Below are 110,772 nucleotides of genomic sequence, written 5' to 3'. Positions count from 1 at the left end.
CAGCTGATCTCCCGGGGCGAGCGGCGCCTGCGGATCGATCCGGAGGCCGACGCGCCCCGATCCCTCGCCCGCGACGACCTCGCGCGCCTCGTGGAGGCGATCGGGAGCGGGGACGTGGCCGGCGTCACCGCCCTGCTCGCCCCCGATGCGATCCTCTGGGCGGACGGCGGAGGCCAGGTCCGCAGCGCCCTGAACCCCGTGTTCGGCGCGGACCGCATCGCCCGGTTCTTCGTCGGCATCCTCCAGAAGGCGGCACGGGAGGCATCGCGGGAGGCGGCGTGGGAGGCATCATGGGAGGCAGCGCCCTCCTCGATCGGAGCGGTCCTCATCGACGTCAACGGGGAGCCGTCGATCGCATTGCGCCTGTCCGGCCGCACCGACATCCTCGGGATCGAGGCCGATGCCAACGGCCGGATCACGGGCCTGCGCCAGATCGGCGCCCCCGCCAAGCTGCGCTTCGCCTTCCCCGCCTGACCCGGGTTGACCTAGGGCACTGACAGCGCCTGGCCGACGCAACTCCGCCGGATCGATTCACTCTCGAAGGACCGAATCGACGGATCGGTCCGACCTCGTCGTCATGATCCGACAGGATGCATGACAGCACCCTCAGTCCGCGGGGAGCGAGGGGTGCCGCTCCGCCGTGGGGCGGAGGGGATCAGGAAAGCCAGCACGAAGGCGACGGCCGCCGCCGCGATCCCGAGCACGAAGGAGAGCTGGAAGCCGTCGGCGCTCGGCATCCCGGTCCCGCTCTGCGCGCTGGATGCCGCCAGCACCGCCCCCATCACCGCGGCCGCCGTGCTCGTCCCGAGCGACCGGCAGAGGGCGTTCAGACCGTTCGAGGCGCCGGTCTCGTTCTGCGGGACGGAGCGCATGATGAGCATCGGCATCGAGGCGTAGCCGAATCCGATGCCGACGCCGATCAGCAGGTTCGCGAACAGGATGTGCCAGACCTCGGTGTGCAGCACGATCGTGAAGGCGTAGGCGGCGATGAGCGAGGCCGCGCCGACGAGGAGCAGGACCTTGGGCCCGATGGCCCTGGCGATCCGCCCCGCCGCCGGGGAGAGCAGCATCATGAGGATGCCGGACGGCATCACGACGAGGCTCGCGATCAGAAGCGGGAGGCCGAAGCCGACCCCGGAGGACGCGGGCATCTCCAGCAGCTGGGGGTAGACGACGTTCGAGGCGAACAGGGCGAAGCCCATCCCGATCGAGGCGAGGTTCGTCAGGAGGACGGGCCTGCGGGCGGCGACGCGCAGATCGAGCAGCGGCTCGCGCACGCGCAGCTGGTACCAGGCCCACAGGACGAGCAGGACGACGCCGCCGATCCCGCAGCCGAGCGTCGCCGGGCTCAGCCAGCCCCACTGGTCGCCCCGGGAGACCGCGAGCAGGATCCCGATCAGGCCCGCACTGAGGCCGAGCGCGCCGAGGAGGTCGAACCGGCCGGCGTCGCGCAGCACGCTCACCGGCACGATCCACAGCACCAGGCCGAACGCCGCGGCGCTCATCGCGGCGGTCACCCAGAACAGCACGTGCCAGTCGGCGTACTCGGTGATCAGCGCGCTGACCGGGAGCCCGAGCGCCCCGCCGACGCCCAGGGTCGAGCTCATCATGGCGATGGCCCCGTCCACGCGGTGCGCGGGCAGCACGTCGCGCATGACCGCGATGCCGAGCGGGATGACCCCGGCCATCGCGCCCTGCAGCGTGCGCCCGAGGACCACGCCGAGGATCTGCGAGGACAGTGCGACGACGATCGAGCCGACCGTCGTGATCACCAGGAGCCAGAGGATGATCCGGCGCTTGCCGTACATGTCCCCCAGCCGCCCCGCGATCGGCGTGATCACCGCGGAGGCGAGCAGCGTGGCGGTGACGACCCACGCCGTGTCCTCCCTGGCGGCACCGAGCAGATCGGGGAGCTTCGCCTGGATCGGCACGACGAGCGTGAACAGGAACGAGGCGCACAGCCCCGTGGCCAGCAGCACCGCGACGATCGCGCGGTGCGGCGACGGACGGGACAGCCGCCGACGCTCCTCTTCCGTCCCCATCAGGGCACCCGGTTCGTCGACGACATCACCTTCGAGTCTACGGGCGCGCGGAAGGACGGGCTCCGCCGGCCACCCCGACGCTTCAGGCGTCGAGTGCGCGCATCGACTCCGCCGAGGCGCCCGCGGCCAGCAGCCGCTCCCTCATCGCCGCGGCGGCCAGCGCGTAGGGTCGGTCGTCCCGGAGGAGGAGCGACCGGGCGTTCGCCTGCTCGTTGAGCGCCGCGAGCTCGAAGGCGAGCACCTCCGCACCCTCCTCGTCGAGCACGAGCTCCCCGGCACGGACGGCGGCGCGCACCTGCGCCCCGAGATACCCGTACCAGTCCACGAGCGCCTCGCGCACCGCGTCGCGCACCGGACCGGGCTTGGAGTCCATGTCCGCGGCGGCGGCGGCGAAGAAGCACCCGCCGGTGAAGACGCGGTCCCGCGAGTAGTCCAGCGCGTTGCGCAGCAGGGCCGAGAGCCGGCGGACGCCGCGCGGCTCGTCCCTCGCGGGCTCCATGATGCGGTCGACGAAGATCTGCCGTGCTGCGGCGACCGCGGCGAGCTGCACGCCCTCCTTGCCGCGGAAGAGCGTCGCGATGCCGCTCTTGCTGAGGCCCGACGCCTCGGCGAGCCGGCCGATCGTCAGCCCGTCGAGACCGTCGACGGAGGCGAGGTCGGTCGCGCTCCGCAGGACCGTCCGGCGCGAGGCGTCGCCCCGCGCCCGTCTTCCGTCATCGATGCGCTGATCGGTCATCGCTCTAGTATACGAACGATCGTTCTTATACTATGCGTACGACCGTTCACCTTCTTTCGTCCCGCAGGAGTCCCCATGCCCCGCAGCGATCAGCTCATCCGCTCCGCCCTCCGGGCCTCCGGAGCGGTCTCCCCCGCCCTCGGGGCCTCCCTAGCGCTCCGGACCTTCTTCGCCACCGCCCCGCGGATGGCCGTGCGCGAGGCCGATGCCGCCACCGATCTCGACGCACGGCGCCGTCGCGTGACCGTCCGGGGGAACGAGGTCGTCGCCTATCAGTGGGGCGACGGCACCGAGACCGCTCTCCTTCTCCACGGCTGGCGGGGACGCGCGTCGCAGTTCTCCCCGCTGGTCCGGGAGCTCGTGGCGGCGGGCCTCCGGGTCGTCTCCTTCGACGCCCCGGCCCACGGCGCCTCGAAGGGACGCCGGACCGACATCCGCGACTGGCTGGAGGCGGTCCGGCTGCTCGACGACGGCACGGGCTTCGACACCATCATCGGGCACTCGTTCGGGGGCCTCGCCGCCCTCACCGCCGCACGTCACGGGGTGCGCGCCCGTGCCGTCGCGGTCGTCTCGGGAGCGGCGAGCCCCGCAGCCTTCCTCCGCGTGTTCGGTGAGGGCCTGGGCCTCGACGCCGCCACACGGGCCCGGTTCGAGGAGCGGTTCCGCGCCCGGATGGGCGTGGACGCCGCCGACCTCGTCGCGCAGTACGACGCGGTGGCCGATCCCCTGCCGCCCGGCGTCGAGCTCCTCGTCGTCCACGATCGCGCGGACCGCCAGATGCCGGACACGGACGCGCTCCGTCTCCACGAGGCCCATGGCGGCCGGTCGACGCTGCTGCGCACCGAGGGACTCGGGCACTCCCGCATCCTCGCGGACGACCGCGTCCTGGACGCCCTGGTGTCCCTGACGACCGGACAGGTCACGGCGCCCGAGAACGCCGCCAACGCTGCCCCACCCGTCTCCTCGACCTGAGCGTCGCGTCGCCGGTCGCCGGGTCGCAGGTCGCAGGGGCGTCAGAGGGCGCGGGCGCGTCCGTCCCGGCGTCGGCGCGACGCGGGCACTGCCTCCCGCTGCACCGCGGTGCGGATCGCGAGGGCGTCGCGCACGGCGATGGCCCTCCGCATGTCGGCCATGATCGGATCGAAGAACCGCTCCCGATACCGCTCCTCGCTCACCGCGGAGAAGACGAAGGGCAGCGTCGCGATGAGCGAGAGCAGCGCGGCGGCCTTGATCAGGTTCACCGTGATCGGGAGCACCGCGTTCCCGACGACCAGCCGTTCGACGGGCAGCGGCTGATCGGCGCTCCCCGGGCCCACCCACAGCTCCACGACGCCGATGGGGATGGCGATGCTGCCGATCAGGACCAGGAGCACCCAGAGCAGGAACGCGAAGAAGAGGGCCTGGAGCAGCTGAGCGAAGGCCATGACGAGGAGGATGTTCGCGCGCTGCACGACGCCGAGCCTCCGCCGGGGAAGCGGCGCATCGCCGTGGTCCTCGGCCGGTGTTCCGACCAGGAGCTCCGTGCGCTCCTCGGGCACCCGCGGGGCGTCGTCGATCTCGGAGGCGCAGACCCGCAGCACCACCAGGACCGCGAGCGCTCCGACGACCGCTCCGACGAGTGCGAGCGATGGCCACCGCAACGCCGAGGCCATCTGCCAGACCTCGGCGGAGAAGAAGGCGAACACCACCAGCATCAGGATGACGGGAAGCGCGATGGACGCCATGTGCCCGATCGCGGAGGCGTTCCGGATAGCGAGGCGCGAGGCCCAGGAGACGAAGGCGCCTCCGCCGATCCCGATGATCAGCACGCAGACCGCGGCCAGCCCGATGGCCTGGAAGGCGGGGCTCACCGTCGCCCGGGGGTTGGCGAGGTACCCGCCGACGACGAGCGCGGCGATGCAGCCGACGATTAGCAGCGAGGCCAGGACCGTGCCGACCGCGGGCGGCAGCCGGCGAAGGAGCGCCCGCGCGAGGAGGTAGCCGATCCAGGCCGCGGCCGCGGAGAGCGCGATCACCAGGACGAGCATGGCGACGATCGCCCAGTCGTTCGCGCCGAAGATCTCGATCGTCACGTCGATGGTGTCATCGACGCCGTCCTCCAGCAGGTACGCGATGACCGTCACCCAGACGAGGAGCGGGGCGACGCGGCGGGGGAGGTCGGTGAACCAGCGCCGGAGGGGGACGAAGGTGGGCAGCCCCAGCTCGCGAAACCAGCGGTCGGCGATGCGCGTCGCGATCACGGCGCTCCGCCGCCCGGTGGAAGACATGCCCCGACGATACGGCACCGCGGCAGCCCCGCTACTCCGGCGCCTCCGTCGAGGCCTGATACCCCTCCGGCAGGCGGGGCACGATCGGCGAGGCGGTCGCCGGGTGGACGAGCACCTCGGCGAGCTCGACGTCCCGATCCGTGCGGACGGTGAGCGCCGACAGCAGCACGGGCCCGGCGGATGGCCCGGAGGATTCGGAGAGGGGATGGATCCGGCGGACGCCGATCGACCCTCCGCGGGCGAGGAGCGCACCCTCGCCGTCCATATCTCCCTCCACCCCGTTCCTGACCTCGTGCGCCGTCGCCCGCTGCCCCTGTTCGAGCGCCTCGCGCAGTTCGAGATGGCCGGCCTCGACCGGCCACGGCAGCACCGCGTCCCAGACGCCGGGCCCGCGCGGCGTGAGGCGGGTAGCGACGGGCGCGCCGAACCGAGCGTCCAGCTCGCGGCGGAACTCCCCGATCCTCCGGAGGTCGCGCTCGTCGATCAGCCCGCTACGGGAGGGCGGGACGTTCAGGAGCAGGTTCGCGCCGAGCCCGATCGAGGCGAGATGGATGGCGAGGAGGTGGTCGAGCCCCTTGGGCTCCTCATCCTCGTGCCAGAACCATCCCCGGCGGATCGAGACGTCGCACTCGGGCGGGAGGTAGATCCGGGTCGGCAGGGATGCCGCACCCGTGACGTACTGGCTGAGGGGGACGGAGTCGGCCGTGTAGTCGACGGGATCGGCCGCCAGGCCGTCCTCGTTGCCGATCCAGCGGATGGTCGGCTCCCCCATGTTGAAGATCATGGCGTCCGGCTGATGCCGGCGGACGATCTCCATGTACCGGGGCCAGTCGTAGACCCGCCCCTCCGACCCCGCGCCGTCGAACCACACCTCGACCAGGTCGCCGTATCCGGTCATCAGCTCGGTGAGCTGGGCGGCGTAGAGGTCGTCGTAGCGCTCCGGGTCGTCGTACTCCGGCGCATGCCGGTCCCAGGGAGAGAGGTACAGTCCCAATCCGAGGCCGTGGGCGGCGCAGGCCTTCGCGAGCTCGCCCACCACGTCTCCCGCCCCGCCCCTCCACGGCGACGAGGCGACGGAGTAGTCGGTGGTGCGTGTGGGCCACAGGCAGAAGCCGTCATGGTGCTTGGCGGTGAGCACCACCGACGCCGCGCCCAGCGACACGGCCGCCCGTGCCCACTGCTCCGCGTCGAGAGCGGACGGATCGAAGATCGACGGCGGGAGCGAGCCGTCGCTCCACTCGCGCCCGGCGAACGTGTTCACCCCGAAATGGACGAACATGCCGAGGCCTGCCCGCTGCCAGCGGAGCTGCGCGGGCGTCGGTCGTGGTCGCGTGGTCCGATCCTGCATGCGCCCTCCCTCATCGGTCCTCATCGGCGGGTGTCTGCCCGGGATCGTATCGTCCGGCTGGACGACAGGGAAAGGCGGAGAAGAGGGGGAGCGCCCCGAGCCTCTCGACCCGGGGCACTCCCCCTCTTCATGCCTCCCTGCGTTATGCGGGTGCGATCAGACCTCGGTCAGCCGGCGACGACGCACAGCGACGAGCACGATGCCCGCCAGCAGCATGACCGCGCCGAACCCGACCGCGCCGAGGTCCGCCTCGGCACCGGTCGTCGCCAGCCCGCCGCCCGCCGCCGCCCCGCTGGTCGACGAGTCGCACGGAACCTGCGCGCCGAGCGGGAACGTGAAGGACACCGCGTCCAGCGCCGCCCCCGCGGAGTAGAAGCCGGCGAACGCCTTGGCGCCCTCGGCCGTGAGCGTCGCCGAGGCGCCGGACCACGAGATCTCCCCTCCGGAGGCGGAGGCCGCCGGCAGCCCGAGCGTCGCGAAGGCGACTCCCGCGGTGTCGATGTCGGGAGACCCGTTGTAGCCCTTCGAGCGCACGTCGAGGAACAGGGTCGCGGAGGAGCCCGTCACGCGGATGCGCGGGTTCGAGAGCGACAGATCGAGCTTCCCGCCGTGTCCCGAGAAGTGCATCCCGCCGTCGTAGGAGACGCTGCCGTTGCCGGTCTCGGTGCTGTAGGCACCCGACCCGCTGCCCCATCCGCCGGAGACCGATCCCTTGGCGATCGGGCCGTTGATGTAGCTGGTGAACGACGCCTTGACGCCCCAGCTCAGCGACGCACCGCCAACCTCGGAGGCCAGGCACACCGGCTGGGCCGGCGGCGTCTTCGTGGGTGCGGAGACCGCCTGGACGGTGAGAGCGGCCGCCGCCGTGACGCCGCCCGCGGAGGCGGTGACGGTGTGCGCGCCCGCCGCGATGTCGGCGGGCAGGGTGCCCGTGACCGAGAAGACGCCGGACGGGCCGACGAGCGCCGTGCCGAGGACGAACGCCGAGGAGTTCACGGTCACGGTCGCCTGGCTTCCGGCCGGGAAGCCGGTGCCGGTCACCGTGAGCGCCTCCCCGGCGCGCAGGGAGTCCGAGCTCAGCCGGATCGCAGGAGTCGCGGGACCGGTCTGCTCGGCGACGGTCACCGCGGCGAAGGAGTCGAGGGAGCGGTCGGTCTGCGAGAGCCCGTGCGCGGCCGAGGTGGCCACGTGGTAGGTCTTCCCCGGAACCAGGGAGCCCGCCGGGATCGTCAGCGTCGTCTGGAAGGAGCCGGCGGCGATGTCCTTCGGCATCACCCAGCCCTGTGCGACCCACCCGTCGGCCGGAAGCGGTCCGCCGCCGTTCCAGACGGAGGTCTCACCGAACAGGACGTAGGCGCCGTTGGCGGCGCCGGGCCCGGTGAAGCCGGTGCCGGCGATCGTGATGACGTTGTCCACCCCTGGGTCGAGCTTCTCGGCAGGGGTCACGGTGATCGCGGGGCCCGTGGGCTCGGGGACGACGACGTCGCCCGCGTAGTTCACGGGGGCGGAGAGCTCCTGCTCCGCGTTGACCACGCCGCCGGCGGCGTACGTGTAGACGCCCCAGGTGCCGCCTCCGAGCGCGGAGGAGAAGTCCTTCGCGGTGAGCGTGGCGGTGAACGATCCGTCCGCGGCGATGGGCGCCCACTGCGCCCGAACCGCGTCCTGGTAGCGCGGCGGGACCTGGTTCAGCACGTCCTCGGCGAGCGCCCACTTCTGGTCGACCGCCTTGCGCGCCGAGCCGGGGGCTCCGGCCGAGGGCTGCCAGGCGTCGAGGAACGAGCCGAGCACGACGTAGGTGCCCTGCGGCAGGTCGGCGGGGATCGGCGCACCGCGGCCGCCGACGTTCGCTGCCGGGTCGAAACCGGTGCCCTTCACGACGAGCTGGTCGCCCGTCCGCACCTCCTGGCCGGCGTAGGGCGTCGTCCCGTCCGCGAGGAAGACGCGGATCTGCGGGTCGAACTCCAGCTCGGGGTCGGTGCCGCCGACGATCTCGTGCGGCACGACGGCGCTGTCCGAGGGCGCGGACACGGCCGCGTCCGCCGGCGCGAACGACGCGCTGAAGCCGGTGACGCCGGCCTCCAGTCCTTCGGCGACGACGGTGGCGGTGCCTCCGGAGAGGGCGACCCGATCGGCCACGGCGGTGGACTCACCGGCGCGGTGCGCGAAGAACGTCACCGATCCCGCGGCGTCCGCCGGCGTCACCGTCGCGGTGAGGGTCACGGGTACACCGGGAGCGGAGCTGCCCTGCGGGTCGACCGCGAGCGTCGTCGTGGTCGACGACGGCTCGGGCGCCGCGTAGGCGACCGCCGTGATCGTGTTCTGGCTGGGATCGGCGAACCCCTGACCGTGGGCCTTCGAGGTGTAGAGCGCCCACTCGACGCCGTCCGCATACGCCGGGATGTCGAGGGTCACCGTGAAGGTGCCGTCCGGGTTCATCGGCGCCGTGGGGCCCGCCTCGCTCTGGCCCTCCTGGTTGCCCGGGGCGATCCAGACGACCTGCTGCAGGCCGCTCGCGCCCTGGTAGAAGCCCGGCAGCCCTGCGGGGCCGAGGCCCAGGTAGACGCCCGGCGAGGTGCCGGCGAAGCCGGATCCCGTCACGGTGACGGTGCCGCCGGCGCGGGGCGCCTCGGCGATCGTCACCGCCGGGGAATCCGCCGCCGTCGCCGGCGCTGCTCCGGCCACGGCACCGGCCACGGCCAGCGCCGCGGCCGTCAGCGCCGCGAGCAGGCGCGTGCGCGCGGGGCGCAGCGCCTTGGGGGTATGGGACACGGTCTCCTCCTCGGATCGAGCGCCGTCATTCTGGCGCCATAGGTACGGGAAAGTCAGGTAAGCCTAACCTTATTTATGGAGCTTACTGAGGTTACCCTTACCTGGCAAATGCCTGGGAGGGAAAGGCGATCAGCGCGGCCGTCGCCGCGGGATCACGAGGGGATGCCCGTTGACCGGATCGGCGATCACCGCGACGGCCGCGCCGTACACCGCCTCGATCCGCGAGGCGGTGAGCACGCCGGCGGGCTCCCCCTGGGCGACCAGCCGCCCGTCCGCGATCATCGCGATGTCATCGGCGTAGGCGGCGGCGAGGGAGAGGTCGTGCAGGACCGCGACGACCGCACGCCCTTCCGCGGCGAGCTCCCTGGCGACGCCGAGGACCTCCTCCTGATGGCGCAGGTCGAGGGCCGCCGTCGGCTCGTCGAGCATGACGATCGGGGTGTCCTGCGCGAGCACGCGGGCCAGCGACACCCGCGCCCGCTCCCCGCCGGACAGGGAGCGGTAGACCCGGTGGCCGAGATGCCCCACGTCGGCCCGCTCCGTGGCGGAGGCCACCGCCGCATCGTCGTCGCGGTCGCTGCCGAGCCACGGCGCGCACCCCATCTCGACCACCTGCGCTGCGGTGAACCCGAACGAGACGTCGTTGGACTGGAGCAGAACCGATCGCCGCCGGGCGAGATCCCGCACCCGGTACTGGTGCAGCCCCCGCCCGTCGAGCCGCACGGATCCGGAGCGCGGGCGCACGTCGCCGGCGAGCACGCCGAGAAGGGTGGACTTGCCCGCGCCGTTCGGTCCGACGAGCGCGAGCAGGCGGCCGTACGGCACGGCCAGCGAGACGTCCCGCAGGATCTCGGCGCCCCCGATCGCATGGCTCACCCGATCGACCTCGATCGCGACGCTCATGCCCATCCCCCACGATTGCGGCGGATCAGGACGAAGAAGAACGGGCCGCCGATGAGGGACGTGAGGATGCCGATCGGGAGGTCCGAGGCGGGGACCGCCGTGCGCGCGAGCAGGTCGGCGTAGACGAGCAGCGCCCCGCCGCCGAGGAACGAGGCGAGCATCAGCGGCCGGGCCGACGGCCCGATGATCCCCCGGAAGAGGTGCGGGACCACGAGGCCCACGAAGGCGATGATCCCGACGAAGGCCACGGCGACGCCGGTCAGCAGCGCCACGAGCACGACCGACAGGATCCGCAGCCGTTCCACCCGCACGCCGAGGTGGGCGGCGGTGCGGTCGCCGAGCGCGAGCAGGTCGTACCGGGGCCCCAGGCCGAACGCGGCGATTCCGGCCGCCGCGATCACCGCGGCCACGACGGCGACCTCGCCCCACCGTGAGCCGTTCATGCTGCCCAGCTGCCAGAAGACGATCTGCTCCCGCGATGCCGTGCTGCCCGCGAACATGAGCACGGCCAGGAGCGCCCCGGCGAAGGCGTTGACCGCGACCCCGGTGAGCACGAGCCGGACGGCATCCGCCCGCCCCTGCACGCGTGCGGCGCCGTAGACGATCAGGGTCGCCCCGAGGCCGCCGAGGAACGCGAGGAGGGCCGTCGTCCAGACTCCGGCCAGACTCAGCCCGAGCGTGATCGACGCCGCCGCCCCCACGGCGGCGCCCGAGGAGACGCCCACGACGCCCGGCTCGGCGAGCGGATTGCCGAAGATCGCCTGCATCACGACACCCGCCACCGCGAGCGCGCCGCCGACCAGCAGCGCCATCGCGATGCGCGGGAAGCGGATCTGCCAGAGCGTGCGTTCCGCGAGCGCGTCCGGGGCCGCTCCGCCCTGGTCGAGCCCGACCGCCCGCAACAGCGACGCGACGACCTCGCCCGGGGAGATCGCCAGCTGACCGAGCCCGGCCGAGAGGACGACCCCGGCGACGAGGAGCACGGCCAGCACGGGAAGGACCAGGCCGATCCGGCGAGCGCGCCGATCGGGCGCTGCCCCCGACCGGGCCGGAGCGACCGCCGTCATCCGCCGGACCCCGCGCGCACCCGGCCGTCCGGGGCGTACACGGCGCGGGCGAGGGCGCGGAGGACGTCGCCGGAGCGGGGGCCGAAGGACAGCACCTGCGCGTCGTCCATGTCGACGAACCGGCGGTGCTCGCCCGCCGCGGTCAGCGCGATCGCGGGCTTCTGCTCGAGCAGCCCGTCCACGCCGCCGGCGGACTCGATCCCGTGCGTCATGACGAGGATGAGGTCGGGGTCGGCCGCGGCCATCGCCTCGTCCGTCATCGGCCGCATGCCCTGCCAGCCCAGCTCGCCGGCGACGTCGATGCCGCCGAGCGCGGCGATGAGCGCATCCGCCCCGGACTCCTCGCCGAACAGGTAGTAGACGCCGGCGCTTCCGCGGACGTAGAGGAAGAGCATCCGCACCCTGGCGTCGGGCGTCGTCGGCGCGACCCCGGTGACCTCCGCGGTAGCCAGGGCGATGTCGGCGGCGATCGAGGACGCCAGCGTCTCGCCGGCCGCGGGCACGCCGAGGACCGCTGCCACGTCGCGCGCCAGCTGCTCGGCGCCCGAGAAGGAGGGCGTGTTCGTCACGGTCACGACCGTGATGCCGACGTCGCGCAGCTGCTCGACCACGTCGCGCGGGCCGATGGACCCGTCCGTGATGACGAGGGTCGGGGCGAGGGCGATGATGCTCTCGCTGTTGACGGTGTGGCCGGGGCCAGTGACCACCGGCAGTGCCTCGGTACCGGGGAAGGACGTCGATGCGTCCCGTCCGACGAGGAGCCCGCCGAGGCCGAGGCCCCAGACGGTGGCCGCGAGCGAGCCGGCCCGATCCATCGCGATCACGCGCGAGGCGTCGCTCACGACGACGTCGCCGGGCCCCGCCGCATCGTGCGAGACGACTGTGACGGGAAGGGCCTGCGCCGGCGACTCGACGACCGGCGTGATGTCCGTGTCCGGCATGAGCGCGGTCGACGGCCCCTCCCAGGCGCGCGGGTCGGCGACGGGGACGAGGTCGGTCAGCGCCGCGGTCGACGCGGACGCGTCGACGGTCGCGGACGGCCCCGCAGACGGATCCGGCGCGGAGCAGGCGCTCAGCAGGCCGACCGCCAGGATCGCCACGACCGCGAGCCATCGCCTCACGGCCGCGGCCCCCCGGATCCGTCCTGCGGCAGCTCCGGCCCCGCATCGGACGCACCGTCGGCACCGCCGTCCGTCGCATTTCCGGCCGCGTCTCCTGGCGCCTCCTCGTCGTGGGTCTCGCCGGCTGCGCCGCGGCGCCGGATCATCAGCACGGCGCCCACGCCGGCGAGCCCGGCCAGGACCGCCCCCGCGATCGTCCAGGGGACCCAGCCCGGTGCCCCTCCCGCGCCGTCGTCCGTTGCCGAGGAGGCCGCCGGCGCCGCCGTCACCGCGCCGGCACCACTCGTCGCAGTGGGCTCAGGGCTCGGCTCAGGGCTCGACTCCGGACTCGGTGTCGGGCTCGGCTCCGGCGTCGTGCAGTCCAGCGTGAGCGAGGCGCTCACGGGATCGAGGGATGTCCCGGCCTCATAGCTCCCGAACGCGGCGAACCCTTCGGGGGTGACGGTGGCGGGGACCGCGGCGAGGGCCGCCGACGTCCCGTCGACCACGATCGCCGCCGGATCGACGGCGAGGGCGGCGAAGGGGACGGCCGCATGGGCGACGGCGTCGGTCTTCCCCGCGAGCGCGTCGTCCATCGAGACTCCGGAGGTGTCGAGGAGCAGCGTCACCCCCTGCGGTGTGATCGAGAGAACGGGGTTCGCGATCGTGGTGTCCAGCAGGCCGCCGTGGCCGGAGAAGCGCACGAGGCCCGTGAAGGCCACCTGCCCCTCGCCTCGCTGCGGATCGATCCGCCCGGTCGCCCCCGACCAGGTGAAGTCGGGCGTCGCATAGGTCGCCCCCGCCGACGCCTCCCAGGAGCCGTTCGCGATCGTGCCGCTGATGTATGAGCGGAACGACTCCTTGAACCCCCAGGTGAGGGTCCCGCCGGTCACGGTGCAGCCCCCGCCGATCGCGGCACGCGGGCGATCCCCCGGGGCCTGTGCCGCGACGGAGGACGTCGATGCCGTGGGAGCTTGAACCGTGGGAGCCGTTGTCGCTGTCGCTGTCATTGGCGCCGCCGCGGCGGCGAGCGCGAAGGCGCCGAGCACGCCGAGGGTGAGGGGAATGGTGCGGCGGGGCGCGCGCAGCTGCATGGTCGAGCCTCTCTGCCGCGCCGTCGAGCACGGCCACATCTGCCTCAATTAGGGTTGCCTAACCTAAGGCTAGCTCATCGCCCCGCCCACTCCTGCCTCAGCGCGCGCCGCCTCGCCCCACCTCACCGCGCCTTCCCCCGCCGCGCTTTGCCTCACCACGCTTCGCCTCACCACGCTTCGCCCCGCCGCGCCCTCCCCCGCATGTTCTGCCCCGCCGTGGCAGTTCTTGCGGGTTCAACCGCCCTTCAACCCACAGAACCTGCCACGCCGGGGCATCACCAGCCCCACCCAACCCTGCGCGCCCCGCGAACCCGCACCCCGAAACCCCACCCGACCCCGCCAAAACTCGCATCCAAACCCCGACCCATCCCGCGTCATGTTCGGCCCGCCATCGCGTCTCTCCAGTGACGCCGATCCGCGGCGCACCCTGATCAAGGAGCACCATGTCCATTCGTAACGAACCCTGGCCTGCGGGAACGCCCATGTGGGTGGACCTCGGAGCCGATGACGTCGATGCGGCGAAGGCCTTCTACACCGGACTCTTCGGCTGGGAATACCAGTCCGGTGGCCAGGAGTCGGGCGGCTACCTGCTCGCCCAGCTCGACGGGAAGGCCGTCGCGGGGATCGGCCCCAAGCAGGACGCCCAGATGCCGACCGTGTGGACCAGCTACATCGGCTCCGACGACGTCGACGCCACCGCGAACGCCGTGACAGAGGCGGGCGGGCACCTCATCGCGCCGCCGTTCGACGTCATGGACTCCGGCCGGATGGCGATCGCCACCGACCTCACGGGCGCCGCCTTCGGCATCTGGCAGGCCGGATCGCACATCGGCGCCGAGCGCGTCAACGAGCACGGGGCACTCTGCTGGAACGAGCTCCACACCCGCGACGACGCGGCGGCTCGCGCGTTCTACGCCACCGTCTTCGGCTACGAGTACGAAGACCTCTCCGATGGCGGATTCGTCTACTTCACCTTCCGCCGCGCAGGCGACGCCGCCGAGGTGGGCGGCATCCAGCACGACACGCAGATCGCGGACGGCGTCCCGGACTACTGGCTGACCTGGTTCGCCGCCGACGACGTCGACGCCAGCACCGCGAGCGCCGCCGGCCTCGGCGCCACCGTCCTCATGCCCGTGACGGACTCGCCATTCGGTCGCATGTCGATCGTCCAGGGCCCGCAGGGCGAGGTCTTCGGCCTCATCTCCCTCCCCGCCGAGCAGGCCTGACCGCTTCGGCACGGAGTCGGCCGGCTGGGGACGGGAAACCACCCCTCCCGGCCGCCTCCGATGGCCTCCACCCAGCCCTCAGCCTTCAGCCCCACCGGCGTCAGGCCGGAGGCAGGCTCAGATGAAACCCCGGGAACGGCAAGGCCTGAAGCCACGACGCGGCGATGCTCGATACGCTCGTCCTGCCCGCGCGACGCGCGGCGCACCCGATCGAGGAGAGGCGCAGGATCCGAGATGGCCCCGGCAACCCGCCCGCACCGGCCGCAGATGGTGACGACGAGGAACGCGACGTTCCAGTACTGGCAGACCCTCATCGGCAATCGCACCAAGCGCAACCGTGCGGGCGAGACGATCGTCCAGGGCGTGCGGCCGATCACGCTCGCCCTCCGCTCCCGGTTGACGGTGCGCGCCGTGCTGACGACGATCGCCGACTCCCGCTCCCGTTGGGCGTCCGAGAGCATCGCGGCGGCGGAGAAGGCCGGTGCCGCCTCCTTCTCCGTCTCCGCCGAGCTGATGCGCGAGCTCGGCGAGAAGGACGAGGAGACGCCAGAGCTGCTGCTGATCGTCGCCATCCCGGCCGATGACCTCTCGCGCATACCGACCCCCGCCGATGCGCTGCTGGTGGCGCTCGACCGCCCCGCCTCCCCCGGCAACGTGGGGTCGATCGTCCGGTCGGTCGACGCCCTGGGCGGCCACGGCGTGCTCGTCACCGGGCACGCCGCCGATCCCTACGACCCGAAGGCGCTGCGGGCATCGACCGGATCCGCGATCATGACCCCGACGGTCCGGCTGCCGGGCGTGAGCCCCGTGCTCGACTGGATCGCGGAGACCCGGGCTCGGGGCGTCGACATCCAGATCGTCGGCACCGACGAGGCGGGAACGCACGACGTCTGGGACGTCGACCTCACCCGGCCGACCCTGATCGTCACCGGGAACGAGCACTCCGGCATGTCGGCGGCCTGGAGGGACGCCTGCGATGTCCTCACCCGCATCCCGATGGTCGGGCACGCCTCCTCGCTGAACGCGGCGAACGCCACCGCCGTCATCCTCTACGAGGCGATCAGGCAGCGGCGGCGAACCTAGGTGTACTGACCCGGATCGTTGTTGACGTAGAAGAGACCTTCGGTGTCGAGTTGGAGCTGTCTAGTTCCCCTGCTCGTTCACACGAAGGTCTCTCATGCCCCACGCTAATGCCCGGCTGACTCCTGCCTGCAGGTTGATCATGGTCCAGCGCATCCAGTCAGGTCTGCCTCCGCGTGAGCCGCGACGTTCGCTGTGGTTCTTGCTGGCCACGCGGTTACTGGATCGCGGCCTTGATCCCGCGGCCCCGCAGGTGCTGGCGGATCGTCCGGGAGGAGTACGTTTTGTCGACCCGGGCGACATCTGCGTGGGTGCAGGGCAAGCTGATATCGCGTGTGACGCGCAGCTGCTCCAATATCGGGATCAGCATCGGTGAATCATGCCTTCGCGCCAAGCGTCCCAGGACCAGGCCGGTGTCTGCGGTCCTGGGCAGGGGGGTGTTGCCATGCTCGGGGATGCTGTAGCGCCACTCCAGGGCGTCGACGTCAACGTTGGCCCACAGCTCGTTAGAACTTCAACGTGGCGGAAAGTGCACCGCTAATCGTGTTGACATCAAAGAACGTGCAGTACGGCTCGCGGTTGCCTGCATGGCTGTACCAAGCCCACTCGCCCCAGTGCTGTCCGTGTGCGATGGCGGTCGAGCCGTTGGTTGTGATCCACGGTCCACCAGAGTCTCCGGGAAGGCAGGTCCCGCTCCATGAAGAGGTCATCGGTCCGTACGTCACACCCTGGTAGGTGACCCACTTGTTGATTTGATCCACAGAGGTCACGGTGACTCCACTGAACCCCAGGCTCTGAGCGATAGTGGCTCCCGGCAGGAGTACTTGGGCGTTCACGACGGGATATTGAAGGCTGGGCGATACCCAGACGGTGCTTCCCCAGCTACCAGCGGTCGCGCGTATCAACTGCTGGTCCTGGCCTGCTGCACTGAAAATGTGCCCGTATCCAATCGAGGAACCTAGGTTCGATGACCACAAGCCTCCCCCACAGTGGCGTGCCGTGCCCCCCATCACTTCGTAGGGCGCCGCCCATCGCTCCCAGCGAAAGCCCTGGGTGCAGATCGAAGTGTTCTTGATGCGACTACCAGCGGTCCACGGTGAGGTGTCGTCGGTCCTTCCCTGCGGTCCCATCCCCTCGAGTTGCTCTACTCCGGTCACGCGCACGGTAATTCCGTCGATGACATACTCTTGTTGGCTTCCCACAGGGCCGTAGGTCGTCACTTGAATCGGCCCGTCCTTCTCCGGGGAGATGGACACGATCTCCGCTCCGAACTCTTCGCTCCATTTCGCATGGTCGCCTGCGATCTTTTCCACGAGCGCGGTTTGTGCTGCGAGATTGTAGGAATTCGCTTCGACCTCGATGGGGAAGGGCGATCCCTTCGCGATCTCACCTACGGCTGCGAGATATGCCGCGATACGGTCGGGCGCAGCCCGGTCATCGTAAGTGGGCAGGAGAACACGTCGACTCGCATCAACCGAGAGGTAAGACGCGACGTCCGGGAACCGTGCGTTGAGCTCCTGAAGTGCCGCCCCCGTAGCGGGACTCTGCAACGTGAAGGGGTCGTTCAGCTTCGCCAATTCCGCTGCCGCATCTTCTTCCGTTTGTTCGGGCGCATTCTCAGCCGGCGCCACTGCCTGCGTCGGTGCCACCGGCGCCTCGCCTTCCGGGTGCGAACCGGCAAGAGCACTGGCCGGAAGGACTGCGAGCCCCGCCAAGGTGAACAGCGCGACCCCTACAAAGGCAGCTCTACGTCTCATGGTGACCATCCCAGAGTTCAGCGGCTCGCCACGTCGCAGCCATTGTGTGCAATATAACGGCGGCCGCGCATTGCTGCAACCACTATGGCCACTTTAGTGAGACCGCAGGGCAATGCCACAGTTGATTCAACTATAGATACTACTATCAGGGAAGTTGTTAGGCTTGAAGATCGAAACTTCATACAGTCTTGATTGAACTGTTCCGCGTGGGCAGGGCTGGGTAACCGCGTGACCAGCAAGGACCACCGCGAACGTTGCGGCTCACACGGAGGCAGACCCGTCGGGCTCGATGCCGACGACTACCAGAACCGCACCGTCAATACGACAAACACTCGATCGCCTACCGTGCCGCCGCCCTCATCCACGCCACCATCGCCTGGACCAAGACACTGTCAGACACGCCCCAGCCAATGGGCCGGGCACCCCGTCAGATCAGCTCGGCGGCCAAGCGTTCGATCCGGCGCCGGATCTCGTCGCGGATCGGGCGGACCGCCTCGATCCCCTGCCCCGCCGGGTCATCGAGAACCCAGTCCTCGTAGCGCTTCCCGGGAAAGAAGGGACACTCGTCGCCGCAGCCCATCGTGATCACCACGTCGGAGTCCTGCACGGCCTCGGTGGTCAGGACCTTCGGCTGCTCCCCCGCGATGTCGATGCCCTCCTCCGCCATCGCGGCAACCGCGACCGGGTTGATCTGCGCCGCGGGGAGCGACCCGGCGGATCGGACCTCGATGCGGTCGCCGGCGATGTCACGGAGGAATCCGGCCGCCATCTGCGAGCGGCCGGCGTTGTGGACGCACACGAAGAGGACGGAGGGGGTGGTCGCGGGCGATGCGGAGGCGCTCATCCCTCTATGGTGAGCCCTCGGCGCCCCGCGGGACAACCGCGGGATCCTCTCCGGCGCCCCAGCGCCCGAGCGCGGCGATCGCCTCGCTCAGGGCGAGCCCGCGAGCGGTCAGCGCGTAGGCCCGGGTGTTGTGCCGGAGGGCCAGACGGGACAGGACGCCGGCCGCCTCGAGCTCGCGCAGGCGGGTGGCGAGCATGTTCGTCGGCACTCCGAGGTCGCGCTGCAGATCGCCGTAGCGCTGCGGCCCGTCGAGCAGCCGCTCCACGATGAGCAGCGCCCACCGCGCTCCGACGACGTCGAGGGCCGCGGCGAGGTCGCTCACTCGGCCGGATCGACCTCGGTCGCATCGTCGGCCGGCTTCATCCAGAACGGCGAGTAGTGGTAGCCGTCCGGATCGTCGAACTGACGCTGGTACATGAAGGGATAGTCGTCCGTGTCACCGATCCGCCCGCCCGCGGCGCCGGCACGCTCGACGAGCTCGTCGACCGCCTCACGGCTGCCGAGGTCGAACGAGACAGTGACCTTCGAGGGCGTTTCGGGTCCGCCGATCAGCGCCTCGACGCCGCCGACGCTCGCATACATCTCGCGGCTGCCGAGCATGACGTACTGCTCGGGCGCGATCGCGAAGCACGACACGTTGTGATCGGACATCTCGGCGTTGAGGGTCCAGCCGAGGGCAGTGTAGAAGGCGGTCGCACGCTCGACGTTCTCGACGGGGCAGGTGATGAAGAGGCTCATGGCGTTAACACTTGCAAAATACAAGTGTTCCGTCAAGCCCCGCACCCGCTCCTGCTAGGCGGAGATGCCGCTGCCGTAGGTGGACGGCTCCACCCCGACGGCCGCTGCCGCGCGCTTGGCGAGCCAGTAGGACTGTGATGCGGGCAGGGTTCGGGCGAAGGCGTCGTCGACCCCCAGCTTCAGCGCCGCGTCGAGCGCCCAGTTGGGGTTGTACATGGCCTCTCGTCCGACCGCGATGAGATCCGCCCTGCCGTCCTGGAGAATCCGCTCGGCCTGGTCGGCATGGACGATCAGGCCGACCGCCATGGTCTTCACCCCGCTCTCGCGCCTCGTGCGCTCCGCATACGGGACCTGGTATCCGTACCCGATCGGGCCGTGGCCGGTCACCGGGGCGCCCTTCATCCCTCCGGAGCTGCAGTCGATGACATCCACGCCCCTCGACCCGACGAGCTTCGCCAGCTCGACGCTCTCCCGCGGCCCCCAGCCGGCATCGTCCTCGACCGAGAGTCGCAGGAAGAGGGGCTTCCCCGCCGGCCAGACCTCGCGGACCGCCTCGACGACCTCGACGGCGAAGCGCATCCGGTTCGCCTCCGACCCGCCGTACTGGTCGGTCCGTTCATTCGACCACGGGCAGAGGAACTGGTGGATGAGATAGCCGTGGGCGCCGTGGATCTCGAGAACGTCGTACCCGGCCTGATCCGCGCGGCGGGCAGCGTCCGCCCACCGCCGGACCACCTCCTGCACCTCGGCCGCGGTGAGCGCGCGCGGCGGAGCGCTCCGGGCGGAGCTGCTCAACGGGCTCGGCGCGACGATCTCCCACTCATCCCAGTCGCCGACGCCCTCGGCCTCGGCCTCCTCGCGCACGAGCGGTCCGCCGCCCTCCCAGGGACGGGACCGGCGCGCCTTGCGTCCGGTGTGCCCGAGCTGCAGCCCGGGCACGCTGCCGCTGCGGCGGATGACGTCGGCGAGCCGGCGATGGCCGGCGATCTGGTCATCCGACCACAGCCCGAGATCCCCGACCGTTCCCGCGCCGCGACGCTCGACCTTGGTCGACTCCACGAAGACCAGGCCGGCACCGCCGGCGGCGAACCTGCCGACGTTGACGGCGTGCCAGTCGGTCGCGTGGCCGTCGACGGCCGAGTACTGATGCATCGGCGGCACGACCACGCGGTTCCTCAGCGTGACGTCTCGAAGCTGGATGGGGGTGAACAGCTGCGGCTGTGACATGCGGTTTTCTCCTTGTCGGTCTCTCACGTTCGCGAGGGTGATGCGCTGGGCTCTCAGCGGGCGGGAATGCCCTGCTCCAGCCCGCTGCGGATGATGGCGGGGATGTCGACGGGACGGTGGGTCTCGCTGTCGACGAAGACGTGCACCCACCGCCCCAGCGCCGCGATCCTCCCGGGCGCTCCGTCCTCGATCGGGAAGATCGCCACCTCGTAGACGGCGCTCGACCTGCCGAGACGGGCGACGTTGTGCGCGAGCAGGATCGGCGTGGGGTACGCCAGCTCGCGCAGGTACTTGCACCCCGACTCGGCGACGAACCGCAGGACTCCGGGCGACCAGTCGCCGCTGTTCAGATCCTGCAGCATCCAGGTGTTGATCGCCGTGTCGAAGTACTCGTAGTAGACCGCGTTGTTGACGTGGCCCTGCGTGTCGTTGTCGCGCCATCGGGTGTCGATCCGGCGATGGACGGTGAAGGCGTCCGCCGTGAGCGCGGCGAGCGCGGCCTTGTCGGCGTCCCAGTAGCTCGTCATCGGCCCGGTGTCCCCTCGACGAGGTCGTACCGGCCGTCATTGGTCCGCTCGATCCGCAGCGCGTCGTGGGACGCGATGTGCCCGGCGAGCAGGGGGACGCCCTGGTCGGCGCTCTCGGCGAGCAGGCGCATCCGGGTGTCGACCGCGGCGTCCGGGAGGGAGCTGAAGCGGGAGGTCAGCGACGGGTGCCGCACCTGCATGACGTGGTGGAAGGCGTCGCCGGTGACGAGTGCGGCCGTGGCCCCGTCCGGACCGTCCGTCACCCGGACGAGGAGATGCCCCGGGGTGTCTCCGGGGGCGGCCTCCAGCCGGATCGCCGGGCTGAGGCGGAAGGGCAGCGCGACCGTCTCGACCAGCTCCGCGTCGATGACCGGCTGCAGGGAGTCGGCGACGTAGTCGCCGTTGCGTTCGAGCACCGCGGGCATGGCGGGTCCGCGCAGGAACGCCCACTCGACCTCGTTGAACACGTAGCGCGCGTTCGGGAAGGCCGGCCGCCACGCTCCGTCGATCTCACGGGAGGCCCATCCCACATGGTCAACATGCAGATGCGTGCACACGACCGCGTCGACCTCCTCCGGATCGACCACCTCCTGCAGCCGGTCCCAGAAGCCGGTCTCCAGATCGTCGTAGACCGGTCGTCGTCGCGGGCGATGGTCACCGACCCCGGCGTCGACGAGCACGGTGAAGCCGTGGTCGCGAACGACATACGTGCTGGAGGACATGATGAGCATGCCGGACGCCGGATCGTAGTCGTCCGCGCCGAGCGCGGCGAGGCCATGCGCGACCGGGTCGAAGTCGCGGAACAGCTCCTCCGGCGCGAACATCGGCATCCGGGCCTCCTCGACGCGGAAGACCTCGACGTTCTCCGTGGATACGACCTTCTCTGGATTCATCGTCCTCACCATTTCGTTGACTCGCGCTCAGGAGAGCCGTTCGAGGGTCAGAGCCATCCCCTGACCGCCTGCGACGCACATCGAGACCAGGCCCGTGGTCAGATCGCGCTCGCGGAGGCTGTTGAGCAGCGACACGATCATGCGAGCGCCGGTCATCCCGAACGGGTGGCCGATCGCGATCGCCCCGCCGTCCACGTTGACGTTCCCGTCATCGAGGTCCAGCTCCCGCATCACCGCGATCACCTGCGCCGCGAACGCCTCGTTGACCTCCCAGAGGTCGATGTCGCCGGCCGCGAGACGCCCGTTCCGGAGGGCGCGCCGCGAGGCCTCGACCGGACCCATGCCCATGATCTCCGGCGACAGCGCCGACACCCCGGTGGAGACGATACGTGCGAGCGGTGTCAGCCCGAGCGCCCTCGCGCGCTCGGTCTCCATGACGATCAACGCCGCGGCGCCGTCGTTCAGCGGGCACGAGTTGCCCGCTGTGACGGTGCCGTCCGGCCGGAAGACGGGGGCGAGGCCGGCCAGCCCCTCGACCGTCGTGCCCGGACGAGGGCTGTCGTCGCGCGTCACCGTCGTTCCGGCGGGCGTGACGTAGGGTGTGATCTCCCGCGCCCAGCGGCCCCGCTCCTCCGCGCCCCTCGCCCGTCGCTGGCTCCGCGCCGCGAACTCGTCCTGCTCCTGGCGCGAGACCCCCCACGTCCGTGCGACGTTCTCGGCCGTCTGCCCCATGCCGAGGTACACGTCCGGAAGCCGCCCCTCCGCCCTGGGGTCCGCCCAGGTGGGCGCGCCGCCCTCCGCGGCGAGCGTCGACCGGTCCGCCGCGTCCCGGAACGCGGGATGCCGGAAGTCCCATCCCTCACCGGCATCGCTGCTGATGACGCGCTGAGAGCTGACGACCTCGACCCCCGCGGCGACGAAGGCCCGCCCCTCCCCCGCGCGGATCGCGTGGAAGGCCATTCGCGCGGCCTGCAGGGAGGAGGCGCAGTAGCGGGTGACGGTCGTGCCGGGAAGGGTGTCGTGTCCCATCAGCACGGCGACGACGCGAGCGAGGTTGTTGCCCTGGAACCCTCCGGGAAGACCGCACCCGAGGATGAGGTCGTCCAGTTCGTCCGGTGCGAGCGCAGGCACCTGAGCGAGCGCGGCGGCGATCACCGCTGCGGTGACGTCCTCGGCGCGTTCCCGTGCCAGCGCCCCCTTGTACGCCCGGCCGATCGGCGAGCGCGTCGCGGCGACGATCACGGCGTCATCCATTCGGCTCTCCCTCGTCCGTCATTCCCGGATAGTAGGTCCACCAGTCGGCGACGCAGTAGGTCGCCCCGTCGCCTTCGTCCACGATGGCGACGCTCGAGAGGACCTTCGTGCCCGCCGCGTCGGGCAGGACCCGGGAGATCCGCGCGGTCGCGCACAGTCGCGCGCCTGCCGGGACCGGCGCGATGAAGCGGACGCGATCGAACCCGTAGTTCATCGAGACCGGTGTGTCGACGCGGAAGAGCCGCGTCACCAGCGGCACGACGAGCGCGAGGGTGAGCATGCCGTGCGCGATGGTGCCGCCGGCCTCTCGCGTCGCGCGCTCGACGTCCGTGTGGATCCACTGGTGATCGCCCGTCGCATCGGCGAACAGGGCGATCACATCCTGGCTCACCGTCAGCGCCGCGGAGGGCCCGAGCGGCTCGCCCACTGCGGCCCGCAGGCCGTCGAGACCGTCGAAGACGCGCGTCATTCGCGGAACCCGCCCGACACGTGGATCGTCTCGCCCGTGATGTAGGAGGCACGCTCGCTCGCCAGGAACGACACCGCGTCGGCGACGTCCTCGACGCTGCCGATGCGGCGGACGGGGATGCGGTCGACGTTCGCGGCCGTGAAGTCATCGAACGCGACGCCGAGGCGGTCCGCCGTCGCGCGGAGCATGGCCGTGTCGATGAACCCGGGGGCGACGCAGTTCGCGGTGATGCCGAACCGGCCGAGCTCCTTCGCGAGGGTGAGGGTGAGACCGACGATGCCCGCCTTCGCCGCGGAGTAGTTCGCCTGGCCACGGTTGCCGCCGGCGGACGTGCTGGACAGGTTGACGATGCGCCCCCACCCGATCTCGCGCATGTGCGAGTGGGCGATGCGGCTCAGCAGGAACGCCCCGCGCAGGTGGACGCCCATGACGGTGTCCCAGTCATCCTCCGTCATCCGGAACAGAAGGTTGTCGCGGGTGACGCCGGCGTTGTTCACGAGCACGGACGGCGCGCCGAGCTCGTCGACGATCGATCGATGGGCATCCTCGACCGAGCCGGGATCCGTGACGTCCGCCACGTACGGCCGCGCCGTGCCGCCGGCGCGGGTGATCTCCGCGGCCGCCTCGGCCGCACCTTGCGCGTTCAGATCGAGCACGGCGACGCGGTATCCGTCGGCGGCGAGACGCGTGGCGATCGCGGCGCCGATGCCCTGCGCTCCCCCGGTGACGAGCGCGGTCCTGGTGCCGGGATGGGGATCGGTCATGGGAGTCCTTCCGTCTGGACGGGTCGGGCGACGCCGCTCTCGGTGGTGGGGTGGATGATCTGCCGAAGGGCGCTGCCGTCGGCGAGCGCCTCGAGGGCGTCGTTGATCTCCTCGAGCGGACGATGCCCGCTGATGAGACGCTCGACGGGGAGCCTGCCCTCGAGCCACATCCTCGCCATGTCGGGGATGTCCTCCTGCGGGCGGGACGAGCCCATGTAGGAGCCCTTCAGGGTGCGGCTCTCCGCGATGATCGCGAGGGCGGGCAGGTGCAGCTCGGCGTCCGGATGGGGAAGCCCCATGAACACCGTCGTGCCTCCGCGTCGGGTGAGCGCGAACGCCTGCTCCATGACCCGTGCGGAGCCGACGGCCTCGAACACCCAGTCCGCTCCGCCGTCGAGCTCGCGCTCCACGACCTCCGCCGCGGTGTCCGGGGCGATCGCGAGCGAGGCGCCGAGCTCGATCGCGCGAGCGCGCTTCGTCTCGACCGGATCGACGACCACCACAGAGGACGCCTCGGCGGCGACCGCGGCGATGACGGCGGCGAGGCCCACGCCGCCGGCGCCGACGACGACGACGCTGTCGCCGCGCTTCACCGCGGCGGTGCGCATCACCGATCCGTACCCGGTCGCCATCGCGCAGCCGAAGAGCGCGGCCACGTCGAAAGGCACGCGTCGGTCGACGCGGACGGCGGAGGACGCATCGACGACCGCATGCTCCGCGAAGGCGGACACGCCGAGGTGGTGGTGCACATCCCTTCCGTCGCCGGTGTGGAGCCGGTGCCCGCCGCCCAGCAGCTCTCCTCTGCCGTTGCTGGCCGCGCCCCTTGCGCAGAGCGCCGGCTGTCCCTCGCGGCAGTACGAGCACTCCCCGCACGAGGGGACGTAGACCATGACGACGTGGTCGCCGACCTGGAGATCGGTGACGCCGACGCCGACGGACTCCACGACCCCCGCCGCCTCGTGCCCGAGGGCCATCGGCAACGGGCGCACGCGGTCGCCGTTGACGACGGACAGATCGGAGTGGCAGAGGCCTGCGGCCTCGATCCTGACGAGGACCTCGTGGGGTCCGGGGTCGTCCAGCACGAGGTCCTGGATCTCGACGGGTGCGGACCCGTCGTAGGGACGTTCCGCCCCTGCAGCCGTCAGCACGGCGCTCCTGATGATCATGCCCTGTCCCGCTTCCGCAGCCGGGCGACCGCCTCGCGGTGCTCGGCGCCGTCCTGAAGGATGGCCACGGCGCTCGCCCCGAGCTGGAGTCCCACCTCGAAGGAGACGTCCTGGCTCTGGTGCACCAGGTTCTTCATCGCCGCCAGCGCCCGAGGCGGGTGCTGGGCGATCGATCCTGCCAGATCGAGCGTCGCCTCTCGAAGCTCCTCAGGCTCATGGGCGCTGGCCGCGAGCCCGATCCGGACGGCCTCATCGGCCGGGATCCGACGCGCGGTGAGCAGCAGCTCCAGCGCGCGCCCGGTGCCGACGAGGCGCGGCAGGAGCCACGCCCCGCCGTCGCCCGCGGCAAGTCCGGCGCGGACGTAGCCTTCCAGCAGCGCTGCCCCCTGCGCGACGGTCCGCAGGTCGCAGGCGAGCGCGATGTCCAGGCCCGCGCCGACGGCCGGACCGTTCACCATCGCGATGACCGGGCGGGGGCACCGACGGATCGCCAGGGGGACCTGGTGGACCGCGCCGGTGAGGAAACCGAGATTCTCCCCGGCCTCGACCTCCGCGCCCATAGTGCCGGTGTCCCCTCCGGAGCAGAACGCCCGCCCCGCGCCGGTGAGCACCACGACTCGGACGGCGTCGTCACGTCCGGCGGCGTCGAACGCCTCAACCGTGCCGAGCAGCATCTCCGCATCGAAGGCGTTCAGGGTGCCCGGGTTGTTCATCGTGATGAGGCGGATCGCCCCGACGTCCTCGATCAGCACCTTGTCGGTCATATCCTCGCCTTTCCCTCTGCGGGCTCCAGGACGATCCCGGACCCCAGCAGCTCCTCGATCTCGACGTCCGGGTATCCGTGCGCCCGCAGCACCTCGACGGTGTCGGCGCCGTGCGACCGGGGAGCCGTCCGGACGGAGCCGGGCGTGCGATCGAGCTTCACGGGGACGCCCAGCAGTCGATAGCCGTCGATCTCCTCGATCATGTTCCGATGGAGCACCTGGGGGTCCGTGAAGACCTCGTCCAGCGTCTGCACCCGACTCGCCGGGACACCGTGCGCGAGCATGCTCCTGGCCGCCTCATCGAGGTCGATGCCCTCCATGAGGCGGTTGATGACGGCGGCGAGCTCCTCGCGGTGAGCCATGCGATCCGCGTTGGTCGCGAACCGCGGGTCGTCCGCGATCTCCGGTTCGCCGAGATAGCGGCAGAGCGCCGCGAACTGACGGTCGTTGCCGCCGCCCACGAAGAGGCTGTCGCCGGATCGCGTCTGGAACGTCTGGTAGGGCGTGACGTTCGGATGCCCGTTGCCGAGCCGCGTCGGCAGCTTGCCGTCCATGAAGAAGTTCGCCCCCGAGGGGTGGAGCAGGCTGACGGCCGCGTCGAGAAGCGCGAGATCGACGAGCTGCCCCCTGCCGGATCGGGTCCGCTCGTGCAGAGCCAGCAGGACGCCGGAGAACGCGAGCATGCCGGTGGTGAGGTCGACGATCGGCATTGCGGCCTTCAGCGGGCCGCCGCCCGGCTCCCCGTTGATCGACATGATCCCGGAGTAGGCCTGGAGGACGGCGTCGTATCCGGGCATGCCGCCCATCGGCCCCGTCGTGCCGAAGCCCGTGATCCGGCAGTACACGAGCCCGGGGAACAGCTCGGCGAGCGTCTCCGGCGAAAGACCCCACCGTTCCATCGTCCCGGCCTTGAAGTTCTCGACGAGGACATCGGCGTCGGCGAGCATCCTGAGCAGGACCGCGCGGCCCTCGTCGCGGGAGAGGTCCAGTGACAGGTGCTGCTTGTTGCGGTTCAGCCCGGCATAGTACGCGCTGACATCACCCACGAAGGGCGGACCCCAGTCCCGGGTCATGTCGCCTGCCGGCGGCTCGACCTTGATGACCTCGGCGCCGTGGTCGGCCATCATCTGTGTGGCGTAGGGACCGGCGAGGACGCGGGAGAGGTCGATGACCTTGATGCCGCCGAGTGCCCCCTCGGGCTCGGAGCTGCTCGTCACGGGGTTTCCTTTCTACGATGCAGGGCGGAGATCGCCTGCGATCGGGGGTCCGCGTGGGCGGGGCGGCCGCCCACGCGGACGGGGGTCATTCGGTGCGCAGCGGGGAGTGTGCGGTCTCCTTCATCGACAGCACGGCGATGAGGGACAGCACCGCGGTGAAGATGATGAAGAACGCCGGCGACGCGTCGTTCCCGGTGAACCCCATCAGCCAGGTCGCGATGTACGGCGCGAGGCCGCCGCCGAAGATCGCGGCGAGATTGAAGCCGAGGCTGAACCCGCTCGCGCGGACCTGCGGCGGGAACAGCTCGGTGTACGCCGAGGCCATGCACGCCATGAACGCCGACACGCACTGGCCGAGGACCAGCAGGCCGATGACGGCGGGGATCGTTCCCGTCCCGATCCAGAGGAAGAGCGGGTAGCTGGCGACGATGAACGCGATGCACGAGCCGATCATGACGGGACGGCGGCCCACCGAGTCCGAGAGGCGGCCGTAGAGGGGCATCGTCGCCGCGCTGATGATCTGCGTGGCCAGGATCGCGAACGACGCGCTCACCGGGTCGATGGTCTTGGTGAGGCCGAAGTACGTCGCCATGAAGGTGAAGACGAGGTAATAGGAGGAGAACGAGATCAGGTTCGCGATCGCCATCTTGACGACCCCCACCCAGTTGTGGCGGATGAGCTCGAAGAACGGGATCCTGGCGACCTGCTTCTTCTCGGCCATGCGCTGGAAGTCCGGGGACTCCTCCAGCGTGCGGCGGTACAACCAGGCGGCCACGGTCATGACGCCCGAGATGATGAACGGGATGCGCCAGCCCCATGCCGCCACGTCCTCGGCCGGCAGGACCGCGCGGACGATGATGAGCGTCAGGGTGGCAAGGGCCGTGCCTGCGACGACACCGAGCTGCACCGAGCTCGCATACAGGCCGCGGCGCCCCTCGGGGGCGTACTCGACCACATAGGCGGCGGCGCCGCCCGCCTCCCCTCCTGCGGCGAGCGCCTGCACGCAGCGGAGGGTGGCGAGGAGGATCGGGGCGGCAATGCCGATCGCGGCGAAGGTGGGCAGGAACCCCATGCCCAGCGTCGCGATGCCCATGCCGATGATCGCGATCGTGAGCTGCGCTTTGCGCCCGACGCGATCCCCGATGTTGCCGATGATGATGCCGCCGAGCGGGCGCAGCAGGAAGGACGCCGCGAACACGGCGAGCGTGGAGAGGAGACCTGCGATCGGATCCTCCGAGGGGAAGAACACCGCGGCCAGCGTCACGGCCTGGATCGCATAGATGGTGTAGTCGAAATACTCGATCGTCGAACCGACACCGGCGGCGATCACTGCCTTGCGGAGCTGCTTCGGCTTCACGGAGACGGGTTCCGTGCGCGTGGCGGCCAGAGCGTCATTACTCTGCGTCATTCTGATCTTCCTTGTTCAGAGGGCGGGGAGGACTTCTCGGGGAGAAGACTTGGACAGCACGTGGCGTCGTGTTTCGGCGTCCAGCGCGTGTGTGAGGTCGAGCCGATCGGCATCGCGCAGGTTTCCCACGATGCCCTGTCGTGCGACGGATGACTGTGCGGCGAGCTCCTGTGCGAGCGCCGACGTCTCCAGGGTGAAGGTCGTGGACGGCCATTGCGCCTGGCAGAACCCGCGGCGCACCAGCTCATCCGCCGGGATGCGTCGCGGGCGGAGCAGCCAGTCGGCCGCCGTGCCGCGTCCGACGAGTGCGCCGAGAAGGTGCGCGGCGCCGAAGTCGCCGGACATGCCGTTGCGGAGGTAGGCGGTGTCGAGGAAGGCACGCTCCGATGCGATGCGGAGGGTACAGGCGGCGGCGAGACCGACGCCGAGCCCGACGCAGGCCCCGTCGATCGCGGCGATGCTCACGGCGTCGAGGGCACGGATCCGCTCGACGAGCGCGGCCTTCGCGCGGAGACTCGTGACCTGTTCCTCGAACGTGCCCCGCGGGGCGAGCTCTCGGCGATCGCCACCGGAGGTGAACGATCCCCCGTCGCCGGCGAGGACGAGGACGTCCCCCGGGCGGATGCCGGAGATCGTCTGCGTCAGGGCGGCGAGCGCGTCGCCGCCCAGGGCGTTCCGCGTGGCCTCGTCGTCGAACACGACCCGGACGATGTCGCCGTCGCGGGAGACCCGCATGCCGGGGAGCCGCTCCTCGCGTGGCATGAGACCTCCTTCGTCGCAGCGATCAGTTTTCATTGCGTGAATAGAACGTAACGTTAATACCTCGGACTCCGCAAGCCCGAGTTCGGCCGCTGCGCGGGAGGGCGCCCGACCCGGGGCGCCCTCCCGCGCGGCGCGGGTCAGCCCGCGGAGGTCAGGAGCTCCCAGACCTCCGATTCACCGCCGCGTCGAGCGATTCGCCCAAGCCGCTCCGTGTCCACGTGCTCGCCCCGGGGGAAGTCGCGCGCCGCCCAGATGCGCCGCGTGTGCACCTGCAGCGCATAGTCCTCGCGGATGCCCTGGGCGCCGCTGAGCTGATGCGCAAGCCTCGCCACGCGGGTCGCCGCGTCCGCCGCGACGCCCGAGAGCACGAGGGCGTCGACCGAGGACGCACCGCTCCTCACCCCGCGCGCGAGCGCCGCCTCGAGGCGCTGGATCTCGACATGGACCCGGGCGAGGTTCGCCGCGACCCCGGGGATCCTCAGGAGCGGGGCGCCGAACTGCTCGCGCTCGCGCACATAGTCGCGGGCGAGGCGATACGCCTCGTGCGCGTTCCTGATGAGCGCCGCGGCGGCCAGCACCCGCAGCTGATACTCGGCGAGCTCCGACGAGGTGTCGACGACCCGCACCGGAGCATGCGTCAGGGTCAGGCCCGCGCCGCCGACGCCGCCGAGATCCTCGATCGGCTCCCGCACCACCCCCTCCGCATCGAGGTCGACGATGACGACAGCGGCGGCGCCGATGATGACGAGGTAGTCTGCCGCATCCGCGCCGAGCACGATCGGGATCGCCGCGGTGGCCTGCGAGTCCCCGGCGAGGATCTCGTCATTCAGGACGACCGTTCCTCTGCGCTGGGGGTCGGCACCGGAGATCAGCCGCGCGGCGCGGTCGAGCGCATCGGCGATGTCGCCGGATCCGGACGCGATGGCGGCGAGCGCCTCGTTGAGCGGAGCGGTGGTCATGAGCGTGCCTCCTCACGGGCGATGATCGACAGGAGGACCTCGACGGATCCCCCACGGAGCTCGAAGCCGGGCGAGGACTGCACCGAGGCGGCGAAGTCGCTCGAGCGGCGGGAGTCCTCCGGCACCGGGCACCGGCGCAGCGCCTCGATGACGTCCACCTCGAACTGGTTGCCGAGGAGCTTCAGCGCGGCCGCCTCCTTGATCGGGGCCCCGCCCGCGTCCAGCATGCGCGCCACGTCGTGGCCGAGCCGGCGGAGCACCGCGAGGCGCTGCGTGAGACCGCCGATGAGGTGATCCAGCGCCCCCGACCCCTCGCCCCCCGCGCGACGGAGCAGTTCGGAGAAGAGGATGTAGCTGGAGAGATACCGCTCGGACCCGCCGCGCTCGAAGGACAGCTGCTCGACCACCTGACGCCAGCCGTTGCCCTCCTCGCCGAGGAGACGATGGTCGGGGACGAACGCGTCGGTGAAGTCGACCCTGTTGAAGCGGTGCTCGCCGAGAAGGTTGATGATCGGCGTCACGGTGATCGTCGACGGATCCATGTCCACGAGGAACTCACTGAGCCCCTGGTGCTTCCGCTCCTCCCTCGACGTCCTGGCGAGCACGTAGGCATGGGTCGCGCGGTGCGCGTGCCCCGTCCACATCTTGGTGCCGTTGATGAGCCAGCCCCCGCCCACCCGCGTCGCGGTCGTCTCGACGGCCGCGAGGTCGGATCCCGCGCCCCGCTCGCTCATGCCGAGGCAGAAGATCGCGTCGACCGAGAGGATTCGGGGGAGCAGCTCCTCTTTGGCCTCCGGCGTGCCGAGCCGAAGCAGGGCCGGACCGATCTGCCGCTCACTGCTCCAGTGCGCCGCGGAGGGGGCACCGGCGCGCAACAGCTCCTCGGTGACGGCGAGGCGGTCGACATTGCTCCGCCCCGCGCCGCCGTACTCCGTCGGCCAGCTCAGCCCGAGCAGGCCCTCCCGCGCGAGGCTCCTGCTGAACTCCGGCTCGAAACCGCGCAGCCACGCGTCCGCGACCGGCCGATGGGCGGGGGCCTCGAACCAGGAGGCGATGACCTGGCGAGCCCTGCCGCGCAGGTCGGCGCTCGCTCCCGCTGTCGTTGTACTCATCTGATCTCCTTCGACGATTCGACAGTTTACGTTACCTAGACAACACGTAATGTAATCCTGATCCGACCGTTATGCTGAACGAAGGACGATCGATGGGTGCGGGGATCACGGCGATGGCGACACCAGCGCGGACGGGGCGGGCAGCGCGCGGGCGCCCGCGCGTGCACGATGACGAGGTCATCCTGCGCGCGGCGCTCGAGCTCATGAGCGAGCTCGGGTACCAACGGCTGACCCTGCAGGACATCGCGACCAGATCCGGGGTCTCGGTCCCGTCGATCTACCGGCGATGGGCGAACAAGGCCGAGGTCGTCTCCGCCGCGGTCGCGCTCACGAAACGGACGCAGATCGCGCCGACCGGCGACGTCGAGGCCGATCTCCTGGCGCAGCTGCGCGACATCAGGAGGATGTACGAGGAGGTCACCGACATCGGGATGACGGGAACGCTCCTCGCGGAGGAGCGACATCACCCGGAGTTCATCCAGGCGTGGCGGCGTGCCGCCATCGGCCCTCGCCGCGCGGCGATCGAGGGGATCGTCCGCCGCGGACAGGAGCAGGGCGTCGTGGCCCCCGACGTCGACGCCCACGTCGTGCCCGATCTGCTCGCCGGCGCCTTCTACGCGGCACGGATCGCCGGGACCCCGCTGGATGAGACCTGGGACAGGACCGTCGTGGGCCTGCTCCTCGGCGGGATACGGCTCGGCTGAGGATCGAGACGACCGCGGGGTCGCCCTCGACCGTCAGGCCTCGGCGGGCGTCGCGCCCCTCACCCCGGAGGACTCGGTCGCGACCCAGCTGGCGAGCATCTTCAGCTTGTCCTCGGAGGGCGTGCCCGGTTCGGCGGTGTACGTCGACAGGTGGAGCCCCGGATCCGCGGGCAGCTCCAACGCCTCATACACGAGCTCGATCTCGCCGACGATCGGATGGTGCAGCCGCTTCACCCCGCTGCGGTGGTAGCGCACGTCGTGCGCGGCCCACAGCACCCGGAACCTCTCGCTGCGGGTGGAGAGCTCCCCGACGAGATCGCTGAACCGTCGATCGTAGGGATTGCGGCCCGCCTCGCCGCGCATGGCCGCGACGAGATCCCGCGTGACCCGCTCCCAGTCCACGTAGAAGTCCTGGGCCGCGGGGTTCAGGAAGGCGAAGCGCGCGCTGTTCGGCACGGGCTCGGTCCAGAGCGGCGAGTACAGCGCCCGCCCGAGCACGTTCGCCCCGAGGTAGTCGAAGCGACCGTCGCGGATGAGCGCCGGCGCCCCGGTCATGGCGTCGAGCAGACGCTGGATGCTAGGACGGATCGCGTCGGCCTTCCTCCGGGGCTTCCGCGCGACCGGCGAGGCGTTCGCCGCGCGGGCGAGGTCGAACAGATGCGCGGTCTCCGCCTCATCGAGGAGGAGTGCCCTGGCGAGGGATCCCAGAACGCTGTCCGACACCCCGGAGAGGTCCCCGCGCTCGAGGCGGGTGTAGTAGTCCACGCTGACCCCGGCGAGCAGCGACACCTCCTCGCGGCGCAGACCCGGCACACGGCGGTTGCCGCCGAACACGGGGAGTCCTGCCCGATCGGGGGTGATGCGCGCTCGTCTCGTGGAGAGGAACTCACGCACTTCGCTCCGGGTGTCCATACTCCGACCGTACGCCCCGTCGGCGGCCGAAGGGAGGTACCGCCAGCCCCTCCCACTCGACCGATTCCGTCCTCACACTGGAGACATGACGATGAACCTCACCCTGAACAACGGCGTCGTGATGCCCGCACTCGGCTTCGGCGTCTACCAGGCGGCGCCGGAGGAGACCGTCGCCGCCGTGACATCGGCCCTGGAGACCGGCTACCGGCTGATCGACACCGCGGCCGCCTACGGCAACGAGCGCGAGGTCGGCGAGGCCATCCGCCGCTCCGGCGTCCCCCGCGAGGAGGTCTTCATCGAGACGAAGGTCTGGATCAGCGACTTCGGCTACGACGAGACGCTCCACACGTTCGAGAAGGCGACCGGCAAGCTCGGCGTCGACACCCTCGACCTGCTCATCCTGCATCAGGCGCTCCCCTCCCGCTTCGACCTGACCGTCGGCGCCTACACGGCCCTGGAGAGGCTCCTCGCCGACGGCCGCGTCCGCGCGATCGGCGTCAGCAACTTCATGGCCGCCCATCTCGCCGACCTCGCCGCCGAGACCTCCGTCGTGCCGGCGGTCAACCAGATCGAGGTGCACCCCTACTTCCCGCAGCGCGCCGTGCAGCGGGCGGACGCCGCGGCGGGCACGCTCACGCAGGCGTGGTCGCCGATCGGCGGCATCACCGCCTACCGGCCGAACGGGGCATCCGCGTTCGAGGACGAGACCCTCATCGCGATCGGGGCCGAGCACGGCAAGTCCCCGGCCCAGGTCATGCTGCGGTGGCATCTGCAGCAGGGACGCTCGGCGCTGCCGAAGTCGGTGCGTCCCGCGCGCATCGCGGAGAACTTCGACGTCTTCGACTTCGAGCTCACCGCCGAGCAGCTCGCCGCGATCGACGCGCTGGGCACCGACGTGCGCCGCGGGCCCGCGCCGGAGGACATCACGCTCGAGGCCTTCGGCAAGGAGATCCCGGAGGCATGAACCGCTCAGGATCGTCCCGCACCGAGGCGCCGGCGCCGGCCGTTCGCCAGGAAGACCACTCACCAGAAGGAGCACGACAGCAGATGCGCGGAGTAGTGATGCACGGCCCCGGAGACGTCCGTGTCGAGGATCGGGAGAAGCCGACGATCACCCGGCCGACGGATGCCGTGATCAGGATCGCGGCGACCTGCATCTGCGGCTCGGACCTCTGGCCGTACCGCGGCGCGGACGGGGTGGACGCCACCCCGATGGGCCACGAGTACGTCGGCGTCGTCGAGGAGATCGGCGCGGAGGTGAAGAGCGTCGAGGTCGGCGACTTCGTCGTCGGATCCTTCATGGCCTCCGACAACACCTGCGAGATCTGCCGAGCCGGGTACCAGTCCCGCTGCGTGCACGTCGTGCCCATGGGCCGCTTCGGCACCCAGGCCGAGTATGCGCTCGTGCCGCACGCCGACGGCACCCTCGTCGCGACGCCGGGCAGGCCGGACCCCGATCTCATCCCGTCCCTGCTCGCCGCGTCCGACGTGCTCGGCACCGGCTGGTTCGCCGCCGTCGCCGCGGAGGTCGGCCCCGGGAAGACGGTCGCCGTCGTCGGTGACGGCGCGGTCGGGCTCCTCGGCATCCTCGCCGCGAGGGAGCTCGGCGCCGAGCGGATCATCGCGATGAGCCGGCATGCCGATCGCCAGGAGCTGGCCCGGCGCTTCGGCGCGACCGACATCGTCGCCGAGCGCGGGGACGCCGGTGTCGCCGCGGTCAAGGCGCTGACGAACGGGCTCGGCGCGCATTCGGTGATCGAGGCGGTCGGCACTCAGGAGTCGATGATGCAGGCGATCCGCTCGACGCGAGCTGGCGGACACGTCGGCTACGTCGGCGTCTCGCACGACGTGGCGCTCCCCGGCCGGGAGCTGTTCTTCTCCGGCGTGCACCTGCACGGCGGCCCTGCGCCGGTCCGCCGCTTCCTCCCCGAGCTCATCCAGCGGATCTGGGACCGGTCGATCGACCCCGGCGCGGTGTTCGATCTCACCCTCCCTCTCGAGGACGCCGCGGAGGGATACCGCGCCATGGACGAGCGCCGCGCCACGAAGGTGCTCCTGACGGTCTGACGGTCTGACGCTCCGGCGCTCTGACACTCTGACGTTGAGACATGGCTCCCGCGGAATTTCGCGGGAGTCATGAACGTCCTGCGGGTGCAGATGATCGACGCACGGGAGTGTTGTCGGTCTCATCGTGGTGCTCGTGTGCGTGCCGCTGCTCGTGTATGCAGCCTCGATGGTGGTCGCATCGCAGGCCTACCTGCGATGGATGCTCCGCGAGCGGAACAGCGAGCGGCGATGACAGCACCCTTGGCGGGCCGACGGACAGTGCCCGGCAGTGGTGGTCATCGTGTCTCGAGCGCGGCGATGCGTTGTTCGAGGTAGTTGATGTAGTCGACGAGGTAGGCGATCTTGGCTTCTGATCGGTCGAGCCTCGGAGAGACGTGCCCCACCTTGGTGTAGACCGGCATGCTAAGGGGAATCGACCGATCGATCGCGGCGATACTCTCAAACAGAGGCGACGCGGACGGGGCTCCAGCGGATTCTGTCATCAGACGAACCTACCGCCCGCAACCGCCCGCCTCTAAGCCGCACAACACTCGGCACCTCCGGGAACGAGCCTCAGAATGACGAGCGGACGGTCTTCTCGTTCGCGCTGATCCCCACGGGGGTTGCCGCGATCTCGGGATCAGACATCCAAGGCGCCAGATCCGTGGGGCAGGTCAACCCGTCACCTCTCCGTGCCGCAGGCCCGCATGAGCGAGACGCTCCGACGACTTTCGTGAGATCGGACAGCGACGCCCGAGTCATCCGCCGTGACCAAAACGTTGCATTCGTTACCTGGCCGTTATACAGTGTGAGCACGGTGAATGTTTGCTGTGGCATCCACCGCATGTGATTGCAGGACACTCTTGGTGCAAGGGACAAGGGCCGGCCGGAAGCCTCTCCGACCGGCCCTTACTGCGTCCCGATCGTGGCGCCTCCCCGGCGTCGGAGGCTGCCGGTACTCTGAAAGGATGAGCGACCGGAAGCTGGCCATCGAGGCCTGGGAGAGCCTCTTCCGCGCACAGCACGAGATCTTCATCGAGATGTCGGCCGACTTCGACGGCGCCGGGCTCAGCGCGGCGGAGTACGACGTGCTGCTCACCGTCACCCGCTGCGGCGATCGCACCGTGCGACTGCGCGAGCTCACCGCGAACATGCTCATCAGCCAGCCCAGCGTCTCGCGTCTTGTGGACCGGATGGTCGGCCGCGGACTGCTCACGAAGGGCGTCGACCCCACCGACGGGCGCGGCGCCGTCATCCACGCCACCGACGACGGTGTGCGGAAGTTCCGCCAGCTCGCCACCGTGCACGGCCGCACCATCGCCGAGAAGATGGCGCCCCTCACCGAGGAGGAGCAGCGGACCCTCCGCGCGCTCACCCGCAAGCTCCGCAGCCGCTGAGCAGCCACCGAGCCGCCGACCGGACCTCCCCGGTTGCTGCGGCTGCGCTCCGCGGGTCCGTCGATCGCACGTCGCACACGTCAACCCCCCTCCACAATCGCCCGGGGACGCTCGTTGTCCCCCATGCGCGGAAGACGAAAGATCTCGACCATCGTCCATTGGCACGCTGGAGGCATCGGCGCAGACTGAAAGGGTGATCGAGATGACCGAACCGCAGATCTGGACGATGATCGGCGCCTTCACGGCGCTGATGTTCGGCATGGTCACCATCGTCTCGACGCTGTTCATTCGCGTGCTTCGCACCGAGATCGGCAGCGTCCGTACCGAGCTGCGCGCAGAGATCGGCGGGCTCCGTGCCGAGATGAACGGGCGTTTCGAGGCCGTGAACGGGCGTTTCGAGGCCGTGAACGCACGGTTCGACGCCGTGGACACCCGTTTCGACGCCGTGGACACGAGCATCAACGGGCTGGACCGTGACGTGCAAGCGCTCGTCAAACGCACCTTCGGCCTCGACCGCGAGTAGCTCCGCGCTCGCCGTGCCGATCCAGACCCATCGTGGTCACCGCCGCTACGGGGTCCGGCGACGCAGCGTGAGAGGGGCCAGCACCAGGAACGCCGCGGCGAACGCGGCGACGATGAGCACCGGCCCCCAAAGATCCCACCCGTCTTCCCCGGCGGTGACCGCCTGAATCGCATCGATGGCATGACTGAGCGGCAGCCAGTCCGAGATCGCGTGCAGCACGTCGGGCATCTGATCCCGCGGCATGAACAGCCCGCCCAGGATGATCTGCGGGAACACCAGGACGGGCATGAACTGCACGGCCTGGAACTCGGTCCGCGCGAAGGCGCTCGCCAAGAGCCCGAGGGCGGTGCCCAGAAGCGCATCGACGACCGCCACGAGTCCCAGCCGCCACAGCGGGCCGTCGACGGTGAGCCCGCACACGACGACGGCGAAGGCCACGGTGATCACCGCCTGCAGCACCGCCATGAGACCGAAGGCGAGCGCATAGCCGAGGATGAAGTCCGCCTTGCCGAGGGGCGTCGTCATCAGACGTTCCAGCGTTCCCGAACGGCGCTCCCGGAGCGTGGTGATGGAGGTGAGCAGGAACATCAGGATGAAGGGGAACAGGGCGAGGATCGGCCCGCCGAAGCGGTCGAAGACACCGGTCTGATCCGCGAACAGCCAGGCGAAGAGCCCGGCCAGGAGGCTCGGCGCCACGAGCATCAGGGCGATGGATCGCGGGTCGTGACGCAGCTGGGCGAGCACCCGGCCGGCCGTCGCGAGAGTCCGCCGCACGTTCATCGCCGCCCCTCCGCTCGATGTCCGCGCCTGCCCGGCGCATGCGTGGCCTCGTCGCGGGCGATGAGCGCCAGGAACGCCGCCTCCGGATCGGGTTCGCCGGTGTCGGCCAGCAGCGCCTGCGGCGTCGTCTCGGCGATCGCCCTTCCCGCCCGCATAAGCAGGAGACGATCGCAGCGCGCGGCCTCGTCCATGACATGGCTGGACACGATGAGGGTCGTCCCGTCGTCCGCGATCCTCCGGAACAGCGCCCACAGGTCGGCTCGCAGCACCGGATCGAGCCCTACGGTCGGCTCATCGAGCACGATCAGCTCCGGCGCCCCGAGCAGCGCAAGTCCGAGCGAGACCCGGCTCGTCTGTCCGCCGCTGAGCGATCCGACCGTCTGGCGAGCCTGCTCACCGAGCCCCACCTCCGCGATCACCCGATCCACCTCACGCCGCCCTGCTCCGCCTCGCCCCACTTCGCCTCGCTCCATGCCGAGCACTGCGGCGAGGTACTGCAGGTTCTGCCGGACCGTGAGGTCGCCGTAGACCGCGGAGCCCTGGGTGCCGTAGGCCACCCTCCTCCGCAGCCGCGCGGATCCCGCCGGGGCGCCGAGCACGTCGATGCGGCCCGAGAGGATCCGCTGCACACCGACGATCGAGCGCATCAGCGTGGTCTTCCCGCAGCCCGACGGACCGAGGAGACCCGTGATCGTCCCGCGGGGAATCGTCATGTCCAGCCCGTCGAAGACCGTCGTCCCTCCCCGCCGGACATGCAGTCCCGTCACGGTCACCGCATTATTCATCATGTGATGAATAATGCGGTGCGGACAGACCTCCGTCAAGAGGGTGCGGCATCCCCCATCGGCGGAGCGACGGTCACGCGGGGTCGGCGCCGAAGAGGTACCGCTGGATCGTCGGGCCGACCCGGTCGACGAGCTCGTCGACGGAGGCCTCCGCCAGGCCGGGCAGACGGAGGACGTAGCGGGCGATGAGCATTCCGGCGATCTGCGAGCCCACCAGGGTCGCGCGCAGCTCCGCATCGGGAGCGTCGAGCGTCCGGGAGATCCGCGGGAGCAGCTCGCGCGAGAGGAAGCCGGCCAGGAGCGGCGTCGTCGCCCGCCCGCCCACTGCGGAGCGGAGCAGCATGACCCCGCGCTTGCGCACCTCGGGCCGCTCGAACGACTCCAGCACGTAGCGCACGATCCGCTCCCCCGCCTCCTCACGCGGGCCACGCAGGATGAGCGGGACCTCCACGTCCGGACGCAGCGGGAAACCCGCCGCCTCCGCGAAGAGGTCGGCCTTCGTCCCGAAGTAGTGATGGACGAGCGCGGAGTCCACGCCCGCGCCCGTCGCGATGGCGCGGATGGTCGCCGCGTCGTAGCCCTTCTCGCCGAACTCGTGCACGGCCGCCGCGACGATCCGGTCCCGCGCCCCGGTCTCCCCCCGTGGGCGACCTCGACGGCGGACGGCGGTCATGCGATCAGCACTCGATGACGTTGACAGCGAGACCGCCCTCGCTGGTCTCCTTGTACTTCGTCGACATGTCCAGTCCCGTCTGACGCATGGTCTCGACGACGGCGTCCAGCGAGACATAGTGCGAGCCGTCGCCACGGAGAGCGAGGCGCGCGGCGGTTACCGCGGTCGACGCCGCGATCGCGTTCCGCTCGATGCACGGGATCTGCACGAGCCCGCCGATCGGATCGCAGGTGAGCCCGAGGTGATGCTCCATCGCGATCTCGGCGGCGTTCTCGATCTGACGGTTCGTCCCGCCCATGACGGCGGTCAGCCCGCCCGCCGCCATCGCGCAGGCCGAGCCGACCTCCGCCTGGCATCCGCCCTCGGCTCCGGAGATCGACGCGTTCGCCTTGAACAGGGATCCGAGGGCCGTCGCGGTCAGCAGGAACCGTCGGATGCCGCGTCGCCGGTTCGCCTCCGCGGTCACGGAATCGTCGTCCGGCTCGACGTCCACCGACGTGCCGTCGAAACCGAGCAGGGCGCTGCCCACCAGCTCGCCGTACGGCGTGACCGCGTTGCCCGCGCCGAGGCCGGAGTCGGCCAGGAAGCGCCACCAGTACATCGCCACGGCGGGGAGGATCCCGGCCGCACCGTTCGTCGGCGCCGTGACCACACGGCCGCCCGCCGCGTTCTCCTCGTTCACGGCGAGCGCGAACGCGCCCAGCCATTCTCCGGGGAGCTCACGATGCCCGTCCGCCTCGGTGGACTCCAACTGGCCGCGGATCACGGCGGCCCGGCGCTTGACCTTGAGGATGCCGGGCAGCGTACCTTCCGCATGCAGCCCCGCCTCCACGCATCCGGACATCGCATCCCAGATCGCATCGAGCCCGGCGGCCACCTCCTCCTCGGAGCGGACGGCCGTCTCGTTGCGACGCGCGAGCTCCGCGATGGTCAGGCCGTGCTCGTCGCAGAGCTCCAGGAGCGTCGCGGCATCGCGGTAGGAGAACGGGTGCTCGTGCCCGCCCAGCTTCGTCTCCTCGCCGTCCCGCCGGATGAAGCCGCCGCCGACGGAGTAGTAGGTCTCCTCGGTGACGACATCGCCGGCCTCGTCGAGGGCACGCAGCGTCATGGCGTTCGGGTGGCCGGGAAGGCGCGTCCTCGGCTCGAAGACGATGTCCTCTTTCGCGAACGGGATCCGGTGGGTGCCGTCGAGGGCGAGCAAGGAGCCGTCCCCCCAGTCGGTCCATGCACGGCGCACATCCGCCGGATCGCAGGTCTCCGGCGTCAGCGCCTGAAGCCCGGCCACGACGGCGTCCGGCGTCCCGTGACCGATGCCCGTCGCGCCCAGAGAGCCGTAGAGCGAGCAGGTGACGCGTGCGGTCCGCTCCAGGAGCCCGCCGCCTCGCAGTCGTCTCCCGAAGTCGAGACCGGCCCGCATCGGGCCGACGGTATGGGAGCTCGACGGCCCCACTCCGATGGAGAAGAGGTCGAAGGCCGAGACGTACGCTGTCACGATCCCAGGCTACGCCGTCGTCGGGTCGATGGTCGCGTCCGCATCGCTCACTCCGTGATCGTGACCGGCGTGCCCAGAGGCAGGGCGTTCACGGCCGCGATCGCTTCGGCGGAGAGACGGACGCACCCGTGGCTGATCGCCCCGGAGTTCGTGGGGTCGTAGTGGATACCGATCAACCCGCCGTCCGATCCCCCGTACGGCTCATCGGCGGCCGTGGAGTGAAGGGTCGAGAGCTGGATGGGGTACTCGGTCTGGCCCTGCGCGGGGTCGAGATAGCGCGCCTGGAGGTAGCCCGTGACACCCGTCGGGGTCGGGGTATCCTCGGCACCGATGCCCACGGGGAACTCGGCCACCGATCCGTCCGGCGCCGTGACGGTGAGCGTCTGCGCGCCCTCCGCGATGACGACGCGCGAGGTGACGGCGGCGGCGGCCTGGACGGCCTCCTGCCGCACCCAGCCCGACGTCTGCGCCGGAGAGTCCGCCGCCTGCGACGGAAGGGTCTTGCGCGCGGGGGTGAGGATCTCGCTCCACCCGTCGGCCGTCGTCCGGAGGACGAACACCGTGGTCGGCTCGTAGAGGAAGTTCTCGCCAGCGAGCCAGGCAACAGGGCTCCCGCCCTCTTCGGCCGAGATCGGCGTGTTCTCCGCGAGGGCGCCGACCTGTGCCGCTGCGAGGTCGATCTCCGCAGGTGCGGCAGGCAACGCGGGGATGACGGCGTCGTACCGCGCCTCGGGCAGCGCGGCGAGCGCAGCATCCGAGAGCGCCGTCGGCGCCGTGGACTCCTGCGGCGCCGTCGACGCGGACGCAGATGGCCGTTCCGCCGAGGGCGGCGATGAGGCTCCGAACCCGCCTTGGGCGCCGATGACAATCACCACCGCACACGCGATGACGGCGATGATTCCCGCCACGATCAGGACAATTCGCTTCGTGCGACGACGCATCTCAACCCCCGGAGACTTCTTGCAAGAAAAGGGTGGTGGCGCTCCGACTCGCGGAACGCCACCACCCGTGACTGATCAGCTACAGCGTCAGCCGGAGACGACCGGCAGGTGCGGTGCCGGCTTCGGAGCCACGGTCGGCTTCGGAGTCGGGGCCACAGTCGGCTTCGGCGTGACCGTCGGCTTCGGCGTCACAGTCGGCGTCGGCTTCGGCGTCGGGGTGACGGTCGGCGTCGGCTTCGGAGTCGGCGTCACAGTCGGCGTCGGCGTCGGGGTCGGAGTGACCGTCGGAGTCGGCGTCGGCGTGGGCGTGACCGTCGGAGTCGGCGTCGGGGTCGGCGTGGGAGTCGGGGTCGGCGTCGGCGTGGGAGTCGGCGTGGGAGTCGGCGTCGGCGTGGGAGTCGGCGTGACCTTCTTCACGTTCACCACGTCACCGAAGGACTGCGTCATGCCACCGGAGGCGATGGTCACGGTGAAGGACTTGCTGCTCTTCTCGTAACCGGCAGGCGCCTTCGTCTCCGTCAGGGTGTAGGTACCCTTCGAGAGCTGAGCGACGCTGATCTCGCCAGCAGCGGGATCCTGATCGAGAGGGCCGTTGTCGACGATCGACTCCGAGTACCCGTTGGGACCGGCGAGCGTGAACTCCGCGCCGCCCAGGGGCTTGCCCTTCTCATCGACCTTGCTCCAGGAAGCCGCGCCGAGGAGTCCGGCGCCGCCGCCGCCGGTGCCGTTGTAGACGTGCTCCAGGACGTAGTTCTTCTCGCCCACCGCAGCAGTGTTGGCGAGCTTCGTCCCGTTGACGACCGTGTCGTCCGGAACCATCGTGTACGACACGAAGAACGCCTGATCGATCGAGTCGCGGACCACGCCCTTCTTGAAGGTCACGGTGAAGCTGGGCACGGCGTCGTCGTACGTGAGCACGTAGTCCGCCGGATCGAGCTCAACGAGATTGCCGATCGTTCCCGTGTTCGGGTCACGATCGCGGGTCCCGATCGAGATGGTCGGGCGCTGCAGGATCGTGCGAGCGTCGTAGGAGTCGACGACAGCGAACCCCTCCTTGACGAGAAGCTCGCCGGGGAGCGCATAGGTGTAGTCGATGCTGCCATCGAGGTTGCTGCGGTAGCTCTTGTACAGCCGATCCGGGAGGCCGCTCCCTCGCGGGAGGATCTCGGTGTTGGTGTGCAGAGGCTTGCCCGTGCCGGTCGTCCAGTCAAGACCAGCGCCCTCGGTGATGACCTGACCGATGACGGGGAACGCGAACGTCCCGCTGACCCCCGAGTGGGACTGCACGTAGTCGGTGAAGGTGCAGACCGCGGACTTCGCCACGACGGCGCAGTCGGCGATCTTCGCGCCGGCCTTGTCCCGCAGGACGAAAGTGGACGGCTGGCCTTCGACCTTGTCCCCGAACGCGATCGTCATCGTGTCGCCGGCCTTCGCGCCGTCGGGCACCACATAGGTTCCCTCGACCGAGATCGACTGCGCCCGAAGCACTTCGGCGGGATGCGTGGACAGGCCGGTGATGGCGTCCACTTCGGCGGCCTGAGCCGCGGCCGCACCGGCGACGGTGAGGCCTGCCCCGGCGATGAGCGCCGCGGCGATGGTTGCGAGCGCGCGGAATCCCCGGCGCTCAGAATGAATCTTCATAGATCCCCCCAGATCTGAGCTGCGCGCCTCCCCAGTTGACGGCGCGAATTTCCTGATCATGACATGGCGTCACGATTCCGCGACCAGGCCCCGGCCTCACCCCGGGATTGCGGGAACCTGGCGTAGGGGAACCCACATAGTCGAGGGCTATGTTCGGAGACGGTGACCGGATCAGGGGAGGGGACATGGATCGAGGCCGGGAGGACGAAGGCTGTCCATCGGGGAGCAACGACGAAGTCCCCGTCGCTTCCGCGACGGGGACTCGTCTACTGTCTCAACACAGTGTGCGCCTCGAGGGACTCGAACCCCCAACCTTCTGATCCGTAGTCAGATGCTCTATCCATTGAGCTAGAGGCGCATACCCACTCGCGCGGGCCTCGTCAACGATACCCCAAGTTCGGCGCGCAAAGCGAATCGGGGCGAGCCCGATCGGCCGCCCGAGAGAACGGGGCAACGGCGGGCTACTTCGCCTTCTTCTCCCTCTTCTCCCCTTTTCCGCCGTCCTTGGCGAGCGCCCGTTCGGCCTTCTGGATGCGCTTGCGCCGCGACCGCTGCTCCGATGCGAGCGCCTGGAGGTCGACGAGGCGCAGGGCCTGCATCCGTGCCTCGCGCATCGTGTCGTAGTCCGGGTCCTGGTCCGCGCGCATCCCCTCCACCTGGAGGCGGCGCTGCAGGTTGCCTGCGACGTCGCCCCAGGCCGCCCTCCGCGCCTGCTCGACGAGCTCGCGGAGCGCCGGTGTGTTCTCCGCCAGGTCCTGCAAGCGCTGGGCGACGCCGGCGGACTGCTTGGCGCGGCGCTTGAGGTTGCGCACATCGCGGTCGCGGTAGTCGTGGGTGCCCGCGGGGTCGGAGTACCGGCCGTGAGCCCGCTTGCGGAGACGAGTGACCAGCTGCGAGGCCTCCTCCGACTCCGCGGCGAGCACGAGGAGCGCGTCGCGGGCGTCCTGCACGTAGCGGCCGGCGTCGAACGAGCCGCCCTGCGCGATGGTCCCCACGAGGATGTGGTTCTTCACCGCCAGGCGCGCCGCCGAGGTCGCGATGGCGACGCCTTCGGCGATGGCATCCGCACTCCGTCCCACCGCTACCTCCTCTTGTGTCGAGGGTACCGTTTCCGGCCCGTCCCGTCGTGGGCGACAATGGAGTCCACGTCGCAGGCACCGGCCCCGCGGCGACGCGACGACGCGTGACCCGAGCGCGTCGAGGGAGGACCCCCATGCGACGTCTCAACCCCGCAGGCTCCACGAGCGCGATCACGGGAGCCGCCAGCGGGATGGGGGCGGAGGTTGCCCGCAACCTCGCCGCGCGGGGCGCAGGCCTCGCGCTCATCGATCGTGACGCCGACGGCCTCGCCCGTCTCGCCGCCGAGCTCGCCTCGACCCGTCCCGGCCTCGCGGTCACGACCCACGTGGTCGACCTGCGCGACGACGAGGCCGTCGCCGCCGTCACCGCCGAGGTCGTCGCCGCGCACCCCCGGATCCAGACGCTCATCACCTGCGCCGGCTCCTCGATGCTCGGCTCCCTCGACCAGCTCACGATGGAGGAGATGCGCTGGCTGATGGATGTGAACCTGTGGGGCACGGTGTCGGTCACCCGCGGGCTGCTGCCCGCCCTCCGCCGCGCGCCCGCCGCCCACATCGCGCACCTCGCCAGCGTCTATGCGCTCGCCTCGCCCGCCGGCCGGATCCCCTACGCCATGAGCAAGTTCGCCGTCCGCGCGTTCTCGGAGGCGCTGCGGCACGAGCTGGAGGGCTCGACGGTCACCGTCGGCGCGGTCTATCCGGCGGGCGTGCGGACCGGCATCATCCTGCACGGTCGCTACGCCGCCGCCATCGACCCGGAGGTCGCGGCCAGGGCCGCCGCCGCACAGGCCGCGATGTACCACACCGCCCCCGCGGACGCGGCGGAGCTGATCGTGCAGGGCGTGCTCCGCCGGCGGGCGCGGACGATGGTCGGACGCGAGGCCCGGCTGATCGACGCGCTCGTGAGGCTCGCCCCCGTCCGGTACTGGGCGGCGATGCGTGGCCCGCTGCGCGAGGCGGTCGACACCACGACGCCGATGCGCCGGGCCCGCTGAGCGCCTTCAGCCGACCGCGCGACTGCGCTCCGCCAGACGACGCAGCGCCTCCTGGCGACCGGAGTCGAGATGCCGGGGCACCTCGACGCGCAACAGCTCGGTGTCGCGGCGCGCGATGGCGTCGAACAGCGTCCGATGCTGCTCGGCCATCCCGAGCAGGTCGTCGTGCTGCCCGAAAAGCCAGCGCAGGCGCGTCACCAGCCCGAAGAGCAGCTCGTTCAGCATGGAGTTGTCGGCCAGGCGCGCGACGATGACGTGGAACTCCCCCGCCGCGTCCTGCGCCCTGACCTCGTCGTCCGCCTCGGCCCCGGCGAACTCCTCATCGAGCGCCGCACGGAGCATCGCGAGCCCCGCCTCGTCGTGCCGCTCGGCGGCGAGCAGGAACACCAGGGTCTCGACGGCCTCGCGCACCTCACTGAACTCCTGGATGTCCTGAGCGGTGAACTCCCGCACGACCGCCCACGACCGGGGCCGCGCGACGACGACGCCCTCCGCGACCAGCATCCGGATCGCCTCACGGACCGGCAGCCTGCTGACCTCGAGCTCGGCCGCGATGTCCCGTTCGACGAGACGCGAGCCCGGCGCACGATCGCCGTGCAGGATCTCCGCGCGCAGCACGCGCGCCACGCGAACCGACTCCAGCTCGTTCTCGCCTCCTGTCATGCCCCCATCATGGCATCGCGGGGCGGCACGCCATCGGGAGATCCGACCGGAAGAAATCAAGACGATCGTCACACCGGACCGAGCAGCGCGTACAAAGCTCCCGGATACGGGCGACTCTGGCTATGACCGGAGTGCCCCGCGAGGTGTGACAGCCCTCCCGCTCAGGCCGCGGAACGGACGGCGCTCGCGGCCCGTCGACGCTCCAGCGCACGCCGTACCGCCTGGATCGCCCAGCGGGCGAGGAAGCGCACGGCGATCCCCGCCGCCCCGAACCCGCAGGCGATGAGCACGGCCAGCGGGTCGTGGAGGTCGACGGTGAACACCCTCTCGCCCAGCGGCGTGAGGAGGACCGTGAGCATCGCCGCCACCATCAGGCCGACCAGCAGCACCTTCCACGGACGATACGGACGGGCGACGGTGAACAACACGAAGAACGCGACGATGACGAGGGCGAGGAAGGCCGTCGAGGCAGTGAGGACATGTTCGGCCTCCCCGACGCCGAACACCGCGCGCGCGGTGAGGTAGGCGCCGTAGGAGGCGAGCGCGGCACCGATGCCGCCAGGGACCGCGGCGTCGAGCACGCGACGGACGAACCCGCCCTCGGCGCGCGCGGCGTTCGGCGCGAGCGCGAGGAAGAACGCGGGGATCCCGATCGTGAACCAGGCGATGAGCGTCACATGGCGCGGCAGGAAGGGGAAGGGCACCGCCGTGACGGCGACGAGGAAGGCGAGCAGGATCGAGTAGAGCGTCTTGGTGAGGAACAGCGTCGCCACCCGCTCGATGTTGCCGATGACGCGGCGCCCCTCGGCCACCACGTGCGGGAGGGTGGCGAAGGAGTTGTCCAGCAGCACGATCCGCGACACCGCTCTGGCCGCCGGCGACCCCGAGCCCATCGCCACGCCGACATCGGAGTCCTTGAGGGCGAGCACGTCGTTCACGCCGTCGCCGGTCATGGCGACCACGCGCCCCTCGCCCTGCAGCGAGTGCACCATCGCTCGCTTCTGGGACGGGGTCACCCGGCCGAACGACGAGTGGTCGCGCACCTCGCCCTCGAAGTCCGCCGCATCGGGATCGAGCGTTCGCGCGTCCACCGCGCCGCGGCCGTTCGGGACGCCGACGGCCGCGGCGATGGCCCCGACTGCGGCGGAGTTGTCGCCGGAGATGACCTTGATGTCCACGCCCTGCTCGGCGAAGTACGCGATGGCCCCCGGCGCCTCCTCGCGCAGGCGCTGGTCGAGGACCACCAGCGCCACGGCCGTCAGTCCCTCCGGAAGCCCCTCGGAAGGCAGCGCCGCTCCGGTGCGGGCGAGCGCGAGCACCCGCAGCCCCTCCACCGCCAGCAGGTCCGACCGGACGCGGGCGTCGTCGCCCTCGGCGAGCAGGACGTCGGGTGCCCCGAGCACCCAGGCGCCTGCGCCCCTGGTCTGCACCGCCGCCCATTTGCGAGCCGAGGAGAACGCGACCGAGCGCACGGACGGCAGCGGCTCCGCCTCGCCGACGTGCTCCAGGATCGCCGCCATGCTGCTGTTGGGCTTGCCCTCGGCGCGGCCGATCGTGGCCAGCACCGCGTCGATGTCGCCGTCCGCGATCGTCTCGATCCGTCCGACCCGCATCCCGTCCTCGGTGAGGGTCCCGGTCTTGTCGGTGCAGACGACGTCCACCCTCGCAAGCTGCTCGATGGCGGGGAGGTCCTGGACGAGGCAGTTCCGCCGTCCGAGACGCACGACTCCCACCGCCATCGCGACGCTCGTCATCAGCACGAGGCCCTCCGGCACCATCGGCACCAGCGCCGCGACCAGCCCGCGCACCGCGTCGCGCCACTCCAGCTGGTTCCCCCAGATCTGGTTCACGATCGTGAGCACGCCGACCGGGATCAGCAGCCAGGTGACGTACTTCAGGATCGTGTCGATGCCGGCGCGCAGCTGCGACGGGGGCTTGCGGAACTGCGAGGCCTCCTTGGCGAGCTTGCTGGCGTAGGCGTGCTCGCCGACCGCCGTCGCCTGGAAACGGGCGGAGCCGGCGGCGACGAAGCTTCCCGACATCACGGGGGATCCCGGGTGTCCGAGCACCGGCTCGGACTCACCGGTGAGCAGGGACTCGTCGACCTCGAACCCGACCGCGTCGATCACGATGCCGTCGACCGGGACCTGATCCCCGGATGCCACCAGCACCACGTCGTCGAGCACGATGCCCTCGACGGGGATCTCGCGGACCCCCTCCGCACGCTCCACCCTGGCCGGAGCCTTGCTCAGCAGGGCGAGACGGTCAAGAGTCCTCTTGGCCCGCACCTCCTGCACCATGCCGACCACGCTGTTGACGATGATCAGGAGCGCGAACAGGCCGTCGATCAGATACCCGGTGCCGAGGATCAGCAGGAAGAGCACGAAGTAGATCGCGTTCACGCGCGTGAAGGCATTGGCCCGGAAGATCTCGCCGAAGCTCCGGCTGGTGTGCAACTCCTCGGCGTTCACCTCGCCCCGCGCGACCCGCTCCGCGACCTCGGCCGCCGTCAGCGGCACGCCCCTCGGCACCGCGGGATCCTCATGCTGCGTCGTTCCGACAGGCGTGGGCATGCCCACATCCTCTCAGGTCGTCCTCTCACCCCGCCGGGCGACCGCGGTTCCGAGGAGACGCCACGCCCGCGTGTCCGGCACGGCGCCCGCAGGGCGACAGAATGGACCGGTGCGCCCTCTCGCCGCCCATCCCTGGGCCGGACTGTACGTCCTCGCCTTCGCCGTGCTCGGCGCGATCACCACCGAGGTCGTGCCGATCGGTCTCGTCCCCGAGATCGTGACCGCGTTCGGCGTCGACGAGGCGGGCGCGGGCTCCCTGATCTCCCTGTACGCGATCCTCGTCGCGGTCACCGCCGTCCCGCTGACACGGCTCACAGCCCGTGCGCCCCGCAAGCCCCTCCTCCTGGTGACGCTCGCGGTGTTCACGCTCTCGAACACGCTCGCCGCCCTGGCGCCGACCTTCGCCTGGCTCATGGCCGCCAGAGCCATCGGCGGCGTGGCCCACGCCCTCTTCTTCGCCATCTCGATCGGCTACGCCTCCCGCATCGCCCCGAAGGGGCAGACCGGGCGCGCCATGGCCCTGGTCGCGACGGGCGTCTCCGCCGGTCTGATCCTCGGGGTCCCCGCGGGCACGGCGCTCGCCGAGGCCGTGGGCTGGCGCCTGGCCTTCGCTGTGCTGGCGGTCCTCGTGACGCTCGCCGGGATCGCCGCGAGCGTGCTGCTCCCGCCGGTCTCGCACGACGTCTCTGCCGGGCGGACGCTCGTCCCCGGCGGGGGACGGATGCTGCTCATCGCCGGCCTCTCCGGCGCCGCGTTCCTCGGCTACTACACGCTCTACACGTACGTGAGCCCGCTTCTCCTGGCCGCCGGGCTTCCACCGGTGTGGCTCAGCGCCGTGCTGGTCGGGATCGGCGCGACGGGGCTCGTCGGGATCCGCATCGCCGCGCCGAGGCTGGACCATCACCCCTACGGGTGGATGGTGGCGGTGCCCGCGGCGATCGCCGTGGCGCAGCTGGGCGTCGCTCTCGCCTTCCCGCACCTCGCGCTCGTGCTGGTCGCGGCCGCGCTGTGGACGGCGGCCTTCGGCCCGGTCAACTCGACGTATCAGAACACGCTGGTCCGAGCAGGGCGCGAGGGACCGGAGATGGCTGGCGCCTGGATCAACGTGCTCTCCAACGCCGGGATCGCAGGCGGCTCCGCGCTCGGCGGGGTGCTCGTGACGGGACCCGGCTATGCGGCCGCCGGCCTCGTCGGGGCCGGCATCGTCCTCGGCGCCCTGCTGGTGACCCTCGTCGCCCGGCGGCTTCTGACGTTCTGACCGTCGCCACGAAGACCTGCGTCCCGACGCACCGCCGGGACGCGTCCGACGATCAGCCGGCCTCGGGAACGGAGCGGCCCGCCAGCGCACGGGGCCGGGTGAGCGCGCGACGGAGTCGGGCCTGCATCGGGAGGAAGCCGAAGTGCAGCGCCGCCGCGAGGGCGAAGGTGAGCACGTACGCGGGGATGGCCACCACGATCCGCGATGTCCCGAACAGGATCGCAAGCCCTGCGAGGAACAGCATGTGGACCAGATAGACCTCGTACGAGATCTTGCCGATGAAGACCATGGGACGCGATTCGAGCACGCGCTGGAGAAGGGCTCGACGGGGGCCGTTCACCGCGAACACGGTCGCGACGGCGCTGGCGGCGGCGAGCGGGTACGCGGCGTCCGCGACGGCGGGGATGGTCGAGGTCACAGCGGCGGCGGCGAGGGAGACGACGGCCGCGGCCCCGAGCCATCGTGCGTCCCCGCGGGCTCTCGTCTCAGCGATGATCAGGGCGATTCCGCAGCCGACGGCGATGCCGCCGGCACGGAGGTAGCCGGTCCCCGTCGGGACGACGATCTGCGCGATGTACAGCAGCGATCCTCCCCCGATCGCGAGAGCGGCGATCGTCTTCCAGGTGAGCCCGAGCTTGACCATGAGGAGGAAGACGATCGGCCAGAGCAGGTAGAAGTACTCCTCGACCGCGAGCGTCCAGAGGTGCCCGTAGTACAGCGGATCGCCGACGAGGGCGGTGGAGAACGGCGTGAGGTAGAACGCCGCCGCAGTGGAGTCGACGGCGAGACGCGAGGCGTCCATTCCGAGGAGGAGCGCGATGGGGATCGTGATGATGATCGTGGCGAACAACGACGGGACGAGGCGGATGGCGCGCTTGCCGTAGAAGATGCCGAGACGGATCCTCGACGTGCCCTGCACCTCCGCCCACAGCAGCGTCGTGATCAGGAATCCGGACAGGACGAAGAAGACGTCGACGCCGAACCCGCCGGGAACGGTGAACGGCTTCGCGCCGTGCATGATGAGCACGAAGACGATCGCCACCGCCCGAAGGCCGTCGAGAGCCGGCATGTAGGTGAGGGGTCGTGCCACGAAGAGGACCGTAACACCACGCGGCGGATCTCACCATGCCCGGAGGACGCAGAGACGTCGATCGCCGTCTCCGGGTCGGCAGGGCCTATTCGCCTCTCGCCGCCGCGCTCTCCGGATGGTGCAGATGCAGGCCGGGATAGCTCAGCGTGAGCCGTCGGCAGAGCTCGTCGACCGGCCGGTGCCCTGCCCCTCCGATCCAGACGGTGAACGGGAGGACGCCGCGATGCCCGGGCTCGGGGAGCCACTCGTCCGCCCACGCGCGGAGCGCGGCGGCCAGCACGTCCCCCGGCCCCGGCAGGCGACCGTCCACGGCGGGGGCGAGATCCTGGCGCAGCCAGAACGGGACGAGCCGGGCGGGCCCGGGCCAGCCCAGGACCCGCGACGGCCCGGTGCCTTCGAGGAAGACCTGACCGTAGCTGTCCTCGGGGAGCGCGGCGACCAGCCGGTTGACGAAGGGCGCGTCGCTGCTCACCCCCGCCAGGACGAAATGATCGCCGTATCCGGGATGCGGATTCGCCATCGGCCTCTCTCCTCTCGATCGGTGGAGTCAACTTAGGGTAGCCTTGCCTAAATTCTACACACTCCCATCCCGCACGTAATCCGACATTCTGCGAGGACAACGCGGCACCGACGGCCCGTACTTCGGCCATGACACCTGCTCTCGTGACGCCCGGGCTCCCCATCGGACGGATGTCGCAATTCATCGACGGGTCTGTCGCGATCTGGGCTGGTCGGGGTCGCCCGCATCCCGCAGGATTCACTCACGGACGCATTTCGGGCGAGACCCTTCATTTGGGGATGATGAGGTCGCCATCGGTCGAGATGTCGCCTTCGTCCGTCTGCTGGGGGCAGGCGGACGAGGACCTCGGCCCTTGAGGGGCGCGGGGTTCCGTCCTACCCGGAAGCCGCCTCGTCCCGAGGCGACGGGACGAGGCCGGTATATGTTGGTCGAGTGTTCCGCGGGGCTCGCACACGCGACGGCTCTCATGAGCGGCCATGATTGGAGTCGCCTGGATGATGGTCGCAGCCCGAAGCCCCTCCGCGGCACGGATCGCCGGGCTCGGCGTCCACCTCCCCCCGCATGTCCGGCACACCCATGAGACGGAGCGGGCGCTGCGCCGGGCCAGCGGCCTGCCGCTGCCGACCGGGCTCATCGCGAGGATGACCGGCGTGGAGTCCGTGCACGTCGCGACGGATCTGGATGCGTCCGACCTCGCCGTCGAGGCCGCGCGCGCCGCGCTCGCGGAGTCCCCCGGCGACGTCGACCTGCTGATCTTTGCCTCCGCGTCGCAGGATCTCATCGAGCCGGCGACGTCCCACATCGTCTCGGCGAAGCTCGGGCTGGACGGCGTGCCCGTGCTCGACGTGAAGAACGCATGCAACTCGGTCCTGAACGGCCTCCAGGTCGCCGAGGCGCTCATCCGCGCCGGCCAGTACGAGCGCGTGCTCGTCGCCTCGGGCGAGAAGCCGTCCTCCGCGGTGCGATGGGCGATCCGCGACCGCGCGGAGTTCATGCGGTCCTTCCCCGGCTTCACGATGAGCGACGGCGGCGCTGCGATCGTCCTGGAGCGCACCGACGATCCGGCCAGGGGCATCCTCGCGCAGTCGTTCCACGCCGAGTCGCAGCACTGGAACATCGGGACGCTGCCCGCCGGCGGGACGATGCGGCCGCGCGACCTCGAGGCCACGTACTTCGACATGGACGGGCACGCCCTGCGCGCGGCCTTCATGGCGCTCGGTCCCGACCCCGTCCACCGCTTCCTGCGGAAGCACGGGTGGACATGGGACGACTTCGACTTCGTCGCGATCCACCAGGTGTCCGCCCCGTTCCTCCCTCCCGTCTTCGAGGGGCTGGGCGTGCCGATGGACCGCAGCATCGTCACCGTCACCGACCACGGCAACCTCGCCTCGGCCACCCTCCCCCTGCAGATCCAGCTGGCGCGTCAGCGCGGACTCGTCGCCGCGGGCAGTCTCCTTCTCCTCATCGGCCTCGCCGGCGGCATCAGCCTCGGACTGACGGCGGTGCGGCTGTGAGTCTCGCGGTGGTCGTCCCGGTCTATCAGGAGGCCGGAGGGATCGGCGCGACGCTGCGGGCGCTCGCGGCGCAGCACGACCTCGACTTCGACGCATGGTTCGTCGACAACGGCTCCACGGACGGCTCCGCCGCCGTCATCGAGGACTTCGCCCGCGCGGCCGGCCTGTCGCGCTGGCACGTCATCGCGGAACCCCAGAAGGGCACCGGTGCCGCGGCCGACACCGGGATGCGCGCCGCGATCGCCGCGGGCGCGACGATGCTCGGTCGCACCGACGCCGACGCGCTCCCCGCGCCGGAGTGGACGGCACGGCTGCGTCGCGCCCTGTCCAGACGGCCCTCCGGGCTCGGCATCGACCTCGTCTGCGGCGAGATGCGACCGCGCGCCGACGAGGGTCTGAGCATCGGACGCCGCGCCGCGCTCCAGGTCGCCGCGTACGTCGCCGAGGTGTTCGGGCTGCTGCGCCCGAGCAACTACGGCGCCGGCTTGCACGGGCCGTATCTCGTCCTGCCCGGCTGCAACATGGGCGTCACCGCTGCGCTGTACGAGGCGTGCGGCGGCTTCACCCGCACCTCGATCGAGGAGCAGCACGAGGACCGCGCGCTGTTCATGGCGGCCCGGCGCATCCCCGGCTCGGTGATCCGCCGCCGGTTCGACGTCGTGGCGGGCATCTCGTCGCGCCGCGTGCGCGCCTGGGGGCTGTGGAACACGCTCATGTGGTACCGCGATCACTCCTACCGCGGCGAGACGGTCGACATCCGATGATGGCGCGCACGCCGGTCTTCACGCTCGCCCAGCGGCATGAGCACGACCTCATGCGTGCCGCGCATCCGATGACCTATCAGGCCGTGCTCCGCGTGCGGGCGCCGATCCGCCGCATCCCCGCCGCACGAGTGGTGGTCGTGAAGGACCCGGCTCTGGTCCGCGAGGCGCTCACCGAGACGGACCGGTTCAGCAAGACGGGGCCGGGAGGGTCCGCCGAGCTGTGGACGCCGATGATCGGGCCGAGCGGGCTGCTCAACATGGACGGCGACGCGCATCGTCGACTGCGACGACAGCTCGCGCCGCTGTTCTCCCCGGCCTTCACCGCGCAGCTCGCCGCGGAGGCGCTCGTGCCGCTCGTGGACGAGTTCCACGAGACGCTGGCGGCGGGACGCCGCGTCGACGTCGCCCGGTGGGCACGGCGGCTCTCGAGCACGACGGTGTCGCGTCTGATCGGGTTCGAGCAGACGCTCGACGATCAGGAGCTGTTCCGCCGGGCGAGCGAGATCACCGGCTTCGCCTCGGCGTTGCGGCGCACTCTGCGCCCACGGCAGCTGACGAAGGCGCGGGCCATCGTGGCGGAGATCACCGCGCACGCCGAGGACGCCTATCGCCGGGGCGACGAGGCCACCGTTCCGGGGCGGATGCGCGCGCTCGGACTGGACCTGGAGGACATGCGCGGTGTCATCACGGCGCTCGTGATCGCCGGCACCGAGACGCTCTCCTCCCTTCTCCCCCGTCTCACCGCGATCCTCGTCGACACCGGCTGGCTGACGCGGCTCGCCGCCGACCCCGGGCTGACCGATGCCGTGGTCGCGGAGGGTTTGCGCATCACGACCCCGTCGCCGGTCACGTTGCGGGCCGTCACACGGGAGACGACGCTGGGCGGCGTGCCCGTGCGCAGCGGCGACCGGCTCCTCCTGGTCACCTTCGCCGCGAACCGCTCGGCGGGCGAGCTGTTCGACCCGTCCGACTCTCCCGCGGCGTCGCTGAAGCAGCTGTGGTTCGGCGCCGGACCGCACTTCTGCATCGGCGCGCCGCTCGCGATGGCGGAGATCCGCATCGGGCTCGCCGCGATCGCCGCACATCCGGGCCTGCGGATCGTGTCACGGACGCCCTCGACGCGCGTCCTCGTCCCCGCGTACCGATCGCTGGAGGTCGAGGATGCCTGATCTCGTCGGATCGGTGCTCGACACCGCCGCCTCCCTCGGACCGCAGAAGGCGATCACCGTGGGACGGCGGACCCTTACGTACGACGAGCTCGGCGAGCGGGTCACCCGCACGATCGCCGGTCTGCGCGAGGCCGGTCTCGCACCCGGCGACCGCGTCGTGTTCAGCATCCGCCCCGGGATCGACTCCATCGTCCTCGCCCTCGCGATCGCCGGCGCGGGCGGGGCGGCGATGTTCTCCGACCCCGGCGTCGGCCTCGAGCTCTTCCAGGCCCGGGTGCGGACGGCGGGTCCGCGCTGGGTCGCCGCGGAGCCGCTGCTGTACGCGCTCTCGCACACGCGGATCGGTCGCCGTCTCGGGGTGACGCTTCCCCGCTACGCCGAGCTCGCGCCTCCCCGCCACCATCTGCGTGCCGGGCCCTGGCTGCCCGGCACGCCGTTCGGCGCACGCTCCCTGCGCGCGCTGCGGCGTGCGGATGCCTCGAACGGCACGCTGCACCCGGATCAGGGGCTCCCCGCGGTCATCACGTTCACCTCGGGGACCACCGGGTCACCCAAGGGCGTCGTCCACTCCCGCGCCTCCCTCGGCGCGGGGCTCAGCGCATTCGCCGACATCGCTCGGATCCAGCCTGGTCAGACGCTCCTCACCGATCAGCTGATGATCGGCATCCCTGCCCTCATCGCCGGCGCGCACTGGCAGTTCCCGGCGGCGGGGCTCGACCCCGCAGCCCGCCCGGGGCGCTATCTGGGGATGCTCCAGGACGCCGATCTGTTCTATGCGGTGCCCGCCGCGATGCGCGACCTCCTCGACCTGCTCGAGCGCGAGGGCCGCCGCATCGAGCGGACGACCCTCGTGGCGACCGGGGCGGCGCCCGTGCTCGCTCCGCTCCTGCGCCGGATCGACGACCGTTTCCCGAACGCGCGCATCCTCAGCGTGTACGGCATGACCGAGATCCTCCCGGTCGCAGTGGCCGACGGTCATGAGAAGCTCGCGAGGACGACGCCGGGCGACTGGGCCGGCAGACTCGTCGGCGACGTCCGCGCGCGCACCGACGACGACGAGCTCGTCCTGCGCGGCCCGCACCAGATGACCGGATACCTCGGACAGGACGACGCCACCGAGGTGCGCACCGGGGATCTGGCGCGGCTCACCGAGGACGGCGTCGTGCTGATGGGACGCCGGAAGGACATGTTCATCCGCTGCGACACGAACATCTACCCCGGCCTCTACGAGCCGACGATCGCCGCGCTGCCCGGCGTCCGCGACACGGCGATGGCCGGCATAGCGGACGACATCGGCGACGACCGGATCGTGCTCGCGGTCGTGCCGGACGCCGGATACGACGGACCGCCCGATGCGCAGCATCCGCTCGCCCGCGAGGTCGCGCGGGCGCTCCCGTCCCTCATCGACGCCGCGGCCCTCCCCGACCTGGTCGCCGTCGTCCCCGCGCTCCCCCTGTCCGGACGCAGCCGCAAGCTCGACCGCGGGGAGCTCGCCCTGCTGCTGCAGCCTCTCCTCACGGCGACTCGATGAGGATCGCGGTGACCGAGATGTCCCGATGACCGGGGCGACTCGATGACGGGGGCGACTCGATGAGGATCGCGGTGACCGGCGCGTCCGGGTTCGTGGGCGGCGCGGTCGCGGATGCACTCGCCGCGGACGGGCACGACGTCGTCGGGTTCGGCCGTCGCGCGAACGGCTGGTCGCATCCCGGTGGCGAGTACCGCGTCTGGGACCTCCCCTCGGCCGAGGCCCCCGCCGACGCGGGCACGTTCCACGCCGTCGTGCACTGTGCCGGTCTCGCCGATGACCATGTGCCCGTGCAGGAGTCGATGCGTGTCAACGTCGGCGGCACCGTCGCGGTCGCGGAGGCGTTCGCCCACGCCCGCCTCGTGCACGTCTCCAGCTCCTCGGTGTACGACATGCGTCACCCCTCGGTCCGCGCGCACGAGGACCGCGGCCCGGCACGCCGCCATCTGAACGGCTACTCGCTGTCCAAGGCCCTCGCCGAGGAGGCGCTCCGCGGCCGGGACGCCGTCATCCTCCGCCCCCACGCCGTATACGGCCCCGGCGACGCGACGCTCCTGCCCCGGCTAGAGGCCGCGGTGCGTCGCGGACGTCTCGTCCTCCCCCGCGGCGGCCGCGTGCTGCACTCGCTCACGGGCATCGGGAACCTGGTCGACGCCGTCCGGCTCGGGCTGGACGGCGTCCCCGGCACCTACAACGTCACGGACGCATCCCCCGTCCTCCTCCGCGAGTTCATCGCCGAGGCGCTGCGCCTGCGCGGCCGCGACGTCCGGGTCACCGGCGTGCCGTTCCCGGTGGCGTATGCCGCGGGCGCCGCCGCGGACGCCGCGCACCGCGTCATCGGCGTGGATCCGATGCTCAGCCGCTACCGCGTCGCGCAGCTCGGTCGCGAGCGCACCTACGACCTCGGCAACGCCCAGCGCGGACTCGGCTACCGCCCTGCGGACGCGTCGCTGGAGGGCGCAGAGGGTTGGTGAGCGGGCTCCTGCCGATGCGGGGCCCAAGGACGAGGACCTGTCGGTCATGGCATCGGGAGTTCCTCACGCCTCACGCTCATCACCCGCCAGAATCGGTCCGTGACGGCATCCTCGAGAGGCTCGGGGTCGCCTGGGGGTGCACTGGCGCACGTTCCTGACAGCGGCCGGTCAGTCGTTCAGGCGGTGCATCCAGTAGCCCGGCCGCCGCGCCTCGGGAGCGTAGGCGAGCACGAACACCTCTCCCTCGCGGACGGTGTAGATCAGGTTGTACGGGAACTTGCCGAGATGCCAGGTGCGGATCATCGGATCGCGCCGCCGACCACGGTACGGTGGCGGCGCGTCCGGCCACTGGAGGATCAGCTCAGCGGCGGACTCGGCCACGTCAGCGAACTCGTCGCCGAGCTTGCCGTCCTCGATCCCCAGGTAGCGATCGTGGGTGTCAAGGAACTCCTCACGAGCCTCGGGGTGCTCGTGCCAGTCGAGCGTCACTTGCGCCGCGCGGCTGACCGAGCCCGAGCGATAGCGATCGTCTCCCGGCCGCTGACCGGCGTGACCTTGCCGCTCACCAGTTCGTCAAGGCGCCGGTCGATCGTCTCGTCCCAGGCGGCGTCGATCTCGGCCTGCTCTACCTCATCGACATGCTGGAGTGCGAGCGCGGCGACCTCGCGCTCGTCGGCATCGAGGGCTTTGCCTGCCTCGATGTAGTCCGCCAGCTTCGGAGTCACGCGTCCAGTGTACGGCGGTAGGGCGACATCGGCCAGGAACGCACGACCCTCTTAGTCTGTGAACATGACCCGCACGACCTCTGATCGCATTCGCTCTGCGGTCCAGGTCGTCTGGATCGCAGGATTCCTCATTGGCACGGCAAGCCACATTCTCGATCTGATTGCGGGCGGTACCGACACCTACGGAGGGTTCCCGCCTGCGCTGCGTGCGTTCTGGCTCTCGCTGACCGTCCTCGATCCGCTGACGGCACTGCTGGTCCTGCTTCGGAAGCGAGCAGGCATCATCCTGGCCATCGTCGTGATGCTCACCGACATTGCCGTGAACTGGACCGTCTTCTTCACCATCGGCGGCAATCCCCTGTTCGGCGTCGTGAACCAAACCTTGTTCGCTGTCGTCCTGCTCGCCACCGCCCCCGCTCTGTGGAAATGGTTCCGCGCCATTCAGTAGCAGAGGCGTCGGCGGCCACAGGCGTAGGCCGAGCGCCGCCTTCTACGGCTCGGCCCGCCGCTGGATGCTCTGTGTCGCGCGTCCCATAAGTGCAGGTGGCGTTGCTCGCAGCAACGCATCGCGGATGCCAACAGGGGCAGCGTGGCGGTGCCCTCGATGGCCTGTCCCGCGCGCGGCGAACCCGAACGAGATTCCCGCATGCACGCGCTGTTTCAGCGTGCCGAGATAGCTCCGCCCCCCTGACGCTCCCCTGGTCCCGACCGCGCTGGCGATGGACCCTCTCGACGTTGACCGCGAGTTCTATGACCTCATTCGAGCCCGCTATTGCTCCCGTACGAAGCGAAGCCCGGCGTCTGGATGCGCTGCGGAAGCCGCCTGAAGGATCAGTGCGAGAGTTGCGCCGAGCTGTTCCGTGGCGACTGGGCAGCCATCGCGCGCTCAGGCATCTTCGACGAGGACAAGAACGTCGTCCCCTGCTACCGCTATGCCTTCCTCACTCTCACCGCCCCATCATTCGGCAAGGTGGATGAGACGGGAGCGGCGCTCGATCCTGCGACCTACGACTATCTCGGCCAGGTCACCTGGAACTACGCATCCTCTGCGCTCTGGCGCGCGGCGTTGCACCGTCTGCACCGACAGTTCGCGGAGCTGGCGTACTTCGCCGTGGTCGAAGCCCAGCGCCGGGCGTGCGGCATTATCACGTTATCCTCCGCATCCCAGGGGCGAGACACCCGCGTTCGCGGAGATGATCGGATCCTTCGCTCGTCGCGCGACGACTCAGTATCGAGGCTTGGTGATCGAGTGGAGCACACAAGTCGATTGCCGGTACACCGCTGGGCGAACCGACGACGAACGCGCCGAGATGGCTCAGACCGTCTGGTACATCTCGAAGGCATTAACTACGCGCTGAAGTCAGTTGACGAAGCCGATCTGGACCGCGATTCTAGCGACGGCCTATCCGCACACATGGTTCACCCGCGAACCCTCGCGGACGCCGCCCGCAATCGCCTATGTCGTCCTCGCTGCCCAGACGACAACCCGCGCAACTGCGCGGCTCCTGCTCATCGCAACTTCGGTTCTTCATCGCGGGACGTGACGTGCAGCCGGGGCTCGAAGAACCGGCCTGCGTGGTCGTTCAGCGGCCTTAGTCGCACCCGTCAGCGTGAAGAACGCACCGCGTGGATACGTGCCGAGGTCGCCGCTGGTCGTCGTGAGAAGCGTGATGGGATGTCAGAGCAAGACCTCCGCGCCGCCGAGTGGATCAGAGCTAACAAGCACATACGCCGAGAACCGCGCCCTGCGGAAGAGCCGTGTGCAGGTCGAGCCCCGTGAGGTTGATCAGCCGAGGCCGACCTCCTTCGCGTCCAGGACGTCGCGATCCGGCCACTCTGCACGACGATGAGCCACCTCGCTCGGCCCGATCTCCACACTCAATCCGCGGCCACGGAGGAACATCTCGCGGTCCTCGTCCGAGAGCGTGTCCGCGGAGAAGTTCGTTGCAGCCCCGCCAGCTCGCTGCATCATGACTCCATCCTCACCGGCCACCAGCCACCTGTCGAGGCAAAGCGTCGTTCCACGGCGCGCGGCAGCCTGGCATCATGGAGATGGCCACCTCGGAGGGAGAAGTCGTGCACACAACACCATTCCGGCAGCTCGAAACCGAAGCCCTCGCGCGGATGTCTCCTGAAGAGCGGGCCGAGTTCGATGCTGGTATGGGACTGGCTGAGCGAGACCTCCGCCAGGCCGAAGCTGCCTACGCGATCACTGGCCTCCCACCGACTCCCACTCTTCGATGATGGCGAAACCATCTACCATGTTGCGGACAGCGGTCTCGTAGCGGCGAAGGACCGGGCGGAGGTCACGACTCAGTTTCGCGTTGTTTCGCGCTGCGTCGGCGGCGCTCTCGAGACCCTTCATAGCGTCCCGTGAAGTCTGAACGAGTGTGCTCAAGTTTTTCTGCAGTATGGCCTTTGCCGCGTGCGTTTCATCATCCGTTGAGAGCTCAGTCAACTCGAAAAGGGCGCGAATCGTAACATCAAGGCGCAGCAGACCTGAAGAGTACTCTTTGGATAGACGTTCCAGCTCCAACAATTCTGGTTCCACATCTGTCGCAAGTTCGCGCGCGGCTAGCAATTTTCTAGCGAATGCATCCGGGCGACTATTCGCTTGGTTCATTCGTTCTGTCGCGGCCTGGAACTTCGCATTGAATTGCTCTGTCGCGGGCGTCAACTTGCTCAGAGTGGCCGTCCAGGACTCCATCGCAGGCTGCGCGTCTGCTACCAGGTCCAGCAACCCTGGGGAGTCGTCTTCTTCTTCCTCGGAGTGCGCGGGAACTATCTCGACGCTCGGGGAAACCGAAGTGGGCAAAGTCTGAGTGGTGCCTGATACCGACTCATCGCCGCCTGTCCGAGGCGGAACTTCTTGAGAGCTGAGCGCCCCGGAGGATGGCGTGGCCCCAGCACCCGACTCCAAACTCGTCGCCAGCGTGGCAAGTCTCGCAGCGAGTCGATTGACTGCAATGCGGTGTTCGGCCGAGTGCTCGTCAAGTAGCCTCATCCCATCCCACGATTCGTACTGCATACTCGCCGCTACCGCTTTGAGCTCGTCGGCGCTCTGCTCGGTGAGATCGACGACGGGGATATATCTAATAGACATAAGCAACTGCTGCAGCCCCAGCGCCTTCGCCGACCGAACGAACTGAGACATCTCTTTGCGGCACTCATCACGGAGAAAGTATGTCGGCGTGAGGATAGGGATGAAGAACGAAGTTTCCTGGAGCGCCTCCTCCAACTTCTGACGAAAGTCATCACCCCACGCGATCTTCGAGCGATCAGTGAAAATCTTGATAGTTGTTCCCGTAAGCAACTCGTACTCGCCGCGAACGAGTTCCACCAAACGCAGGATTCGATCGTTCTCACGTTCGTTGTCAGCGTGCGCGTAGCTCCAGAACGCCTTGGCCGTCGTTTCCATGCGATCACCATATCCGGTGACGGCATGCCTGGGAGGCCTGGGGAGCATGAGCAACGACCACAAAGCGGGTCGCGCCGTTGCCGGGAGCGCCCGGGCCGCAGCGTAGCGAGGACCGGACGCTCCGCAGTGCGGCGGCGCGACCCACTCTTCGGCCGGCCTTGATCCTGTATCGGAGATCGTGCCGCGCAGGAGCGCCGCGATCTCAAAGTCCGGTTCGTCTTATGCGCTCACTCAATTGCTTCGACTTCGTTGGCGGCATCCGTCACCGTCAGCACCCGTCCATCAGGTGCGACGAGCGCCCAGGTATATCCGTAGCGCTTGAACCTCTCGTTCCGCACCAACTCGCAGCTGTTCGGGCCTCTGATCGCGCTTACTCGGTCGCCCGCAGCTTTAGCGCTAAGACAGTCTCGGCACCGCCGTCGACGACCGCCAGCAGCGAAGCTGTGGGTCGGGAAAGGGCGCGCCGGAAGCGGCCTGCCGCAGTCCGGACACTCTTTCGGGTCATGAACGTGCGGACGGCTACCTGTCGACGAGCGCGACCGGCCTGCAGCTGCGCGGGAACTACTTCCGCCGCTCCCGTCGCCTGGACAACCACTTCACCGGATCACACGAGCCACGATCTGCGGCACTACGCGGCCAGCACGTGGCTTCGTCAGGGCATCCCGATCAACCAGGTTGGGCGACGATCCGCGCACCGTTCTGAAGGTCTACGCGCACGTTCTCGGCGAGGCACAGGACATCGAAGCGCTGCGCCGCCTGAACACGCCGCTCCCCTCACACTCCCCTGAGAACGCATCCGAACACGATACGCGGAGAGGAGGAAGGCCGGAAGAGTCTGAGAAAACAGCCTCTGACCAGGTGATAAATGGCGGAGACGGAGGGATTTGAACCCTCGGTCCCCTTGCGAGGACTCCACCTTAGCAGGGTGGTGCACTAGGCCTGACTATGCGACGTCTCCCCGCACTCGAGCCCGGGGGCCGAACGCGTCATGCCATCCTAACCGCTCCCGGGGCACCGTGCGAAACCGGCCGTCGGCGGTCTTCGTCCGTCCGTGATCGGCGCCGAGGCGTCACCCGATCACAGGCGACCTCATGGCCGCGGCCGCGCACCATCTGTGTCCCAATTCCTGTTCTTCGAGTGCGCAAACGGGACCGTTTTCGGGACACAGGCGACGAAAACCGGGACGCGACCCGCAGAAACCGGGACGCGGGCCGGGACGCGGATCGCCGCCTGCCGCCCGCCCGTGACTCACCCCACCTTTTCTGCCCCGCCGTGGCACTTCTTGTGGGTTCAGCCTGCCGTGAACCCGCAAGAAGTGTCACGCCGGGGCAGGCCCGACCTCAGACTCCGACCCGCCCCGACCTCAACCCGGCCCAGCCCTCAGACCCAGCTAGACCCGGCCCAACCCCTCAGCACCAGGCCCACCCACAACTCGGACCCAGCCCAAGACCCGACTCAGCCGTTGAAGCCCACGCCGTTCGAGCAGGTCTGATCGGCCGCGGACTGACCCGCGATGTTCTCCGGCAGCACGGCGACCCCGGGATCGGTCGTCGGCGTGACGCCATCGGCAGGCGGCACGGTGTCCGCCGGCGGCGCGGGCGTCGAGCCATCGGCGTTGACAACCGCTTCCTTGTCCTGACCGGTCGTCTTGAGCTGCTGATTGGCCAGCAGCGCCGCCCAGAGCTGGTCCGCGCTCGTCTCATCGGGCACGACCTTGTTCGGGTCGTCGGGGTCCGTCAGCACCGGGTACCGCAGGAAGTTGATGTCCTCGAAAGGAACGGTTCGCACGGCCATGGCGATCTGCGCCAGCAGCATGGGGTTGGTCAGGCTCGCACTGGGAGTGACGTTCTCGATGGTGGTCCGGGCGAGACGCAGGACTGTGGCCGGGTTCGACAGCACCTCGTCGCTCACGACCTTGCGCGCGAGGGACGCCATGTACACCTGCTGATTGCTCACCCGCCCGAGGTCGCTTCCGTCGCCGACGCCGTGCCGGGTGCGCAGGAACTGCAGCGCCTCCCAGCCGGCGAGGTTGTAGGTGCCCGGCGCGAAGTTGAGCCCGGTGTACTCGTCGGTGAGACCGTTCGCGATGCACACCGGGACGCCACCGATCGCATTGGTGACCTCGATCACGCCGCCCCAGGTCACCTTCGCGGCGAAGGGGATCTCCAGCCCGGAGATCTGGCTGATCGTCTTCACGACGCAGTTGAGGCCGTTGAGGCCGCCCTTCTCGAAGGCGGTGTTCAGCGGGGACTTCGAGGTCGCCGATGCGATGTTGCCGTTCGTGTCCGTGCATTCCGGGATCGGCAGCATCAGATCGCGGGGGAACGTGATCACGGTCACACGACGAGGCGCGTCGGAGATGTGCAGGAGCATGTTGACGTCGTTGCGCTCCCCGCCGTCGTCCTCCTCGCAGCGCAGACCGAAGTACTGGGAGTACGAGGGCTCGCATTTGTCGGTGCCCACCAGCAGCATGTTCACGCCGCCCTTGAGGCTTCCGATGTCCGGCGGCACCGACTCCTGCCCGTCGAGCTCAACCGAGTTGGCGACGAAGGTGGACTGGAGATCGTAGGCCACATATGCCGCGACGCCGACGCCGCTGACCAGCACGACGGCCATGGCCACGCCGATGATCTTCAGCAGCTGACCCCAGGCGCTGGGTCTGTGGAGCTGACCGTGACCCGCGACCGGGCGCCGGGTTCGGGAGTTCGCGCTCACTCGGTGCCTTTCGGGGTGCTCCGGACGGTGCGGGCCGGAAGGCCCACCACTCTGGTCTTCATGATCATAGGAGGAAGAGCCCGCCCCTCCCGGAAGCCCGTCCCGGCCGGCAACCTGCGTTGCACGGCCTCTTCGCCCTCGTGGGGCATCCGCTCATCGTACAAACGCTGCCTGAGAGGCCCATGCGCGCGCCGGAAAATCGGCTCCCGAGCACGTACGGGTACTCGGCCCTGTGTTGCGGAGGGTGTGGGATTCGAACCCACGAGACATCTCTGCCCACTGGTTTTCAAGACCAGCTCCATCGGCCGCTCGGACAACCCTCCCGGCACGCGGCTGTGCGCCCCGGCCAGGCGTCGAGTCTATCCGACGCCCGACCCGAAGACCCGATGCTCGAGACCCGCTCGGCACAGACATGCCAGGCGGTCCGGGCGTCAGATAGTCGGCGCGTCGGCGACGAGGAGCGATGCCAGCGCTCGCGCCAGACCACCGTCGATCACGTCCGCGGTCACCTCGCCGGCCGCGGCCCTGACCTCATCGGGCGCCTGCCCCATCGCCACGGCCCTGCCGCCGACGCCCTGAGCCCAGGCGAACATCCCGAGATCGTTGCGCCCGTCACCGGCGACGAAGACCCGATCGCCGTCGTGCGCGCGTTCGACGCGCACCCGTTCCAGCGCCGTGCCCTTGTCGACGCCCTGCGGGGCGATGTCCAGCCACGCGGTCCAGCCGATCGCGTAGGAGACCTCATTGAGCCCGACCTCCTCCACCAGCCGGTGGAAATCGTCCTCATCATGCCCGGGCGAGACGACCACGACGCGCGAGACCTCTTCGCCCGCGAGGTCCTCGAACGCGACCTGCCGGCCGCCGTCGAGCGTCCAGTCGTCCAGCTCGGCGGTGAACAGCCGCTGCCCGGAGCCGAGCTCAACCATGTACCGCGCCTCGGGCAGCCGGTCTCCGAGGAGGGCGAGCACCGGGGAGGGATCGAAGGTCTCGATGTTCCAGCGCTCGTACTCGTCGCCCACCCGACGCAGCGTGACCGCGCCGTTCGAGCAGACGACGTACTCCGGGCGGATCGCGAGCTCGTCGAGGTACCGCGACGTCGCCATCCAGCTGCGCCCGGTGGCCAGCGTCACCTCATTGCCGGCATCGCGGACGCGAGCAATCGCCTCGACGACGCCGGGGCTGAAGGTCTCGTCCTGGAGCAGGATCGTGCCGTCGATGTCCAGGCCGACGAACCAGGGACGATCCACGCGGGTCACGCCTGCTCGCCCTCGGGACGGATGACCTCGAGGCCGCCCAGGTAGGGACGCAGCACCTCCGGCACCCGCACGGAGCCGTCCGCCTGCTGATGGGTCTCCAGCAGTGCGACGATCCAGCGGGTCGTCGCGATCGTGCCGTTGAGCGTGGCGACGTGCTGCGTCTTGCCCGGCTTGCCGTCCTCGGCCAGCGGGCGGTGCCGCACGTCGAGCCGTCGCGCCTGGAACGTCGTGCAGTTCGACGTGGAGGTGAGCTCGCGGAACGCGTCCTGCGTGGGCACCCATGCCTCGACGTCGTACTTCCGCGCCGCGCTGGATCCGAGATCGCCCGCCGCGGTGTCGATCACACGATAGGAGAGGCCGAGCGAGGTGAGCAGCTGCTCCTGCAGGGCGAGGAGACGCTCGTGCTCGGCCTCGGCCTCCTGGACCGAGGTGTAGACGAACATCTCCAGCTTGTTGAACTGGTGCACGCGGATGATCCCACGGGTGTCCTTGCCGTGGGATCCAGCCTCGCGGCGATAGCAGGTGGACCAGCCCGCGTAGCGGAGCGCCCCGCGCGACAGGTCGACGATCTCGTCCTTGTGGTACCCCGCGAGCGCCACCTCGCTGGTGCCGACGAGATAGAGGTCGTCGGCCTCCAGGCGGTAGACCTCGTCGGCGTGCTCGCCGAGGAAGCCGGTGCCCTGCATGATCTCCGGACGCACGAGCGTCGGGGTGATCATCGGGATGAAGCCGTGCTGCATCGCCGTGTCGAGAGCGAGGTTCATCAGGGCGAGCTCCAGGCGGGCGCCGATGCCGCGCAGGAAGTAGAAGCGCGCGCCGGACACCTTCGCGCCGCGTTCCATGTCGATCGCGCCGAGGAGCTCGCCGAGCTCCAGGTGGTCGCGCGGCGTGAAGTCGAAGGTCGGGATCTCGCCGACACGGCGGATCTCGACGAAGTCCGCCTCGCCGCCGGCCGGAACGCCCTCGATCACGACGTTCTCGATCCGGGACAGCGCGGCGGTCGCCGCCTCCGTGGCCTCGTTCGCGGCCTGGTTTGCCTGCTTGACCCGCTCGGCAAGGTCCTTCGCCTGTGCGACGAGAGCCGGCTTGTCCTCCTTGGGGGCTGCGGCCACCCGCTTCCCGAAGGCGTTCTGCTCGGCCCGCAGATCCTCGAACGCGGCGAGCGCTGCGCGGCGGGATCGATCGGCCTCGATCGCCGCATCGACGGTCTCCGGCGCGTTTCCGCGCGCGGCCTGGGACTTCCGGACGAGCTCGGGCTCGTCGCGCAGGAGGGCGAGATCGATCACCGTCCGAGTCTAGTCGGCCGGAAACACCTGCCCGACCGGCCTTTCCCGTCCCCTCATCGCTCGCCCCGGCGCGGGGAGGCGGGGACCGCGGAGGCTTAGGCTTACGCCATGAGCGCCGACGACAGCCCCCGCCGCCGTGCGGCGCTGGTCGTCAATCCGGTCAAGGCCGATGCCCCGCGGCTCCGCGCTCTGCTGGAGTCGCTGTCGACCTCTGCCGGATGGCTCCCGCCGGCCGTCTGGGAGACCAGCGTCGCGGACCCCGGGCAGGCGGCCACCCGCCGGGCGCTCGACGAGGGCGCGGACGCCGTGCTCGTGGCCGGGGGCGACGGAACCGTCCGCGCGGTCGCGGAGGCCATCGCCGGATCGGGGGTGCCTCTGGCGATCCTCCCGAGCGGCACCGGCAATCTCCTCGCCCGCAATCTCGCCCTCCCGCTCGATGACCCGTCGACGATGATCCGGGCCGTCTTCACCGGGGACCTGCACCCGATCGACATCGGCTGGGCCGCGATCACGCGCTCGGACGGCGAGAGCAGCGAGCACGCCTTCGTGGTCCTCGCCGGCATCGGCCTGGACGCCGACATGATCGCGAACACCCGTCCGGACTGGAAGCGGGCCGTGGGATGGGTGGCCTACCTCGACGGCGCCGCCCGGTCGCTCGCGAACTCGAAGCCGTTCCGCGTCGTCTATGCGATCGATGACGGACGCCTCCACTCCACCAAGGCGCACAGCATGCTGTTCGCGAACTGCGGCGCCCTCCCCGCCGGCATCTCCCTCATCCCTGACGCCTCGATCGCCGACGAGCAGCTCGACATCGCCGTCATCCGCCCCCGCGGCCCGTTCGGATGGCTCGCGGTGTGGCGCACGGTCTGGTGGCAGAACTCCGTGCTCCGCCGTACCGAGGCGGGACGGCGGATCATCAGGCTCAGCGGCGAGAGCAAGTCGGTGCTCTTCGAGCGCGGCTCGACCGCGGAGGCGGCCGCCGAGGAGCCCCGCCCGATCGAGCTGGACGGCGACGAGTTCGGCGAAGGCGCGCGGATCCGCTGCCGCATCGACCCCGGAGCGCTGCAGATCGTCCTCCCCGCCGGTCACGACGTGACGAGGCTCTGAGCCGACCGGTACCCGCTCATGCCGGTACCCGTTCATCCAGCGGCGAGGACCGCGCGGCGCAGGCGTCGAGGTCAGCGACCGATGACCTTCACCGTGCCGTCGAGACTGTCGCCCTGGAGCGTGAGGGTGTAGCCGTCCGTCGTCGCAGGAGCCGCGGAGAGGCCGAGGACGGTCGCCCGCGGCGCCATGTCCATCGTGCAGATCCGGCTCTCGCCGCTGAAGGACACCGCTGCGCCGTCACTGCGCTCTTCGATCCCCGACACCACAGGCGGGCAGGATGAGGAGCCCCAGGTGAGCAGGACGATCCCGGTGGCGCTGAACCAGCCGGCGCTGGCCGTGTACTCCGTCGGCTGGCCGGGCGTGCCGGTCAACGACGCGTTGCCCGGCAGCCGGACCTTCGTCTCGACGCCGCCCGTCGTGACGAGGGTCACATCCTTGGACGGGTCCACCCCCGCGGGCAGGACGATCGTCGTGGCGCGGGGTGCGAAATCGGCGGTGCACACGATGTTCGGATCCGGCTCGACGATCGTGGCGGTCACCGTCTGCGCGTCGCCGGCGACCTCCCCGACGCGCGGCGGGCAGGACGAGGAGCCCCAGGTCACGAGCGCGACGGCCCGTCCGTCATCGAGCCACGCCGCCGTGGGCTCGTCATCGAGCGGGTCGGGCGACGCAGGGCCATCCGACGCAGGCGGGGCGGTGCCCGGCTGGGCAGTGCCCGGCTGCGTGGTGGCCGACCCCGCGCCCGAGCCTCCCGTGCACCCGGCGAGCGCCAGAGCGGACACGGCCAGCGATGCGATGAGGACTCCTGGCCGGCGGAACATGACCCCAGCGTATTGGCTTCCGCACCGGTTCCTCAGTGTTCCCCAGAACATCCACAGGGCCGTCGGGAGTTACTGGACGGCGGACGTGAGCCGGGCGAGGTTGTCGAGCACGGTGGAGCGCAGCGGCTGCTGCATCCATTCCTCCAGCGTCAGCTCGCGGCTCAGGGCTCGGTACTCGTCCTCGACCGCGCGCATCTCGCCGACGAACTCCTCGCCGCGCACGAGCATCGAGATCTCCAGGTTGAGGCCGAACGAGCGCATGTCCATGTTGCTGGACCCGATCACCGCGATCTCGTCGTCGATCGTGAGGCTCTTGGTGTGCAGGATGTAGGGCTTCCGGTACATCCAGATCCGGATCCCACCCCGCAGCAGCGTCTCGTAGTAGCTGCGCTGCGCGTGGTAGACCATCGCCTGATCGCCCTCCTCGGAGACGAAGAGCTCGACCTCGACGCCGCGGTCGCACGCGGCGGTCACGGCCAGGAGGAGCGCCTCGTCGGGGACGAAGTAGGGGCTGACGATCATGATCTTGCGCTGTGCGCCGTAGAGGAGCCCGAGGAACAGACGGAGGTTGTTCTCGACCTCGAACCCCGGACCCGACGGCACCACCTGGCAGTCCAGGTCGCCGCTTCCGGTCTTCGCGCGCAGGAAGTCGGTCTCGGGGAGGACCTGGTCCGTCTCGCTGTACCAGTCGGACAGGAACACCGCGTTGACGCTCGCGACGACCGGGCCGTCCAGACGCACCATGAGGTCGACCCAGTGGAGTCCCCGCTTGATGTTCTTGGGCAGGTTGTAGCTGGAGTCGGTGACGTTCTGCGAGCCGACGAACGCGATCTCGTCGTCGACGACGAGGAGCTTCCGGTGATTGCGGAGATCGGGCCGCTGGGTGTCCCCGCGGAGCGGTCGGACCGGGAGCATGAGATGCCAGTCCGCACCCATCGCCTGGAGCCGGGCGATGGTCTTCTTGTAGTTCGGCTTCCAGCGGTTCGCCCAGTGGTCCAGCAGGACCCGCACCGGGATGCCCCGCGCCGCCACCTCCTCCAGAGCGCGGAAGAAGTTGTCGGTCGTCGCATCGGCCTGGAGGATGTAGAACTCGACGTGGACGTAGTCCCTGGCCTGGCGGATGGCGTCGGCCATCGCATCGAGCGACTCCTCGTAGCGCGAGATCAGATGAGCGCCGTTGTCGCCCGAGAGCGGAAGCGCGCCGAGCCGCTGGTTCATCCGGACGAGCGCCTCGAACCACTCCGGCGCGTTCGGGCGGAGCGTTCCGAGCTCCAGGTATGCGCTGGTGTCGGAGATGTACTCGTTGATCCGCTCCTGTTTCCGCCGACGAGCGCGCGGCAGACGCGGGGTCCCGATGAGCAGGAACAGGAAGACGCCGATGATCGGGATGAAGTAGATCGCCAGCAGCCAGGCCATCGCCGCCGTGGGGCGACGGTTCCGCGGCACGACGATGACCGCCGTGATGCGGATGGAGATGTCGATCACCAGGAGGATCGCCAAGACCCACCAGGGCCACGCCTCGAGGTTCATCGCACTCCTGCTGTGGGAAACGGCCGCCGATCGGCCGCTTCGTCTCACAGTAGCGGGCGGGGCGGACACCGCCGGCCAGGCGGGACCCGCATCCTCAGGGCGTGCGGGGCGGGAGCCCGCGGGCGGCGCGCTCCTCGGCCTCGATGCGCGCGTGGGTGCGCCGCTCCGTGCGATCCGAGCGGATGATGCCCCTCAGCACGAAGAAGAAGACCACGCTCACCACGATGGTCGGAAGGATCGACCACACCGCGGTGAGCCAGAAGTCATCCATCCCTCCATCGTACGCGTCTCCCGATGCCCGCCCTCGCCCCGCCTGCGTGCCCCACTTGTGCGTGCCCCGCGTGCGTGCCCTGCGTGCGTGCCCTGTCGCCGCGGCGTCTTCCTCCACCGCGCCGAGGATCATCGATCTCTCCACAGATCGTGCGAACACGCTCCGTGACGCCCCGGCTCCCGGCGCAGGATGCTCTGCATGACCACGATCCTGCACGCCTCCGGAGCCGCAGAGCTCCTCTCCCTCATCCCGGTCCTCGCCGGATTCACCCCACGACGCAGCGTCGTCCTGCTTCCGTTCGCAGACGGACGGACCGGCGGCGCGCTCCGCTTCGACGCCCCGCCGATCGATGAGTCGCCGATCGATGAGTCGCCGATCGGGCAGGACGCCGTTATCGAGACCTTCGCGGCGACGGCGATCGGGCTCGCCTGCCGCATCCCCGCCACGAACGCCATCGCCGTCGCCCTCTACCTCGATGAGCCCTTGAGCGACGGCGACTCCCTTCCCGGGACGCGCATCGCGGAGGAGCTGATGCTCCGCGCACGGGCCTGCGGGCTGCGGATCGTGGAGGTGCTCTGCGTCGGGCCCGACGGGTGGGCGGACTACCTCGACCCGGCGGAGCCGCCACGACCGCTCGCCGAGCTTCCCGCGCCGCCGCCGGTGCCCGGCCTCGTCGGGATCGGGGACGACCAGCGGAGCGGCTCCGAGCTGCCGCCAGCCGATCTCGTCGAGAAGGAGGCGGTGGCCCAGGCGCTGCGCGCCCTCGAGCACGCGATGGCCGGAGGCCCGACCGACCGGGACGACGCGCTCGAGGGCCGTGTCGACCCCCGCGCGTTCGCGGCCCTGCTCACGCTCGATGACCTTCCGGCGTTCCTGGAGGACGCGCTGGAGACGCCCGAGAGCCGGTCGCCGTTTCTGGCGGCCGCGCTCATCTGGGTGCTCACCCGACCGGCCTTCCGTGACGTCGCCCTGGTTCAATGGGCGTGCGGGATCGACGCGGGCGCCTACGCGCTCGATGCCCAGCTCGCCTTCACGGGCGATCCGTCCTCGATCCCCGATGAGCTCGGAGACGTGATCCTCGGCCGGGGTCCGAGCCCCGACCCCGACCGGCTGCACGTCGCGTTGACCCTCGTCCGCGGGGTCGCGGCCCTGGCACCGCGCCCCGAGCGTCCCGGCGCCCTGGCCGCGGCCGCGTGGCTGGCATGGGCGCTCGGACGCTCGACGCACGCGTCGCGCTACATCGAGCTCGCCGAGGCGATCGACCCCCGGCACTCGTTCATCGGCCTGCTGAGATCGGTGGTCGACGCGGGCGTGCTCCCGGACTGGGCGTTCCGCCGCGGATGAGCCCGATGAACCTACTTGACCAGGGGGAAGAGGATGGTCTCGCGGATCCCGAGCCCCGTGATCGCCATGAGCAGGCGATCGATCCCCATGCCCATCCCGCCGGTCGGCGGCATGCCGTGCTCCAGAGCGCGGAGGAACTCGTCGTCCACGTTCATCGCCTCGACGTCGCCGCGGGCGGCGAGCTTCGCCTGCTCAACGAAGCGCTCACGCTGGATCACCGGGTCGATGAGCTCGGAGTAGCCGGTCGCCAGCTCGAAGCCGCGGACGTACAGGTCCCACTTCTCCACGACGCCCGGGATCGAGCGGTGCTCGCGCACGAGCGGCGAGGTGTCGACGGGGAAGTCCATCACGAAGGTGGGGCGCTCCAGCCCGCCCTTCACGAAGTGCTCCCACAGCTCCTCGATGAGCTTGCCGTGCGTGGCCTGCGTGGGGACCTCGACGCCGTTGGCCTCGGCGAAGGCGACGAGATCGCCGACCTCGTCCGCGGGGGTGAACTCGCGCCCGGCCGCCGCGGACAGCGAGTCGTACATCGAGATCCGCGCCCACTCCCCGCCGAGGTCGTACTCGGTCCCGTCCGCCCACGTGACGGTGGTCGCCCCGGACACGGCGATCGCGGCGTTCTGCACGAGCTCCTGAGTCAGATCTGCGATGCCGTTGTAGTCGCTGTACGCCTGATAGGCCTCAAGCATCGCGAACTCCGGGCTGTGCGTCGAGTCGGCGCCCTCGTTGCGGAAGTTGCGGTTGATCTCGTAGACCCGCTCGATGCCGCCGACGACCGCGCGCTTGAGGTAGAGCTCCGGCGCGATCCGCAGATACAGATCGGTGTCGAAGGCATTGGAGTGGGTGATGAACGGACGCGCCGAGGCGCCGCCGTGCTGCACCTGCAGCATCGGCGTCTCGACCTCGAGGAAGTCGTGGGCGGTGAATGTGGACCGCAGGCTCGCGTTCACCGCCGCCCGTGCACGCACGGTCGTCCGAGCCTGGTCGCGCACGATCAGGTCCAGGAACCGGCTCCGGACCCGGCTCTCCTCGTTCAGGTCTCCGTAGACGTTGGGCAGCGGCAGGATCGCCTTGGACGCGATGGTCCAGCCGTCGGCCATCACCGAGAGCTCGCCCCGGCGACTGGAGATGACCTCCCCGTGAACGAACACGTGATCGCCGAGATCCACGAGCTCCTTCCACGCGGACAGCGACTCCTCTCCGACGTTCGCAAGGGAGATCATCGCCTGGATCCGAGACCCGTCGCCGGCCTGCAGGGTGGCGAAGCAGAGCTTGCCCGTGTTGCGGCTGAAGACCACTCGGCCGGCGATCCCCGCGATGAGTCCCGTCTGCGTGTCGGGCTCGAGGTCCGGGAACTGGGCCCGCAGCTGGGGGATCGTGTGGGTCACCGGAACCGAGACGGGGAAGGCGCCGCCTGCGGCGTCCGTCCGCTCGGCGAGGAGCCGATCACGCTTGGCCAGGCGCACCGCGCGCTGTTCGAAGGTGTCTTCGGCATCCGTGGCATCGGTCTGGTCAGCGGGCGCGGCGTCGGGCGCGTCAGTCATCGGTGGGGCTCCTCGAAAGTCGGGCCCAGTCTACCGGCGCGCTCAGGCGTTGCCGGCGTCGCGCAGCGCGCGCTCGAACGTCGAGGAGACGAGCGCGGAGAGATAGCCGCCCGGGTTCTCCACGCCGAGGCCGCGGAGGATCCCCGTCGCCTGGCTCACGATCGACCTCGTGAAGTCGGAAGCGGTCGCGATCGCCTCCGCATAGGCGGCACGATCCTCCTCCGCGATCACGATCGGCTCGCATCCGAGCTCGACCGCGAGCGCCTGAGCGATCGGGAGGACCATGGACGGCGCGGTCACCGCCGCGTATGCGCCGTGGAGCTGTCGCAGATCGAGGGTCGTCCCCGTGAACGAGATCGCCGGATGCACCGCGAGCGGGATCGCCCCGCGGCGCGCGGCGGGATCGAGCACCGCGGTGCCGAGGCCAGGATTCGTGTGCAGCACCAGCTGGCCGGGCTGCCAGGCGTCCAGCTCGGCGAGGCCCGCGACCAGATCGGCGAGCTGATCGCCCGGCACCGCGAGCACCACGAGCTGACTCCCCCGCACGAGCTCCTCGGTCTGACGGACCGGGACGGTCGGAAGGATCGCCGCGACGCGATCGGGATCGGATCCCGGCGTGATCCCGACGAGCGAGTGGCCGACCCCGGCGAGCGCCGCGCCGAGAACAGGGCCGACGTGACCTGCGCCGACCACGCCGACGTCGAGCCGGCCGGCGCGACTCACCGAGTCTCCGGGGAGGCGGGGTCCGGCCGGCTCTCCGATCCCGCAGGCGGGGGCTGCGGCACTTCCGGCATCGGCGGGGCCGCAGCAGGCGGGGCGGCAGCAGGCGGCGCAGCAGCAGGCGAGGCAGCAGCAGGAGGCGGGAAGGCCGGCACCGGGAAGGCCAGTGCCGGGAAGGAAGGTGCAGAGAAGGAGGGCGCGGCCCCTGCTGCACCGGCGTCCGTCGGTGCGCCGGCGAGCGCCATCGACGCCTCATTGCCATGTTCGGCCCAGCGATGAGCGCGGTCCTCCGCCGCAGCGCGGGCGGCGGAGGCGGCCACCGCGTTGACCAGCCCGATCATCACGTCGCGCTCGATGCCGGAGACGTCGCCCGTCACCGGTCCCGTGACCGAATGCGCGCGTCCTCCCGAGACACGCTGAACCCGGTCGATGGGCCCCTGTTCGAGGGAGAACCCCTGCAGCCTCGCGAGGGGGAAGAGCGCGAGCTTGCGCCAGATCCGGCCACGCCGCATCAGCAGCGCGAAATCAGTGAGCGCGACGCCGTGCCTGCGCCAGGAGAACGGCCGACGCCACCACGCCCGCGCGGGGATCGTGTGGTACGGGTCATCCGTCTGCGGGCCGAGCACACCGTGCTCCCAGATGAGCGGGACGACCTCCTGCGGCGTCCCGGGGAGGATGAGCGACAGCACGCGCTCGACGTCGGCGCGAGCGCCGACCGGAAGCACGACGTTGAACTGCTGGGCCGTGCTGGACTGCTGCTGCGATGCGCTCTTGCCCGACATCCGGTTGATCTTCACGGTCCACCAGCCGAACGGCCGCCACAGGAGCGGCTGGGTCACCTCGACCGCGAAGATGCGGCCGGGCGGGATGGTCTCGGTCACCGTGGTAAGCAGCCCGAAGGTGATCCGGACGCCGTCGGGCGTCGGCGCGATCGAATAGCGCAGGGACTTCGCGATCTGCGCCCACGTGATCGCGATCGCCGCACCGATCAACGGAACGGCGGTGACCAGCCCGATCCCGAGCAGGAGAGCGGCACCGCCCGGCCCCTCCTCGGCCAGCACCTTCGGCACGACGAAGGCCATCACGATCGCGAACAGCGCTCCGAAGAAGACCAGCCACATGAGCCCGGACAGCAGCTGGGAGCCGACCAGGCGGCCGGTCGGGATCCGCAGCACGCTCTCGGGTGCGACGTCATCGAGGTCGACACCGGTGATCATGCCGGAGACCCCGCGGCTCATCGAGTCCGCGAGCTGTGCCCTGGCCGACGCCGGCCGGAGGTCGCCGGGAGCGCCGACGGCCCCTGCGTGCGCGGCTTCCCTGACCTGACGCGCCCCGGAGGCGAGCCGGAGGATGTCGACGCGGACGGTCTCGGCCTTGGCCGTGGAGAGGTACTCCAGCGCGACGTTCGCATCCGTGCCGGCACCGACGACCTCGAGCTTGGCCATCCCGATGAGGCGAGCCGGGAACGGGCGCGTGAGGTTCACGCCCTGGACGCGGTCGAGCGGTGCACGCCGATGCGAGCGGAACACGATCCCCTTGCGCACCTCGACGTGGTCGCCGGTGATCCGGAACTGCTGGAACCTCCAGACCAGCCAGAACCCCAACGACAGCACCACGAGCACGCCGAGGACGACGAGCAGGACGACGAGGATGAGGTTGTTCGCGAGCACCCAGTCCACCGGGTCTCCGGCGCCGGGCAGGTTCGGGGCCTCCGGGGTGAAGAGGCGGATGGCCCACGTGACGATCCTGTCCCGCAGGTTCGCGACCACGACGCCGAGGAGCACCACGAGCACCAGTCCGCCCTTGAACAGCGGCGTGAGCGGGTGCATCCGGTGCCACTCGCCATCGGCGAGCGAGGAGGATCCTCCCTCGGGCAGACCGCCCGCATCGGGTGCGGTCTGGGCTGGCAGGGTCACAGCCCGGTCCGCCGGGTCTCGGCGACCTCGATGAGCGTGTCGCGCAGGGCCTCTGCCGCGGCCTGGTTCAGGCCGGGTATCTCCACCCCCGTGGTCGCGGCGGCGGTCACCATCTTGAGCTTCGCGACGCCGAACGCGCGATCGATCGGTCCCTGCGTGATGTCCACGAGCTGCATCCGGCCGTAGGGAACCGCGATCATGCGCTGCCAGAGGATGCCCTTCCGGAACACGATGTCGTCGGGGCGCAGCATGTAGCCGATCGCGCGCGCCTGACGCGGGAGGATCACGAGGGTGACGATCGTGATCACGGCGAGCACCGCGCCCGGGATCCATGCCCAGAGCTGGTGCATCGGGAACGCGAGCACCAGGACCACGACGATGAGGCCGACGAGGAAGAGGAGGTTCTGCAGCACCTGCGAGACGACGTAGCGCGGCGAGATCTGGTGCCATACGCCGTCGAGCATGAGGGCGCCGGCACCTGACGGCTCCTTCAGCGAGGTGTAGACACCCTCGTCCAGCACCGGCGAGGTGGCGGGCGGCGGCGGTGATTGTGTCTGTGCCTGTGGGTGCGCCGGTGCCACTACCGCTGCTGCCGGGGCTGCCGTCGGAGCCGCCGGAGTCTCTGGAGCTGGCGGAGTCGCAGGAGTTACGGGAGGCACCGGAGCCGCTGCGACCGAGCCCGGCGCAGCCGGTGCGGACTCCGCGGCCTCCGCGCGCAGAGAGCGTCTCCGGAGAGGCGCGTCGGATGCGGTCGCCCCGGTCGGCGACGGCTGCTCCGGCGCTGCCGGGGGCGGCGTCCGGCCGTCACCGTCCTGCGGCAGCTGCGGGGTGTTCGTCATCGTCGTCCTCCATCCCGAGGGAGCCCTGCGGCCCTTCGGTGTCGTGCGGACCGCCGTCCTTCGGCAGCGCGCAGAAGTGCTCGGCGATCAACGCCGCCGCGACGAGGGCGAGTGCTCCCCCCAGCGTGGCGATGACAGCCGCCATCGAGCCTACCGGCGGCGCGATCGGACGCGTGAGGAGATAGACGGCGAGGCCCGCCGCGAACCCCGCGACCACGGCACCGAGGAGACTGGAGGCGCGGGCGAGGATCGCGACGCGGAAGGCCCGGAACGGATCGACCCGGCGACGACGGTCTGCACCGTTGCCGCGCTGCTGCATGCTGCGCCGTATCGGCCAGGCGAGGATCAGGACGCCTGCGCCGAGGAGGACGAGGAGGATCGGCAGCCCGACGATCGGGGTGAAGGTGGCACGGCCCGAGATCGTCAGCGCATGGTCAAGGAGGAACCCCGCCCCGGCGCCGGCGAGCGCGACGATGAGCAGGACGATGACCGAGGTGCGTCTCATCCGTCGCCCCTCATCGCGCTTCCTCTGCTCCCGCGCCCCTGAGGCGGGCGACGAGGTCCACGACGCGCCCACGTCCGGGGAGCACCGCGTCGGGGTCGACATCGAGCCATGGCTCCAGGACGAAGAGACGCTCGGCGGCGCGCGGATGCGGGAGGAGCATGCGCTCGGCGGCACTGTGCAGGTCGCCGTAGGCGATGAGGTCGAGGTCGAGAGTGCGGTCTCCCCAGCGCTCCGATCGCACGCGGCCGTGCTCCTCCTCGATCGCGTGCAGCATGCCCAGCAGCACCTGCGGGGCCAGCCTCGTCGTGACGAGTGCGACCGCGTTCACGAAGCCGGGGGCGTCGGGGTCGGGGCCGTCCATCCGGACGGCCACCGTCTCGACGGGCGCCGACACGCGGACGTCGTCGACGAGGGGCAGCCGGCGGATCGCGGCGACGGCCTCCGCGATCGTCCCCTCCCGTTCGCCGAGGTTGGAGCCCAGGGCGACGACGGCCTGCACCGCTTCCCGCCCGGGACGCGGATCGGGGCGCGGAAGCCGCCTGCCCGGCGGGACCGGCGGGATGGGGTGCCTGGGGGAGGTCATGACGCCCTCCCCCGGGTGATGGTCACGGCGACATCGTCGAAGGAGAGCGGGATCGGCGCGTGGGGCTTGTGCACCGTCACGGACACGATCTGGACGCGCTGGTCGGTGAGGACGAGCTCGGCGATACGAGCCGCCAGGGTCTCGAGGAGGTCGACCGGGTCGCCCGCGACCAGGGCCGCGACCCGCTCTGCGAGCTCGCCGTAGTGCACGGTGTCGGCCACATCGTCCGACACCGCCGCCTCGCGCAACGAGAGTCGCAGTCGCAGGTCGATGACGAACTCCTGCCCATCGACACGCTCATGCTCGTAGACGCCGTGACGCCCGAAGACGGTCAGCCCCATCAGCGCGATCTCGTCGAGGAAGTCCATGCCCCTAGCGTACGGCGCGACCTCCGACGCCGCCGAGGATCCGTCCACACCCGATCCCGCGTCCGCGCCGTGTCTTGCCCCTCATGCCTCGCCCCGCCCCGCGTTCGCTCCCCTGTCTCCTGGCCTTTTGTGCCCCGCCGTGGCAGGTCTTGCGGGTTCAGGCCCCGTGAACCCGCAAGACCTGCCCCGGCGGGGCAGAAAGCGCTCGACATCTTCAAGGCCAGCGCCGCGCGTCCCGACGTAGCAGGTTCTGTCCCGACGTGGCAGGTTCTGTGGGTTCAGACCCCCGCGAACCCACAAGACCTGCCACGGCGGGGCATCAGTCGCGGGTTGAGCACCAACCGAACCCGACGCCCGCGCCATCCGGACCGGGGTCAGCCGTCCCAGGCGGTGAGGACGGCCAGCGCGTCGCGGGTGGCAGCCACGTCGTGCACGCGCACGGCCCAGGCGCCCGCGCGTGCGGCGAGCACGCTGGTCACCGCGGTCGCGGCGTCCCTGCGCGACTCGTCCGCCTCATCGCCCAGCGCCGTCCCCAGGAACCGCTTGCGCGAGGTCCCGACGAGGACGCGCGAGCCGAGCGCGACGACGTCCTCCAGATCGCGCAGCAGCTCCCAGTTCTGCGCGGCGGTCTTCGCGAAGCCGACCCCCGGGTCCACGATCACCCGGGACGGCGCGATGCCGGCCGCAGCCGCCGCCTCGACGCGTGCGCGGAGCTCGGCGGCGACCTCGCGCCCCACCCGGGAGTACTCGGCGCGCGCGTACATGTCGGCCGACGGCCCGCGCCAGTGGCCGAGCGCGATGTCGGCGCCGCTGTCGGCCACGGCGGCGAGCATGTCCGGATCGGCCAGCCCCCCGGACACGTCGTTCACGATCCGGGCACCCGCGCCCACTGCGGCGACCGCGGTCGAGGCGTTCAGGGTGTCGATGCTGACGGGGATGCCGGCAGCTGCCAGCGCCTCGATCACCGGGAGGACGCGCCGCCGCTCCTCGGCCGGGTCCACCCGCTCCGCCCCCGGCCGCGTGGACTCCCCGCCGATGTCGAGGACCGCAGCGCCCTGGTCCCGCAGCAGCCGGCCGCGGGCGACCGCCGCCACGGGATCCGCATAGCGACCGCCGTCGCTGAAGGAGTCGGGGGTGGCGTTGACGATCCCCCAGATCGCGGTCATCGCTCGCGGCCGGGATCCGGGACGCCGCCGATCAGGGCGATGAGCTCGGCCCGCGCCGCCGGATCCAGATACTCCCCACGGGCGGCGATCGTGAGGGTCGTCGCCTCGGGCTGCCGCCCTCCGCGCATCGTGACGCACCCGTGGGCCGCGTCCATCACGACCAGCACGCCCCGGGCGTCCAGATGGGAGGCGATGGTGTCGGCGACCTGCTCGCCGAGGCGCTCCTGCACCTGCGGACGCGAGGCAAGGATCTCCACGACCCGGACGAGCGCACCGAGCCCCACCACCTGCTCGCCGGGGAGATACGCGATGTGGGCATGGCCCGCGAACGGGAGGAGGTGGTGCTCGCACACCGAGCGGAACCGGATGCCGCGCAGCAGCACGGCCCCGGACGGGAGCGTCTCCGGAGCCGGACCATGCGAGACGCTGATCGTGTGCGCCAGGGGCGCCGCCGGATCCTCCCCCACGCCGGAGAAGAACTCCGCATACAGCTCGGCGACCCGCGCCGGAGTGTTGGTCAGCCCCGGACGCTCCGGATCCTCCCCGATCGCCTCCAGCAGCTCTCGGGTGAGCGCGGCGATGCGCTCCCGATCGACGGCCACGTCACGCCGTCGCAGGGCGCGGGTGACCGCCGCCGGCGCCGGCCTGACCCGGCTTGCGCTCGGACGAGGACGCGGTGTCGGCGGAGACCGACGCGGCGGCGCTCGCCTCAGGGACCTGCACCGGCACGTCGATCGGAGGCAGCAGCGACACCGGGCGGTCCTCGCTGCTCAGCCACTGCGGACGCTCCGGGAGCTTGCGCACGTCCTTGAAGATCTCGGCGATCTGGTTGTGGTCGAGCGTCTCCTTCTCCAGGAGCTCGCGCGCCAGGAGATCGAGGATGTCGCGGTTCGCGCTGATCACCTCGTACGCCTCGTTGTGCGCCTGCTCGATCAGGGCCCTCACCTGCTCGTCCACGGTCTCCGCGATCGACTCGGAGTACTCGCGCCCGCGGTTCATGTCGCGGGCGACGAACATCTCGCTCGACCCGGATCCGAGCTTGACCGGTCCGACCTGGGCCGTCATGCCGTACTCGGTCACCATCTTGCGGGCGGTGCTGGTCGCCTTCTCGATGTCGTTCGCCGCGCCGGTGGTCGGATCGTGGAAGACGATCTCCTCCGCGACACGGCCGCCCATCGCATAGGTGAGCTGGTCCTGCAGCTCGTTGCGGGTGATCGAGTACTTGTCGTCCACCGGGAGCACCATCGTGTACCCGAGCGCCTTGCCGCGGGGCAGGATCGTGATCTTCGTGACCGGGTCGGAGTAGTTCATCGCCGCCGCCGCGAGCGCGTGTCCGCCCTCGTGGTACGCCGTGATGAGCTTCTCCTTGTCCTTCATCACGCGCGTGCGACGCTGCGGACCCGCGATCAGACGGTCGATGGCCTCGTCGAGCGCACGGTTGTCGATGAGCTGCGCGTTCGAGCGGGCCGTGAGCAGCGCCGCCTCATTGAGAACGTTCGCAAGATCCGCGCCGGTGAAGCCGGGGGTCTTTCGGGCGACGACCTCGAGGTCGACGCCGTTCGCGAGCGGCTTGCCCTTGGCGTGCACCTCGAGGATGCGCTGGCGGCCCTTGAGGTCGGGCGCGTCGACGCCGATCTGCCGGTCGAAGCGACCAGGACGCAGAAGGGCGGGGTCGAGGATGTCGGGACGGTTCGTCGCCGCGATCACGATGACGTTCGCGTTCGGGTCGAAGCCGTCCATCTCCACGAGCATCTGGTTCAGCGTCTGCTCGCGCTCGTCATTGCCGCCGCCGAGGCCTGCGCCACGGTGCCGTCCGACCGCATCGATCTCGTCGATGAAGATGATCGCGGGGGCGTTCTCCTTCGCCTGCGTGAACAGGTCCCTCACGCGCGAGGCGCCGACGCCGACGAACATCTCGACGAAGTCCGATCCGGAGATCGAGTAGAACGGCGCACCGGCCTCGCCCGCGACGGCGCGTGCGAGGAGCGTCTTCCCGGTTCCGGGAGGGCCGTACAGCAGCACGCCCTTCGGGATCCGTGCGCCGATGGCCTGGAACTTGGCGGGGTCCTGCAGGAACTCCTTGATCTCGTGGAGCTCCTCGATCGCCTCGTCGGCACCGGCGACGTCGGCGAAGGTGACGGTCGGCGACTCCTTGCTCACGAGCTTGGCGCGCGACTTGCCGAACTGCATGATCTTGCCGCCGCCGCCCTGCGCGGACGAGAGCAGCCACCAGAACAGCAGACCGAGGATCACCATCGGCAGCAGCAGCGAGAGGAAGCCGTCGAACCAGCCCGGCCGCGGCACGGCGTCGTTGAAGCCGTCCTTGGGCTTGGCGCTGTCGACCGCGGAGACCACCTCGTCGGCACGGGCCGAGACGTAGTAGAACTGCACGGACTCGGCGTCCTTGAAGGGTTTGGAGAGCTTCATGTCCACGCGCTGGTCGCCATCGGTCATGACGACCTCGGTGACGGTACCGCCCTTGAGCAGGTCCAGCCCCTCTTGAGTGGTGACCTGTTTCGCAGCGCCCAGACTCGAGATCAGCATGAATCCGCCGATCAGCAGCACGCCGATCAGCAGCACGTAGATCAGCGGATTCCGGGTGACCTTCTTGACGTCCATGATCGGATCAGCGTATCGCGGCCCGGCTTTGGCATCGCTGGGGATTCGCCCACGGCGTACGGCTCTCCCGCCGGGCGGGCGTGGTCAGCTGTAGACGTGAGGGGCGAGGACGGCGACGTCGCGCAGGTTGCGGTAGCGCTCGTTGAAGTCGAGGCCGTATCCGACGACGAAGTCCGGCGGGATGTCGAAGCCGACGTACCGGCAGTCGACGTGCACCTTCGCGGCGTCCGGCTTGCGCAGGAGGGCCAGCACCTCGATCGACTCCGCGCCGCGGGAGGCGAAGTTCTCCAGCAGCCAGCTGAGGGTCAGGCCGGAGTCGATCACGTCCTCGACGATGAGCACGTGCTTGCCGTTCAGGTCGGTGTCGAGGTCCTTGCGGATCTGCACCACGCCGCTGGACTTGGTGCTCGCCCCGTAGCTGGAGACGGCCATCCAGTCCATCGGCGCGTGGAAGGGCAGTGCACGGGCGAAGTCGGCCATGACCATCACGGCGCCCTTGAGCACGCCCACCAGCAGCAGGTCCTTGCCCTCGTAGTCGGCCGCGACCCGGACGGCGAGCTCATCCAGCTTCGCGTGGATCTGCTCCTCGGTGACGAGGATCTGGGCGAGGTCGTCCTGGATGTCCGCAGCGCGCATGGATAGATCTTACGCACGCGCACGCCGTGTTCCCGCCATCGTCATCCCCTCCCCGCCGATGGCGCATCCGCACTACTCTGAGCGTGGAATATCAGCGTGGCGCCGCACCCCCGCGGACACGTGGAGAGAAGGGGAAGACCATGGACCTCGACGAGATCCTCAAGCAGGTGCCGATCGACGACATCGCCGAGAAGTTCGGCGTGAGCCGCGACGTCGCGCAGCAGGCGGTGCAGGAGGGCGGCGCTGCTCTCCTGGGCGGTCTCGCCAAGAACGCCGAGACCTCGGAGGGCTCGGCCGCGATCGAGCAGGCCCTCAGCAAGCACGGCGGCTTCTCCGGCGTGGCGTCGGTGGACGACGTCGACCAGGCGGACGGCGAGAAGATCGTCACGCACGTCTTCGGCGGCAACTCCGCGAACGTGGCGGAGACCCTCACGAACGAGCCGAAGACGGCGGGCATCGACTTCGGGAAGCTGCTCCCGATCCTCGCGCCGATCGTGATGGGCATCGTCGCGAACCTCGGCAAGGGCAAGGCGGCCCCGGCCGACGGCGGAACGGCCGGCGGCGACGCGGAGAGCGGCGGCGGCATCGGCGACCTGATCGGCGGCCTCTTCGGCGGCGGCAACGGCGGCTCCGGCGGAGGCGGGCTGGGCGACGTGCTCGGCGGACTCGGTGGCCTTCTCGGCGGCAGCAACGCCGGCGGTGGCGGAGGCGGCATCGACATCGGCGGGCTCCTCGGCGGCCTCTTCGGCGGCAAGAAGTAGGACGAGCACGCAGGACGATGGAGGGCTGAGCCCTCCGGACGCGGGCTCGGGCGACATGCCCGGGCCCGCGTTTCTGCGTCCCCCGAATATCGGAGGGCGGCCGCGGGCGGAGGGCTACGCGCGGGCGGCGAAGACGATTCGACCCGCTGCGCGCTCGGCCGTGCAGGACGGGAGGTCGATCGGCCCCTGCCCGGACCAGTCGGTCACGAGCCGCGCGACCTCCAGGGTCTGACGCCGGGTGAGGCCCACCCCGAACTCGCTCGCGACGACGAGGCGGATGATCCGGTTCCGCAGTGCGGCCGGATTGGCGGCGAGCGCCGCGATGCTGACGGCGATGCCCGCCTCGGCCGGCTCGACGATGTCCTCGATGGTCTCGTGGATCATCTCGTCGAACGCCTCGGCGTCCTCCCTCAGCTGCTCGGCGGTGCGGGCGAGCGCCTCGGCGATCCCGGGGCCCAGCTCCTCCTCCAGCACCGGCAGCGCCCGATTCCGCACGCGCACCCTGGCGTATCGCGGATCCTCGTTGTGCGGATCGTCCCACCAGGCCACGCCCTCCGCCGCGCAGGCCGCGCGGGTGACGGATCGACGGACCCCGAGCAGGGGGCGCACCCAGCGGACCCCGTCCAGATCCTCCCGCACCGGCGCCATCCCCCTGAGGCTCGCCGCTCCCGACCCGCGCGCGAGCCCGAGGAGCACGGTCTCCGCCTGATCGTCCAGGGTGTGCCCGAGGAGCACCGGCGCCCCCTCGCGCAGGGCCAGCGCGCGAAGGGCGCCGTACCGAGCCTCGCGCGCGGCCGCCTCCGGCCCGCCCTCGGCGCCGCCGTCCACCTCCACGCGTTCCACGAGCGCCCGGATCCCGAGCGCCTCGGCCGCCTCGGCAGCGCGCCCGGCGATCGTCGCGGACCCGTCCTGCAGGCCGTGATCGACCGTGAGGCTCACGACCTCGATCCCGCGCCTCTTCGCCTCGAACGCGGTCGCCGCGGCCAGCGCGAGCGAGTCCGCGCCGCCGGAGAGCGCGACGACCACCCGGGGCGGGGCGTCCTCGAGGGTGGCGAGAGCGGTGCGGACGGCGAGACGGACCTCGGCGACGACGGGAGCGAGCGGGGCATCGGGCACAGGTCAACGCTAGCCCGACGGCGCCGGTCCCGCGGCGGGAGGGGGCCCGCCGGGCCCACCGCCCAGGCGCCGCTCAGGCATCGCGTCGCGTCATCACCGCCATGCCCCCGAGGAGTGCGGCCGCGGGCCAGGCGATCGTGAGCACGACGTTGCGGATGGCGTCGCCGTCGAAGACCTCCACGGGCGTCGTCAGCACACCGCTCGCGGTCGCGAACAGCAGGCCGTTCACCGTGGGCGCCCATTCGAACGGCAGCAGGCCGATCGCGACGGGGAGGAACAGCAGGAAAGCCAGCACGAGCGTCACGGCCCACGTCTCGGAGCGGACGAGAGCTGCCACGCCGAGCGCGAGCACGCCGGTGAGGGCGACCAGCAGCGCTCCTCCGAGCACCGCCTGCACGAGGGGGCCGGCGTTGATCGTGAGCTCGCCGCCGAAGAGGAGGAAGACGAGCGCCGCCCCGAGAGCGGCGAGCACGAACACCACGAGAGCCCAGGCGAAGGTCGCGACGGCGACGACGACGGCCTTGGCAAGGAGAGTCATCGCCCGGCGGGGCGCGGCGGCGAGCTGCGTCCGCAGGGATCCCGTCGAATGCTCCTTCGCGTAGATCGCCGCGCCGATCAGAACGCCGACGATCTGCGCGAAGACGAGCCCGTAGGACAGGAGCATCTCGATCGGCGGCGCGATCTTCGGAGCGTCGGGACTCCCCGTGAACCCCCAGGCGACCGCCATCCCGACGATGGCGAGGAGGACGAGGGCACCACCCACGACGTATGTGGTGACGGTGGCGCGCAGGCTGTGCAGGCCGAGCCATTCCGCGCGCACGACGTGGGCGAAGGTGAGGCGGGCCGTTGCTGCGGAGCTGCGGTAGGCGGGAGTGATCGTTGTCATGTCCGGTCTCCGAAGGGTCAAGCCGCCGCGGCGGCGCTGCGGTACTCGACGGCGTCGCCGGTGAGGGCGAGGTAAGCCTCTTCGAGCGAGGCCCGCAGGGGCGTGATCTCGTGGACGTCGAGGTCGGCCCCGACGGCGATGCGGGTAATGTGCGCGGCGGGCGTCCCCTCCACCTCGAGCGCCCCGTCCGCGGCGTGGGCGATGGCGACGCCGTCGGCGGCGAGCAGCGCCGCGAGGGCGCCGGGGTCCGAGACCCGGACGCGCGTCCGCTCACGTCCGCCCTCCCGGAGGAAGTCCCCGACAGGGGCATCGGCGAGCACGCGGCCTCGTCCCAGCACGATGATGTGGTCCGCGACCTGCGCCATCTCGCTCATGAGGTGCGAGGAGAGGAGGATCGCGCGTCCCTCGGCCGCCAGGGCGCGGACGAAGCCGCGCACCCAGTGCACGCCTTCCGGGTCGAGACCGTTGACCGGCTCGTCGAGGAGGAGCGTGTGCGGATCGCCGAGCATGGTGGCGGCGATGCCGAGGCGCTGGTGCATTCCGAGCGAGAACCCGCCGATGCGGCGGTTGGCCACGGACGTGATCCCCGTCAGGCCCATCACCTCGGTGACGCGGGAGCGGGCGATGCCGTGCGTGCTCGCGAGCATGCGCAGGTGCGCCTCCGCGGTCCGTCCCGGATGCACGGCCTTGGCGTCGAGGAGCGCTCCGACCTCGGTCATCGGCGCGGCGTGCTGCGCGAAGGGGAGGCCGTTCACCGTGACCGTGCCGCTGTCGGGGCGGTCCAGCCCCACGATCATCCGCATCGTGGTGGACTTCCCGGCGCCGTTCGGGCCGAGGAACCCGGTGACCATGCCTGGCCTCACCTCGAAGGACACGTCGTCGACGGCGGTCTTCGCGCCGAATCGCTTGGTCAGGTTCTCCGCCATGATCATGTTTCGATCCTAGGGAGGTCGATTTCCGGAGCACGTCAGCCCAGAGGATGACCTTCACCCCTCCACCGTCCCGGTCCTCCGCCCGATGCTCCGGGCCTGCGGGCATCCGCACATCGCGGGCAGGGTCCGCGCGGGTAGGCTGGTCGCCGGCATCCACCCGTCATCCCAAGGAGCACACGTATGGGCGCACACGACGCCGTCATCGAGATCCCGCGCGGCAGCCGCGTGAAGTACGAGGTCGACCACGAGACCGGTCGGGTCCACCTCGACCGCGTGCTCTACACGGCCTTCGGCTATCCGGCCGACTACGGCTACTTCGACAACACGCTGGGCGAGGACGGCGACCCGCTCGACGTGCTCGTGCTGCTCGACCACGCGATCTACCCCGGCGTCGTCGTCAACGTGCGCCCCGTCGCCGTGCTCAAGATGAGCGATGAGGCCGGCGGCGACGACAAGCTCGTCGCCGTGCTGTCCAAGGACCCGCGCTGGGCGCACATCCAGGACATCGGAGACCTGCCGGAGTTCACGAAGAAGGAGATCGAGCACTTCTTCGAGCACTACAAGGACCTCGAGCCGAACAAGTGGGTCAAGGTCGACGAGTGGGGCGACGCCGCAGAGGCGCAGCGCATCCTCGACGAGGCGATCGAGCGTTTCGGCACCGACGGGCACTGACCCCGTCGTCGCACCGACGCAGAAGACCCCCGGATCCGCGCATTGCGGCCGGGGGTCTTCCGTATGATCCGGGACGCGGATCAGGACATGTCGACGCCGCGATCCTGCATGAAGTAGATCGGGTTGACGGTGTCGCCGTCGATGTAGACCTCGAAGTGCAGGTGGCATCCGAACGAGCCGCCGGTGTTGCCGGCGTAGGCGATGACCTGCCCGGCCTGCACGTAGTCGCCCCAGCCGACGTTGAAGCCGCCGTCGACGATGTGCGCGTAGCCGGTGGCGACGCCGCCGCCGTGCTGGATGCGGATGTAGTTCCCGTACCCGCCGTTCCAGGACGCGTAGTCGACCGTGCCCTCATGGGCGGCGTAGATCGGCGCGCCGCAGCCGTTGGCGAGGTCGACGCCGCGGTGGAAGCTCGACGAGCAGCCGGAGGCGTCGCAGTCCGGGACGCGCGGTCCGTAGTCGGAGGACTGGAAGCCGCCGTGCGGGCGCACCCAGCCGTTGCCGGGCCCTGTTCCTCCTCCGCCGCCACCGGAGTTGCCGCCGCCGGAGTCGCCTCCCCCACCGCCGGAGTCGCTACCGCCCGAGTTCCCGCCGCCGCCGTTTCCGGCGTTGTTGCGACGGTCCTCCTCTTCCTTGCGCTTGCGCTCCTCCTCCTGACGCTGCCGCTCGGCGACGCCGGCCTGGTACTCGGCGGTCGTCTTCGCGGTGGTGTCCCGAAGGGCGGCGAGCTGCGCCTCGAGCTCGATGGCGTGGGACTGCTGCTCCTGGAGGGCGGCCTGCGCCGCCTGCGCGGCCTCCTGCGCCTTGCGCATCTTGTCTTCGGCGATCTGGCGGAGGCGGTCACGCTCGTCGCGCGCCTTCGCCGCCTGATCGCTCAGGTTCTGCGCGGAGTTGCGGGCGGCGACGGCCTTGTCGTAGACGGCCTGGTTGCGTGCGAGGAGCCGGTCCATCTGACCGAGCTTCTGCAAGAGGTCATCGGCGTTCGCGGCGGATCCGGCGAAGAACAGCTCGAGCGAGGTGTTGTCGCCGCCGTTGCGGTAGAGCTGCGCGGCGACCTGTCCGGCCTCACGCGCGGCCTCCGTGGCGAGCTGCTCCTGGGCGTCGGCCTGCGCCTGCAGATCCTTCGAGCGCTGCGACTGGTCGAAGAACGCCTGCTGGGCGGCGTAGAACTCGTTGCCCGCGGCCTCCGCCGCGGCCTTGGTCTCGGCGACCTTCTGCGCGAGCCCGTTGATGAGGGCCTGGATGCGCGCGATCTCGTCGGCCTTCGCCGCCTCGTTGTTCATCGCGTTCTGCACGTCATCCCAGGACGGATAGTCGTCCGCGTACGCCGTGCTGAATCCGAAACCGCCCGCACCGATGGCGCCTGCGGCGGCGAGACCGAGCACGCCCATCCCGATCGCCTTGCGTCGCGAGACCCGCATGGACGAGGGCCAGAGCGACTGCTTCTCCGCGGGCGTGGGGCCGCATCCGCAGTTGGGGTCGCCGGCATTCGGCTCGTTCACACGGCCTCCATTCGCCCATTCACAACAATCACAGTAACAACATCTGTCACAAGAAGGCCAGGGCAGCGGCGGTCACCGCTCTCGGGTCCGCTCGTCCGATCGCCCGTTCCGGCCCCGCTTCCCGGGTTCACGGAACCGGCACCACCCGTCATCCTCCCCCGGACACGCCCGGGATCACGGCCGACGCGCCCTCGATTGGTGTTTTGCCCCGGCGGTCGCTTATGCTTGAGCGTCGGCAGGAGAGCCCCGGCCCTCTCGGCCCCATCGTTTAGCGGCCTAGGACGCCGCCCTTTCACGGCGGTAGCACGGGTTCGAATCCCGTTGGGGTCACTCGTCCGATACAATTTCATAGTTCTGGCCCTGTAGCGCAGTTGGTTAGCGTGCCGCCCTGTCACGGCGGAGGTCGCGGGTTCAAGTCCCGTCAGGGTCGCTCCAAGCGTCGGGCTCTTTCTCCGGAAAGGGCCTTTCGTCTAGGACGCAGGTCAGAAAGCTCCAGCTCACGGTCTGCGCGGCTCTGTAGCTCAGTTGGTAGAGCGTTCGACTGAAAATCGAAAGGTCACCGGATCGATGCCGGTCGGAGCCACAAGGTGATCGTTACAATCACCCTAGAAACCCTCGCCCAGCTTCTACACGGCGGGGGTTTTGCCTTGCCCTGGTGAGAGGCGGTTTCTGAGCCGCTCCCGGTCGCTGTCCGGGCGATCCTCTGCGATCGTGCCCCGCCTTCGAGAGGCGATGGGCTCACCGTGATCTCACACAGCCGGGGGCAACGTATGGATTGCAGCACTGCGGAAAGCAGCTGACACCCGAAGCACCGTTGCGGGCAGGTCTGACCCCTTCGGCTCCGCCCGACGTGCGACGGCACTCATTCGGGTGTTCGCAGGGGCTCCCTTGCCACACCTGCCCATAGAACCCTGTCCCGCTCCACCGAACCGCTCGCCTCTGCGAGTCATCCACGCGCTGCCCAGAGTGGACGAGCCTCGATCTGACTTGAATCACACTGTTGTAAGTTCAAGTTGCCAGCGATCTACTTGAACCTACCTCCTTCACACTCAACGAAACTTGAAGGTATCGATGGACCCGCAGAAGTTTGCAAACAGCCCGATCGGCGACCTGGTGCCAATCAGCGGCACAGACGTGCGCGGAGAACGGTACGAGCACGTCGCGTACGCCGCGCACCCCCTCATGGGACCCCCAGAACTAGGGACGTCTACATGGGCTTCGGTGGCTCGAGCGAATCGTGCGCTCGGACGTCTGCAACAGGGCTCCCTACTGATCATCAATCCCGGACTGCTACGGCAACCGACACTACGCCGCGAGGCGCAGAGCACCTCGGCCCTCGAAGGCACCTACGCGCCGCTCGAAGACGTTCTTGCCGCTGACGTCATCGAAGGAACCGACCGATCCGCAGCCCTCAACGAAGTCCTCAACTACGTCGTCGCCGCCGAGAACGGCTTCCAGTGGGTCCAGCAACAACGCCCCCTGACGTCCGGCCTGTTGTGCGACCTTCACCGCACGCTCGTGCAGGGCACCCCCGCCGACACCGCCGAGGCCGGCCGGGTTCGTCGGGTGCAGGTAGTCATCGGCTCACGTGGTCGAGACGTAACCTCAGCACGCTTCATACCGATGCCAGAGGGAGCTGCACTTGAAGCTGCAGTGGGAGATCTCATCAGGTGGATGCAGATATCGCAAGACGATCTGGACCCTATTGTCGCGACGGCGATGGCCCATTATCAGTTTGAGACGCTTCACCCTTTTAACGACGGGAACGGCCGCATCGGACGGCTACTGATTGTCTTGCAGCTGGTGGCGCTCGGCGTGCTTCCGGAGGGACTACTTAGCGTCTCCCCATGGTTCGAAAGTCGCCGCGAGCGCTACCAAGACTTGCTCGCCGAGGTCAGTGCAACAGGAAGATGGGACAACTGGATAAGGTTCTTCGCCGACGCGATCGAAGCATCCGCGGTTGACTCCGCACAGCGCATCAGCCAGCTACTCAAGTTGCAGGCTGATTACCATGAAGCTCTACGAGCTTCCGGCGCCCGCGGTGCAGTCCGAGACATCGTGGACATTCTCATCGGTTCTCCATTCGTCAGCATCCCGCTACTGCGAGACCGAACCGGTCTGACTTATCAGGCGGTGAGCAACGCGGTCCGCCGACTTGAAGAGCTCGACATACTGGAGCAACGCAAGACATCTGGCGTGATGTCGTTCCGCGCGCCGGGGGTCGTCGATGTTATCTCGGCTCCCAGCGCGAGTTGACTCGCCATCCTGTGCTGGTAGCCACCCCGCCGGGTCGGTGTCGGGCAGGCGCCCCCACCCGCCTCCTTGCTCATACACGTAGTAGCCTCTCATTATGAGTAACTTAATTACCCATAACAACGTCCACGAACGGGTATGAGCACCTCGGCGTCGCAGTGGCCCGCGTTGGGTTGGGAGGACAGGGTCTGGCAGCCGGCAGCCGGTTTCGGACGCGGGCGGTACAAGGCATCCGTTCCCCCGCTGATCGCCACGCTTGCCCCCGCCCCCTCGGCGGAGGCGACCGAAGCCGCCGCCTTCGCGACGAACGAACTGAGCCGATTCGACGCAGAGCTGGGTCATCGCGTCGCTGCGTTCGCGCCGGTGCTGCTCCGCTCGGAATCCGCATCGTCGTCGCAGATCGAGAACCTGACCGCGAGCGCGCGAGCCATCTTCAGTGCCGAGCTCGGCGCGAAGGGAAGCCGCAACGCCGAGCTGATCGCCTCGAACACGCAGGCCCTGCGCGCTGCGCTGGAGCTGAGCAGCGACATCTCGCCTGAGGCCATCCGCGAGATGCACCGCGTCCTCATGGCGAGACAACCTCGCCACACACCGGGCGAATGGCGAGACGAGCCAGTATGGATCGGAACACGAACAGACAGTCCGATCGGCGCCGAGTTCGTTGCCCCCGACCACGATCGTGTTCCCGTTCTCATCTCGGACCTCACCGCCTTCGCCGACCGACGCGATCTTCCCTCGCTCACCTCCGTGGCCGTCGCGCACGCACAGTTCGAGACGATCCATCCCTTCAGCGACGGCAACGGACGCACCGGGCGCGCCATCGCTCAAGCGATGCTCCGCCACCGCGGTGTCACCAGAAACGTGGCCGTGCCGGTCTCTGCCGGTCTGCTCGCGGACGTGGACGGCTACCACCGAGCGCTGACGGACTATCGCGCAGGCGACGTCTCCCCGATCGTGATGGCGTTCGCCAGCGCGTCGATGCGTGCCATCTCGAATGCACGGCAGCTCATCGCCGACATCGATCAGATCCAGGCATCGTGGACCGCACGGCTCGCCGTCCGCCGATCGAGCAATGCGTGGCGTCTTCTCGACGTCATTGCCCGTCGCCCCGTTCTGGACGCCGCCGCCGCGGCGGACGAGCTGGGCGTTCAGCGCCCGAACGTCTATCCACCACTGGAGGCACTGGTCGGTGCGGGCATCCTCACGGCGAAGGCCGAGCACCGGCTCGGCCCCTTCTGGCGCAGCGCGGAGATCCTCGACGCGATCGACGCCTTCGCGAAACGTGCAGGACGCCGCGAGATGCCACGTTGAGAGTGGGTGTCACCGCGTGCAGCTCGGCTGCCGTAGCTCCGCTGAAAACCGCCCTCGACCTTCAGCGGAATCGCACGTCGGGTCCTACCGCTTCCCCCGCGCAAGCTCGTCGATCCGGGCCCAGGGCAGGTGTCTCCGGAGCAGCCCAGGACGCTTGCGGGCGTTCGGCTCGGCTCGGGCGGCATCGGCTGCGGCCTGGACGACGTCGGCGCTCTCGCCCAGCGCCTCAGCCATCCAGAGGAACGCGGCAGGCGCGAGCATGCGGTTGTACGTCCTCCGCGCGCTCGTATTGGGAATGCTCCGCGTGAACGCACCGGAGCCCAGGCCCTTCTGGCTGCTGAACCAGCGCACCATGTGTTCCTGCTGACTCGTCCACCACGAGCCCTGCCGCTGAGGGCAGTCCTTCTCATACGCATCGGAGATCGGCAGATGCGGCTCCAGCGCACGCAGGATGCGCACGAACTCATCGACATGAAGATCACCGGGTCCTACGACATCAGCGCTCATGGTAGTCATCATGCCATCGCACCTGTCTCCTCGACGTCAGCCGGAAGCCGTCGGAGCCCTCAGCGCCCGACTCGCCCGCGCCCACCGGCGGCGACCCAGAGCGCCAAGCCGAGGATCGCGGCGAACGGGCGGTAGTACCGCCGGTCCAGGCGCTGGAAGGTGTCGCCGGCGGGCGGGAGACCAAGGACGATGAGGGCGGCGGAGCCACCGGATGCGGCGCGGAGCAGCATGACCGTGCCCATCAGACGCAGGCCGAGCCGCTGCAGGCGTCCGTCGCCGAGAGCCCCGGCGGACAGCAGGGCGGCTCCGGTCGCCCCCGCCGCGATGACCCCGGTCGCCGCGGCGCTCGGCTGGAGGTCGGACTGCCCGACGACGGCCGTGTACAGCTGCTTCGCGTCCTTGGCCGGCCAGGGCGACCCCGCCGCCCATACGGCGTGCAGCCCGGCGACGGCGCCCAGCCCGATCGCCCCGAGGATTCGCGCCACGACTCTAAGTGCTCTGCTCACACGGGCAACGCTATCGGCCCGCCGGGACACCCCCCACCATGTCCCGCACCTCACCGATCAGCACGGCACGGGTCAGCACTGCACCGGTCAGCGCGTCTCCTCCGCGTAGCGGTTCGCGAGCCGGGCGACGTCCGAGACGTACTGATCGAGGTCGTTGTAGCTCAGGATCGCGTGACGCCAGCCCGCCGGATCCTGCATCGGTCCCGATGCGCACAGGTACCGCGCCGCCGCCAGGGCCGCGTCGTCGATCTGATCCGGATCGGCGATGCCGTCGCCGCTCGCGTCCGCACCCCACCGGTACCAGGTCTCGGGGATGAACTGCATCGGCCCGACCGCGCGGTCCCACACGGTATCGCCGTCCCAGACGCCGCCATCCGTGTCCGGGATCGCCATGACACCGTCGCCGTTGAGGGCACCGCCCCGGATCGGGGCGCTCGGGTAGCCGTTCTCGTCGAGCCCCTGACCGCCGTGCCTGCCGTGATCGGACTCGACGGCGCCGATCCCGGCGAGCGTGTTCCATCCGATCCCGCAGGACGGCTCCTCGCTCGACACGACGAGATCCGCCCACGCGTACGCGAGGAGCGCCCGGTCGGGGATGCCGGTCGCTCCCGCCGCACGAGCCAGCCATTCGACGTCGATACGCGCACGCGGATCGGGACCAGGGGCAGCCTCGCCGACCGAGCCCGGCTCACCCACCTCGCCCGGGGGGAGCGCCTCGACCGAGACACCGGCAGCGAGGACGGGCGCGTCCGCACGCACCACGACCCCGTCCGTCCGCTCGCGCGGGCTCACCGCGAGGACGGCGGCGACCACCACGCCGCACGCGACGACGACGAGGCCCGCCACCAGGGCGACCCGTCGCTTGACCCTCCCGCGCACGGCCATGCCCTCACGCTAGCCGCCGCGCCGATGCCCGCCCTGGGAGCGCCGGCATCCCGCAGAGACCCGCCGCGCTACCGGACGATCTCGGTCCGCACCGTCGGAGGGGCTGCGGCGCGCGGGGTGTTGCGCAGCACCCAGCGATGGTGCGACCGGAGCGCGTGCGTCACCGCGAGGCGGATGATCCAGTAGGCGATCAGCAGCGCGAGGATGACGCCGAGCGCCCAGGCCGACACCCAGGCGATCAACATGAGCTGGCCGGTTCCGAGTTCCATGCTTCGACGGTAGCGGCGGGCACCGTCACTGCTCCGGCGCACCCGCCAGAACCCCGATCCCCGACTTCGGGGAGCGCGACGACTACCGGATCCGGACGGCGCCGGGCTGGACGGTGATCTCGATCCGCGTCGCCTCGCCGAGGTCGTCGCCGTCGACCTCGAACACTCGCGGCTCGTCGAGCTCCACGACGAGCGAGGTCAGCCGTCGGTGGATCGTGCTGTCGCTGCTCTCGGCACGGTCGCCGCCGGTGAGGAGGCGCTTGAGCCCGTTGTCCCACACCATGGTGCGCAGGGTGTCCATCCAGCCGACGATGCCGTCCGCGTTCAGGACCAGCAGATCGAGCCGCCCATCGGCGGGATCCGCGTCCGGGAGCAGTGTGATCCCGCCCTGGAGGGTGCCGCAGTTGCCGATGATGAAAGTGTGCGCCTTCTCCTCCTCGGCATCCCCGCCGTCGAACGAGACGCGGAGGTCGATGACCTCGCTCGCGGCGACGGCACGCCCGAGGGACTCGACGTAGGCGAGCCACCCGGCCTTGCTCTTGAGGTCCTCGTCCGTCTCGGTGATCATGTGCGCGTCGATCCCGAACCCGGCCATGACCGCGAACGCCTTCCGCTCGACCCGGCCATCGAGGGTCGCCTCGGCCCAGCCCACGTCGATCGCGCGGGCCGATCCGGCGAGCGCCCGCTCGAACGCCCCCGGCAGATCGTTCAACGGGACGTCGATGTTGCGGGCGAGGAGATTCCCGGTGCCGAGCGGGATGACCGCCAGCTCCGCGACGGGTCCGTCGGACGACCCGCCCGACTCCGGCCCGCCCTCGTCGGCGACGGCGTCCGCCAGGTGCTCGGCGACCGCACGCACCGTTCCGTCGCCGCCCGCAGCGGCCACGACATCGGCCCCGGCATCGAGCGCCTCCTGAGCGGCGGCGCGGCCCGGATCGTCCTCTCGCGTCTCGTGCCAGCTCACCGTGATCCCCTCGGACCACGACGGCGCCTTCACGAGTGCGCCCTCGAGATCCTCCCTGCTGGTCTTCGAGGGATTCCAGACGATGCCGATGTGCTTCGTGGTCATGTCACGCGCCTTTCGTCGAGAGGCCATTCTGTCGGATCCTCGTACTTCTGTCGGATCCTCTCACTTTTGTCGGTCCGAATCAGGAGAGCGGGCCGACAGAGGTGAGAGAGGCCGACGAAACGGACGCGGCCTGCGCCGGGACACGGCGTGCGGACACCGCGGCGATCACCATGACGATCAGGGCAGCAGCGGTGATCGCGGCACCGATCCAGATCGGGGAGGTGTAGCCGAGGCCCGCGGCGATCCCGACCCCGCCCGCCCAGGCCCCGAGGGCGTTGCCCACGTTGAACGCCCCGATGTTCGCGCCGGAGGCGAGCGTCGGCGCTCCCCCGGCGTAGTGCATGATGCGGCTCTGCAGTCCAGGGACCGTGCCGAAGCCGAATCCGCCCATGAGCACCAGGATCACGATGACAGCCGGCTGCGATGCGGCGAGGACCCCGAAGAGGACGAGCACGACGACGAGGGCGGCGATGAAGAGGAGGAGCGTCCGATCGATCGCGCGGTCGGCGAGGCGTCCGCCCACCGCGTTGCCGACCACCAGGCCGACGCCGAAGAGGACGAGCAGCCACGGCACGGTGGCACTGGCGAAGCCGCTGACCTCGGTCAGGGTGTAGGCGATGTAGGTGAACGCGCCGAACATGCCGCCGAAGCCCAGCACGGTGACGACGAGCGACAGCCACACCTGGCCGGAGCGGAAGGCCCCGAGCTCGGTGCGCAGGCTCACCCTCTCACCGGTCGAGTGCAGCGCGGGGACGAGCACGACGAGCCCGATGAAGGCGAGGACGCCAATGGCCGAGATCGCCCAGAACGTCGACCGCCACCCCAGCTGCTGGCCGAGGAACGTCCCGAACGGCACACCGAGCACGTTCGCGGCGGTCAGACCGGTGAACATGATCGCGATCGCGCGCCCCTTCTTCTCGGGGGCGACGAGATCGGCTGCGACGACCGCGCCGATCCCGAAGAACGCGCCGTGGCAGAGGGCGGCGAGCACACGTCCGAGCATCGCGACCCCGTAGTCCGGAGCGAGGGCCGTGACGACGTTGCCGATGATGAAGAGGACGACCAGGCCCAGGAGCACGGGCTTGCGCGGGAGACGCGTTGTTGCGGCGGTGAGTCCGAGAGCGCCGACCACGACGCTCAGCGCATACCCCGAGATCAGCCATCCGGCGGTCGCCTCGCTGACCGCGAAGTCGGCCGCGACGTCCGGCAGCAGCCCCATGATGACGAACTCCGTGAGTCCGATGCCGAACGCCCCGATGGCGAGCGCGACGAGTCCGAGTGGCATGTTTCCGCTCCTCCGAGAGGCCCGATCCGGCCTCTGCTAAAGTAGTTGCAGGCGCGGGATATTGCGCCGATGCGGATAATCATTGCACACGCAATTAACCAGCGCAAGCAACGATCTGTGCCCACAGATCCGACCTGCGCACAGACCCCAGGGGGATGCATGGGCATCGCAGACGACGCCGTCGAGATCCGCGCGCGCGGATGGCGCACGCTCGCCGCACTCCACAGCCTCATCGAGGCCGAGCTCGAACGCGCGCTCGGCGCCTCCGTGAACCTGTCCGTCGTCGAGTACACGATGCTGGACGCGCTGAGCCGCCAGGACGGCTGGCACATGCGGATGCAGCAGCTCGCCCGCGCGACGGCGCTCAGCCCCAGCGCGACCACGCGCCTGGTCACGCGCCTCGAGGACCGGGGACTCCTCACCCGCATCCTCTGCGCCGACGACCGCCGCGGCATCTACACCGAGCTCACCGCCGCCGGCCGAGCCCTCTACGACGAGGCCCACCCGATCCACGACGAGACCCTGGAGCGGGTGCTCGCCGAGGCGACGGCGCAGCCCGAGCTCGCGCCGGTCGTGCACGCTCTGCAGGGTGTGCACGCGCCCGCCTGACCCGGGACACGACGCGCGCAAACGGGACGGACCCGCGCAAACGGGAGAGAGAACCCGCTCAGACCGCGGTCAGCCCCGGGATGGGGAGGAGGAACTCACTCCCAGGAACGGGAGCGCTTGGTGGCGCCGCCGCGCTCGGCCATCATCACCGCGAGCGCGAGGCTGAAGCTGAGGATGCCGCCGACGAAGACCACGCCCTGCATCGCCGGAAGACCGGGCGCGATGCCCATCAGCAACATGCCGCCGAGGAACAGTACGCCGAAGACGATGAACCTGATGATCACCGGACACCTCCTGTAGTCCTCTCGATCCTACCCGTCGCCGCTCTCGGCCGGGTTCACAGCAGAGTCCTCAGCGCGGTCCTCAGCGCAGTCCTCGGCACTCGCGAGAGACTAGGAGCCATGAACGAGACAGCAACGGCGCCCGGAACGGCGACCACGGCGCCACCGGTCCGCCCGGCGATCGCCGCCACCGGGCTCACCAAGAGCTTCCACGGCTTCACGGCCGTCGACGGCGTGGACCTGTCCGTCCGCCAGGGCGAGGTCGTCGCGTTCCTCGGACCGAACGGCGCCGGCAAGACCAGCACGATCGACATGCTCCTCGGCCTCTCCCAGCCCGACCGGGGCGACGTGCGACTGTTCGGGCTCAGCCCGCGCCAGGCGATCGGCCGCGGCCTCGTCTCGGCGGTCATGCAGACCGGCGGCCTCCTCGGCGACGTCTCGGTGCGCGACACGATGAAGCTCACGGCCTCGCTCTTCGCACAGACCACCAGCATCGACGCCGCCCTCGAACGGGCGGGCATCGCCGACATCGCCGACCGCAAGGTGTCCAAGTGCTCCGGCGGACAGCAGCAGCGCCTGCGGTTCGCGATGGCGCTCGTCTCGGACCCCGGACTCATCGTGCTCGACGAGCCGACGACGGGGATGGACGTCGAGGGGCGGCACTCCTTCTGGCAGGCCATCCACGCCGACGCCCGCCGCGGGCGAACGGTCCTGTTCGCGACGCACTACCTGGAGGAGGCGGACCAGTACGCGGACCGCATCATCCTCATCCGCAAGGGCCGGATCGTCGCGGACGGCACCACGGCCGAGATCAAGGCGATGGCCTCGGGCCGGACGATCGAGGCCGACTGGGAGGATGCGGACGCGTCCGTCCTCACCGCCCTCCCCGGGGTCGACGCGGTGGAGATCCGCGGCGCGAGGGTGATCATCCGCGCGAACGACTCCGACGCCGTGGCCCGCCACCTCTTCACGCACACCAGCGCACACGACATCACCATCACCAGCCAGAACCTGGAGCAGGCCTTCCTGCGCCTCACCGGCGACGACGCGGAAGGCGAATGAGATGACCTCCGCCCCCCTTGAGCGGCTCGACGCGATCGACCCCGCCACCCGCCGCGCCCCGGCGCTCGGCGGCTTCAGCTGGACCTTCCTCTCGGTCGAGCTCAAGCGGCTGTTCCGCAACTCCAGCGTCGTGGTCTTCACCCTGATCTTCCCGATCGCGATGCTGTTCCTCGTCGCCCTCCCCAACCGCGACAAGTCGATCAACGACGTCGCGGTCGAGGCCGGGGGGATCTCCGCCGCCGTGCCGATCATGATCTCGATGGCCGTCTACGGCGCCATGGTCGCGAGCACCATGACGGGCGTCTCGGTCGCCTCCGAGCGCGCGCAGGGGTGGAGCCGGCAGCTGCGCCTGACGCCGCTGAACCCGATCGTCTACATCCTCGTCAAGGTCCTCTGCGGACTGGTGCTCGGCGGGCTGGCCGTGATCGTCACCATCATCGTCGGCACGGCGATGGGCATCACCGCCCCGCTCGGCAACCTGATCGGCGCCGGCCTGCTGGCGTGGCTGAGCTCGCTCATGATGACGAGCCTGGGACTCGCCGTCGGCTACGCGTTCCCCGCGCAGAACGCCATGCGCTACCTCGGCCCGATCCTGCCGGTGCTGAGCTTCATGGGCGGACTGTTCTTCCCGCTCTATCTGATGCCGGAGGGCGTGCAGATCGCGGCGAAGTTCACCCCGGTCTGGGGTATCGCCGACCTGTCGCAGTCCGCGATCGTCGGGCAGGCGCCGGACGTCTGGGCGGCGCCGAACCTGATCGTCTGGTTCCTCCTGTTCACCGGCTTCGCCGTGCTGATGTTCCGCCGCGACACCAACCGGGTGTAGCCGGCGGCGTCCCCAGCGCCCTCCCACCTCCGACCTGGGGAATGTCGGACCCCCGGGGCAGACTGCGCACATGAACATCTCGCTCCTTCAGCCGGACGGCCTCGTGGTCAGCCCGGCGTTCAGCCATGCCGCCGTCATCCCGCCCGGCTGCACGACGATCCTGGTCGGCGGGCAGAACGGGGTCGACGAGACGGGTGCGGTCGTCTCCGACGACATCGCCGTCCAGTCGGCCCGCGCCGTCGACAACGCGGAGACCGCGCTCCGGGCGGCGGGCGCGTCGCTCGCCGACGTCGTCAGCTGGACCGTGCTCATCCATCAGGATGCGGATCTGCGCGCGGCCTACGGTGCCGTCGGGCCGAAGCTCGCACGCACGGGGCCGCCGCCTCTCGTCACGTCGGCGCTCGTGGCGGGCCTCGGCGTGCCCGGCGCGCTCATCGAGGTGAGCGCCGTCGCCGCACTGCCCCCGGCCTGAGCCGCTGAGAGCGGCGGGCAGCGCGAGCGACAGGACGATCAGGCAGCCTGACGATCAAGCAGCCAGACGATCAGGCAGCCAGACGATCAGGCGGCCGGACGATCAGGCGGCGGGACGGCGGCGGCGGCGACGTGCCTGCTGCGCGCCGCGACGGCGGGCCTTCGGGCGCGGATCGTCGATGAGCGCGGCCCTGGCCGCGGCGAGCGTGGGATAGGAGCCGACGCGTCGGCTGTGCTGGTCATGCAGGATGTGGGCGTGCGGCTCGATGGTGACGAATCCTGCGAACTCGCCTTCACGAGTGGCGACGAAGACGTCGTCTGCCGCCTGCTTCCAGGTGAGGGGCGCGTCGGAGCGCGCCGAGGTATCGGTGATGTTCATGGTGATGCTCATGTGCTTGCCGGCGGCGCACGAAGGGCCGCCTCTTGTCTATGGTGCCGGAGCGGACGAACGCGCATCGGTGCGGATCATCCGGGATACAGTGCCCCGGCCGGGGAATCGCGCGGCGCCGGTGAGAACGGCAGGGAATGGCGCGGAAACCACAACCCTAGCAGACCGCCCTCGACATCCAGCCGACCGCTCATTCCGATCAAGTCTTCTCTCAGTAGATGCACGATCGTGCAAGCTATGATCTTTTCATGGTCGTCCACATCCTCCGCCACCTGCGCCCCCAGGATCGCGTCCGGGCCGCAGAGCTGTACATCGAGGCGTTCCGCGCCAAGCTGTCGCCCGCGATCGGCGAGGACGGCCCGATGCGGGAGTTCGTCGCACACCACCTCCATCTCGATCGCGTGCTCACCGCGATCGGCGAGGACGACCGGCTCCTCGGGCTCGCCGGACTCCACACCCCTGACGGCCCGGCCTTCGACCCCACCTATCGCGGGCTGGTCCGCGCGACCTCTGCGGCGAGCGCGTGGTGGCGCTCGCTGCTGCTGGCGCCACTCCACCGCTCGCCCCGACGCGGAGAGCTGCTGCTGGACGGTCTCTGCGTCGATTCCGCCGCCCGCGGGCAGGGAATCGGCTCACTGCTCCTCGCCGAGACGGCGGACATCGCCAGGGAACGGGGCCTCACCCGCGTCTCCCTGAGCGTGATCGACACGAACCCGCGCGCCCGCGCCCTCTACGAACGACAGGGCTTCGTGGCCGGGAAGGTGGATCGGATGGGTCCTTTCGCACGCCTCTACGGCTTCTCCCGGGCGACGGCGATGCACCTCGCGCTGCCGCCTCGCGGACCCGACACGTCCACGCCCCTCCCCTAGGCTCGCTCGTTTGTTCACGCAGGCGAGCGGGCGATGCGGGCGATGCGGACGCGCCCGAGACTAAGGGATTCCCCTCAGTTCCGGAGGGGAATCCGCCTCGACCCGCCCTCCTCACCCGCACCGGACCTCACTCACGGCTGTCGCTCACCGTTGCGGACCCCCGCGCCTTCTAGAATCACGGCATGGCCTCCCCCTCGCCGACTCCCCGACACTCCGCGCGCCCGTCCCGTGCCGTGATCCGGCGACGCCGCCTGCTGGTCGGACTCGTCGCCGTCCTTGCGCTGGCCCTCGTGGCGACGCTCTCGGTGGTCGCCGTCCGCGCGCTCCTCAACGGGACGAGCGCCGAGGCGAACCCGGCGCCGGCGGGATCGACCGCACCGAGCGAGACGCCGACACCGAAGTCGCCGGCAGAGGCGCTCCTCGCCGGGGCGACGGACCCCAACGCCTGCGCCGTGTCCTTCCAGGGCGACGGCATCGCCCTGGACCCGATGCTGCAGACCCAGGGCGTGCTCTACACGGGGCTGCCGATCCCCGCCCGTGCGGGCTCGGTCTTCGCGGGCTGGTACGCCACGCCCGAGGACGCCGCAGCCTACACGCCGACCGCACGGATCAACGGCTCCGCGCTGACCGCCTGCACGGACCGCCAGATCACCCTCTACGGCTCGTGGATGACGCCGGAGCAGAACACGGCCGCCGGGACCAAGGTGCCGATCCTCATGTACCACCAGTTCACGACCAAGCCCGAGGGCGAAGACGGCTGGCTGCGCGGCAACTACGCGTACATCGGGGACTTCGAGGCGCAGATGAAGCACATCGCGGACAGCAAGTTCTACCTGCCCACCTGGGACGAGCTGAACGCATTCATCGACGGCTCGCTCTACATCCCCCCGCATTCGGCGATCATCACCGACGACGACGCCGACCAGACCTGGCTCGACCTCGCGGTGCCGATCGTGACCGCGAACAAGCTGCTGACCACCTCGTTCGTGATCACCAACGCACGCCAGGATCCGTCGCCTTCGCCGTATGTCATCCAGCGATCGCACACGAACAACATGCACGAGGCCGGCGACAACGGAAAGGGTCGGATGGTCAACTGGACCGCCGACCAGATCGCCGAGGACCTGGAGCAGTCCGCTGCGATCCTGGGCGGCGCCAAGGAGGTCGTGGCGTACCCGTACGGGCACTACAACGACACGACCAAGGAGGGCGTGACCAAGGCCGGCTTCCTGCTGGGCCGAACGATCGACTGGGGCTACGTCACGCCCGGCACCGACAAGCTCGCGCTCCCCGTGATCCGGATCAACTACGGCGACACCCTGGACGACCTGATCTCGAACATCGGCTGACCCGAGGCCCGCCGCCGTTCCTGGCGAGCCACCCCGGTGCCTCGCCCCATCGGTGCCCCGCCCCGTCGGTGCCTCGCCCCATCGGGGCCTCGCCCCGTCGCCTGTCACCGCCGAGCCCGCCCCGGCTTCCTTCTGGGCGTTCCCGTCGCGAAATGTGCCGCGACGGAGCGCATCAGGCGGCCGTTATCGCGACGGGAACCGCAGAACGCGGCAGGGCGCGGTCGAGCACCCGCGCGAAGCGGGCGAGGGGTCAGGCCGCCTCGGAGCCGACCTCTCCACGACCGGCCGTGGCGTCCGCCGACGCACGCACCCGGTCGGGGTGCGTGGCGCCCGCGACCGACTTCCTCTTCGAGGATCGGCGGGGGGCGTAGACCACGAGCGAGTGGAACACGAAGCGCACGAAGAACGCGACCACCAGCGAGATCGCGGCGGCGAGGATGCTGGAGATGTGCCAGGTCTCGACCATGAAGGCGAGCACGGGGATGCGCAGCGCGGCCTCGACGTTGTTGAACGCGAACGAGGTCGCGAACCGCACGGGGAGACTGGATGCCTCATCCTTCATGTCCGCGAAGACGTAGCGCTCCTGCAGGTAGAAGTTCCCGAGGATCGTGACCTCCGCAGCCACCACCGCGGCCCAGACGTACTCCACGCCGAGGGTGGTCAGCAGCCACATGATCGCGAGGTTCGCGACGGCCCCGAGGCCGCCGATGATCGCGAAGAGGGACATCTTCCCGAACCGGAGCCTGGTGAGGTGGGCGAGGAACGTGGTCCCCTGCCGGAACGTCGCCTTGGACGTGCCGTGCAGCCGCTCGCCGAACTCCATCGGGACCTCGGCGACGCGCACGTCGGAGCGGACGAGGATCTCGAGGAGGATCTTGAACCCGTTGGGCTGGAGCGCGGCGGGGTCGATGCGGCGACGGTCCACGAGGAAGAAGCCGGTCATCGGGTCGGAGCTGGGCGAGAGCCGGATGGGGAACATCGCCTTGGTCAGCAGGGTCGCGCCACGGGAGACGCCGAAGCGCATCGCGGTTCCCAGTCCTCCGCTGTCGCCACCGCCGATGTAGCGCGACGCGGCGACGACATCGGCGTCGCCCTCCTCATAGCGTGCGATGAGATCCGGGATCAGCTCAGGCGGATGCTGCAGGTCGCCGTCCATGACGATGCACAGGTCGTTCTCGGCCGCGCGCAGTCCCTCGACCACCGCGCCGCCCAGACCGCCGACGGGGTCGTCCCGGTGCAGCACGCGCACGGGGATCGACGCGGCGGCGGCCACTCGTCGAGCGACGACCGGAGTGTCATCGGTGCTGTCGTCGACAAAGAGGATCTCGCCCTCCTGACCGTCCAGCGCGTCGGTCACCCGAGCCACGAGCTCGGCGATGTTGTCGCGTTCGTTGAAGGTCGGGACGATCACCGTCACACCCACGGGCGCTATCCCGTCCATACCCCTCCTCCAGACAATGCGCCTCCAATGCTGCCATGTCCTGGCCGGACAAACCTGCGTGTTTCCCATCCGTTATCTCCGGGAGCGGTCTCACCGAGAGGTTCCAGACCCCATTCCGGCCCGGATTCGCCCCGCCATCCGCATCGGTCGTACCCTGGAAACATGACCGTTCCCGCCACCGAGACCATCACGATGTTCGGCGCCGACTGGTGCCGCGACTGCATCCGCACGAAGAAGCAGCTCGATGAGCTCGGCGTCGAATACACATATGTGGATCTGGTCGCGGACCCTGCGGCGGCCGATGTGGCGAAGGAGATCTCGGGGCGCATGAACATCCCGGTCGTGCTCTATCCCGACGCCTCCCACCACGTCGAGCCGTCCAACGCCGACGTCGAGGCCAAGCTCCGCGAGCTCTCCCTCATCTGAGCCTGCTGTTCTAAGCCTCATCGCCTGAACCTCATCGCCTGAGCCTCATCACCTGAGCCTCGTCATCCGAGTCTCGCTGGAGCACGGTGTTCCCTCTCGCCAGGAATGCGCCGAAAGCGACGGATCCGCGCCGATAAGCTGGCGCGATGAGCACCGTCGCTCGACCCGAACGAGCACCCTCCCGTCTTCCCGCGCGCACGATCGCCCGCTATGCGGCCGGTTCCCTCGGCACCGGCGGGTACGCCACACTGCCCGGCCTCGTCCTGACGTACTTCCTCACCGACAACCTGGGCGTCACGGCGCTGCTGGCCGGGGCGATCGTGACCGCCGCCAAGATCTGGGACGTGCTCATCGACCCGGTCATCGGCGCCGCATCCGACCGGGCGCTCGCCCGCACCGGGACGCGACGGGGCTTCATGGTGGCCGGCGGGTTCCTCCTTCCGGTCTTCTTCGCGCTGACCTTCGCCGTCCCGCCGGCGTTCGGCCCTGTCGCCGGCGCCCTCTGCGTCCTGGTCGCGTTCCTGGCGACGGCGACGGCCTTCAGCGTGTTCCAGGTTCCGTACGTCGCGCTGCCCGCAGAGCTCACCCGCAGCTACGACGAGCGCACCCGTCTCCTGAGCTGGCGCGTGATCGTGCTCACGGCCGCCATCCTCCTCTTCGGCGCGGGCGGACCGGAGCTGCGGCGGCTGACCGGCGACCCCGTCACCGGATACCTCGTGATGGGCGTCGTCGCAGGCCTCGTGATCGGGATCGGCATGCTCATCGCGTCGCGCACCGCCGACGCCGCGCGCGTCGAGCGGACCCCCGCATCCCTCCCCGCGACGAGCCTGCGAGAGCAGTACGCGACCGGGGTCCAGGCGCTGCGCCGCTCCGCGCCGTTCCGTGCGCTGCTGGGCACCTTCCTCCTGCAGGCGCTGGCGACGGGCACGATGCTCGCCGGAGCGCAGTACGTCGCGACCTGGGTGATGCACTCGGAGAGCGCCGTCACCCTGCTCTTCGCAGCGCTGGTGGCCCCGGCGCTGGTCGCGACGCCGCTGTGGGAGCGCCTGTCGCGTCGGATCGGGAAGGAACGCGCGTTCGCCGCCGCCTCGGCGCTGTTCCTGGTGGCCGCGGTCAGCGTCACGGCCGCGCTCTGGGCGCCGGGATCCTGGATCTACGCGTCCGTCGCCGTCGCCGGCGTCGCCTATGCGGGCCTGCAGGCGCTGCCGATGGCGATGCTGCCGGACGTGATCTCGCACGACGAGCGCGTGACCGGACCGGGGCAGGCCGGCACGTTCACCGGCGTCTGGACGGCCGGCGAGACCGTCGGCTTCGCCCTCGGCGCCACGATCGTCTCGACCGCCCTCGCGATCACCGGGTACGCCTCCCGCGTCGCCGGCGAGACGGCCACCCAGCCGGATGCCGCGGTCGCCGCCATCGTGCTGTGCTTCAGCGTGATCCCGGCGGCCCTGATCCTGCTGAGCCTCGCGACCCTCTCCCGCTACCGCCTCCGCCGCGCCGACATCGACGCCTGACCTGCCCGCGCAGGCCCGGACGTGCGGTGCGCGCGCCCCGGTCTAGCAACTTTTGTGCCCCGGCGTGGCAGCTTCTGTGGGTTCAAAGGCCGCCGAACCAGCAAGAACTGCCACGCCGGGGCAGAACCGGCGGGCAGAACCGGCCGGGCAGAATCGCCGGGCTGAGGCGGGCATGGATTCAGGAGGAAGGCACAGGCCGCGCCGAGACGCATCCGCGTAGTCTGGAACGGCCCCGCGCTGAAGGAGAACCCGATGCCCAAGACCCTCGCCGAAGAGGTCAAGACGCCCATCGACACCGCGATCGCCGACCTCCGCGAGGGGACGCGCACCTGGGCGAGCCTGACCGTCGGGCAGCGCGCCACCCTCCTCCGCGGCGTTCGCCGCGCGGTGGCCGACACCGCGCGGGCATGGGCGAGGACGGCGGCCGCTTCCAAGGGCCTCTCGCCCGCGCACCCCCTCCGCGGCGAGGAGTGGCTCAGCGGCCCCTACGGCGTCCTCGGCGCGCTCGACGCCTACGTCGAGACGCTGGATCGGATCGCCACGGGACGCAACCCCCTGGACGGCGTCCGCATCGATCGCTGCCCCGGCGCGCGCACCCGGGTCCACGCCTTCCCGCTGACCGGGATCGACAGGGTGCTCCTCTCCGGGTTCACCGGGGAGGTCTGGCTGCGACCGGGCGTCACCCCCGGCGAGGCGCGCGCCCGCGCGGGCCTCGCCCAGCGCACCCCGCGGGAGGGGGACGGCGGGATCGGGCTGGTGCTCGGGGCCGGCAACGTCACCTCCATCCCGGTGCTCGACGTGCTCTACGAGCTGCTGGCGCACGACCGCGTGACGCTCCTGAAGGTCAACCCCACGCAGGACCCGATGGTCCCGGTGTACGAGCGCGCCCTGGCGCCGCTCACCGCTCTCGGGCTCCTCCGGATCGTGCGCGGCGGTCCCGACGTCGGGGCCTACCTGACCGCGCTCCCCGACTTCGCCCATGTGCACATCACGGGCTCCGCACCGACGTTCGACGCGATCGTGTGGGGCACCGGGGCCGCGGGCAAGCGTCGCCGCAGGGAGGACCGCCCCCAGCTGAAGAAGCCGATCACGGCCGAGCTCGGCGGGGTCTCACCGATCATCGTCGTCCCCGGCGAGTGGAGCGCCGAGGACCTCCGCTTCCAGGCCGAGCACATCGCCACGATGCGCCTGCAGAACAGCGGGCACAACTGCATCGCCGGCCAGGTCGTGATCCTCTCCTCGGACTGGGCGCAGGCCGACCAGTTCCGCGCCGAGCTCCGCCGCGCCTATGCCACGGCTCCTGAGCGCCCGATCTGGTACCCGCGCTCGGACGAGCGGATGCAGCAGGCGGCCGACTCCTATCCGGACGCGCTCGTGCTGGCCGACCGCCTCCTCGTCGAGATCGGCCCCGAGGACGACGCGGCGGCGCTCGAGCAGACGGAGTACTTCGCCCCGGTTCTCGGCATCGTGACGCTGCCCGGACAGGGGCAGGCCTTCCTGGACGCCGCGGTCGCGCACGCCAACGAGAGGCTGCAGGGGACGCTCGGCGCCAACGTGCTGATCGACCCCGCCACCGAGCGTGCCCTCGGCGAGGGCTTCGAGCGATCGATCGCCGAGCTGGCGTACGGCGACATCGCGATCAACGCCTGGACCGGCTTCGCGTTCATCACCCCGACCATGTCCTGGGGGGCGTACCCCGGCGGGACGATCGAGGATGTCGGCAGCGGGATCGGCGTGGTGCACAACGCCCTGCTGCTCGCCGACGTCGAGCGTTCGGTCGTGCGCGGCCCGTTCCGGCCGTTCCCGCGGTCGCTCGGCGCCATCGGCTCCGTGCTCGGGTCACCCGCGTCCGGCGGCCGGTTCACGATCCTGCCGAAGCCGCCGTGGTTCGCCTCGGCCCGCACCGCGCCCGAGGTGAGCGAGGGCCTGACCCGGTTCCGCGCACGGGGCGGCGTGCTCGCCCTGCTGCGCACCCTGGTCCACGCGATGCGGGCCTGACCCGCGCTGCATCCTGACGCCCACGCTGTCGTTCGCAGCTCACGCTGCGTCGATTTCACCCGCGCGCGCTGGGAAGAGCAGCGCGAGCAGAACCCGGCCTTCGCGCAAAGCCCGACCCCCGAGGGGTGGTGGGTCAGGGCCGGAACGCGGAGTCCGGGGGCGTGAAGGTGTCGCAGGATCCGAGGCCGTTCTTGTAGCCGTTGGCGAACCACGCCTGGCGCTCGCTGCTCCCGCCATGGGTCCAGCTCTCCGGGTTGGAGAATCCGGAGAGCTCCTGGATGTGGTCGTCACCGACCGCGCTCGCGGCGTTCAGGGCGTCCTTGATCTGCGCCTCGGTGGGCGGCTGGATATAGGCGACGCCCTTGTCGTCCTTCGATGCGGCGAGGTCCCCGATCCACGCCCCGGCGTAGCAGTCCGCCTGCAGCTCCGTGCGCACACCGTTGCTCGCGGGTCCCGTTCCGTTGTTCGGGTGGGCCGACATCGTCCCGGTGATGTTCTGGATGTGGTGCCCCCACTCGTGCCCCACGATGTAGAGCTGCGCGAGCTCGCCGGCCGACGCCCCGAACTGCTGGCGCATCACCTGGAAGAAGGTCGGGTCCAGGTACACGCCCTCCTCCGGAGGGCAGTAGAAGGGACCGACGGCGTTCGAGGCCGTGCCGCACTGCGTCGGGGTCGAGCCGTCGACGATCGTCATCTGCGGCGCGCGGTACCCCTGCACCTGCTGGCCCCAGAAGGCGTCGAGCGCGACCTGCGCGCCGGCCATCCGGCAGTCGTCGCGGGCGTTGGCGTCCGCACCCGTCTTACAGTCCAGGACCGTGCCCTGCGAGGACGGCGCCGCACCGCCGCCGCCCTGCGTTCCTCCGCCGAGGAAGCCGGAGAGGTCGACGCCGGTGAACATGCTGATCAGGAGAACGGCAACCGCGCCGAGACCGACCGCGCCGCCACCGGCGATCGCGGCCGTGCGGCCGCGGCGACGGGTCGTGTTCCCGCTGATGTCGGCGTCGGGGTTGAACGTCATGGGATGAGGGTACCGCGCCTCCGATCCGCTCCGAGGGACCGCGCGGACGTAGGCTCGACACATGACGACGACGATCACCATCACGGGTGCGGGCGGACAGATCGGCTACGCGCTGCTGTTCCGGATCGCGGCCGGCGACCTGCTCGGCACGAGTGAGGGCATCCGACTCCGGCTGCTGGAGATCCCGGCCGGCCTCGGGGCGGCCGAGGGCGCGGCTCTCGAGCTCCAGGACGGCGCCTTTCCACTGCTCGAGCACGTCGAGGTCACCGATGACCCCGCGGTCGGCTTCGACGGATGCGATCACGCGCTCCTCGTCGGCGCCCGTCCGCGCGGACCGGGCATGGAGCGCGGCGACCTGCTCGCCGCGAACGGAGGGATCTTCGGCCCTCAGGGAGCGGCGATCGCGGCTGCCGCAGCCCCCGGAGTCCGCGTCACCGTGGTGGGCAATCCCGCCAACACGAACGCCCTGATCGCCTCGGCCTCCGCCGACGGCGTCCCCGCCGAGCGCTTCAGCGCTCTCACCCGGCTCGACGAGAACCGGGCCCGCGCGCAGCTCGCGGAGACGCTCGGCGTCCCCGTCGCCCGCGTCCGGCGCGTCCCCATCTGGGGAAACCACTCGGCCACCCAGTTCCCGGACGTCTCGCACGCGACGGTCGATGGCCGTTCGGCGGTCGACGCCCTGGCGACGCGCGTCGGCGACGTCCGCACCTGGCTCGATGAGACCTTCATCCCCCGGGTCGCCAAGCGCGGTGCCGAGATCATCCAGGTCCGCGGCTCGTCCTCCGTCGCCTCCGCCGCGAGCGCGGCGATCGACCACGCCAGGGACTGGGCGCTCGGCACCGGCACGACCGACGGCGTGGAGGACTGGACGAGCGCCGCCGTGGTCTCGCACGGCGAGTACGGCGTGCCGGAGGGCCTGATCAGCTCGTTCCCCGTGCGATCGGTCGACGGCGAATGGCGGATCGTCGAGGGTCTGGAGATCGACGACTGGGCACGGGCACGGATCGACCGCTCGGTTGCGGAGCTCGTCGAGGAACGTGACGCCGTCCGCGCCCTGGGCCTGATCTGACCCCGGAGCGACCCCTCGCCCACCCGCATGTCGGTGGCACAGGGCACAATGGAGGGACACACGAAGAGAGCAGGAGGTGCCGGGGTGAGCGAGACGCCGATCGATGACGCGCTGACGAGTCCATTGCACCTGCCGCACCCCGCCGCGGAGTGCCCCAAGTGCTTCACGCAGCTCCAGCAGAACCGCGACTGGTGGTCGGCGCGGCCCGAGGGCTCACGGCTGGTCGGGCTGGTCGTCTCGCGCGAGGGCATGCCGTCGGTGGTCCAGCAGCGCGACGACCTCACGCGCTTCGGCGTGCCGATCGAGGGGTTCCGGCACCCCGCCCCCGACATCCTGGAGAGCTGGGGGGACCGGATCTCCCGCCTCATCGACACCCTCAACCCCGGCGACGTGCTGGTGGTCGCGAACGTGCACGCACTGGGCCGTGACGTCGAGGAGGAGGCGCAGACCGTCTCCGCCCTCCGCCGTCACGGAGTGATGGTGAAGGTGCTCGGCCACAACGCCCGTCACCTCGCCGACGCCGTCCGCTGAGCCTCGCCGAGCGCACAGCGGCCGTCCCTTCCGGGGCGGATCAGGTGCCGGTGCCGGTCAGGTGCTGGAGCCGGTCAGGCGCTGAC

At 70.3% G+C, this 110,772-nt stretch carries 110 protein-coding genes, 6 tRNA genes and 2 pseudogenes (2 of these 118 running past the window's edge); 39 read left to right on the top strand and 79 right to left on the bottom strand.

What is annotated here, in order from left to right; all coding sequences use genetic code 11:
* Window positions 1–474, top strand: the 3' portion of a protein-coding gene (locus J2Y69_RS06165) for a sigma factor-like helix-turn-helix DNA-binding protein (RefSeq protein WP_310018638.1). Its footprint begins 456 nt before the window's first position; the window shows 474 of its 930 coding nt (coding positions 457–930); its start codon lies beyond the left edge, outside the window; it ends in the stop codon at window positions 472–474.
* A 101-nt stretch (window positions 475–575) separates the two neighbouring features.
* Here J2Y69_RS06165 and J2Y69_RS06160 read toward each other — a convergent pair whose 3' ends face one another.
* Both J2Y69_RS06160 and J2Y69_RS06155 read right to left on the bottom strand, forming a co-directional pair.
* The gene (locus J2Y69_RS06160; protein ID WP_310018635.1) at window positions 576–2,042 is read right to left on the bottom strand and encodes an MFS transporter; all 1,467 of its coding nucleotides are present in this window, start codon (window positions 2,040–2,042) and stop codon (window positions 576–578) included.
* 82 nt (window positions 2,043–2,124) lie between these two features.
* Window positions 2,125–2,778, bottom strand: coding sequence for a TetR/AcrR family transcriptional regulator (locus J2Y69_RS06155; protein ID WP_310018634.1), 654 nt, complete (start codon window positions 2,776–2,778; stop codon window positions 2,125–2,127).
* A gap of 75 nt (window positions 2,779–2,853) precedes the next feature.
* On the opposite strand from J2Y69_RS06155, the gene J2Y69_RS06150 reads away from it, so the two are divergent.
* Window positions 2,854–3,750, top strand: coding sequence for an alpha/beta fold hydrolase (locus J2Y69_RS06150; RefSeq protein ID WP_310018631.1), 897 nt, complete (start codon window positions 2,854–2,856; stop codon window positions 3,748–3,750).
* A 41-nt stretch (window positions 3,751–3,791) separates the two neighbouring features.
* On the opposite strand, the gene J2Y69_RS06145 is transcribed toward J2Y69_RS06150, so the two are convergent.
* From J2Y69_RS06145 to J2Y69_RS06115, 7 genes are all read right to left on the bottom strand, one after another.
* Window positions 3,792–5,045, bottom strand: coding sequence for a hypothetical protein (locus J2Y69_RS06145; protein ID WP_310018629.1), 1,254 nt, complete (start codon window positions 5,043–5,045; stop codon window positions 3,792–3,794).
* Window positions 5,046–5,076: 31 nt separating this feature from the next.
* Window positions 5,077–6,417 carry an alpha-L-fucosidase gene (locus J2Y69_RS06140; protein ID WP_310018626.1) on the bottom strand — a complete coding sequence of 447 codons (1,341 nt, stop codon included), beginning with the start codon at window positions 6,415–6,417 and terminating at the stop codon, window positions 5,077–5,079.
* A 132-nt stretch (window positions 6,418–6,549) separates the two neighbouring features.
* Window positions 6,550–9,162 (bottom strand): HtaA domain-containing protein, encoded by a 2,613-nt coding sequence (locus J2Y69_RS06135; protein ID WP_310018624.1) that lies wholly within the window; start codon window positions 9,160–9,162, stop codon window positions 6,550–6,552.
* Between the two features lie 129 nt (window positions 9,163–9,291).
* Window positions 9,292–10,065: a heme ABC transporter ATP-binding protein gene (locus J2Y69_RS06130; RefSeq protein ID WP_310018622.1), complete on the bottom strand. Its 774-nt coding sequence runs from the start codon at window positions 10,063–10,065 to the stop codon at window positions 9,292–9,294.
* Window positions 10,062–11,132, bottom strand: coding sequence for a FecCD family ABC transporter permease (locus J2Y69_RS06125; protein WP_310018620.1), 1,071 nt, complete (start codon window positions 11,130–11,132; stop codon window positions 10,062–10,064). Before J2Y69_RS06125 ends, J2Y69_RS06130 begins: the two co-directional genes overlap by 4 nt.
* Window positions 11,129–12,253, bottom strand: coding sequence for an ABC transporter substrate-binding protein (locus J2Y69_RS06120; protein ID WP_310018618.1), 1,125 nt, complete (start codon window positions 12,251–12,253; stop codon window positions 11,129–11,131). The genes J2Y69_RS06125 and J2Y69_RS06120 overlap by 4 nt, the downstream gene beginning before the upstream one ends.
* Complete coding sequence (locus J2Y69_RS06115) at window positions 12,250–13,326, bottom strand: HtaA domain-containing protein (RefSeq protein WP_310018616.1); 1,077 nt, start codon at window positions 13,324–13,326, stop codon at window positions 12,250–12,252. Before J2Y69_RS06115 ends, J2Y69_RS06120 begins: the two co-directional genes overlap by 4 nt.
* Window positions 13,327–13,769: 443 nt before the next feature.
* Between J2Y69_RS06115 and J2Y69_RS06110 the strand changes: the two genes are divergently transcribed.
* Together J2Y69_RS06110 and J2Y69_RS06105 are read left to right on the top strand one after the other, a co-directional pair.
* On the top strand, window positions 13,770–14,552 hold the full coding sequence (locus J2Y69_RS06110; RefSeq protein WP_310018613.1) for a VOC family protein: 783 nt from the start codon (window positions 13,770–13,772) through the stop codon (window positions 14,550–14,552).
* A gap of 234 nt (window positions 14,553–14,786) precedes the next feature.
* Window positions 14,787–15,635: a TrmH family RNA methyltransferase gene (locus J2Y69_RS06105; RefSeq protein WP_310018611.1), complete on the top strand. Its 849-nt coding sequence runs from the start codon at window positions 14,787–14,789 to the stop codon at window positions 15,633–15,635.
* A gap of 503 nt (window positions 15,636–16,138) precedes the next feature.
* Here J2Y69_RS06105 and J2Y69_RS06100 read toward each other — a convergent pair.
* Window positions 16,139–17,281: a chymotrypsin family serine protease gene (locus J2Y69_RS06100; protein ID WP_310018609.1), complete on the bottom strand. Its 1,143-nt coding sequence runs from the start codon at window positions 17,279–17,281 to the stop codon at window positions 16,139–16,141.
* 332 nt (window positions 17,282–17,613) lie between these two features.
* On the opposite strand from J2Y69_RS06100, the pseudogene J2Y69_RS06095 reads away from it, so the two are divergent.
* Window positions 17,614–17,793: pseudogene (locus tag J2Y69_RS06095) on the top strand (IS5/IS1182 family transposase); the annotation flags it as partial.
* A gap of 23 nt (window positions 17,794–17,816) precedes the next feature.
* Here the strand turns inward: J2Y69_RS06095 and J2Y69_RS06090 are convergent.
* The 16 genes from J2Y69_RS06090 to J2Y69_RS06015 form a co-directional block, all read right to left on the bottom strand.
* On the bottom strand, window positions 17,817–18,233 hold the full coding sequence (locus J2Y69_RS06090) for an arsenate reductase ArsC (protein WP_310018608.1): 417 nt from the start codon (window positions 18,231–18,233) through the stop codon (window positions 17,817–17,819).
* A gap of 4 nt (window positions 18,234–18,237) precedes the next feature.
* Window positions 18,238–18,555, bottom strand: a complete 318-nt coding sequence (locus J2Y69_RS06085; protein ID WP_310018606.1) for a winged helix-turn-helix transcriptional regulator — start codon at window positions 18,553–18,555, stop codon at window positions 18,238–18,240.
* The gene (locus J2Y69_RS06080; protein WP_310018604.1) at window positions 18,552–18,971 is read right to left on the bottom strand and encodes a VOC family protein; all 420 of its coding nucleotides are present in this window, start codon (window positions 18,969–18,971) and stop codon (window positions 18,552–18,554) included. The genes J2Y69_RS06085 and J2Y69_RS06080 overlap by 4 nt, the downstream gene beginning before the upstream one ends.
* Window positions 18,972–19,025: 54 nt before the next feature.
* Window positions 19,026–20,198: an NADH:flavin oxidoreductase/NADH oxidase gene (locus J2Y69_RS06075; protein WP_310018602.1), complete on the bottom strand. Its 1,173-nt coding sequence runs from the start codon at window positions 20,196–20,198 to the stop codon at window positions 19,026–19,028.
* Between the two features lie 53 nt (window positions 20,199–20,251).
* A complete protein-coding gene (locus J2Y69_RS06070) occupies window positions 20,252–20,725 on the bottom strand; it encodes an acyl-CoA thioesterase (protein ID WP_310018601.1) in 474 nt (157 codons plus the stop codon).
* Entirely contained in the window at window positions 20,722–21,618 is an 897-nt protein-coding gene (locus J2Y69_RS06065) for an MBL fold metallo-hydrolase (protein ID WP_310018599.1), read from the bottom strand. Before J2Y69_RS06065 ends, J2Y69_RS06070 begins: the two co-directional genes overlap by 4 nt.
* Window positions 21,619–21,645: 27 nt before the next feature.
* A complete protein-coding gene (locus J2Y69_RS06060) occupies window positions 21,646–22,872 on the bottom strand; it encodes an acetyl-CoA C-acetyltransferase (protein ID WP_310018597.1) in 1,227 nt (408 codons plus the stop codon).
* Window positions 22,865–23,341, bottom strand: a complete 477-nt coding sequence (locus J2Y69_RS06055; RefSeq protein WP_310018595.1) for a MaoC family dehydratase — start codon at window positions 23,339–23,341, stop codon at window positions 22,865–22,867. Before J2Y69_RS06055 ends, J2Y69_RS06060 begins: the two co-directional genes overlap by 8 nt.
* On the bottom strand, window positions 23,338–24,105 hold the full coding sequence (gene fabG / locus J2Y69_RS06050; RefSeq protein ID WP_310018593.1) for a 3-oxoacyl-ACP reductase FabG: 768 nt from the start codon (window positions 24,103–24,105) through the stop codon (window positions 23,338–23,340). The genes J2Y69_RS06055 and fabG overlap by 4 nt, the downstream gene beginning before the upstream one ends.
* Window positions 24,102–25,271: an alcohol dehydrogenase catalytic domain-containing protein gene (locus J2Y69_RS06045; protein WP_310018592.1), complete on the bottom strand. Its 1,170-nt coding sequence runs from the start codon at window positions 25,269–25,271 to the stop codon at window positions 24,102–24,104. Before J2Y69_RS06045 ends, fabG begins: the two co-directional genes overlap by 4 nt.
* Entirely contained in the window at window positions 25,268–26,035 is a 768-nt protein-coding gene (locus tag J2Y69_RS06040) for an enoyl-CoA hydratase/isomerase family protein (RefSeq protein WP_310018590.1), read from the bottom strand. Before J2Y69_RS06040 ends, J2Y69_RS06045 begins: the two co-directional genes overlap by 4 nt.
* Complete coding sequence (locus J2Y69_RS06035; protein WP_310018588.1) at window positions 26,032–27,252, bottom strand: CaiB/BaiF CoA transferase family protein; 1,221 nt, start codon at window positions 27,250–27,252, stop codon at window positions 26,032–26,034. The genes J2Y69_RS06040 and J2Y69_RS06035 overlap by 4 nt, the downstream gene beginning before the upstream one ends.
* Before the next feature lie 85 nt (window positions 27,253–27,337).
* A complete protein-coding gene (locus J2Y69_RS06030; RefSeq protein WP_310018587.1) occupies window positions 27,338–28,660 on the bottom strand; it encodes an MFS transporter in 1,323 nt (440 codons plus the stop codon).
* Between the two features lie 15 nt (window positions 28,661–28,675).
* Window positions 28,676–29,422 carry an enoyl-CoA hydratase/isomerase family protein gene (locus tag J2Y69_RS06025; protein WP_310018585.1) on the bottom strand — a complete coding sequence of 249 codons (747 nt, stop codon included), beginning with the start codon at window positions 29,420–29,422 and terminating at the stop codon, window positions 28,676–28,678.
* 137 nt (window positions 29,423–29,559) lie between these two features.
* Entirely contained in the window at window positions 29,560–30,381 is an 822-nt protein-coding gene (locus J2Y69_RS06020) for an acyl-CoA dehydrogenase family protein (protein WP_310018583.1), read from the bottom strand.
* Window positions 30,378–31,493: an acyl-CoA dehydrogenase family protein gene (locus J2Y69_RS06015; RefSeq protein WP_310018582.1), complete on the bottom strand. Its 1,116-nt coding sequence runs from the start codon at window positions 31,491–31,493 to the stop codon at window positions 30,378–30,380. Before J2Y69_RS06015 ends, J2Y69_RS06020 begins: the two co-directional genes overlap by 4 nt.
* A 92-nt stretch (window positions 31,494–31,585) precedes the next feature.
* Between J2Y69_RS06015 and J2Y69_RS06010 the strand changes: the two genes are divergently transcribed.
* Window positions 31,586–32,197: a TetR/AcrR family transcriptional regulator gene (locus J2Y69_RS06010; protein ID WP_310018580.1), complete on the top strand. Its 612-nt coding sequence runs from the start codon at window positions 31,586–31,588 to the stop codon at window positions 32,195–32,197.
* A 33-nt stretch (window positions 32,198–32,230) separates the two neighbouring features.
* On the opposite strand, the gene J2Y69_RS06005 is transcribed toward J2Y69_RS06010, so the two are convergent.
* Window positions 32,231–33,109, bottom strand: a complete 879-nt coding sequence (locus tag J2Y69_RS06005) for a helix-turn-helix transcriptional regulator (RefSeq protein ID WP_310018578.1) — start codon at window positions 33,107–33,109, stop codon at window positions 32,231–32,233.
* A gap of 91 nt (window positions 33,110–33,200) precedes the next feature.
* Here J2Y69_RS06005 and J2Y69_RS06000 point away from each other — a divergent pair, with 91 nt between their 5' ends.
* Window positions 33,201–34,073: an aldo/keto reductase gene (locus J2Y69_RS06000; protein ID WP_310018846.1), complete on the top strand. Its 873-nt coding sequence runs from the start codon at window positions 33,201–33,203 to the stop codon at window positions 34,071–34,073.
* Window positions 34,074–34,156: 83 nt separating this feature from the next.
* Entirely contained in the window at window positions 34,157–35,176 is a 1,020-nt protein-coding gene (locus J2Y69_RS05995) for a zinc-dependent alcohol dehydrogenase family protein (protein WP_310018576.1), read from the top strand.
* 275 nt (window positions 35,177–35,451) lie between these two features.
* Here the strand turns inward: J2Y69_RS05995 and J2Y69_RS05990 are convergent, their stop codons facing one another.
* Complete coding sequence (locus tag J2Y69_RS05990; RefSeq protein WP_310018574.1) at window positions 35,452–35,577, bottom strand: hypothetical protein; 126 nt, start codon at window positions 35,575–35,577, stop codon at window positions 35,452–35,454.
* Window positions 35,578–36,123: 546 nt separating this feature from the next.
* On the opposite strand from J2Y69_RS05990, the gene J2Y69_RS05985 reads away from it, so the two are divergent.
* Both J2Y69_RS05985 and J2Y69_RS05980 read left to right on the top strand, forming a co-directional pair.
* On the top strand, window positions 36,124–36,552 hold the full coding sequence (locus J2Y69_RS05985; RefSeq protein WP_310018572.1) for a MarR family winged helix-turn-helix transcriptional regulator: 429 nt from the start codon (window positions 36,124–36,126) through the stop codon (window positions 36,550–36,552).
* 202 nt (window positions 36,553–36,754) lie between these two features.
* Window positions 36,755–37,075: a hypothetical protein gene (locus J2Y69_RS05980; RefSeq protein ID WP_310018571.1), complete on the top strand. Its 321-nt coding sequence runs from the start codon at window positions 36,755–36,757 to the stop codon at window positions 37,073–37,075.
* 45 nt (window positions 37,076–37,120) lie between these two features.
* On the opposite strand, the gene J2Y69_RS05975 is transcribed toward J2Y69_RS05980, so the two are convergent.
* The 9 genes and pseudogenes from J2Y69_RS05975 to J2Y69_RS05940 all read right to left on the bottom strand — a co-directional run bounded on the left by J2Y69_RS05975 (window position 37,121) and on the right by J2Y69_RS05940 (window position 44,466).
* Window positions 37,121–37,855: an ABC transporter permease gene (locus tag J2Y69_RS05975; RefSeq protein ID WP_310018569.1), complete on the bottom strand. Its 735-nt coding sequence runs from the start codon at window positions 37,853–37,855 to the stop codon at window positions 37,121–37,123.
* Window positions 37,852–38,643, bottom strand: a complete 792-nt coding sequence (locus J2Y69_RS05970; protein WP_310018568.1) for an ABC transporter ATP-binding protein — start codon at window positions 38,641–38,643, stop codon at window positions 37,852–37,854. Before J2Y69_RS05970 ends, J2Y69_RS05975 begins: the two co-directional genes overlap by 4 nt.
* 70 nt (window positions 38,644–38,713) lie before the next feature.
* On the bottom strand, window positions 38,714–39,313 hold the full coding sequence (locus J2Y69_RS05965; RefSeq protein WP_310018566.1) for a TetR/AcrR family transcriptional regulator: 600 nt from the start codon (window positions 39,311–39,313) through the stop codon (window positions 38,714–38,716).
* A 4-nt stretch (window positions 39,314–39,317) separates the two neighbouring features.
* Window positions 39,318–40,805 carry an L-serine ammonia-lyase, iron-sulfur-dependent, subunit alpha gene (locus J2Y69_RS05960; RefSeq protein ID WP_310018564.1) on the bottom strand — a complete coding sequence of 496 codons (1,488 nt, stop codon included), beginning with the start codon at window positions 40,803–40,805 and terminating at the stop codon, window positions 39,318–39,320.
* Window positions 40,806–40,852: 47 nt separating this feature from the next.
* A complete protein-coding gene (locus tag J2Y69_RS05955; protein ID WP_310018562.1) occupies window positions 40,853–41,713 on the bottom strand; it encodes a L,D-transpeptidase in 861 nt (286 codons plus the stop codon).
* Between the two features lie 120 nt (window positions 41,714–41,833).
* Window positions 41,834–42,877 carry a prealbumin-like fold domain-containing protein gene (locus tag J2Y69_RS05950; RefSeq protein ID WP_396653052.1) on the bottom strand — a complete coding sequence of 348 codons (1,044 nt, stop codon included), beginning with the start codon at window positions 42,875–42,877 and terminating at the stop codon, window positions 41,834–41,836.
* 171 nt (window positions 42,878–43,048) lie between these two features.
* Window positions 43,049–43,387, bottom strand: a pseudogene (locus J2Y69_RS18050) (hypothetical protein); the annotation flags it as partial.
* 285 nt (window positions 43,388–43,672) lie between these two features.
* A tRNA-Arg gene (locus J2Y69_RS05945) sits at window positions 43,673–43,745 on the bottom strand.
* A gap of 103 nt (window positions 43,746–43,848) precedes the next feature.
* Entirely contained in the window at window positions 43,849–44,466 is a 618-nt protein-coding gene (locus J2Y69_RS05940; protein ID WP_310018559.1) for an asparagine synthase, read from the bottom strand.
* A 134-nt stretch (window positions 44,467–44,600) separates the two neighbouring features.
* Here J2Y69_RS05940 and J2Y69_RS05935 point away from each other — a divergent pair, with 134 nt between their 5' ends.
* On the top strand, window positions 44,601–45,461 hold the full coding sequence (locus J2Y69_RS05935) for an SDR family NAD(P)-dependent oxidoreductase (protein WP_310018557.1): 861 nt from the start codon (window positions 44,601–44,603) through the stop codon (window positions 45,459–45,461).
* A 6-nt stretch (window positions 45,462–45,467) separates the two neighbouring features.
* Here J2Y69_RS05935 and J2Y69_RS05930 read toward each other — a convergent pair whose 3' ends face one another.
* A complete protein-coding gene (locus J2Y69_RS05930; protein ID WP_310018555.1) occupies window positions 45,468–46,124 on the bottom strand; it encodes a GntR family transcriptional regulator in 657 nt (218 codons plus the stop codon).
* A gap of 161 nt (window positions 46,125–46,285) precedes the next feature.
* Window positions 46,286–48,697 (bottom strand): HAD-IC family P-type ATPase, encoded by a 2,412-nt coding sequence (locus J2Y69_RS05925; RefSeq protein WP_310018553.1) that lies wholly within the window; start codon window positions 48,695–48,697, stop codon window positions 46,286–46,288.
* Between the two features lie 109 nt (window positions 48,698–48,806).
* Between J2Y69_RS05925 and J2Y69_RS05920 the strand changes: the two genes are divergently transcribed.
* A complete protein-coding gene (locus J2Y69_RS05920; RefSeq protein ID WP_310018551.1) occupies window positions 48,807–49,955 on the top strand; it encodes an MFS transporter in 1,149 nt (382 codons plus the stop codon).
* 52 nt (window positions 49,956–50,007) lie between these two features.
* Here J2Y69_RS05920 and J2Y69_RS05915 read toward each other — a convergent pair whose 3' ends face one another.
* Window positions 50,008–51,045 (bottom strand): acyltransferase family protein, encoded by a 1,038-nt coding sequence (locus tag J2Y69_RS05915; RefSeq protein WP_310018549.1) that lies wholly within the window; start codon window positions 51,043–51,045, stop codon window positions 50,008–50,010.
* Window positions 51,046–51,130: 85 nt separating this feature from the next.
* Entirely contained in the window at window positions 51,131–51,565 is a 435-nt protein-coding gene (locus J2Y69_RS05910; protein WP_310018548.1) for a hypothetical protein, read from the bottom strand.
* A gap of 494 nt (window positions 51,566–52,059) precedes the next feature.
* Here J2Y69_RS05910 and J2Y69_RS05905 point away from each other — a divergent pair, with 494 nt between their 5' ends.
* The 5 genes from J2Y69_RS05905 (at window position 52,060) to J2Y69_RS05885 (ending at window position 57,514) form a co-directional block, all read left to right on the top strand.
* Complete coding sequence (locus J2Y69_RS05905; RefSeq protein WP_310018546.1) at window positions 52,060–53,079, top strand: 3-oxoacyl-ACP synthase III family protein; 1,020 nt, start codon at window positions 52,060–52,062, stop codon at window positions 53,077–53,079.
* Entirely contained in the window at window positions 53,076–53,843 is a 768-nt protein-coding gene (locus tag J2Y69_RS05900; RefSeq protein WP_310018544.1) for a glycosyltransferase family 2 protein, read from the top strand. The genes J2Y69_RS05905 and J2Y69_RS05900 overlap by 4 nt, the downstream gene beginning before the upstream one ends.
* Window positions 53,840–55,012 carry a cytochrome P450 gene (locus J2Y69_RS05895; protein WP_310018542.1) on the top strand — a complete coding sequence of 391 codons (1,173 nt, stop codon included), beginning with the start codon at window positions 53,840–53,842 and terminating at the stop codon, window positions 55,010–55,012. Before J2Y69_RS05900 ends, J2Y69_RS05895 begins: the two co-directional genes overlap by 4 nt.
* Complete coding sequence (locus J2Y69_RS05890) at window positions 55,005–56,543, top strand: class I adenylate-forming enzyme family protein (protein ID WP_310018539.1); 1,539 nt, start codon at window positions 55,005–55,007, stop codon at window positions 56,541–56,543. The genes J2Y69_RS05895 and J2Y69_RS05890 overlap by 8 nt, the downstream gene beginning before the upstream one ends.
* A gap of 71 nt (window positions 56,544–56,614) precedes the next feature.
* Window positions 56,615–57,514, top strand: coding sequence for an NAD-dependent epimerase/dehydratase family protein (locus J2Y69_RS05885; protein ID WP_310018537.1), 900 nt, complete (start codon window positions 56,615–56,617; stop codon window positions 57,512–57,514).
* Window positions 57,515–57,682: 168 nt separating this feature from the next.
* Here the strand turns inward: J2Y69_RS05885 and J2Y69_RS05880 are convergent, their stop codons facing one another.
* On the bottom strand, window positions 57,683–58,003 hold the full coding sequence (locus J2Y69_RS05880) for a hypothetical protein (RefSeq protein ID WP_310018534.1): 321 nt from the start codon (window positions 58,001–58,003) through the stop codon (window positions 57,683–57,685).
* Complete coding sequence (locus tag J2Y69_RS05875; protein WP_310018532.1) at window positions 58,000–58,239, bottom strand: addiction module protein; 240 nt, start codon at window positions 58,237–58,239, stop codon at window positions 58,000–58,002. Before J2Y69_RS05875 ends, J2Y69_RS05880 begins: the two co-directional genes overlap by 4 nt.
* Window positions 58,240–58,303: 64 nt before the next feature.
* On the opposite strand from J2Y69_RS05875, the gene J2Y69_RS05870 reads away from it, so the two are divergent.
* Window positions 58,304–58,687 carry a hypothetical protein gene (locus J2Y69_RS05870; RefSeq protein ID WP_310018530.1) on the top strand — a complete coding sequence of 128 codons (384 nt, stop codon included), beginning with the start codon at window positions 58,304–58,306 and terminating at the stop codon, window positions 58,685–58,687.
* 324 nt (window positions 58,688–59,011) lie between these two features.
* Window positions 59,012–60,019 (top strand): replication initiator, encoded by a 1,008-nt coding sequence (locus J2Y69_RS05865; RefSeq protein ID WP_310018528.1) that lies wholly within the window; start codon window positions 59,012–59,014, stop codon window positions 60,017–60,019.
* A 6-nt stretch (window positions 60,020–60,025) separates the two neighbouring features.
* Here the strand turns inward: J2Y69_RS05865 and J2Y69_RS05860 are convergent, their stop codons facing one another.
* The 7 genes from J2Y69_RS05860 to serS all read right to left on the bottom strand — a co-directional run bounded on the left by J2Y69_RS05860 (window position 60,026) and on the right by serS (window position 66,914).
* On the bottom strand, window positions 60,026–60,211 hold the full coding sequence (locus tag J2Y69_RS05860) for a hypothetical protein (RefSeq protein ID WP_310018526.1): 186 nt from the start codon (window positions 60,209–60,211) through the stop codon (window positions 60,026–60,028).
* Window positions 60,212–60,448: 237 nt separating this feature from the next.
* The gene (locus J2Y69_RS05855) at window positions 60,449–61,657 is read right to left on the bottom strand and encodes a toll/interleukin-1 receptor domain-containing protein (protein WP_310018524.1); all 1,209 of its coding nucleotides are present in this window, start codon (window positions 61,655–61,657) and stop codon (window positions 60,449–60,451) included.
* 866 nt (window positions 61,658–62,523) lie between these two features.
* Window positions 62,524–62,615, bottom strand: a tRNA-Ser gene (locus tag J2Y69_RS05850).
* A gap of 497 nt (window positions 62,616–63,112) precedes the next feature.
* On the bottom strand, window positions 63,113–64,372 hold the full coding sequence (locus tag J2Y69_RS05845; protein WP_310018522.1) for an LCP family protein: 1,260 nt from the start codon (window positions 64,370–64,372) through the stop codon (window positions 63,113–63,115).
* A 238-nt stretch (window positions 64,373–64,610) separates the two neighbouring features.
* A tRNA-Ser gene (locus J2Y69_RS05840) sits at window positions 64,611–64,695 on the bottom strand.
* 108 nt (window positions 64,696–64,803) lie between these two features.
* Window positions 64,804–65,628, bottom strand: a complete 825-nt coding sequence (locus J2Y69_RS05835) for an HAD family hydrolase (RefSeq protein ID WP_396653046.1) — start codon at window positions 65,626–65,628, stop codon at window positions 64,804–64,806.
* A complete protein-coding gene (gene serS / locus J2Y69_RS05830) occupies window positions 65,625–66,914 on the bottom strand; it encodes a serine--tRNA ligase (RefSeq protein ID WP_310018521.1) in 1,290 nt (429 codons plus the stop codon). The genes J2Y69_RS05835 and serS overlap by 4 nt, the downstream gene beginning before the upstream one ends.
* A 108-nt stretch (window positions 66,915–67,022) precedes the next feature.
* Here serS and J2Y69_RS05825 point away from each other — a divergent pair, with 108 nt between their 5' ends.
* A complete protein-coding gene (locus tag J2Y69_RS05825; protein WP_310018519.1) occupies window positions 67,023–68,021 on the top strand; it encodes a diacylglycerol/lipid kinase family protein in 999 nt (332 codons plus the stop codon).
* 71 nt (window positions 68,022–68,092) lie between these two features.
* Here J2Y69_RS05825 and J2Y69_RS05820 read toward each other — a convergent pair whose 3' ends face one another.
* The 3 genes from J2Y69_RS05820 to J2Y69_RS05810 all read right to left on the bottom strand — a co-directional run bounded on the left by J2Y69_RS05820 (window position 68,093) and on the right by J2Y69_RS05810 (window position 70,643).
* Window positions 68,093–68,842, bottom strand: coding sequence for a hypothetical protein (locus J2Y69_RS05820; protein ID WP_310018517.1), 750 nt, complete (start codon window positions 68,840–68,842; stop codon window positions 68,093–68,095).
* Between the two features lie 69 nt (window positions 68,843–68,911).
* Window positions 68,912–70,372, bottom strand: a complete 1,461-nt coding sequence (gene cls, locus J2Y69_RS05815; protein WP_310018515.1) for a cardiolipin synthase — start codon at window positions 70,370–70,372, stop codon at window positions 68,912–68,914.
* A 94-nt stretch (window positions 70,373–70,466) separates the two neighbouring features.
* Entirely contained in the window at window positions 70,467–70,643 is a 177-nt protein-coding gene (locus J2Y69_RS05810; RefSeq protein WP_310018512.1) for a hypothetical protein, read from the bottom strand.
* A gap of 198 nt (window positions 70,644–70,841) precedes the next feature.
* On the opposite strand from J2Y69_RS05810, the gene J2Y69_RS05805 reads away from it, so the two are divergent.
* Window positions 70,842–71,987 (top strand): DUF4192 family protein, encoded by a 1,146-nt coding sequence (locus J2Y69_RS05805; RefSeq protein WP_310018510.1) that lies wholly within the window; start codon window positions 70,842–70,844, stop codon window positions 71,985–71,987.
* Window positions 71,988–71,998: 11 nt separating this feature from the next.
* Here J2Y69_RS05805 and lysS read toward each other — a convergent pair whose 3' ends face one another.
* The 11 genes from lysS to hpt all read right to left on the bottom strand — a co-directional run bounded on the left by lysS (window position 71,999) and on the right by hpt (window position 82,883).
* Complete coding sequence (gene lysS / locus J2Y69_RS05800; RefSeq protein ID WP_310018509.1) at window positions 71,999–73,531, bottom strand: lysine--tRNA ligase; 1,533 nt, start codon at window positions 73,529–73,531, stop codon at window positions 71,999–72,001.
* 42 nt (window positions 73,532–73,573) lie between these two features.
* The gene (locus tag J2Y69_RS05795; protein ID WP_310018507.1) at window positions 73,574–74,254 is read right to left on the bottom strand and encodes a DUF2520 domain-containing protein; all 681 of its coding nucleotides are present in this window, start codon (window positions 74,252–74,254) and stop codon (window positions 73,574–73,576) included.
* Window positions 74,251–76,167 (bottom strand): PH domain-containing protein, encoded by a 1,917-nt coding sequence (locus J2Y69_RS05790; protein WP_310018505.1) that lies wholly within the window; start codon window positions 76,165–76,167, stop codon window positions 74,251–74,253. Before J2Y69_RS05790 ends, J2Y69_RS05795 begins: the two co-directional genes overlap by 4 nt.
* Entirely contained in the window at window positions 76,164–76,688 is a 525-nt protein-coding gene (locus tag J2Y69_RS05785; RefSeq protein ID WP_396653045.1) for a PH domain-containing protein, read from the bottom strand. Before J2Y69_RS05785 ends, J2Y69_RS05790 begins: the two co-directional genes overlap by 4 nt.
* A 283-nt stretch (window positions 76,689–76,971) precedes the next feature.
* Window positions 76,972–77,511 carry a DUF3180 domain-containing protein gene (locus J2Y69_RS05780; protein WP_310018504.1) on the bottom strand — a complete coding sequence of 180 codons (540 nt, stop codon included), beginning with the start codon at window positions 77,509–77,511 and terminating at the stop codon, window positions 76,972–76,974.
* Between the two features lie 10 nt (window positions 77,512–77,521).
* Window positions 77,522–78,094, bottom strand: coding sequence for a 2-amino-4-hydroxy-6-hydroxymethyldihydropteridine diphosphokinase (gene folK / locus J2Y69_RS05775; protein ID WP_310018503.1), 573 nt, complete (start codon window positions 78,092–78,094; stop codon window positions 77,522–77,524).
* Window positions 78,091–78,462, bottom strand: a complete 372-nt coding sequence (gene folB, locus J2Y69_RS05770) for a dihydroneopterin aldolase (RefSeq protein ID WP_310018502.1) — start codon at window positions 78,460–78,462, stop codon at window positions 78,091–78,093. The genes folK and folB overlap by 4 nt, the downstream gene beginning before the upstream one ends.
* 374 nt (window positions 78,463–78,836) lie before the next feature.
* Window positions 78,837–79,628 carry a dihydropteroate synthase gene (gene folP / locus J2Y69_RS05765; RefSeq protein ID WP_310018501.1) on the bottom strand — a complete coding sequence of 264 codons (792 nt, stop codon included), beginning with the start codon at window positions 79,626–79,628 and terminating at the stop codon, window positions 78,837–78,839.
* On the bottom strand, window positions 79,625–80,230 hold the full coding sequence (gene folE / locus J2Y69_RS05760) for a GTP cyclohydrolase I (protein WP_310018500.1): 606 nt from the start codon (window positions 80,228–80,230) through the stop codon (window positions 79,625–79,627). The genes folP and folE overlap by 4 nt, the downstream gene beginning before the upstream one ends.
* 1 nt (window position 80,231) lies before the next feature.
* Entirely contained in the window at window positions 80,232–82,247 is a 2,016-nt protein-coding gene (gene ftsH / locus J2Y69_RS05755; RefSeq protein ID WP_310018498.1) for an ATP-dependent zinc metalloprotease FtsH, read from the bottom strand.
* Window positions 82,248–82,331: 84 nt separating this feature from the next.
* On the bottom strand, window positions 82,332–82,883 hold the full coding sequence (gene hpt / locus J2Y69_RS05750) for a hypoxanthine phosphoribosyltransferase (protein WP_310018496.1): 552 nt from the start codon (window positions 82,881–82,883) through the stop codon (window positions 82,332–82,334).
* A 140-nt stretch (window positions 82,884–83,023) separates the two neighbouring features.
* Here hpt and J2Y69_RS05745 point away from each other — a divergent pair, with 140 nt between their 5' ends.
* Entirely contained in the window at window positions 83,024–83,644 is a 621-nt protein-coding gene (locus tag J2Y69_RS05745; protein ID WP_310018494.1) for a DUF937 domain-containing protein, read from the top strand.
* Between the two features lie 114 nt (window positions 83,645–83,758).
* Here the strand turns inward: J2Y69_RS05745 and tilS are convergent, their stop codons facing one another.
* From tilS to J2Y69_RS05730, 3 genes are all read right to left on the bottom strand, one after another.
* Window positions 83,759–84,760: a tRNA lysidine(34) synthetase TilS gene (tilS, locus tag J2Y69_RS05740; protein WP_310018492.1), complete on the bottom strand. Its 1,002-nt coding sequence runs from the start codon at window positions 84,758–84,760 to the stop codon at window positions 83,759–83,761.
* 73 nt (window positions 84,761–84,833) lie between these two features.
* The gene (locus tag J2Y69_RS05735) at window positions 84,834–85,646 is read right to left on the bottom strand and encodes an ABC transporter permease subunit (RefSeq protein ID WP_310018490.1); all 813 of its coding nucleotides are present in this window, start codon (window positions 85,644–85,646) and stop codon (window positions 84,834–84,836) included.
* A 17-nt stretch (window positions 85,647–85,663) separates the two neighbouring features.
* Window positions 85,664–86,578: an ABC transporter ATP-binding protein gene (locus tag J2Y69_RS05730; protein WP_310018488.1), complete on the bottom strand. Its 915-nt coding sequence runs from the start codon at window positions 86,576–86,578 to the stop codon at window positions 85,664–85,666.
* 180 nt (window positions 86,579–86,758) lie between these two features.
* On the opposite strand from J2Y69_RS05730, the gene ppa reads away from it, so the two are divergent.
* Window positions 86,759–87,250, top strand: a complete 492-nt coding sequence (ppa, locus tag J2Y69_RS05725; RefSeq protein WP_310018485.1) for an inorganic diphosphatase — start codon at window positions 86,759–86,761, stop codon at window positions 87,248–87,250.
* An 80-nt stretch (window positions 87,251–87,330) separates the two neighbouring features.
* On the opposite strand, the gene J2Y69_RS05720 is transcribed toward ppa, so the two are convergent.
* A complete protein-coding gene (locus J2Y69_RS05720; RefSeq protein ID WP_310018483.1) occupies window positions 87,331–88,752 on the bottom strand; it encodes a peptidoglycan DD-metalloendopeptidase family protein in 1,422 nt (473 codons plus the stop codon).
* A 257-nt stretch (window positions 88,753–89,009) separates the two neighbouring features.
* Between J2Y69_RS05720 and J2Y69_RS05715 the strand changes: the two genes are divergently transcribed.
* From J2Y69_RS05715 to J2Y69_RS05695, 5 genes are all read left to right on the top strand, one after another.
* A tRNA-Glu gene (locus tag J2Y69_RS05715) sits at window positions 89,010–89,082 on the top strand.
* A gap of 26 nt (window positions 89,083–89,108) precedes the next feature.
* A tRNA-Asp gene (locus J2Y69_RS05710) sits at window positions 89,109–89,182 on the top strand.
* A gap of 80 nt (window positions 89,183–89,262) precedes the next feature.
* Window positions 89,263–89,335, top strand: a tRNA-Phe gene (locus J2Y69_RS05705).
* A 488-nt stretch (window positions 89,336–89,823) separates the two neighbouring features.
* Window positions 89,824–91,008 (top strand): Fic family protein, encoded by a 1,185-nt coding sequence (locus tag J2Y69_RS05700; RefSeq protein WP_310018481.1) that lies wholly within the window; start codon window positions 89,824–89,826, stop codon window positions 91,006–91,008.
* Between the two features lie 135 nt (window positions 91,009–91,143).
* Complete coding sequence (locus J2Y69_RS05695; protein ID WP_310018478.1) at window positions 91,144–92,316, top strand: Fic family protein; 1,173 nt, start codon at window positions 91,144–91,146, stop codon at window positions 92,314–92,316.
* Window positions 92,317–92,400: 84 nt separating this feature from the next.
* Here J2Y69_RS05695 and J2Y69_RS05690 read toward each other — a convergent pair whose 3' ends face one another.
* The 6 genes from J2Y69_RS05690 to J2Y69_RS05665 form a co-directional block, all read right to left on the bottom strand.
* A complete protein-coding gene (locus J2Y69_RS05690; RefSeq protein ID WP_310018476.1) occupies window positions 92,401–92,823 on the bottom strand; it encodes a hypothetical protein in 423 nt (140 codons plus the stop codon).
* 59 nt (window positions 92,824–92,882) lie between these two features.
* On the bottom strand, window positions 92,883–93,329 hold the full coding sequence (locus J2Y69_RS05685) for a DUF3995 domain-containing protein (protein WP_310018474.1): 447 nt from the start codon (window positions 93,327–93,329) through the stop codon (window positions 92,883–92,885).
* A gap of 87 nt (window positions 93,330–93,416) precedes the next feature.
* On the bottom strand, window positions 93,417–94,214 hold the full coding sequence (locus tag J2Y69_RS05680; RefSeq protein WP_310018472.1) for a lytic transglycosylase domain-containing protein: 798 nt from the start codon (window positions 94,212–94,214) through the stop codon (window positions 93,417–93,419).
* A gap of 68 nt (window positions 94,215–94,282) precedes the next feature.
* Window positions 94,283–94,483, bottom strand: a complete 201-nt coding sequence (locus J2Y69_RS05675) for a hypothetical protein (RefSeq protein ID WP_310018470.1) — start codon at window positions 94,481–94,483, stop codon at window positions 94,283–94,285.
* Window positions 94,484–94,565: 82 nt separating this feature from the next.
* Complete coding sequence (locus J2Y69_RS05670) at window positions 94,566–95,552, bottom strand: diacylglycerol/lipid kinase family protein (protein WP_310018468.1); 987 nt, start codon at window positions 95,550–95,552, stop codon at window positions 94,566–94,568.
* A gap of 79 nt (window positions 95,553–95,631) precedes the next feature.
* Window positions 95,632–96,837, bottom strand: a complete 1,206-nt coding sequence (locus tag J2Y69_RS05665) for an MFS transporter (RefSeq protein ID WP_310018465.1) — start codon at window positions 96,835–96,837, stop codon at window positions 95,632–95,634.
* Window positions 96,838–96,996: 159 nt separating this feature from the next.
* On the opposite strand from J2Y69_RS05665, the gene J2Y69_RS05660 reads away from it, so the two are divergent.
* Entirely contained in the window at window positions 96,997–97,446 is a 450-nt protein-coding gene (locus J2Y69_RS05660; protein WP_310018463.1) for a MarR family winged helix-turn-helix transcriptional regulator, read from the top strand.
* A 95-nt stretch (window positions 97,447–97,541) separates the two neighbouring features.
* Here J2Y69_RS05660 and J2Y69_RS05655 read toward each other — a convergent pair whose 3' ends face one another.
* Window positions 97,542–97,730: a hypothetical protein gene (locus tag J2Y69_RS05655; RefSeq protein ID WP_310018461.1), complete on the bottom strand. Its 189-nt coding sequence runs from the start codon at window positions 97,728–97,730 to the stop codon at window positions 97,542–97,544.
* A 117-nt stretch (window positions 97,731–97,847) separates the two neighbouring features.
* Between J2Y69_RS05655 and J2Y69_RS05650 the strand changes: the two genes are divergently transcribed.
* The 3 genes from J2Y69_RS05650 to J2Y69_RS05640 all read left to right on the top strand — a co-directional run bounded on the left by J2Y69_RS05650 (window position 97,848) and on the right by J2Y69_RS05640 (window position 100,084).
* Window positions 97,848–98,789 carry an ABC transporter ATP-binding protein gene (locus J2Y69_RS05650; protein WP_310018459.1) on the top strand — a complete coding sequence of 314 codons (942 nt, stop codon included), beginning with the start codon at window positions 97,848–97,850 and terminating at the stop codon, window positions 98,787–98,789.
* A gap of 1 nt (window position 98,790) precedes the next feature.
* The gene (locus J2Y69_RS05645) at window positions 98,791–99,612 is read left to right on the top strand and encodes an ABC transporter permease (RefSeq protein ID WP_310018457.1); all 822 of its coding nucleotides are present in this window, start codon (window positions 98,791–98,793) and stop codon (window positions 99,610–99,612) included.
* 70 nt (window positions 99,613–99,682) lie between these two features.
* On the top strand, window positions 99,683–100,084 hold the full coding sequence (locus J2Y69_RS05640; protein WP_310018455.1) for a RidA family protein: 402 nt from the start codon (window positions 99,683–99,685) through the stop codon (window positions 100,082–100,084).
* 102 nt (window positions 100,085–100,186) lie between these two features.
* Here the strand turns inward: J2Y69_RS05640 and J2Y69_RS05635 are convergent, their stop codons facing one another.
* Window positions 100,187–100,462: a hypothetical protein gene (locus J2Y69_RS05635; RefSeq protein ID WP_310018453.1), complete on the bottom strand. Its 276-nt coding sequence runs from the start codon at window positions 100,460–100,462 to the stop codon at window positions 100,187–100,189.
* Window positions 100,463–100,719: 257 nt separating this feature from the next.
* Between J2Y69_RS05635 and J2Y69_RS05630 the strand changes: the two genes are divergently transcribed.
* Together J2Y69_RS05630 and J2Y69_RS05625 are read left to right on the top strand one after the other, a co-directional pair.
* On the top strand, window positions 100,720–101,340 hold the full coding sequence (locus J2Y69_RS05630; RefSeq protein WP_310018450.1) for a GNAT family N-acetyltransferase: 621 nt from the start codon (window positions 100,720–100,722) through the stop codon (window positions 101,338–101,340).
* A 182-nt stretch (window positions 101,341–101,522) separates the two neighbouring features.
* A complete protein-coding gene (locus J2Y69_RS05625) occupies window positions 101,523–102,689 on the top strand; it encodes a polysaccharide deacetylase family protein (protein ID WP_310018448.1) in 1,167 nt (388 codons plus the stop codon).
* Window positions 102,690–102,939: 250 nt separating this feature from the next.
* On the opposite strand, the gene J2Y69_RS05620 is transcribed toward J2Y69_RS05625, so the two are convergent.
* A complete protein-coding gene (locus tag J2Y69_RS05620; RefSeq protein ID WP_310018446.1) occupies window positions 102,940–104,130 on the bottom strand; it encodes a glycosyltransferase in 1,191 nt (396 codons plus the stop codon).
* A 162-nt stretch (window positions 104,131–104,292) separates the two neighbouring features.
* Here J2Y69_RS05620 and J2Y69_RS05615 point away from each other — a divergent pair, with 162 nt between their 5' ends.
* The 3 genes from J2Y69_RS05615 to J2Y69_RS05605 all read left to right on the top strand — a co-directional run bounded on the left by J2Y69_RS05615 (window position 104,293) and on the right by J2Y69_RS05605 (window position 108,068).
* A complete protein-coding gene (locus J2Y69_RS05615) occupies window positions 104,293–104,556 on the top strand; it encodes a glutaredoxin domain-containing protein (RefSeq protein WP_310018444.1) in 264 nt (87 codons plus the stop codon).
* 146 nt (window positions 104,557–104,702) lie between these two features.
* Window positions 104,703–106,070 carry an MFS transporter gene (locus J2Y69_RS05610; RefSeq protein ID WP_310018442.1) on the top strand — a complete coding sequence of 456 codons (1,368 nt, stop codon included), beginning with the start codon at window positions 104,703–104,705 and terminating at the stop codon, window positions 106,068–106,070.
* A gap of 252 nt (window positions 106,071–106,322) precedes the next feature.
* Window positions 106,323–108,068: an aldehyde dehydrogenase family protein gene (locus J2Y69_RS05605; protein ID WP_310018440.1), complete on the top strand. Its 1,746-nt coding sequence runs from the start codon at window positions 106,323–106,325 to the stop codon at window positions 108,066–108,068.
* Window positions 108,069–108,201: 133 nt separating this feature from the next.
* On the opposite strand, the gene ypfJ is transcribed toward J2Y69_RS05605, so the two are convergent.
* Window positions 108,202–109,086, bottom strand: a complete 885-nt coding sequence (gene ypfJ / locus J2Y69_RS05600; RefSeq protein ID WP_310018438.1) for a KPN_02809 family neutral zinc metallopeptidase — start codon at window positions 109,084–109,086, stop codon at window positions 108,202–108,204.
* A gap of 61 nt (window positions 109,087–109,147) precedes the next feature.
* Here ypfJ and J2Y69_RS05595 point away from each other — a divergent pair, with 61 nt between their 5' ends.
* Window positions 109,148–110,155 carry a malate dehydrogenase gene (locus J2Y69_RS05595; RefSeq protein ID WP_310018436.1) on the top strand — a complete coding sequence of 336 codons (1,008 nt, stop codon included), beginning with the start codon at window positions 109,148–109,150 and terminating at the stop codon, window positions 110,153–110,155.
* A gap of 84 nt (window positions 110,156–110,239) precedes the next feature.
* A complete protein-coding gene (locus tag J2Y69_RS05590) occupies window positions 110,240–110,686 on the top strand; it encodes a recombinase family protein (RefSeq protein WP_310018433.1) in 447 nt (148 codons plus the stop codon).
* A 74-nt stretch (window positions 110,687–110,760) separates the two neighbouring features.
* On the opposite strand, the gene J2Y69_RS05585 is transcribed toward J2Y69_RS05590, so the two are convergent.
* Window positions 110,761–110,772, bottom strand: partial view of a DNA-3-methyladenine glycosylase I gene (locus J2Y69_RS05585; RefSeq protein ID WP_310018432.1) — the final stretch only. The gene runs 561 nt beyond the window's last position; the window shows 12 of its 573 coding nt (coding positions 562–573); its start codon lies beyond the right edge, outside the window — the gene reads right to left on this strand; it ends in the stop codon at window positions 110,761–110,763.

Source organism: Microbacterium resistens, from assembly GCF_031456305.1.
Taxonomy (GTDB): Bacteria; Actinomycetota; Actinomycetes; order Actinomycetales; family Microbacteriaceae; genus Microbacterium; species Microbacterium resistens_A.
This window is presented reverse-complemented; position numbering and strand designations above follow the sequence as displayed.

Excerpts from the sequence above, each read along its gene's own strand:
- J2Y69_RS06160 (WP_310018635.1), bottom strand. The coding sequence starts at position 2,042 with ATGGGGACGGAAGAGGAGCGTCGGCGGCTGTCCCGTCCGTCGCCGCAC.
- J2Y69_RS06155 (WP_310018634.1), bottom strand. The coding sequence starts at position 2,778 with ATGACCGATCAGCGCATCGATGACGGAAGACGGGCGCGGGGCGACGCC.
- J2Y69_RS06150 (WP_310018631.1), top strand. The coding sequence starts at position 2,854 with ATGCCCCGCAGCGATCAGCTCATCCGCTCCGCCCTCCGGGCCTCCGGA.
- J2Y69_RS06145 (WP_310018629.1), bottom strand. The coding sequence starts at position 5,045 with ATGTCTTCCACCGGGCGGCGGAGCGCCGTGATCGCGACGCGCATCGCC.
- J2Y69_RS06140 (WP_310018626.1), bottom strand. The coding sequence starts at position 6,417 with ATGAGGACCGATGAGGGAGGGCGCATGCAGGATCGGACCACGCGACCA.
- J2Y69_RS06130 (WP_310018622.1), bottom strand. The coding sequence starts at position 10,065 with ATGAGCGTCGCGATCGAGGTCGATCGGGTGAGCCATGCGATCGGGGGC.
- J2Y69_RS06125 (WP_310018620.1), bottom strand. The coding sequence starts at position 11,132 with ATGACGGCGGTCGCTCCGGCCCGGTCGGGGGCAGCGCCCGATCGGCGC.
- J2Y69_RS06115 (WP_310018616.1), bottom strand. The coding sequence starts at position 13,326 with ATGCAGCTGCGCGCGCCCCGCCGCACCATTCCCCTCACCCTCGGCGTG.
- J2Y69_RS06110 (WP_310018613.1), top strand. The coding sequence starts at position 13,770 with ATGTCCATTCGTAACGAACCCTGGCCTGCGGGAACGCCCATGTGGGTG.
- J2Y69_RS06105 (WP_310018611.1), top strand. The coding sequence starts at position 14,787 with ATGGCCCCGGCAACCCGCCCGCACCGGCCGCAGATGGTGACGACGAGG.
- J2Y69_RS06090 (WP_310018608.1), bottom strand. The coding sequence starts at position 18,233 with ATGAGCGCCTCCGCATCGCCCGCGACCACCCCCTCCGTCCTCTTCGTG.
- J2Y69_RS06080 (WP_310018604.1), bottom strand. The coding sequence starts at position 18,971 with ATGAGCCTCTTCATCACCTGCCCCGTCGAGAACGTCGAGCGTGCGACC.
- J2Y69_RS06075 (WP_310018602.1), bottom strand. The coding sequence starts at position 20,198 with ATGTCACAGCCGCAGCTGTTCACCCCCATCCAGCTTCGAGACGTCACG.
- J2Y69_RS06070 (WP_310018601.1), bottom strand. The coding sequence starts at position 20,725 with ATGACGAGCTACTGGGACGCCGACAAGGCCGCGCTCGCCGCGCTCACG.
- J2Y69_RS06065 (WP_310018599.1), bottom strand. The coding sequence starts at position 21,618 with ATGAATCCAGAGAAGGTCGTATCCACGGAGAACGTCGAGGTCTTCCGC.
- J2Y69_RS06060 (WP_310018597.1), bottom strand. The coding sequence starts at position 22,872 with ATGGATGACGCCGTGATCGTCGCCGCGACGCGCTCGCCGATCGGCCGG.
- J2Y69_RS06055 (WP_310018595.1), bottom strand. The coding sequence starts at position 23,341 with ATGACGCGCGTCTTCGACGGTCTCGACGGCCTGCGGGCCGCAGTGGGC.
- fabG (WP_310018593.1), bottom strand. The coding sequence starts at position 24,105 with ATGACCGATCCCCATCCCGGCACCAGGACCGCGCTCGTCACCGGGGGA.
- J2Y69_RS06045 (WP_310018592.1), bottom strand. The coding sequence starts at position 25,271 with ATGATCATCAGGAGCGCCGTGCTGACGGCTGCAGGGGCGGAACGTCCC.
- J2Y69_RS06040 (WP_310018590.1), bottom strand. The coding sequence starts at position 26,035 with ATGACCGACAAGGTGCTGATCGAGGACGTCGGGGCGATCCGCCTCATC.
- J2Y69_RS06030 (WP_310018587.1), bottom strand. The coding sequence starts at position 28,660 with ATGACGCAGAGTAATGACGCTCTGGCCGCCACGCGCACGGAACCCGTC.
- J2Y69_RS06025 (WP_310018585.1), bottom strand. The coding sequence starts at position 29,422 with ATGCCACGCGAGGAGCGGCTCCCCGGCATGCGGGTCTCCCGCGACGGC.
- J2Y69_RS06020 (WP_310018583.1), bottom strand. The coding sequence starts at position 30,381 with ATGACCACCGCTCCGCTCAACGAGGCGCTCGCCGCCATCGCGTCCGGA.
- J2Y69_RS06015 (WP_310018582.1), bottom strand. The coding sequence starts at position 31,493 with ATGAGTACAACGACAGCGGGAGCGAGCGCCGACCTGCGCGGCAGGGCT.
- J2Y69_RS06010 (WP_310018580.1), top strand. The coding sequence starts at position 31,586 with ATGGGTGCGGGGATCACGGCGATGGCGACACCAGCGCGGACGGGGCGG.
- J2Y69_RS06005 (WP_310018578.1), bottom strand. The coding sequence starts at position 33,109 with ATGGACACCCGGAGCGAAGTGCGTGAGTTCCTCTCCACGAGACGAGCG.
- J2Y69_RS06000 (WP_310018846.1), top strand. The coding sequence starts at position 33,201 with ATGAACCTCACCCTGAACAACGGCGTCGTGATGCCCGCACTCGGCTTC.
- J2Y69_RS05995 (WP_310018576.1), top strand. The coding sequence starts at position 34,157 with ATGCGCGGAGTAGTGATGCACGGCCCCGGAGACGTCCGTGTCGAGGAT.
- J2Y69_RS05990 (WP_310018574.1), bottom strand. The coding sequence starts at position 35,577 with ATGCCGGTCTACACCAAGGTGGGGCACGTCTCTCCGAGGCTCGACCGA.
- J2Y69_RS05985 (WP_310018572.1), top strand. The coding sequence starts at position 36,124 with ATGAGCGACCGGAAGCTGGCCATCGAGGCCTGGGAGAGCCTCTTCCGC.
- J2Y69_RS05980 (WP_310018571.1), top strand. The coding sequence starts at position 36,755 with ATGACCGAACCGCAGATCTGGACGATGATCGGCGCCTTCACGGCGCTG.
- J2Y69_RS05975 (WP_310018569.1), bottom strand. The coding sequence starts at position 37,855 with ATGAACGTGCGGCGGACTCTCGCGACGGCCGGCCGGGTGCTCGCCCAG.
- J2Y69_RS05970 (WP_310018568.1), bottom strand. The coding sequence starts at position 38,643 with ATGATGAATAATGCGGTGACCGTGACGGGACTGCATGTCCGGCGGGGA.
- J2Y69_RS05965 (WP_310018566.1), bottom strand. The coding sequence starts at position 39,313 with ATGACCGCCGTCCGCCGTCGAGGTCGCCCACGGGGGGAGACCGGGGCG.
- J2Y69_RS05935 (WP_310018557.1), top strand. The coding sequence starts at position 44,601 with ATGCGACGTCTCAACCCCGCAGGCTCCACGAGCGCGATCACGGGAGCC.
- J2Y69_RS05930 (WP_310018555.1), bottom strand. The coding sequence starts at position 46,124 with ATGACAGGAGGCGAGAACGAGCTGGAGTCGGTTCGCGTGGCGCGCGTG.
- J2Y69_RS05925 (WP_310018553.1), bottom strand. The coding sequence starts at position 48,697 with ATGCCCACGCCTGTCGGAACGACGCAGCATGAGGATCCCGCGGTGCCG.
- J2Y69_RS05910 (WP_310018548.1), bottom strand. The coding sequence starts at position 51,565 with ATGGCGAATCCGCATCCCGGATACGGCGATCATTTCGTCCTGGCGGGG.
- J2Y69_RS05905 (WP_310018546.1), top strand. The coding sequence starts at position 52,060 with ATGATGGTCGCAGCCCGAAGCCCCTCCGCGGCACGGATCGCCGGGCTC.
- J2Y69_RS05895 (WP_310018542.1), top strand. The coding sequence starts at position 53,840 with ATGATGGCGCGCACGCCGGTCTTCACGCTCGCCCAGCGGCATGAGCAC.
- J2Y69_RS05890 (WP_310018539.1), top strand. The coding sequence starts at position 55,005 with ATGCCTGATCTCGTCGGATCGGTGCTCGACACCGCCGCCTCCCTCGGA.
- J2Y69_RS05870 (WP_310018530.1), top strand. The coding sequence starts at position 58,304 with ATGACCCGCACGACCTCTGATCGCATTCGCTCTGCGGTCCAGGTCGTC.
- J2Y69_RS05860 (WP_310018526.1), bottom strand. The coding sequence starts at position 60,211 with ATGATGCAGCGAGCTGGCGGGGCTGCAACGAACTTCTCCGCGGACACG.
- J2Y69_RS05855 (WP_310018524.1), bottom strand. The coding sequence starts at position 61,657 with ATGGAAACGACGGCCAAGGCGTTCTGGAGCTACGCGCACGCTGACAAC.
- J2Y69_RS05825 (WP_310018519.1), top strand. The coding sequence starts at position 67,023 with ATGAGCGCCGACGACAGCCCCCGCCGCCGTGCGGCGCTGGTCGTCAAT.
- J2Y69_RS05820 (WP_310018517.1), bottom strand. The coding sequence starts at position 68,842 with ATGTTCCGCCGGCCAGGAGTCCTCATCGCATCGCTGGCCGTGTCCGCT.
- cls (WP_310018515.1), bottom strand. The coding sequence starts at position 70,372 with ATGAACCTCGAGGCGTGGCCCTGGTGGGTCTTGGCGATCCTCCTGGTG.
- J2Y69_RS05810 (WP_310018512.1), bottom strand. The coding sequence starts at position 70,643 with ATGGATGACTTCTGGCTCACCGCGGTGTGGTCGATCCTTCCGACCATC.
- J2Y69_RS05805 (WP_310018510.1), top strand. The coding sequence starts at position 70,842 with ATGACCACGATCCTGCACGCCTCCGGAGCCGCAGAGCTCCTCTCCCTC.
- lysS (WP_310018509.1), bottom strand. The coding sequence starts at position 73,531 with ATGACTGACGCGCCCGACGCCGCGCCCGCTGACCAGACCGATGCCACG.
- J2Y69_RS05780 (WP_310018504.1), bottom strand. The coding sequence starts at position 77,511 with ATGAGACGCACCTCGGTCATCGTCCTGCTCATCGTCGCGCTCGCCGGC.
- folK (WP_310018503.1), bottom strand. The coding sequence starts at position 78,094 with ATGACCTCCCCCAGGCACCCCATCCCGCCGGTCCCGCCGGGCAGGCGG.
- folB (WP_310018502.1), bottom strand. The coding sequence starts at position 78,462 with ATGGACTTCCTCGACGAGATCGCGCTGATGGGGCTGACCGTCTTCGGG.
- folP (WP_310018501.1), bottom strand. The coding sequence starts at position 79,628 with ATGACCGCGATCTGGGGGATCGTCAACGCCACCCCCGACTCCTTCAGC.
- ftsH (WP_310018498.1), bottom strand. The coding sequence starts at position 82,247 with ATGGACGTCAAGAAGGTCACCCGGAATCCGCTGATCTACGTGCTGCTG.
- hpt (WP_310018496.1), bottom strand. The coding sequence starts at position 82,883 with ATGCGCGCTGCGGACATCCAGGACGACCTCGCCCAGATCCTCGTCACC.
- J2Y69_RS05745 (WP_310018494.1), top strand. The coding sequence starts at position 83,024 with ATGGACCTCGACGAGATCCTCAAGCAGGTGCCGATCGACGACATCGCC.
- J2Y69_RS05735 (WP_310018490.1), bottom strand. The coding sequence starts at position 85,646 with ATGACAACGATCACTCCCGCCTACCGCAGCTCCGCAGCAACGGCCCGC.
- J2Y69_RS05730 (WP_310018488.1), bottom strand. The coding sequence starts at position 86,578 with ATGATCATGGCGGAGAACCTGACCAAGCGATTCGGCGCGAAGACCGCC.
- ppa (WP_310018485.1), top strand. The coding sequence starts at position 86,759 with ATGGGCGCACACGACGCCGTCATCGAGATCCCGCGCGGCAGCCGCGTG.
- J2Y69_RS05700 (WP_310018481.1), top strand. The coding sequence starts at position 89,824 with ATGGACCCGCAGAAGTTTGCAAACAGCCCGATCGGCGACCTGGTGCCA.
- J2Y69_RS05695 (WP_310018478.1), top strand. The coding sequence starts at position 91,144 with ATGAGCACCTCGGCGTCGCAGTGGCCCGCGTTGGGTTGGGAGGACAGG.
- J2Y69_RS05690 (WP_310018476.1), bottom strand. The coding sequence starts at position 92,823 with ATGAGCGCTGATGTCGTAGGACCCGGTGATCTTCATGTCGATGAGTTC.
- J2Y69_RS05680 (WP_310018472.1), bottom strand. The coding sequence starts at position 94,214 with ATGGCCGTGCGCGGGAGGGTCAAGCGACGGGTCGCCCTGGTGGCGGGC.
- J2Y69_RS05675 (WP_310018470.1), bottom strand. The coding sequence starts at position 94,483 with ATGGAACTCGGAACCGGCCAGCTCATGTTGATCGCCTGGGTGTCGGCC.
- J2Y69_RS05670 (WP_310018468.1), bottom strand. The coding sequence starts at position 95,552 with ATGACCACGAAGCACATCGGCATCGTCTGGAATCCCTCGAAGACCAGC.
- J2Y69_RS05665 (WP_310018465.1), bottom strand. The coding sequence starts at position 96,837 with ATGCCACTCGGACTCGTCGCGCTCGCCATCGGGGCGTTCGGCATCGGA.
- J2Y69_RS05660 (WP_310018463.1), top strand. The coding sequence starts at position 96,997 with ATGGGCATCGCAGACGACGCCGTCGAGATCCGCGCGCGCGGATGGCGC.
- J2Y69_RS05650 (WP_310018459.1), top strand. The coding sequence starts at position 97,848 with ATGAACGAGACAGCAACGGCGCCCGGAACGGCGACCACGGCGCCACCG.
- J2Y69_RS05645 (WP_310018457.1), top strand. The coding sequence starts at position 98,791 with ATGACCTCCGCCCCCCTTGAGCGGCTCGACGCGATCGACCCCGCCACC.
- J2Y69_RS05640 (WP_310018455.1), top strand. The coding sequence starts at position 99,683 with ATGAACATCTCGCTCCTTCAGCCGGACGGCCTCGTGGTCAGCCCGGCG.
- J2Y69_RS05635 (WP_310018453.1), bottom strand. The coding sequence starts at position 100,462 with ATGAACATCACCGATACCTCGGCGCGCTCCGACGCGCCCCTCACCTGG.
- J2Y69_RS05630 (WP_310018450.1), top strand. The coding sequence starts at position 100,720 with ATGGTCGTCCACATCCTCCGCCACCTGCGCCCCCAGGATCGCGTCCGG.
- J2Y69_RS05625 (WP_310018448.1), top strand. The coding sequence starts at position 101,523 with ATGGCCTCCCCCTCGCCGACTCCCCGACACTCCGCGCGCCCGTCCCGT.
- J2Y69_RS05620 (WP_310018446.1), bottom strand. The coding sequence starts at position 104,130 with ATGGACGGGATAGCGCCCGTGGGTGTGACGGTGATCGTCCCGACCTTC.
- J2Y69_RS05615 (WP_310018444.1), top strand. The coding sequence starts at position 104,293 with ATGACCGTTCCCGCCACCGAGACCATCACGATGTTCGGCGCCGACTGG.
- J2Y69_RS05610 (WP_310018442.1), top strand. The coding sequence starts at position 104,703 with ATGAGCACCGTCGCTCGACCCGAACGAGCACCCTCCCGTCTTCCCGCG.
- J2Y69_RS05605 (WP_310018440.1), top strand. The coding sequence starts at position 106,323 with ATGCCCAAGACCCTCGCCGAAGAGGTCAAGACGCCCATCGACACCGCG.
- ypfJ (WP_310018438.1), bottom strand. The coding sequence starts at position 109,086 with ATGACGTTCAACCCCGACGCCGACATCAGCGGGAACACGACCCGTCGC.
- J2Y69_RS05595 (WP_310018436.1), top strand. The coding sequence starts at position 109,148 with ATGACGACGACGATCACCATCACGGGTGCGGGCGGACAGATCGGCTAC.